At 62.8% G+C, this 115,343-nt stretch carries 93 protein-coding genes, 1 tRNA gene and 2 pseudogenes (1 of these 96 cut by a window edge); 48 read left to right on the plus strand and 48 right to left on the minus strand.

Annotation, left to right across the window (positions count from 1 at the left end; translation table 11 throughout):
• Nucleotides 1-50: 50 nt before the first annotated feature.
• The 5 genes from ABD059_RS07930 to ABD059_RS07950 form a co-directional block, all read right to left on the minus strand.
• Nucleotides 51-875 (minus strand): glycosyl hydrolase, encoded by an 825-nt coding sequence (locus ABD059_RS07930; protein ID WP_343878863.1) that lies wholly within the window; start codon nt 873-875, stop codon nt 51-53.
• 181 nt (nt 876-1,056) lie between these two features.
• Nucleotides 1,057-1,797, minus strand: a complete 741-nt coding sequence (locus tag ABD059_RS07935; RefSeq protein WP_343878864.1) for an ABC transporter ATP-binding protein — start codon at nt 1,795-1,797, stop codon at nt 1,057-1,059.
• Nucleotides 1,794-2,822, minus strand: coding sequence for an ABC transporter ATP-binding protein (locus ABD059_RS07940; RefSeq protein ID WP_343879186.1), 1,029 nt, complete (start codon nt 2,820-2,822; stop codon nt 1,794-1,796). The genes ABD059_RS07935 and ABD059_RS07940 overlap by 4 nt, the downstream gene beginning before the upstream one ends.
• 113 nt (nt 2,823-2,935) lie before the next feature.
• The gene (locus ABD059_RS07945; protein ID WP_343878865.1) at nt 2,936-3,916 is read right to left on the minus strand and encodes a branched-chain amino acid ABC transporter permease; all 981 of its coding nucleotides are present in this window, start codon (nt 3,914-3,916) and stop codon (nt 2,936-2,938) included.
• A gap of 11 nt (nt 3,917-3,927) precedes the next feature.
• Entirely contained in the window at nt 3,928-5,208 is a 1,281-nt protein-coding gene (locus ABD059_RS07950) for a branched-chain amino acid ABC transporter permease (protein WP_343879188.1), read from the minus strand.
• Nucleotides 5,209-5,559: 351 nt separating this feature from the next.
• Here ABD059_RS07950 and ABD059_RS07955 point away from each other — a divergent pair, with 351 nt between their 5' ends.
• From ABD059_RS07955 to ABD059_RS07970, 4 genes are all read left to right on the plus strand, one after another.
• Nucleotides 5,560-6,414 carry a Bax inhibitor-1/YccA family protein gene (locus ABD059_RS07955; protein WP_343878866.1) on the plus strand — a complete coding sequence of 285 codons (855 nt, stop codon included), beginning with the start codon at nt 5,560-5,562 and terminating at the stop codon, nt 6,412-6,414.
• A 185-nt stretch (nt 6,415-6,599) separates the two neighbouring features.
• The gene (locus ABD059_RS07960; protein WP_343878867.1) at nt 6,600-7,856 is read left to right on the plus strand and encodes an AI-2E family transporter; all 1,257 of its coding nucleotides are present in this window, start codon (nt 6,600-6,602) and stop codon (nt 7,854-7,856) included.
• Nucleotides 7,853-9,106: a threonine ammonia-lyase gene (gene ilvA / locus ABD059_RS07965; protein ID WP_343878868.1), complete on the plus strand. Its 1,254-nt coding sequence runs from the start codon at nt 7,853-7,855 to the stop codon at nt 9,104-9,106. The genes ABD059_RS07960 and ilvA overlap by 4 nt, the downstream gene beginning before the upstream one ends.
• A gap of 2 nt (nt 9,107-9,108) precedes the next feature.
• Nucleotides 9,109-9,705, plus strand: a complete 597-nt coding sequence (locus ABD059_RS07970) for a rhomboid family intramembrane serine protease (protein ID WP_343878869.1) — start codon at nt 9,109-9,111, stop codon at nt 9,703-9,705.
• Between the two features lie 16 nt (nt 9,706-9,721).
• On the opposite strand, the gene greA is transcribed toward ABD059_RS07970, so the two are convergent.
• Nucleotides 9,722-10,213, minus strand: a complete 492-nt coding sequence (greA, locus tag ABD059_RS07975; RefSeq protein WP_343878870.1) for a transcription elongation factor GreA — start codon at nt 10,211-10,213, stop codon at nt 9,722-9,724.
• A gap of 260 nt (nt 10,214-10,473) precedes the next feature.
• Nucleotides 10,474-10,920, minus strand: a complete 447-nt coding sequence (locus ABD059_RS07980; protein ID WP_343878871.1) for a DUF4307 domain-containing protein — start codon at nt 10,918-10,920, stop codon at nt 10,474-10,476.
• Between the two features lie 67 nt (nt 10,921-10,987).
• Here ABD059_RS07980 and mca point away from each other — a divergent pair, with 67 nt between their 5' ends.
• Together mca and ABD059_RS07990 are read left to right on the plus strand one after the other, a co-directional pair.
• The gene (mca, locus tag ABD059_RS07985) at nt 10,988-11,917 is read left to right on the plus strand and encodes a mycothiol conjugate amidase Mca (RefSeq protein WP_343878872.1); all 930 of its coding nucleotides are present in this window, start codon (nt 10,988-10,990) and stop codon (nt 11,915-11,917) included.
• 47 nt (nt 11,918-11,964) lie between these two features.
• A complete protein-coding gene (locus ABD059_RS07990) occupies nt 11,965-12,282 on the plus strand; it encodes a hypothetical protein (protein WP_343878873.1) in 318 nt (105 codons plus the stop codon).
• On the opposite strand, the pseudogene ABD059_RS07995 reads toward ABD059_RS07990, so the two are convergent.
• The 3 genes and pseudogenes from ABD059_RS07995 to trhA form a co-directional block, all read right to left on the minus strand.
• Nucleotides 12,279-12,596, minus strand: a pseudogene (locus tag ABD059_RS07995) (SRPBCC domain-containing protein); the annotation flags it as partial. The gene ABD059_RS07990 and the pseudogene ABD059_RS07995 overlap by 4 nt on opposite strands.
• Nucleotides 12,529-12,904: pseudogene (locus ABD059_RS08000) on the minus strand (ArsR/SmtB family transcription factor). The pseudogenes ABD059_RS08000 and ABD059_RS07995, both read right to left, overlap by 68 nt.
• 44 nt (nt 12,905-12,948) lie before the next feature.
• Nucleotides 12,949-13,611 (minus strand): PAQR family membrane homeostasis protein TrhA, encoded by a 663-nt coding sequence (gene trhA / locus ABD059_RS08005; protein WP_343878874.1) that lies wholly within the window; start codon nt 13,609-13,611, stop codon nt 12,949-12,951.
• Nucleotides 13,612-13,785: 174 nt separating this feature from the next.
• Between trhA and ABD059_RS08010 the strand changes: the two genes are divergently transcribed.
• Together ABD059_RS08010 and phoH2 are read left to right on the plus strand one after the other, a co-directional pair.
• Nucleotides 13,786-14,547, plus strand: coding sequence for an isoprenyl transferase (locus ABD059_RS08010; RefSeq protein ID WP_343879190.1), 762 nt, complete (start codon nt 13,786-13,788; stop codon nt 14,545-14,547).
• A 347-nt stretch (nt 14,548-14,894) separates the two neighbouring features.
• On the plus strand, nt 14,895-16,226 hold the full coding sequence (gene phoH2 / locus ABD059_RS08015; RefSeq protein ID WP_343879192.1) for an RNA 5'-3' helicase PhoH2: 1,332 nt from the start codon (nt 14,895-14,897) through the stop codon (nt 16,224-16,226).
• A gap of 38 nt (nt 16,227-16,264) precedes the next feature.
• Here the strand turns inward: phoH2 and ABD059_RS08020 are convergent, their stop codons facing one another.
• Nucleotides 16,265-17,008 (minus strand): hypothetical protein, encoded by a 744-nt coding sequence (locus ABD059_RS08020; RefSeq protein ID WP_343878876.1) that lies wholly within the window; start codon nt 17,006-17,008, stop codon nt 16,265-16,267.
• 58 nt (nt 17,009-17,066) lie between these two features.
• Here ABD059_RS08020 and ABD059_RS08025 point away from each other — a divergent pair, with 58 nt between their 5' ends.
• Both ABD059_RS08025 and ABD059_RS08030 read left to right on the plus strand, forming a co-directional pair.
• Nucleotides 17,067-17,579, plus strand: a complete 513-nt coding sequence (locus ABD059_RS08025; protein ID WP_343878877.1) for a prepilin peptidase — start codon at nt 17,067-17,069, stop codon at nt 17,577-17,579.
• Nucleotides 17,580-17,583: 4 nt separating this feature from the next.
• A complete protein-coding gene (locus ABD059_RS08030) occupies nt 17,584-18,054 on the plus strand; it encodes an NUDIX hydrolase (RefSeq protein WP_343878879.1) in 471 nt (156 codons plus the stop codon).
• Nucleotides 18,055-18,086: 32 nt separating this feature from the next.
• Here ABD059_RS08030 and ABD059_RS08035 read toward each other — a convergent pair whose 3' ends face one another.
• The 5 genes from ABD059_RS08035 to ABD059_RS08055 all read right to left on the minus strand — a co-directional run bounded on the left by ABD059_RS08035 (nt 18,087) and on the right by ABD059_RS08055 (nt 23,310).
• Nucleotides 18,087-19,724 (minus strand): MDR family MFS transporter, encoded by a 1,638-nt coding sequence (locus ABD059_RS08035; RefSeq protein ID WP_343878880.1) that lies wholly within the window; start codon nt 19,722-19,724, stop codon nt 18,087-18,089.
• Entirely contained in the window at nt 19,721-20,365 is a 645-nt protein-coding gene (locus ABD059_RS08040) for a TetR/AcrR family transcriptional regulator (RefSeq protein WP_343878881.1), read from the minus strand. Before ABD059_RS08040 ends, ABD059_RS08035 begins: the two co-directional genes overlap by 4 nt.
• Before the next feature lie 196 nt (nt 20,366-20,561).
• Nucleotides 20,562-21,989: a class II fumarate hydratase gene (locus tag ABD059_RS08045; RefSeq protein WP_343878882.1), complete on the minus strand. Its 1,428-nt coding sequence runs from the start codon at nt 21,987-21,989 to the stop codon at nt 20,562-20,564.
• A 39-nt stretch (nt 21,990-22,028) separates the two neighbouring features.
• Nucleotides 22,029-22,643: a carbonic anhydrase gene (locus ABD059_RS08050; protein ID WP_343878884.1), complete on the minus strand. Its 615-nt coding sequence runs from the start codon at nt 22,641-22,643 to the stop codon at nt 22,029-22,031.
• Between the two features lie 37 nt (nt 22,644-22,680).
• The gene (locus ABD059_RS08055; RefSeq protein WP_343878886.1) at nt 22,681-23,310 is read right to left on the minus strand and encodes a DUF4245 domain-containing protein; all 630 of its coding nucleotides are present in this window, start codon (nt 23,308-23,310) and stop codon (nt 22,681-22,683) included.
• A gap of 168 nt (nt 23,311-23,478) precedes the next feature.
• Between ABD059_RS08055 and glpX the strand changes: the two genes are divergently transcribed.
• Nucleotides 23,479-24,516, plus strand: a complete 1,038-nt coding sequence (gene glpX / locus ABD059_RS08060) for a class II fructose-bisphosphatase (RefSeq protein WP_024476365.1) — start codon at nt 23,479-23,481, stop codon at nt 24,514-24,516.
• A 40-nt stretch (nt 24,517-24,556) separates the two neighbouring features.
• The gene (locus ABD059_RS08065; RefSeq protein ID WP_343878888.1) at nt 24,557-25,588 is read left to right on the plus strand and encodes a lipid II:glycine glycyltransferase FemX; all 1,032 of its coding nucleotides are present in this window, start codon (nt 24,557-24,559) and stop codon (nt 25,586-25,588) included.
• 1 nt (nt 25,589) lies between these two features.
• Here ABD059_RS08065 and ABD059_RS08070 read toward each other — a convergent pair whose 3' ends face one another.
• The 5 genes from ABD059_RS08070 to ABD059_RS08090 all read right to left on the minus strand — a co-directional run bounded on the left by ABD059_RS08070 (nt 25,590) and on the right by ABD059_RS08090 (nt 32,032).
• The gene (locus tag ABD059_RS08070; RefSeq protein ID WP_343878889.1) at nt 25,590-27,227 is read right to left on the minus strand and encodes an ABC-F family ATP-binding cassette domain-containing protein; all 1,638 of its coding nucleotides are present in this window, start codon (nt 27,225-27,227) and stop codon (nt 25,590-25,592) included.
• 226 nt (nt 27,228-27,453) lie between these two features.
• Nucleotides 27,454-28,719: a mannose-6-phosphate isomerase, class I gene (gene manA / locus ABD059_RS08075; RefSeq protein WP_343878890.1), complete on the minus strand. Its 1,266-nt coding sequence runs from the start codon at nt 28,717-28,719 to the stop codon at nt 27,454-27,456.
• Between the two features lie 15 nt (nt 28,720-28,734).
• On the minus strand, nt 28,735-30,327 hold the full coding sequence (locus tag ABD059_RS08080) for an LCP family protein (protein WP_343878891.1): 1,593 nt from the start codon (nt 30,325-30,327) through the stop codon (nt 28,735-28,737).
• Nucleotides 30,324-30,827, minus strand: coding sequence for a 5-(carboxyamino)imidazole ribonucleotide mutase (purE, locus tag ABD059_RS08085; protein WP_343879194.1), 504 nt, complete (start codon nt 30,825-30,827; stop codon nt 30,324-30,326). Before purE ends, ABD059_RS08080 begins: the two co-directional genes overlap by 4 nt.
• Before the next feature lie 23 nt (nt 30,828-30,850).
• On the minus strand, nt 30,851-32,032 hold the full coding sequence (locus tag ABD059_RS08090; protein ID WP_343878892.1) for a 5-(carboxyamino)imidazole ribonucleotide synthase: 1,182 nt from the start codon (nt 32,030-32,032) through the stop codon (nt 30,851-30,853).
• A 193-nt stretch (nt 32,033-32,225) separates the two neighbouring features.
• On the opposite strand from ABD059_RS08090, the gene ABD059_RS08095 reads away from it, so the two are divergent.
• On the plus strand, nt 32,226-32,861 hold the full coding sequence (locus ABD059_RS08095; protein ID WP_343878893.1) for a GtrA family protein: 636 nt from the start codon (nt 32,226-32,228) through the stop codon (nt 32,859-32,861).
• On the opposite strand, the gene ABD059_RS08100 is transcribed toward ABD059_RS08095, so the two are convergent.
• A complete protein-coding gene (locus ABD059_RS08100) occupies nt 32,839-33,567 on the minus strand; it encodes a TIGR03089 family protein (RefSeq protein WP_343878894.1) in 729 nt (242 codons plus the stop codon). The genes ABD059_RS08095 and ABD059_RS08100 overlap by 23 nt on opposite strands.
• Nucleotides 33,568-33,897: 330 nt before the next feature.
• Between ABD059_RS08100 and ABD059_RS08105 the strand changes: the two genes are divergently transcribed.
• From ABD059_RS08105 to ABD059_RS08115, 3 genes are read left to right on the plus strand one after another with little or no spacing between them, the layout of a single operon-like run.
• A complete protein-coding gene (locus ABD059_RS08105; protein ID WP_343878895.1) occupies nt 33,898-34,485 on the plus strand; it encodes a WhiB family transcriptional regulator in 588 nt (195 codons plus the stop codon).
• A 2-nt stretch (nt 34,486-34,487) separates the two neighbouring features.
• A complete protein-coding gene (locus tag ABD059_RS08110; RefSeq protein ID WP_343879196.1) occupies nt 34,488-38,111 on the plus strand; it encodes a glycosyltransferase in 3,624 nt (1,207 codons plus the stop codon).
• Nucleotides 38,108-39,763 (plus strand): DUF5719 family protein, encoded by a 1,656-nt coding sequence (locus tag ABD059_RS08115; protein ID WP_343878896.1) that lies wholly within the window; start codon nt 38,108-38,110, stop codon nt 39,761-39,763. Before ABD059_RS08110 ends, ABD059_RS08115 begins: the two co-directional genes overlap by 4 nt.
• A gap of 33 nt (nt 39,764-39,796) precedes the next feature.
• On the opposite strand, the gene ABD059_RS08120 is transcribed toward ABD059_RS08115, so the two are convergent.
• Nucleotides 39,797-40,297 (minus strand): metallopeptidase family protein, encoded by a 501-nt coding sequence (locus ABD059_RS08120; protein ID WP_343878898.1) that lies wholly within the window; start codon nt 40,295-40,297, stop codon nt 39,797-39,799.
• Between the two features lie 184 nt (nt 40,298-40,481).
• Between ABD059_RS08120 and ABD059_RS08125 the strand changes: the two genes are divergently transcribed.
• From ABD059_RS08125 to ABD059_RS08140, 4 genes are all read left to right on the plus strand, one after another.
• Nucleotides 40,482-40,871 (plus strand): DUF3499 domain-containing protein, encoded by a 390-nt coding sequence (locus tag ABD059_RS08125; protein WP_343878900.1) that lies wholly within the window; start codon nt 40,482-40,484, stop codon nt 40,869-40,871.
• A gap of 86 nt (nt 40,872-40,957) precedes the next feature.
• Entirely contained in the window at nt 40,958-41,182 is a 225-nt protein-coding gene (locus tag ABD059_RS08130) for a hypothetical protein (protein WP_343878901.1), read from the plus strand.
• A gap of 38 nt (nt 41,183-41,220) precedes the next feature.
• Nucleotides 41,221-42,711 carry an adenosylhomocysteinase gene (gene ahcY, locus ABD059_RS08135; RefSeq protein ID WP_343878902.1) on the plus strand — a complete coding sequence of 497 codons (1,491 nt, stop codon included), beginning with the start codon at nt 41,221-41,223 and terminating at the stop codon, nt 42,709-42,711.
• A gap of 132 nt (nt 42,712-42,843) precedes the next feature.
• Nucleotides 42,844-44,085: a L,D-transpeptidase gene (locus ABD059_RS08140; RefSeq protein WP_343878903.1), complete on the plus strand. Its 1,242-nt coding sequence runs from the start codon at nt 42,844-42,846 to the stop codon at nt 44,083-44,085.
• 25 nt (nt 44,086-44,110) lie between these two features.
• On the opposite strand, the gene ABD059_RS08145 is transcribed toward ABD059_RS08140, so the two are convergent.
• Nucleotides 44,111-44,914 (minus strand): RDD family protein, encoded by an 804-nt coding sequence (locus ABD059_RS08145; protein WP_343878904.1) that lies wholly within the window; start codon nt 44,912-44,914, stop codon nt 44,111-44,113.
• An 80-nt stretch (nt 44,915-44,994) separates the two neighbouring features.
• Here ABD059_RS08145 and ABD059_RS08150 point away from each other — a divergent pair, with 80 nt between their 5' ends.
• Nucleotides 44,995-45,987, plus strand: coding sequence for a stage II sporulation protein M (locus ABD059_RS08150; RefSeq protein WP_343878905.1), 993 nt, complete (start codon nt 44,995-44,997; stop codon nt 45,985-45,987).
• A gap of 126 nt (nt 45,988-46,113) precedes the next feature.
• Nucleotides 46,114-47,283: a TIGR01906 family membrane protein gene (locus ABD059_RS08155; RefSeq protein WP_343878906.1), complete on the plus strand. Its 1,170-nt coding sequence runs from the start codon at nt 46,114-46,116 to the stop codon at nt 47,281-47,283.
• A 153-nt stretch (nt 47,284-47,436) separates the two neighbouring features.
• On the opposite strand, the gene ABD059_RS08160 is transcribed toward ABD059_RS08155, so the two are convergent.
• Nucleotides 47,437-48,957: a dolichyl-phosphate-mannose--protein mannosyltransferase gene (locus ABD059_RS08160; protein WP_343879198.1), complete on the minus strand. Its 1,521-nt coding sequence runs from the start codon at nt 48,955-48,957 to the stop codon at nt 47,437-47,439.
• A 290-nt stretch (nt 48,958-49,247) separates the two neighbouring features.
• On the opposite strand from ABD059_RS08160, the gene rsmI reads away from it, so the two are divergent.
• Together rsmI and ABD059_RS08170 are read left to right on the plus strand one after the other, a co-directional pair.
• Complete coding sequence (gene rsmI / locus ABD059_RS08165) at nt 49,248-50,111, plus strand: 16S rRNA (cytidine(1402)-2'-O)-methyltransferase (protein ID WP_343879200.1); 864 nt, start codon at nt 49,248-49,250, stop codon at nt 50,109-50,111.
• Nucleotides 50,112-50,280: 169 nt separating this feature from the next.
• A complete protein-coding gene (locus ABD059_RS08170) occupies nt 50,281-51,762 on the plus strand; it encodes an NAD-dependent succinate-semialdehyde dehydrogenase (RefSeq protein ID WP_343878907.1) in 1,482 nt (493 codons plus the stop codon).
• Between the two features lie 35 nt (nt 51,763-51,797).
• Here ABD059_RS08170 and ABD059_RS08175 read toward each other — a convergent pair whose 3' ends face one another.
• The 3 genes from ABD059_RS08175 to ABD059_RS08185 are packed head-to-tail and all read right to left on the minus strand — an operon-like array spanning nt 51,798 to nt 56,703.
• Nucleotides 51,798-54,134, minus strand: coding sequence for a transglutaminase TgpA family protein (locus ABD059_RS08175; protein WP_343878908.1), 2,337 nt, complete (start codon nt 54,132-54,134; stop codon nt 51,798-51,800).
• Nucleotides 54,131-55,645, minus strand: a complete 1,515-nt coding sequence (locus ABD059_RS08180; protein WP_343878909.1) for a DUF58 domain-containing protein — start codon at nt 55,643-55,645, stop codon at nt 54,131-54,133. The genes ABD059_RS08175 and ABD059_RS08180 overlap by 4 nt, the downstream gene beginning before the upstream one ends.
• A gap of 8 nt (nt 55,646-55,653) precedes the next feature.
• Complete coding sequence (locus ABD059_RS08185; RefSeq protein WP_343878910.1) at nt 55,654-56,703, minus strand: AAA family ATPase; 1,050 nt, start codon at nt 56,701-56,703, stop codon at nt 55,654-55,656.
• Between the two features lie 181 nt (nt 56,704-56,884).
• Here ABD059_RS08185 and ABD059_RS08190 point away from each other — a divergent pair, with 181 nt between their 5' ends.
• The 3 genes from ABD059_RS08190 (at nt 56,885) to rsmA (ending at nt 60,244) form a co-directional block, all read left to right on the plus strand.
• Nucleotides 56,885-57,814, plus strand: coding sequence for a TatD family hydrolase (locus ABD059_RS08190; RefSeq protein WP_343878911.1), 930 nt, complete (start codon nt 56,885-56,887; stop codon nt 57,812-57,814).
• A 252-nt stretch (nt 57,815-58,066) separates the two neighbouring features.
• Entirely contained in the window at nt 58,067-59,263 is a 1,197-nt protein-coding gene (locus ABD059_RS08195; protein ID WP_343878912.1) for a resuscitation-promoting factor, read from the plus strand.
• 96 nt (nt 59,264-59,359) lie between these two features.
• Complete coding sequence (rsmA, locus tag ABD059_RS08200; protein ID WP_343878913.1) at nt 59,360-60,244, plus strand: 16S rRNA (adenine(1518)-N(6)/adenine(1519)-N(6))-dimethyltransferase RsmA; 885 nt, start codon at nt 59,360-59,362, stop codon at nt 60,242-60,244.
• 146 nt (nt 60,245-60,390) lie between these two features.
• Here rsmA and ABD059_RS08205 read toward each other — a convergent pair whose 3' ends face one another.
• The 3 genes from ABD059_RS08205 to ABD059_RS08215 are packed head-to-tail and all read right to left on the minus strand — an operon-like array spanning nt 60,391 to nt 62,254.
• Complete coding sequence (locus tag ABD059_RS08205) at nt 60,391-60,978, minus strand: DUF3618 domain-containing protein (protein ID WP_343878914.1); 588 nt, start codon at nt 60,976-60,978, stop codon at nt 60,391-60,393.
• Complete coding sequence (locus tag ABD059_RS08210) at nt 60,975-61,424, minus strand: phage holin family protein (RefSeq protein WP_343878915.1); 450 nt, start codon at nt 61,422-61,424, stop codon at nt 60,975-60,977. Before ABD059_RS08210 ends, ABD059_RS08205 begins: the two co-directional genes overlap by 4 nt.
• On the minus strand, nt 61,424-62,254 hold the full coding sequence (locus ABD059_RS08215; RefSeq protein WP_343878916.1) for a hypothetical protein: 831 nt from the start codon (nt 62,252-62,254) through the stop codon (nt 61,424-61,426). Before ABD059_RS08215 ends, ABD059_RS08210 begins: the two co-directional genes overlap by 1 nt.
• A 147-nt stretch (nt 62,255-62,401) precedes the next feature.
• Here ABD059_RS08215 and ABD059_RS08220 point away from each other — a divergent pair, with 147 nt between their 5' ends.
• The 14 genes from ABD059_RS08220 to sufU all read left to right on the plus strand — a co-directional run bounded on the left by ABD059_RS08220 (nt 62,402) and on the right by sufU (nt 85,191).
• Entirely contained in the window at nt 62,402-63,376 is a 975-nt protein-coding gene (locus ABD059_RS08220) for a 4-(cytidine 5'-diphospho)-2-C-methyl-D-erythritol kinase (RefSeq protein ID WP_343878917.1), read from the plus strand.
• A 65-nt stretch (nt 63,377-63,441) separates the two neighbouring features.
• Nucleotides 63,442-65,250 carry an ATP-binding cassette domain-containing protein gene (locus tag ABD059_RS08225; RefSeq protein WP_343878918.1) on the plus strand — a complete coding sequence of 603 codons (1,809 nt, stop codon included), beginning with the start codon at nt 63,442-63,444 and terminating at the stop codon, nt 65,248-65,250.
• 791 nt (nt 65,251-66,041) lie between these two features.
• A tRNA-Gln gene (locus ABD059_RS08230) sits at nt 66,042-66,113 on the plus strand.
• 195 nt (nt 66,114-66,308) lie between these two features.
• Nucleotides 66,309-67,754 carry a bifunctional UDP-N-acetylglucosamine diphosphorylase/glucosamine-1-phosphate N-acetyltransferase GlmU gene (glmU, locus tag ABD059_RS08235; RefSeq protein ID WP_377959643.1) on the plus strand — a complete coding sequence of 482 codons (1,446 nt, stop codon included), beginning with the start codon at nt 66,309-66,311 and terminating at the stop codon, nt 67,752-67,754.
• The gene (locus ABD059_RS08240) at nt 67,751-68,731 is read left to right on the plus strand and encodes a ribose-phosphate diphosphokinase (RefSeq protein ID WP_343878920.1); all 981 of its coding nucleotides are present in this window, start codon (nt 67,751-67,753) and stop codon (nt 68,729-68,731) included. The genes glmU and ABD059_RS08240 overlap by 4 nt, the downstream gene beginning before the upstream one ends.
• Nucleotides 68,732-69,003: 272 nt before the next feature.
• Nucleotides 69,004-69,627, plus strand: a complete 624-nt coding sequence (locus ABD059_RS08245) for a 50S ribosomal protein L25/general stress protein Ctc (RefSeq protein WP_343878921.1) — start codon at nt 69,004-69,006, stop codon at nt 69,625-69,627.
• Nucleotides 69,628-69,646: 19 nt separating this feature from the next.
• Nucleotides 69,647-70,234: an aminoacyl-tRNA hydrolase gene (gene pth, locus ABD059_RS08250; RefSeq protein ID WP_343878922.1), complete on the plus strand. Its 588-nt coding sequence runs from the start codon at nt 69,647-69,649 to the stop codon at nt 70,232-70,234.
• Between the two features lie 400 nt (nt 70,235-70,634).
• Entirely contained in the window at nt 70,635-72,896 is a 2,262-nt protein-coding gene (locus tag ABD059_RS08255; RefSeq protein WP_343879202.1) for a helix-turn-helix transcriptional regulator, read from the plus strand.
• Nucleotides 72,893-75,577, plus strand: coding sequence for a helix-turn-helix transcriptional regulator (locus ABD059_RS08260; RefSeq protein ID WP_343878923.1), 2,685 nt, complete (start codon nt 72,893-72,895; stop codon nt 75,575-75,577). Before ABD059_RS08255 ends, ABD059_RS08260 begins: the two co-directional genes overlap by 4 nt.
• Before the next feature lie 466 nt (nt 75,578-76,043).
• Entirely contained in the window at nt 76,044-78,689 is a 2,646-nt protein-coding gene (locus tag ABD059_RS08265; RefSeq protein ID WP_343878924.1) for a helix-turn-helix transcriptional regulator, read from the plus strand.
• 43 nt (nt 78,690-78,732) lie between these two features.
• Nucleotides 78,733-81,369 (plus strand): LuxR C-terminal-related transcriptional regulator, encoded by a 2,637-nt coding sequence (locus ABD059_RS08270; RefSeq protein ID WP_343878925.1) that lies wholly within the window; start codon nt 78,733-78,735, stop codon nt 81,367-81,369.
• A gap of 606 nt (nt 81,370-81,975) precedes the next feature.
• Nucleotides 81,976-83,349, plus strand: coding sequence for a sugar transferase (locus ABD059_RS08275; RefSeq protein WP_343878926.1), 1,374 nt, complete (start codon nt 81,976-81,978; stop codon nt 83,347-83,349).
• A gap of 91 nt (nt 83,350-83,440) precedes the next feature.
• Nucleotides 83,441-84,739 (plus strand): SufS family cysteine desulfurase, encoded by a 1,299-nt coding sequence (locus ABD059_RS08280; protein ID WP_343878927.1) that lies wholly within the window; start codon nt 83,441-83,443, stop codon nt 84,737-84,739.
• Nucleotides 84,739-85,191, plus strand: coding sequence for a Fe-S cluster assembly sulfur transfer protein SufU (sufU, locus tag ABD059_RS08285; RefSeq protein WP_343878928.1), 453 nt, complete (start codon nt 84,739-84,741; stop codon nt 85,189-85,191). Before ABD059_RS08280 ends, sufU begins: the two co-directional genes overlap by 1 nt.
• A gap of 3 nt (nt 85,192-85,194) precedes the next feature.
• On the opposite strand, the gene nhaA is transcribed toward sufU, so the two are convergent.
• Genes nhaA through ABD059_RS08300 form a run of 3 tightly spaced genes read right to left on the minus strand, consistent with a single transcriptional unit; the run spans nt 85,195 to nt 87,309 of the window.
• The gene (gene nhaA, locus ABD059_RS08290; protein WP_343878929.1) at nt 85,195-86,550 is read right to left on the minus strand and encodes a Na+/H+ antiporter NhaA; all 1,356 of its coding nucleotides are present in this window, start codon (nt 86,548-86,550) and stop codon (nt 85,195-85,197) included.
• 20 nt (nt 86,551-86,570) lie between these two features.
• Nucleotides 86,571-86,792: an SCO4848 family membrane protein gene (locus tag ABD059_RS08295; protein WP_343878930.1), complete on the minus strand. Its 222-nt coding sequence runs from the start codon at nt 86,790-86,792 to the stop codon at nt 86,571-86,573.
• A gap of 19 nt (nt 86,793-86,811) precedes the next feature.
• The gene (locus ABD059_RS08300) at nt 86,812-87,309 is read right to left on the minus strand and encodes a DUF2505 domain-containing protein (protein WP_343878931.1); all 498 of its coding nucleotides are present in this window, start codon (nt 87,307-87,309) and stop codon (nt 86,812-86,814) included.
• Between the two features lie 272 nt (nt 87,310-87,581).
• Here ABD059_RS08300 and mfd point away from each other — a divergent pair, with 272 nt between their 5' ends.
• Nucleotides 87,582-91,145, plus strand: coding sequence for a transcription-repair coupling factor (gene mfd / locus ABD059_RS08305; protein ID WP_343879204.1), 3,564 nt, complete (start codon nt 87,582-87,584; stop codon nt 91,143-91,145).
• Nucleotides 91,146-91,182: 37 nt separating this feature from the next.
• Here the strand turns inward: mfd and ABD059_RS08310 are convergent, their stop codons facing one another.
• Nucleotides 91,183-91,755 carry a glycosyl transferase gene (locus ABD059_RS08310; protein ID WP_343878932.1) on the minus strand — a complete coding sequence of 191 codons (573 nt, stop codon included), beginning with the start codon at nt 91,753-91,755 and terminating at the stop codon, nt 91,183-91,185.
• Nucleotides 91,752-92,192, minus strand: coding sequence for a PssD/Cps14F family polysaccharide biosynthesis glycosyltransferase (pssD, locus tag ABD059_RS08315; RefSeq protein ID WP_343879206.1), 441 nt, complete (start codon nt 92,190-92,192; stop codon nt 91,752-91,754). The genes ABD059_RS08310 and pssD overlap by 4 nt, the downstream gene beginning before the upstream one ends.
• A 436-nt stretch (nt 92,193-92,628) precedes the next feature.
• On the opposite strand from pssD, the gene ABD059_RS08320 reads away from it, so the two are divergent.
• From ABD059_RS08320 to cysN, 4 genes are read left to right on the plus strand one after another with little or no spacing between them, the layout of a single operon-like run.
• A complete protein-coding gene (locus ABD059_RS08320; protein WP_343878933.1) occupies nt 92,629-92,832 on the plus strand; it encodes a hypothetical protein in 204 nt (67 codons plus the stop codon).
• Complete coding sequence (locus ABD059_RS08325) at nt 92,829-93,620, plus strand: 3'(2'),5'-bisphosphate nucleotidase CysQ (RefSeq protein WP_343878934.1); 792 nt, start codon at nt 92,829-92,831, stop codon at nt 93,618-93,620. Before ABD059_RS08320 ends, ABD059_RS08325 begins: the two co-directional genes overlap by 4 nt.
• A 29-nt stretch (nt 93,621-93,649) precedes the next feature.
• Nucleotides 93,650-94,570: a sulfate adenylyltransferase subunit CysD gene (gene cysD / locus ABD059_RS08330; RefSeq protein ID WP_343878935.1), complete on the plus strand. Its 921-nt coding sequence runs from the start codon at nt 93,650-93,652 to the stop codon at nt 94,568-94,570.
• Complete coding sequence (gene cysN, locus ABD059_RS08335) at nt 94,570-95,820, plus strand: sulfate adenylyltransferase subunit CysN (RefSeq protein WP_343878936.1); 1,251 nt, start codon at nt 94,570-94,572, stop codon at nt 95,818-95,820. Before cysD ends, cysN begins: the two co-directional genes overlap by 1 nt.
• A 105-nt stretch (nt 95,821-95,925) precedes the next feature.
• Here cysN and cysC read toward each other — a convergent pair whose 3' ends face one another.
• The 7 genes from cysC to ABD059_RS08370 form a co-directional block, all read right to left on the minus strand.
• Entirely contained in the window at nt 95,926-97,206 is a 1,281-nt protein-coding gene (cysC, locus tag ABD059_RS08340) for an adenylyl-sulfate kinase (protein WP_343878937.1), read from the minus strand.
• Entirely contained in the window at nt 97,203-98,210 is a 1,008-nt protein-coding gene (locus tag ABD059_RS08345; protein ID WP_343878938.1) for a sulfite exporter TauE/SafE family protein, read from the minus strand. The genes cysC and ABD059_RS08345 overlap by 4 nt, the downstream gene beginning before the upstream one ends.
• A 102-nt stretch (nt 98,211-98,312) precedes the next feature.
• Nucleotides 98,313-99,044: a hypothetical protein gene (locus ABD059_RS08350; protein WP_343878939.1), complete on the minus strand. Its 732-nt coding sequence runs from the start codon at nt 99,042-99,044 to the stop codon at nt 98,313-98,315.
• Between the two features lie 128 nt (nt 99,045-99,172).
• On the minus strand, nt 99,173-100,201 hold the full coding sequence (locus ABD059_RS08355; protein ID WP_343878940.1) for a glycoside hydrolase family 26 protein: 1,029 nt from the start codon (nt 100,199-100,201) through the stop codon (nt 99,173-99,175).
• 113 nt (nt 100,202-100,314) lie between these two features.
• The gene (locus ABD059_RS08360; protein ID WP_343878941.1) at nt 100,315-102,000 is read right to left on the minus strand and encodes a CBM96 family carbohydrate-binding protein; all 1,686 of its coding nucleotides are present in this window, start codon (nt 101,998-102,000) and stop codon (nt 100,315-100,317) included.
• Nucleotides 102,001-102,123: 123 nt separating this feature from the next.
• Nucleotides 102,124-103,692, minus strand: coding sequence for an oligosaccharide flippase family protein (locus ABD059_RS08365; protein ID WP_343878942.1), 1,569 nt, complete (start codon nt 103,690-103,692; stop codon nt 102,124-102,126).
• Between the two features lie 6 nt (nt 103,693-103,698).
• Nucleotides 103,699-105,291 (minus strand): hypothetical protein, encoded by a 1,593-nt coding sequence (locus tag ABD059_RS08370; protein WP_343878943.1) that lies wholly within the window; start codon nt 105,289-105,291, stop codon nt 103,699-103,701.
• A gap of 221 nt (nt 105,292-105,512) precedes the next feature.
• On the opposite strand from ABD059_RS08370, the gene ABD059_RS08375 reads away from it, so the two are divergent.
• Nucleotides 105,513-106,529 (plus strand): sulfotransferase, encoded by a 1,017-nt coding sequence (locus tag ABD059_RS08375; protein WP_343878944.1) that lies wholly within the window; start codon nt 105,513-105,515, stop codon nt 106,527-106,529.
• Here ABD059_RS08375 and ABD059_RS08380 read toward each other — a convergent pair.
• From ABD059_RS08380 to ABD059_RS08400, 5 genes are read right to left on the minus strand one after another with little or no spacing between them, the layout of a single operon-like run.
• The gene (locus tag ABD059_RS08380) at nt 106,526-107,461 is read right to left on the minus strand and encodes a glycosyltransferase family 2 protein (protein ID WP_343878946.1); all 936 of its coding nucleotides are present in this window, start codon (nt 107,459-107,461) and stop codon (nt 106,526-106,528) included. The genes ABD059_RS08375 and ABD059_RS08380 overlap by 4 nt on opposite strands.
• 6 nt (nt 107,462-107,467) lie before the next feature.
• On the minus strand, nt 107,468-108,304 hold the full coding sequence (locus tag ABD059_RS08385) for a GumC domain-containing protein (protein WP_343878948.1): 837 nt from the start codon (nt 108,302-108,304) through the stop codon (nt 107,468-107,470).
• Nucleotides 108,301-109,158, minus strand: a complete 858-nt coding sequence (locus ABD059_RS08390; RefSeq protein WP_343878950.1) for a sulfotransferase — start codon at nt 109,156-109,158, stop codon at nt 108,301-108,303. Before ABD059_RS08390 ends, ABD059_RS08385 begins: the two co-directional genes overlap by 4 nt.
• Nucleotides 109,155-110,417, minus strand: a complete 1,263-nt coding sequence (locus ABD059_RS08395) for a hypothetical protein (protein WP_343878952.1) — start codon at nt 110,415-110,417, stop codon at nt 109,155-109,157. Before ABD059_RS08395 ends, ABD059_RS08390 begins: the two co-directional genes overlap by 4 nt.
• Entirely contained in the window at nt 110,414-111,817 is a 1,404-nt protein-coding gene (locus ABD059_RS08400; RefSeq protein WP_343878954.1) for a hypothetical protein, read from the minus strand. The genes ABD059_RS08395 and ABD059_RS08400 overlap by 4 nt, the downstream gene beginning before the upstream one ends.
• Before the next feature lie 326 nt (nt 111,818-112,143).
• Here ABD059_RS08400 and ABD059_RS08405 point away from each other — a divergent pair, with 326 nt between their 5' ends.
• A protein-coding gene (locus ABD059_RS08405; protein WP_343878956.1) for a PKD domain-containing protein crosses the window boundary here: on the plus strand, nt 112,144-115,343 show its 5' portion. Its footprint extends 439 nt past the window's final position; only the first 3,200 of its 3,639 coding nucleotides appear in the window; it begins with the start codon at nt 112,144-112,146; the stop codon falls past the right edge of the window.

The following is a 115,343-nucleotide window of genomic DNA, read 5'->3' on the forward strand; positions in this document are numbered from 1 at the left end:
AGGTTGCTCACCGGACCGTCTGCAGCCTGCAGCGAGAGGCCGCCAGTGCCCTACAGGGAGGCGTAGAGCTTGCCGGTTGAGGTACGCCAGCCCCGACCGTCAAAGAGGGCCGAGTTGCCCATCTTCGGGTCAGTGATATCCCGGGTCTTCCAGGCAAATCGCTCCACATAGGGCATCGCCCGCATACCGGCGACGGTGCCACGCATAAAATCTTCAGTCTGCGCACGGCTATACCGGCTCCGCTTGGTGGCGGTGGCTTCCCAGTCCGCGACGGCGTATTCGGTGACCCAGATTGGCTTGCCATACAACTCGTGCAGCGTCCTCACCTTGCCCAGAAAACTGTCCACGTTCGGCCAGGCGTAACAATGCATGGTCATGAAATCCACCCGGAGCCCCTTGGCCTTGGCTTTGGCCATGAACTCCTTCAGCCAGGGGCTGGTGACATTGACCGTGGCTGGCGCTCCCAACCGGAGCCCGGTCGCCTGTAGCTGAGGCCACAGCTTGATGGCCTGGTCTACGGTCATGTTCGCCTGCTGGACGTGGTCGGGCTCGTTGAAGCCGAGCAGGTTCTTGGCCCGGGTCTGCGGAAGCTGGGCCGTCATCTTCCCGATTGCGTTGCTTTCCAGTAGTCGTGAGGGACTCTTAACCATCGGGGTGAAGGACGGAGTGGTGAGGCTGGTGGATGATTCCCAGTTGTAATGCCAGGCGACGCTCAAACTTGAAATCTGGCCTCGCGTGGTTGGAGTGCTGTTGGAGAATCCGATCCCCTTCAGAGCCCGGGTTGCAGCCTGGGACGGTGCGGCATTGAGGGCAAGCAGGCCACCCGATGCGGCGAGGCCCACCAACGGCAGAGCAAGAAAATTTCGACGGTCCATGAGCGGCCTTTCCAGAGGAGCGACCGGGATGTGCCGCGAGCAACAGCCTAGGTGCCAGAATGGATACTTTTCGCCCTGATTTGCACAGTTTTCACGCAGGTTAGAGGCAGGCTCAGACGCCCCCAACACAAAACGCCCGGCTGGATTCCCAGCCGGGCGTTTCAAGGTCTATAGGAGCCTGCTATGCCGTGTCGGCGAGAGTGCCCAGGTACAACTGGATCACCTTCGGATCCTTCATCAGCTCCCGGCCCGTACCCGTGTACGCGTCCTTCCCCTGATCGAGCACATACGCCCGGTCACAGATCTGGAGACACCGGCGGGCGTTCTGTTCGACCATGATCACCGAAACTCCCGCCCGGTTGATCTCATGCACCCGGAGGAAAGTCTCATCCTGCTTCACCGGTGAGAGACCGGCGGAGGGCTCATCGAGGAGGAGCACCGCCGGGTCCATCATGAGCGCCCGGCCCATCGCGACCATCTGGCGTTCGCCGCCCGACAGCGAGCCGGCTCGCTGTGCCCGACGCTTCCCCAGCTCGGGAAACAAGTCGGCGACGAAGTCGAACCGCTTCTTGAAGTCCTTCGGCCGCTGATACATACCCATTTCGAGGTTCTCCTCGATGGTCAGCGAAGCGAACACGTTGTTGTTCTGCGGGACAAACCCGACGCCCTGGCTGACCAGCTTGTTGGCCTTCAGCCCGGTGATGTCTTTGTCCCTGACCACCACCGTGCCGGAATGGACCTTCACCAGCCCAAACATGGCCTTGAGCAGCGTGGACTTGCCAGCACCGTTGGGGCCGATGATGCCGATCAGCTCACCCGACCGTGCCTCAATGCTGCAGCCGTTGAGGATGTTGACGCCCGGCAGGTAGCCAGCCACCAGGTCGGTGACCTTGACCACCGATGTGCTGTTGTCCTCGCTCATGGTCGGGTCTCCTTGCTGTCCGGGGCGGTATCCGCCGTGGTGGCGGGACCGGTCTGGCCCGTGCGACTGCTTTCGCCGTGCAGGCCGTCCGGTTGGCTGCCACCTGGGTGGGCCAGGATGCCGGCGTCGGGGGTGCCGACGACGGATTCCTCGTCCTGGGCGAGCTCAACTTCAAGCATCTCGACACCCTTTGAGTCGCCGAGGTCCACATCGTGGTGGGCACCCAGGTAAGCATCGATCACTGCCTTATCCTTCATCACTATTTCCGGTGGTCCTTCGGCGACGATTTTGCCCTCAGCCATCACCACCACCCAATCGGCGATGTGACGGACCATATGCATGTCGTGCTCGACGAACAGCACCGTCATCCCCTCGGCCTTGAGATTCTTGATGTGGTCCAGCAGGGACTGGGTAAGCGCCGGGTTCACTCCAGCCATCGGCTCGTCGAGCATCACGAGAACCGGCTTGACCATCAGGGCCCGCGCCATTTCGAGCAGTTTACGCTGGCCACCCGACAGCGACGCCGCGTAGTCGTCCTTCTTCGCATCCAGTTTGAACTTGGCGAGGAGCACGTCCGCCTGCTCGGTGATTTCCTTCTCCCGCTTGCCCCACAGTCCCTTGAACAAGGCGCGGGCGAGGCTCTCACCCGGTTGTGCGGTGGCGCCCAGACGCATGTTCTCCATGACGGTCAGCTTGCCCATCACCTTGGTGAGCTGGAAGGTGCGCACCATCCCCATCCGGGCCACCTTGTAGGACGGCACCCCGGCGATGTCACGGTCGTCGAAACGCCACTGCCCGCTGTTAGGCGTGTCGAAGCCGGTCAACAGGTTGAAGAGTGTGGTCTTGCCGGCACCGTTGGGCCCGATCAGCGCGGTGATCTTGTTGCGGGGGACCTCAAGATAGTCGACGTCGACGGCGTTCATCCCGCCAAACTGCCGGGTCACCTTCTCCGCGACCAGGATGGGGTCCCGTTTTTTGCAGCCTGGACCGGTCTGCCCGGTGGTGATGTCGCGGGAGTCGGTCATATAGTCCACGGGGGTTGAGCCAGCAGATGCTGACTCTCCGGATCCGGTCGCGGCGGCACTGTGGTTGGGCAGACGCCCGCCCCCGGTGGTCGGCTGCGTCTCTAGTGGTTCGGTCATGCGAACGCCAGCTCCTTCTTGTTACCCAGGACGCCCTGGGGTCTAAACACCATTAGCAGCATCAACGCGACGCCAACGAGGATGTAGCGCAGCTGACCTGCCTGCACGTTGGACAGGAAGGTGATGGCGCCGATTTCAATTGCACCGTAGAGCAGCCCCTGGGTCAGGGACAGCACCACCCAGAAGATCATGGCCCCGATCACCGGTCCCAGCACGGTGGCCATGCCACCGAGCAGGAGACAGGTGTACAGGAAGAACGTCAGCTCCGTTGCATAGTTGGCAGGCTGGACCGCACCACGGGGGAGGGTGAAGATCATGCCAGCCAGGGAGCCGAGGAGACCACCGATGACCAGTGCCTGCATCTTGTACGCGTACACGTTCTTGCCCAGGGCGCGAACAGCGTTCTCGTCCTCCCTGATGCCCTTGAGGACACGGCCCCAGGGGCTCCGCATGAGCAACCAGACGGTCAGGCAGGCAAGGGCCACAATGGTCCAGCCCACGATCCTGATCCACAGGTCACGCTCATTCATGGAGATGGGTCCGACGTTGTAGGACCCGGGGGCCAACGGGTTCAACGCGAAGAAGCCATTCTCGAAGTTCGCGAGACCGTTGGCTGACCCCGTCACATCGGTCAGCCCATTGGTGGTCACGATGTACCTGACGATTTCCGCCGCGGCGATAGTGACGATCGCGAGATAGTCGGCGCGTAGGCGCAGCGTGGGAATGCCCAGGATAAGAGCGAACAGCACTGAGGCCGTCAGTGCCACCAGGACGGCGACTGGCAGCGGAGCGTCGAAGGTCAGGGTCGAAATTGCGTAGCCGTAGGCACCCACGGCCATGAAACCGGCCTGGCCGAAGTTCAGCAGTCCTGAGTAGCCAAAGTGCACGGCAAGACCGAGTGCGGCCAGAGCGTAGGCGGCGGTGGTGGGGCTGATCATTTCGCCGAAGGCGAGTGCAAGAATATTTCCGAAATCCATGTTGTGAGCCCCTAACCGACGCGCTCTTTGCGGCCGAGGATACCCTGCGGCCGGAACAGAAGAACCAGAATCATGATCAGAAGCGCTCCCACATACTTCAGGTCGGCTTCCAGCCAGATGGTCGAGATTTCCACGAACAGTCCCACGATGATCGACCCGATGAGAGCACCGAACACGGTGCCGAGCCCGCCGAGGACGACGCCAGCAAAGATCAGCAACAGGATCTGCTGACCCATGTTGAAGGAGACGCCCGGACGGTAGTACGCCCAGAGGATGCCGCCGAGGGCTGCCAGCGCTCCGCCGACCATCCAGACAATCCTGATGACCCGGTCGACGTCGATCCCCGATGCGGCGGCGAGAGCCGGGTTATCAGAGACCGCACGGGTTGCTTTGCCAAGGCGGGTCCGCAGGAGGAGGAACCCCACCAACAGGATGATCGCCAATGAAATCAGCAGCGAGTTGAGGTTGTTCTGTGAGATGGAGACCGGCCCGAAGTCCAGTCGGGCGCTCTGGGCGCCCGGCAACTGCTGCGTCGCACCACCAAAGTTGAACTGAATGATGTACCGCAGCGCCAGGGCGAGCCCAATGCTGACGATCATCATGGGAACCAGCCCGGTTCCGCGACGCCGCAGGGGCTTCCACAGACCGGCATCCTGGACCCACCCGAGGAGCGCGCCAGCGACCACCGCCAACGGTATTGCCACGAAGATGGGCAACCCCAGTGCGGCGAATCCAAAGGCCACTACCGCGCCGAAGGTCACCATCTCGCCGTGTGCAAAGTTGGTGAGCCCGGTGGTGCCGAAGATCAATGACAACCCGACGGCGCTCAACGCGAGCAACAGGCCGAAGCTGAGACCGGCGAGGGAGCGCTCCGCGAGGGTGTCCCAGAAGCTGGTGGTATTGGTGACGATTCCCTCGCCGAACAGGAACAGTGTGGTGACGTTGGAGGTGCCAGCAAAGGTGACTGTGCGCGGATTGGCCTGGCCTTCAGCCAGGGTCGCGCCTTCGGGAAGGGTGTCAACGTCGAGGGTCACCTCGTAGGCGCCCTGCTCAGGGACCCCGACGGACCAGGACCCGTTGGCTGCAGAAGTAGTCTCACCATCGAACCCGTTGCCCGATACCGAGATGGTGACGTCCGCGAGCGGGCCGTCGGCGTTCCGGAGAACGCCACTGATCCGGTCAGTGAACTCCTGGCCAACAATCTGGCCGGGTAGCTGCGATGCGGCCACTGTGCTGGGAGCTGTCGCGGGAGCCCCTGGGTGGTAGCCCTGGGCTGCGGGGGCGCTGAGCATGAGGACGGCGATGAGGCCGGTCGCGAAAATCAGCACCCTCCTGATCCACGCAGGCGTCGGTCGGGTTATCAAGTTATGAACCTCACTATGGGGTGCCCCACCGGCGATCCGGTGGAGTAAGGACGGCTTGTGGCATACGGCTGGTGCCACATCTCTTGTGACACATGTCACCGAGTGTGTGTTCATGTTACCCGTGCCATGTTTCGACGGATACCTAAATGGCTACCGGCGGGTAGCGATTGGGTAACGACTGCTGGCGCCGCCAGCACTGCTGGGAACAAAATGTCCGGAAAAGCGTTGGTATTGATAAGCTTTAAATCACATTCATCCCCCATTGGAGGACAAGTTCACATGGCACTTGGCGGTAACCCGGTATTCAACGGAAAGAACTTCCGTACCGCTGCTCGCGGCGGCAATCCAGCGGGTCAGGGTGCAACGGCGCTCGCTGGACAGAGCGCAATGAGCACCACCCAGATGGAAGACCTGTACAACCAACCATCAGCGGGCCCCTCGCAGACCGGGCGGATGACCTTCGACGACGTCATCGTCAAGACGGTCCTGTCCATCGGCGTCGTGCTGGTTGGTGCTGCCGTGCCAGCCTTCCTGCTCCCAGGGCTCGTGATGCCGCTGATGATTGTCGGTATGGTCGGCGGGCTGGTGCTTGGACTGGTCAACGCCTTCAAGCGGGAACCCGTTCCGGGCCTGATCCTGGCCTACGCCTTCCTGCAGGGTCTGTTCGTCGGCGGTCTGACTATGGTGCTGGAGGCCCAGTTCCCCAACATCGCGCTGCAGGCCCTCGTCGGCACGCTCACCGTCTTCGCCATCACATTGGCCCTGTTCAAGAGCGGCAAGGTGCGTGCATCGCCTAAGGGGATGAAGATCTTCATGATCGCCATCCTCGGGTACGCAGCGTTCAGCCTGATCAACCTCGGCCTGATGCTCTTTGGTGTGAGCCAAGACCCGTGGGGTATGCGCGGCGCTTCCATCCCCGGCACGGACATCCCCTTCGGTTTGGTCATCGGAATCTTCGCGATCGGGCTGGCCGCCTTCTCGCTCGTGATCGACTTCACGTCGATCAGCGAGGGAGTGCGGAACGGTGCACCCCAGAAGTACTCGTGGACCGCGGCTTTCGGTCTGACTGTCACGCTGATCTGGCTTTACGTAGAGTTCATTCGCCTCATCGCGATTATGCGGGGCAGCGAGTAACTCGACGGAATTACGTAACCCTTCGACTTGTGCCCGCAGCAAACGTTGCGGGCACAAGTCTTTTAACAGGATCCTGACCAATTCACTCAGCGAGCCCCGATTGCCAGTGAGCTGACCTTTGGTCACACGGTCCGGCAGGTCGGACCCAGTGCTGAATGATCAGTGACGTGTGGAAAGATTGCACCATGATTCGCCCCCCTCAGCGGCAGACCCCGTCGGGTATCCAGGGTGCCCGTGAACAGGCCAAGGGGCGGGCGCTCGTCAGGGATGTTCCGTACGCGTTGAGCCTCTCGGCGGCGTGGGCCTGGCGGGTGGGCCTGATTATCGTCGTAGCCGGGATGCTGATCTGGCTCCTCGGGCATATCTCGCTGCTGATCATCCCGCTCCTGCTCGCAGGGTTGTTGGCCAGCCTCCTGTTACCCGTGATGGGGTTGCTGCGGCGCGCGCGGGTCCCGAACGGTCTTGCCGTCGCCCTGACCGTCGTGGGGTTCCTGACAGTGGTGGGCTCGATGGTGACGCTGGCGGGCCAGCAACTGGCCCTCGGATTCACCGATCTGTGGGACGAGGTGGTCGAGGGCATCCAGCAGGTCCAGACCTGGCTCCACGAAGGGCCCCTGGGGTTGACCGACTTCCAGATAGACCAGTTCATCAGCGAGGGTGCCAGCGCCGTCCAGAACAACAGCGGATCGATCGTGACCGGCGTGATCTCCGTGGGGAGTAGCGCTGGCAGCTTCGCGGCCGGTGCACTGCTGGCGCTCTTCGCCCTGATTTTCTTCCTGCTGGAAGGGGAGCGGATTTGGCGTTTCGTGGTTGGGCTGACGCCGCGTGCCGCCCGGAAGGCTGTCGACGGCGCCGGGCGCCGCGGCTGGTCCTCAATGGCCAACTATGTGCGGGTGCAGATGCTCGTAGCGTTCGTTGATGCGGTGGGCATCGGAGTGGGCGCCGCCCTGATCGGGGTGCCACTGGCCCTCCCGCTGAGCGTCCTGGTCTTCCTGGGGTCCTTCATCCCTATTGTGGGAGCACTGTTCACCGGCTTGGTGGCGGTCCTGCTCGCGCTGGTGGCCAACGGCTGGGTCAACGCCTTGATTATGCTCGCCATCGTCCTGGTGGTGCAGCAGCTGGAGGGCCACGTCCTGCAACCGCTGATCATGGGACCCGCAGTGTCCCTCCACCCCCTGGCGGTGGTTCTCGCCGTCGCCGGCGGAACGCTGATCGCAGGAATCCCCGGCGCGCTCTTTTCGGTGCCTCTCCTGGCGGTGGTGAACACGGTGGTGCGGTACATCGCCGCGCGTGCCTGGGAAACAGACCCGGCCGTCGGCGGGATACCACCACCACCCGACGGCCTCCCGGAGCCGCCGGAGGATCCTCCTCTCGGCGACGACGCCGCTGCTATTCATCAGACCCACACCACCCCAGACGAGACACGAAAGGCCAACCAGTGACTAATCTTGTGGATCTCGCAGTGACGCTGGACGACGTCCAAGCCGCGCAAAAACTTCTTGACGGCGTCATCGCCCGCACCCCGATCGAGGAGTCCAGGGCGCTGGGCCGGCTGATTGGCGCCAACGTCTCCCTGAAGTGTGAGAATCTGCAGCGGGCGGGATCCTTCAAGATCCGTGGCGCTTATGTGCGGATGGCACGGCTCTCCGAGGCCGAGAAGGCCAGGGGAGTGGTGGCCGCGTCGGCCGGTAATCACGCCCAGGGGGTGGCGGTAGCAGCCGCCCGGCTCGGCATCAAGGCGCGCATTTACATGCCGTTGGGGGTCGCGCTCCCCAAGCTCGCTGCCACCCGCGGCCACGGCGCCGAAGTGGTTCTTCACGGGCACAATGTCGACGAAGCGCTCGCGGAAGCCAAACGGTACGCCGAGGAAACGGACACCGTCTTCGTCCACCCCTTCGACAATGTCGATGTGGTCGCCGGACAGGGGACCATTGGACTGGAAATTCTCGAACAGGTGCCCGACGTCGACACCATCCTGATGGGGGTGGGCGGCGGTGGACTGCTGGCTGGGGTGGCCGTCGCTGTCAAGGCCCGGGCCCGGGAGCTGGGCCGGGAGATCCGGATCATCGGGGTGCAGGCCGAAAACGCTGCGGCCTACCCGCCGTCGTTGGCTGCTGATGCGCTGGTGCCGTTGACCAAGGTGTCGACCATCGCCGATGGCATCGCGGTGGGGCGCCCCGGTCAACTGCCTTTCTCGATCATCAAGGAACTGGTCGACGACGTCGTCACCGTCACGGAGGATTCCCTGGCGCGGGCGCTGATCTTCCTGCTTGAACGCTCAAAGATGGTGGTGGAACCCGCGGGCGCGGTCGGGGTGGCAGCCCTGCTGGACGGCAAGCTCACCGAGAACGGTGCTTCACCAGGAAATACCGCTGTCATCCTGTCGGGCGGGAACATCGACCCGATGCTGATGCTCAAGGTCATTCAGCGAGGACTCGCCGCCGCGGGCAGGTACCTGGTGGTGCGGATGCTCCTCGACGACCGCCCGGGCTCGCTGGCTACGATTTCCCGGATCATTGCCGAATCCGATGCCAACGTGACCGGCGTCGACCACACCAGGGTGGGAGGGTCCATCAGCATGGGAGATGTGGCGATCACCATCAATATGGAGACCAAGGGTGATGAACACTGCGATCTGATCCTCGGAAACCTGCGGGCCGAAGGATTCCAGCCCATGGTTATCGAAGGTTGACCATGCTTGCCGAACGCGCCCGCAAAGGACTACTCACCGTCGGTGTGTTCGCGGCGCTGCTCTGGGCCATCCACCTGGTGAATGTCCTCACGGGCGCCCGGCTGATCGGCTGGCTGGGGATTGACCCGCGGGAGGTGTCAGGGCTCGACGGCGTCCTGTTCGCGCCGCTGCTACATGCGGGAGTGGGACACCTCCTGAGCAACACGCTGCCGCTGCTGGTGCTCGGTTTCCTCACGTTCCTTGAAGGCACACGGCGGTTCGCCATTGCCGTGGCGGCTAGCTGGCTGGGATCCGGGATCGGGGTGTGGATTTTTGGGGGCGGCCTCACCATCGGCGCCTCCGGTGTGGTGTTTGGCCTGTTTGCCTACCTGATGGTCAGGGGCTTCTATAACCGCAGCCTGCGGCAGATCCTGCTCGCGCTCGTCGTGTTCCTGATGTACGGCTCGATCCTGTGGGGAATTCTGCCCAGTGCGGGCTCTAATGTCTCCTGGCAGGCTCACCTGTTTGGGGCGGTCGGCGGCGTGCTTGCTGCCCTGATACTGAAACAGCGGCCCGCCCCCGGGGGAACGGACCGCCGTCGGCAGTCAAAAGCCCGTTGAGGGCCTCAGGACGGTCCTATCCTACGTACGGCTTGGCCGACAGGACCTCAACCTCAATGTCCTTGCCATTCGGCGCGGTGTAGGTGACTTTGTCACCGGCCTTCTTGCCCTGGATGGCGGCTCCCAGCGGAGACTTCTCGCTGTAGACGTCAATGTCGGTGTCGCCGGCAACCTCGCGGCTGCCGAGCAGGAACGTGGCGTCATCGCCGGCGATCCTGGCGTGAACGAGCATGCCGGGTTCAACAATTCCGTTGTCCTCAGGGGCCTCGCCAACGTGGGCGTTCTCCAGCAGCGCGGTGAGCTGACGGATCCGGGCCTCTGACTTGCCCTGTTCTTCCTTGGCAGCGTGGTAGCCGCCGTTCTCCTTGAGGTCGCCCTCGGACCGTGCCTGTTCGATCCGGGCAACAACCTCGGTCCGGCCGGGGCCGGACAAATGCTCCAGCTCGGCCTTGAGTCGGTCATAGGACTCCTGGGTAAGCCATGCGACAGGTGCACTGTTGGTGGACACGGGCATCTCCTTAGCTATGTCCGAAACCCGTAGATTGAGCGGTTCCGGCATGGTGACAGCCTGCACAACGAGATGTAAGCAGGCTTAGCAACAAATAAAGGCTCCACCCTTGGTGACCACATACACAGTTGATCACCGGTTGGGGAGAGCCGAACGTATTGTCACCAGTGTAGACGCCCTGACTCGGTAATCCCAAGGTAGGACAGGGGGGTGAAGGCCGAAATGTAGCGAAATCGAGACGTTCTGAAACTCGGGCGGACCTAAGCGGATCCGTTTTCCTCGATGACCCAGCACGCGTTGACCCCGCCTGAGACTCCTGCGGATTCGGTGCGGATCTGGGCACGATGCGCTGTGGTGCGCCCGCCGTCGGTCCCCTCATCGGTGCTGTTTGGGCCAATCTCCACGATTTCCCAGCCCACCACGGCATAGGTTTCACTCAATACCTGCACGGCGCACTGCACCGTTGCGTCGGGGGCTTTGGTGACATCGAAGTCAACGTTGGCGTTCCCCGGATCCTGAATGTTGAACCCGACATCCTTGCTGCTCACGTCGGGGATGGAGGTCTGCACCGTGAACACGGCAGTGGTGACCACCGCCACGGCGAGGGTGCCCCAGATGATCTGCTTCTTCGTCCGCCCTGGTAATCCCGGCTTGGGGGTGCCGTAGCGATTGGCTACTCTTGATACTGGCGGTTGGTTGGTGTTCATCGGAAACCATTTTATCCCCGCCGGAATCTATTGCCTAAAGCGATAGCCGAACCCACAGGAGCAGTAGTTGCCCAGCCCGGAAACCCGTCCATCATTCAGCGCGTCTGCTCCCGGTGAGGGATTCCGGCTACTGGCAGTCCATGCCCATCCGGACGATGAGTCAAGCAAAGGCGCCGCCACCATGGCTCGCTACGCCGCCGCCGGCGTCGACGTGCTGGTTGCCACCTGCACCGGAGGGGAACGGGGGGACATCCTCAACGAGAAAGTCGCGGGCGAGCCCCACGCGCTGCGGGATTTGGCCGGCCTGCGCCGGGTGGAGATGGCCAACGCGGCGGGAGCGCTGGGAATCCGCCAGCGCTGGCTGGGATTCACGGATTCCGGTCTGCCCGAGGGCGACCCCCTACCCCCGTTGCCGTTCGGGTGCTTCGCGGTGCAGCCGCTGGAGCGTGCGGCGGCACCACTGGTCAAATTGATCCGTGATTTCCGCCCCCACGTCGTCCTGAGCTACGACGAAAACGGTGGGTACCCCCACCCGGACCACATCATGGCCCACAAGGTGGCCGTCGAGGCCTATCATGCAGCCGCCGACGCCGATAGGTATCCCGGCACCGGGGCTGCCTGGGCGCCGTCGAAACTGTATTACGACCGCGCCTTCAATCCCGAACGGTTCCATGCACTGCACAACGCCCTCGAGGCAGCGGGCCTGCAGTCGCCCTATGCAGCCCGCATCGCAGCGTGGCTCGAAACCGATTCAGAAGGCCATCAGGCCCCGGCGCCCACGCACAAAACCACGACCCAGATCGAGTGTGGAGACTTTTTTGAGCACCGGGATCGGGCGTTGCTCTCGCACCGCACGCAGGTTGATCCGGAGGGGTTTTTCTTTGCCGTGTCGGCAGACCTGCAGCGTGAAGTCTGGCCGTGGGAAGACTACTCTTTGATCCACTCCCGGGTGGAAACCACAGTGCCTGAAGCTGACTTCTTCGCTGGCGTAGAATAAGGGGGTGGGCCCTCGCGGCCCACCGTTCCTTTCGAAAGTGGTGCATAGTGATTTACCTGCTCAACCTGGTGTCGACCGTGAGCCCTGTCCCCGATCAGGAGGATGGGCTGAGGCCGGGGCTGGATCCCAGCCAGGTGACGCCCGGTCTGCTGGGCTTTGTTTTTACCCTGGTAATGGTGATAGTCGTCATTTTCCTTATCCGGGACATGTCCAAACGGATCCGGAGGGTGCGATACCAGGGGATGATGGACGAAGCTGCTGGTTCCGAAAATCTTGAGGCCGCTCACGACAACGACCGCACTTCCGGGGAGCACCGTGCCAACGACTCCGACTCGCAACCCGAGACGACGCCGGGAAACCGCTAGACCCTGCTGGCGGAGAGTACCTCCTCCAGCCGCTCGTAGGCTTCACGCATCCCCTCTTCCATCCCCGACGCCGCGATCCCATCACGGGCCTCCTGGGTGGGGTAAACCGAGTGGGCGATGAGCTTGCACCGCCCGCCGCCGAGGTCCTTGAAGGTGAGGAACTCGATGTTGACCACATCGGGATACCCGCCAAATTCGAAGGTCTGGATGGCGAAATCGTTCTCCCGCACAGTGTGGAAGACCCCGCTAAAGGTGTAGACGCCGCCGTCCGGTCCGGTGTGCCGGTACAGGTAACTGCCACCGGACCGGAAATCCCTGAATGCCGCCCGCGGCGGCAGTGGAGTGCAGCAGCGCGTCGAGGTTACGGAACTGACTCTCGCGAACCAACCGGTACTGGTCGATCCATGAGGTCAAAGCCTCAAGCCGCGCAGGATTCAGGTGGACGGGTCGGCGCTGGGCATCACGGGTGCGGGTGACGAGCTGTGCGTGTTCGAGGACCTGGATGTGCTTCGAGACCGCTTGCTTACTGATCGCGAAGGGTTCAGCCAATTCGTTGACCGTTGCGGGTCCGCGGCTGAGTCGGGCGATGATCTGGCGGGCGGGCGGGATCGGCGAGGGCCAGGAAGGCCTGGTCGAGTAGGAATCTGCTCCTGCCGGATTAGCCGGTCAAGACCCCTGGAGTGGATTCAGCACGGCGATGACGATCGCGATGAAATGAACGGTGAAGGCGGCGATGGTGAAGGCATGAAACAGTTCATGAAAACCAAACCATCTGACACTGAAATTGGGGCGCTTGAGCGCGTAAAAGACTGCGCCGGCAATATATAAAGCGCCGCCAATGATGATCAGGACTGTCGCAGGAACGCTCGCGGCCAGGAAGTCCGGTAGGTAGAAGAGGGCGCCCAGTCCCAGCGCCACGTAGACGGGCACATAGAGCCAGCGTGGTGCGTTTACCCAGAGCACCCGAAAGAGGACACCGGCAATGGCTCCGGACCAGATCACCCAGAGTAGGACAGCTGCCTTGTCGGGCTCCAGCAGGGCCCAGGCCAGCGGGGTGTAACTGCCGGCAATCACCAGCATGATATTCGTGTGGTCGAGCCGCTTCAGGACCACCCTGGTGCGGTCGGCCCAGGTTCCGGTGTGATAGACGGCGCTAACGCCGAAGAGCAACACTCCGGTCAGAGCATAGATGGCCGAGGTGATCTTGCCGCCCGCCGTCGGGGCGATGGCAACGAGCACGATGCCAGCGGCGAGCGCCAGGGGTGTTGCCCCCGCATGCAGCCAGCCACGCAGCTTCGGTTTGAGGGTGCCGGGGAAGCTCAAGGTCATTGCGCAATTCTAGCGGTCGACTCGATATGCTACTCAACGGTAACCGGGCTGTGACGAGGGATCTCATAAACCACCCTGAGGCTGTCATCGGTGGAGGTGGTCCAGGGCGGTACCTTAGGAGTAGAGCTATCAGTGTGGCGACCAACGGAAGAAGGATAGGTGAACCACCAGCCAGTGAAATTTCCAGGATTCGCCTACAACTTTTACGAACGTAAGCTACAGCGGTCGCTTGATCCCGAAAGGATTCCGCATCACATCGGAGTCATGGTGGACGGCAACCGCCGGTGGGCCAAGTTGGCGGGTGCTCCGACCCGGGACGGACATCAGGCCGGTGCGGACAAGATCCACGAGTTTCTCGGCTGGTGTGAGGAGCTCGGTGTCGAGGTAGTGACGCTGTACATGCTGTCCACCGACAACATGAGCCGTTCCCCCGAGGAAATCGAGCAGCTCCTGGACATCATCGCCAATACCCTCGATCGGCTGGGGGAGGGCAACCGGGTGCGGGTGCAACCCGTCGGTGCGCTTGAACTGCTGCCCGACAACCTGTCGGACAAGCTGTGCTCGCTGGCCACCCAGACCAAGGAGATTGACGGTCTGCACGTGAACGTCGCGGTGGGGTACGGGGGGCGCCGGGAAATTGTCGACGCCGTGAAAGAACTGCTGCTCGCCTCGGCAGCGGAGGGGCAGTCGGTGGAGGACGTGGCCACAGGTCTCACCGACCAGCAAATTTCATCTTTCCTGTACACCCGTGGACAACCTGACCCCGACCTGGTGATTCGGACCTCGGGAGAGCAGCGGTTGTCAGGGTTCCTGATGTGGCAGAGCGCCTACAGCGAGTTCTACTTCTGCGAAGCACTCTGGCCAGACTTCCGCAGGGTGGATTTCCTGCGTGCGCTCCGGGATTATGGGCGGCGCCAGCGGCGATTCGGCGGCTAGCGATTCGAGGGGAAGTTCACCTCGAATTATTCTTCGACACGCCGCGCCAAACCGTCGGGGATCCGATGCCGGGCGTATTCTCGACACCATCAGGAGGCACCAGAACCTCCTGATCGGGAGGCTACCGATGCAGCGAACAGTGCTCACCAGCACAGCGCGACGTCAGGGGAGGCCGTGCCAGGCCTCGCGGCCTCACTGTCCTACCCGCCCCATAACAAATCGGGGATTGCACGCCCCGGAGTGGAGTCCACGTGGCCATATCTGACCCAACACAGAGCTCATACGATTCAGGCCAGACCCTCCCCCCAGCACACAACACCAAGGCTCGCAGTAGCACGGATGAAGAACTGATCCTTGCTGAGGCGGGCCTTTCGTCTGTCGAAAGCCTCGGTAGCCGAAGCTACGTGGTAGACACCTCTGTACTGCTCTCGGACCCGCGGGCCATCCTGAGATTCGCCGAGCACGAGGTGATCTTGCCGATCGTGGTAATCAGCGAGCTGGAAGCCAAACGCAATGACCCCGAGCTGGGCTACTTTGCGCGCAAAGCACTGCGGCTGCTCGATGATTTGCGGGTGCAGCACCACGGGCTCAACCAGGCGATCCCTCTCGGGGAAGAGGGCGGAACGCTACGGGTCGAGCTGAACCATATCTCCACCGCGGTGCTGCCGGCCGGCTTCAGAAGTTCAGACAACGATTCACGGATCCTTGCCGTAGCCAAGAACCTCTCGGACGAGGGCAGGAACGTTACGGTCGTGTCGAAGGACTTGCCGATGCGTGTGAAGGCTTCGGCGATGGGCCTGAAGGCCGACGAGTACCGCAGCGAGCTGGTCACCGATTCCGGGTGGACCGGGGTTGCCGAACTGGATGTTGCCGAGGCCGATGTCAACACCCTCTACGAGCACCAGCCGGTGTTCCTTCCGGAGGCAGCCGAGATGCCCGCGAACACCGGGCTGGTGATTCACTCGCCGCGGGGGTCAGCGCTCGGCAGGGTGGGGGCGGACAAGCAGGTGCGACTGGTGCGTGGCGACCGTGATGTCTTTGGCCTTCATGGCCGGTCAGCCGAACAACGGCTGGCCATTGACCTGCTGATGGATCCGGAGGTGGGGATCGTCTCGATGGGCGGGCGCGCCGGCACCGGAAAGTCGGCGTTGGCCCTCTGCGCCGGTCTGGAGGCAGTGTTGGAACGCCGCGAACACCGGAAGGTGGTGGTCTTCAGGCCGCTGTACGCCGTCGGTGGGCAGGAACTCGGCTATCTGCCCGGCAGCGAGAGCGAGAAGATGAATCCGTGGGCGCAGGCGGTCTTCGATACGCTGGGTGCGCTCGTGTCGCAGGAGGTGGTGGAGGAGGTAATGGATCGCGGAATGCTTGAGGTGCTGCCGTTGACCCATATTCGTGGACGAAGTCTTCACGATTCATTCGTTATCGTCGACGAAGCCCAATCGCTGGAAAAGAACGTGCTGCTGACGGTGATGAGCAGAATCGGTCAGAACTCGCGGATTGTCCTCACTCACGACGTTGCACAGCGCGACAATCTGCGGGTGGGCCGCCATGACGGGATCGCGGCGGTGGTGGAAACCCTCAAAGGCCACCCGCTGTTCGGCCACATCACCCTGACCAGGTCCGAGCGCTCACCGATCGCGGCTCTGGTCACCGAGATGCTTGAGGGGGCCGAAATCTAGTCGGGTCCCGCTGGGGGCAGGCGTGAGGCTTCAGCTGGTCAGGAGACGTTCCAGGGGATGTGTGCGCTGACATCGGTGAGTTGGCTTTCGGAGTCAACGAAGAGGTCATCAACCATGTACTCGTCCACCCCGAGGATCCGCAGCCAGTGCCCACCCCCAGCGAACGCCCCGTCCAGGGCGAGTGTCGACACACAAATTCCTGTTCCGAGGTCGATTTTCACCTCGGTGCGACCACGACCGATCAGCGGGTAGCCAGCAGTGTGGGGTTTGTAGGTGAGGTTGGGAGTGGCAATGGCGCTGAGCACCGGCCGGTCCTCAAACTCTTCTTCGACAATGTTCTCCAGCTCCACCCGGTTGGCGAAGGGCGATTCGAAGGCCACCGGCGCGTCCCCAGCGAATTCGACCGGGTCCAGCATCGCGGCCCACCGCGGGTCGCCGAAGGCGGGTTCACCGTAGGCGGCGTCCGGACGGCGCAGCACGAAGCCTGCATCGTTGTAGACGGGGGTAATCAGCCGGGGGGCAAGGAGCCAGGATTTCCTGGTGGCGCTGACATACAGTGCATCCCGTGAGCCGGCAGTGCCGGTGGTGCTGTGCAGCAGGACGCCGTCGTCGTCCTCCACCCGGAGCGCCGCCGGACGACGCAACCAGGCCTTGAGCGGTCGGGTGTCCCCCTCGGGTAGCCGCCATGCCACAGCGAAGCGCAGGGTCTCCCACTTCCAGGGGGACGACCTGCAGAGCGACCGGAAGGTGGCTGCTGGTGTTTCGCTGTGAGTTGCTGACATATCCACAGTCTAACCGCCGCCATTGGCGGGTTCGCAGGGGTCCAGTAGCTTGGATCCCATGACCGACATCCTTGCCGGGTACTTCCAGCACACACCCGTTGCCGGGATCCTCCTTGGACTGGCGCTGGTCGTTTTTGGTGTGGTCGGAGTCCGGCTCAGTGTTGTCGATTTCCGCAGCCATCTGCTGCCAAACCGGATCGTTCTTCCGGCCTACCCTCTCGCCGGTGTGTTGCTCGGGTCCGCTGCCCTGTGGGCCAGCGACGCAGGGAGGGCGCTCACGATGGTGGGAGGGGCCGCCGTGCTCTGGCTGGCGTACTTCCTGCTGCGTGTGGTGTACCCGGCGGGGATGGGGTTCGGGGACGTGAAGCTCGCCGGATGGCTGGGGCTTTACCTGGGTTTCGTGGGCTGGGGCCAACTGCTCTGGGCCACCTTCGCCGCGTTTGGGCTCGGAGCGCTCTGGGGGCTGGTCCTGATCCTCAGCCGACGGGGCACCCTCAAGTCGGCAATCCCCTTCGGGCCGTTCATGATCGCCGGAGCTGCGTTGGTCCTGGCCGTCCCCTCGGTAGGCTGATCCCATGCCTACCCCTGACTATGTCCTGTCCCTCCGCGAGAAGGTCGGGCATGAGCCCCTCTGGCTGCCCGGCGTCGGCGGCGTAGTGTTCGACGACGACGGGCGGGTGCTGCTCGGGAAGCGTTCCGACAACGGACAATGGACGGTCATCACCGGGATGCTCGAGCCAGGTGAGGAACCGGCGGCCGGTATTGTCCGGGAGATTTTCGAAGAGACCGGTGTGCGAGCCCGGGTGGAGCACCTGATCCGGGTGGAGGTGGTGGGGCCCGTGACCTTCCCCAACGGGGACATCTGCACCTTTCTGACCACCGACTTCAGCTGCCGGTACGTCTCGGGAGAGGCCCTGGTGAACGACGACGAATCCACCGACGTCGGCTGGTTCCCTCTCGATCAGCTCCCGGAACTAAACGAACGCCACCGGCAGCTCGTCGAGGCGGCGCTGACCGCCGACGGAGTACCCCACTTCGTTCGCTAGGGCAGCCACCCCGGGCCCCGCTCACCCCGTCGCTACCGGCGGTCGGGTTCCTGACCGACGTCGTGAGTCTGGCCCGCCCGTTCCCGCTGGAGACGCTCAGCATCCTCGCCGCCAATAGCCTCGCCCCGGGCGACCATGCCTGACGTTTCCGAGAGCGGGATGTGCTTGAGGGTGATGGCCAGGATCAAGGCGATCACCAGGAACGGCACGAGGTACCAAAAGACCGGGGCCAGGGAGTTCGCGTAGTCGGCGACGATTGCGTCCCTGAGTGGCTCGGGCAGCTGTGCCAGGGTCTGCGGATCGATGGTGGCCGACGCTTCACCGGCCTGCGCTGGTGTGGATCCGAATCCGGTGAAGGTCTCATTGAGGGATTCCGTGAGGCGGCTGGTGAAGATGGCGCCGAAGACCGCAACGCCCAGCGAGGCGCCGACTTCCCTGAAGTAGTTGTTAGTGCTGGTCGCGGTGCCGATCATGTCGGCGGACACGGCGTTCTGCACCACCAGGACGATGACCTGCATGATCAGCCCCAGTCCGGCGCCAAAGAGGAACAGCTGGACACAGATGACCCAGATCGGGGTTTCGGCGGTCAGGGTGGTCATCCACAGCAGGGCGGCGATGGTGAAGATGGTTCCGACGATTGGGTAGGGCTTGTATTTGCCGGTGCGGGAGATGGCAATGCCAGAGTAGATGGACATGCCCATCAGGCCGACCATCATGGGGAGCATGAGCAGGCCGGACACGGCCGCCGAGGTGCCTGAGGACATCTGCAGGAAGGTTGGCACGAACGCCAGTGCAGCGAACATGCCCAGACCGAGGGTGAAGCCGATGGCCGTGGCGTTGATGAAGATCTTGTTGCGGAAGAGGCTGAGCGGAATGATGGGGTCTTCGGCGCGACGCTCGGCCATGATGAATGCGGTCACGGCGAGCACCAGCCCGACGCCGAATGCCCAGGTGAGGGGTGATGCCCACCCTTCAGCGGGGTCAGCGCCGAAGTCGGTGAAGAAGATGAGGCAGGTGGTCGCAATCGATAGGAGGCCGATGCCGAAGTAGTCAATTCGCTTGGTTGCCTTCTTGGAGGGCAGGGTCAGGGTGAACCAGGCGACAGCGAATGCGGCGATGCCGATCGGGATGTTGATGTAGAACGCCCAGTTCCAGGTCAGGTTGTCGACAAAGAAGCCGCCGAGGAGGGGGCCGGCAACCGCTGACAGGCCGAAGATGCCGCCCAGGGGGCCCATGTACTTGCCGCGCTCGCTGGCGGGGACAATGTCGGCGATGATGGCCTGCGAGAGGATCATCAGTCCGCCGCCGCCGAGGCCCTGGATAGCGCGGAAGATCACAAACGCCCAGAAATCGGTGGCGAAAGCGCAGCCGATGGAGGCGATGGTGAACAGCGCGATCGCGAAGAGGAAGAGGTTACGCCGGCCGAAGACGTCGCCGAGCTTGCCGTAGATCGGCATCACGATCGTCGTCGCCAGCAGATAGGCGGTGGTAATCCAGGTCTGGTGCTCGACGCCGCCGAGCTGACCCACGATGGTGGGCATCGCCGTCGAGACGATGGTCTGATCGAGGCTAGCGAGCAGCATACCCGCGATCAGGGCGGAAAAGATGATCCAGATGCGCTTCTGGGTCAGCAGCAGCGGGCCCGTTTCCTGCTGGGAGGTCGAACTCATGGTGTTCCTTCGGGGCTGGGGCGTGGGGCGCCTGAGGTAAAGAGATACTGTGCGGCGTCGACGTGGGATTCAAGAAGGTGGCGGAAGGTGGGGCCGTCTTCGCCAAGGAAAAAGGCGTGGGTGGACTGCCAGGCAAGATGACCGATGAGTTGGGCAGCCATGATGGCTCGGGGGTCGTCCGCTGCGAGGTTCTCGCGGCGGGCGATCAGTGCGGCGAATTCCTTCTGTTTGACGGCAGAATCGCCAAACAGTTTCACGAGCAATTGGGGCTCCCGTTGAATCACGGCGTGGAGCTGGGCGAATTCTTCACGGGTGATCGCGAGCCTCCCACCGGCGGCCGCTGCGAATTCCACCAGCGCCTCCAGGAGCGGGAGGGTGCCGGCGCTGGCAAGAAAGTCTTCGATCAGGTCGTCCGGCCGATGATCGTCGCTCTGACCGAGCACTGCGTCTTCCTTGGAGGGGAAGTAGTTGAAGAACGTCCGGCGGGAGACACCCACCTGCTCGCAGAGTTCCTCAACGGTGAAGCCGCTGAGGCCCTTATCGGTGGTCAGCTGCCGGGCCGTAGTACAGATTGCGGCACGAGTGAGGAGCCGCTTGCGTTCACGCAGGCCGCCGTCCTCGGTTATTGCACTATTTATCACGGAGTAAATAATTGCACGCCGGGCCACTTAGTGCAAAAAGGGGAGGTGGCCGGGAGTTTGGCGGCCCTGTCCAGTGCCGCAACCCCGTGTCTCGGGCCCCGCCACGCCAAAAAGCTGCCCCAAGAGCCAGAAACGCCTATTGCACTCGGCGGATCTGACTCCCAGGGCAGTTTCTGGGGTGTGCGGTGGTGCCGGGCTACTGCGGCGGGCGGGTCATGGAGAGCACGTCGAGGGAATCGTCGAGCTGCTGCTCGGTGAGCTCCCCGCGTTCCACAAACCCGAGGGCGACGACGGCCTCCCGGACCGTGAGCCCCTCGGCGACAGCCTTCTTGGCGATCTTGGCTGCATTCTCGTAGCCGATGTACTTGTTCAGCGGGGTGACGATCGACGGCGATGCCTCGGCCAGGAATCGGGCCCGCTCCTCGTTGGCGGTGATGCCGTCAATCATCTTGTCCGCCATTACGCGGGTGGAGGTGCTCAGGAGCCGCACCGATTCCAGCACATTGCGGGCGATGACCGGGATGCCGACGTTGAGCTCGAACGCGCCGTTGGTGCCCGAGATGGCCACCGTCGCGTCATTGCCCATCACCTGGGCGCACACCATGATGACGGCCTCACAGATCACCGGGTTCACCTTGCCGGGCATGATCGACGAGCCCGGCTGCAGGTCCGGCAGTGCGATTTCGCCGAGCCCGGTGTTGGGCCCCGACCCCAGCCAGCGCAGGTCGTTATTGATTTTGGTCAGTGACACGGCGATGGTCCGCAGCATCCCCGAGACCTCAACGAGGCCGTCTCGGTTGGCCTGTGCCTCGAAGTGGTCGCGCGCCTCGGTGAGGGGAAGTCCGGTGTCACTGGCCAGAAGTTCGATGACCCGTGCAGGGAATCCGGCCGGGGTGTTGATGCCGGTACCGACGGCGGTGCCGCCCAGCGGTACCTCGGCCACCCGGGGGAGGGAGGCCTGGATGCGCTCGACGCCGTACCGCACCTGGGCGGCGTAGCCGCCAAACTCCTGCCCCAGGGTCACCGGCGTCGCATCCATTAGATGGGTGCGGCCGGACTTGACCACGGTCTTGAACTCTTCGGCTTTGCGTTCCAGCGAGGCGGCCAGGTATTCCAGTGCCGGGACCAGATCCTTGGTCAGTGCCGACGCTGCAGCCACATGGACAGAGGTGGGGAACACATCGTTGGAGGACTGTGAGGCGTTGACGTGGTCGTTGGGGTGCACCGAGGTTTCGCTGCCTGCGGCGGCGAGGGCCCGGCTCGCCAGGGTGGCGATGACCTCGTTGATGTTCATGTTCGACGAGGTGCCGGAACCCGTCTGGTAGATGTCGACGGGGAAGTCGCCGTCGTACAGTCCCTGTGCCACCTCTTCGGCCGCCGCCTCGATGGCGCGGGCGCGCTCGTCGTCGAGCACTCCCAGCTCGGCGTTCGCGGTGGCCGCGGCTTTTTTGATGCGGGCCAGCGCCTCGATGTGGGCACGCTCCAGGCGGGTGCCGGAGATGGGGAAGTTCTCCACCGCGCGTTGGGTCTGTGCACGGTACAGGGCGTTGACCGGAACCCGGACCTCGCCCATCGTGTCGTGTTCAATACGGAATTCGGCGTCGGATCCAGGCGATTGAGTCATGCGCCAATTCTCGCCGGTGGGGCTACAAGGCACCAAATCCTACAAGGCGCCAAACCCGGAGACGATCTCAGCCTTGCCGTCCTTGAGCCGGTAGGTCACACCCATCACGGCCGTGGTGCCGTTCTCGACGGCGTCGGCGATCACCCGCGAGGAATCGACCATGCGTTTGGAGGTCTGCTTGATGTGCTCAACGACCGTCGCGTTGAGGTCGGTGACCCCATTGCGTCGGGATGTAAGGACGGAGGGGGTGATCCGTTCCACCAGTTCCCGCAGGAAGCCGGCGGGCATGTCCCCGGAGTCGATCGCGTCGATGGTCGCCGAGACAGCTCCGCAGCGGTCATGCCCCAGGACCACGATCAGCGGAACATTCAACACGCTCACGCTGAATTCCAGGGATCCCAGCACCGCGTCGTCGATGACCTGCCCTGCGGTGCGCACCACAAAGATGTCCCCCAGGCCGAGGTCGAAAATGATCTCGGCGGCCAGCCGGGAATCCGAACAGCCGAAGATGACAGCGAAGGGGTGCTGGGTATCCACCAAAGAGGCACGATGCCGTGCATCCTGATTTGGGTGCGAGGAGCTTCCCGAAACAAAACGCAGATTTCCGTCACGAAGGCGGGTCCAGGCATCGGCGGGTGTCAGTTGGTTATCCACGGCCTAACCTTACGCCGTTCCAGCCCGGGATTGGACTCTAAGACGAAGATAGTTCGTCGAGGATGGCGGCGCCGAGCACATCGAATTCAGCGAGGTCGGCGGTCCCGTTCAGAATCAGGGTGAACTCCCCGGTCTCGGCGGTGAGGAAGGTGTCACCCGACGAACTGTCCAACAGTTCCCAATCGAGGGTGTCGATGGTGCGTTGGCCCGATACCTGGGCGCCGTCGAGCAGCTGCGCCGTCCAGGTGGGGTTCGCGTTGTCAGTCTGGGTGAGCTGGATGAACTGCCGCTCGGGGGTGAGGTAGCCCACCTCCCAGAAAGGGACGCCGTCGCTGCCACCGGTGTTCCAGCGGGCGAAGTTCGAGGTCCACCCCTCCGGAAGGTCAGGTGCCAAGGGGACATAGCCCGCGATATCTGCTGCCTCGGACGACACGTTCGGTACATCGATGTCCCGGGCATAGGTCTCGGCAGTATGGGTCGGATTGAGGAGCAACACCGGCAGGACCAGGCCGAAGGTCGCCGCAATGGCAATCAGCATGCCGACGACTGTCGAGTTGGCGCGCTTCGCCTGCTTGGGCGTCAACACCGGTGTGACCGGCGGTTCAGTGTCGGGACGCGCGTCGCCGTCGGTGGGGTGCTCTGTCGATCCGGGCTGGGGGGTGCTCACACATCCATTTTCCACCACTTGCGGGTGCGCACCTATTCGGGCCCGCCAGCCCTGATGGTTGTCACGCATAGTGCGGTCGGACCAGCGGCCACTATGATTGCGGCAGGGGATTAGTCCCGCAGCTTTCGCCAGCAATGGCACAGCACCGCTTCGACGATGAGGATTGACGTGTCCAACAACGCCAAATCAGCCCAGTATTCAACGCTCTCCCGCTCGCTGGCGGTCGGCGACGACGAACCGGACCGCAACCTCGCCCTGGAACTGGTCCGTGTGACCGAAGCTGCAGCCATTGCCGGTGGCCACTGGGTGGGTTACGGCGACAAGCTCAAAGCCGATGGTGCAGCAGTCGACGCCATGCGTTCGCTCCTGTCGACAGTCCACTTCAACGGCGTCGTGGTCATCGGCGAGGGGGAGAAGGACGAAGCCCCCATGCTGTTCAACGGCGAGCGGGTCGGCGACGGTAGCGGCCCCGAGTGCGACGTCGCGGTCGACCCGATCGATGGCACCCGTCTCACCGCGCTTGGCATCAACAACGCGATCGCGGTGCTCGCGGTCGCCGAGCGCGGCACCATGTTTGACCCTTCCGCCGTGTTTTACATGGAGAAGCTGGTGACGGGCCCCGAGGCCGCTGACATGGTGGATCTGCGCCTCCCCGTCAAGCAAAACCTGCACCTGATCGCCAAAGCCAAGGGCAAGTCGGTCAACCAGGTGACAGTGATGATTCTGGACCGCGACCGCCACCGCCCCCTGGTCGACGAAATCCGGGCCGCCGGTGCGCGCACCAAGTTCATCATGGACGGCGACGTGGCCGGCGCCATTGCGGCAGCCCGTGAAGGAACCGACGTTGATGCCCTGATGGGGATCGGCGGCACCCCCGAAGGTATCGTCGCCGCCTGCGCCATCAAGTCGCTGGGCGGAGTGATCCAGGGCCGGTTGTGGCCCACCAGCGATGAGGAGAAGCAGAAGGCCATCGACGCCGGTCATGACCTGGATCGGGTGATGTCCACCTCGGACCTGGTCACCAGCGACAACTGCTACTTCGCCGCCACCGGCATCACCGACGGCGACCTGGTGCGCGGTGTCCGGTACAACAAGGGCAAAGTCCTGACCCAGTCCATCGTGATGCGGTCCAAGTCCGGAACCATCCGCGTGGTCGACGGTGAGCACCAGGCCCACAAGTGGGAAAGCTACGCTCGTCTGAAGTAGGACGCCGGGCGGGTCCTGGATCAAGGCTAGGGTTGAGGGCATGACCCTTACTGTTGTGCAATGCGTCGACGAGTCCCGGTGGGACTCCGCTGTGAATGAGCTGCTGGGGCACCCCCAGCAGCTCTGGGGCTGGGGCAAGACCAAGGCCGCCCACGGGTGGACCGTTGACCGGGTGCTGATGCAGGATGACGGAGTGCTGGTGGGCTGCGCACAGGTGCTGCTCCGTAGGCTTCCCCTGCCGTTCAGGTCCCTGGCCTACTGCCCACGTGGGCCGCAGACAGCGCCGGGGCGCGAAGCCGACGTGCTGGGCGCGCTTGAAGTCTATGTCCGCCAGGCCCACCGGTCAGTGGCGTTGAGCATTGAACCCGACTGGGACGCCGAGGCGGCTCCGTCCACGGCACTGCCGGCAGCCGGGTGGCGCAGTACCGCGAACACCATCCTGATTGGCCGCACCCTCATCCTCGACCTCACCCTCAGCGAGGACGAGCTCCTCGCGGGAATGAGTAAGAAACATCGGCAATACATTCGGAAGTCCGGCCGGGAGGACCTTGAGTACAGGCAGGTGACCCGAGCGGAGTTGCCCCAGTGCCTGGCGGTCTATCGTCAGACTGCCGAGCGGGCGGGGTTCGGTATCCACGAGGATCCCTACTACCTGGACATCTATGACAACCTTGGCAGCGCGTCGCCGGTGCTCGCCGCTTTCCAGGGCGACGACGTCGTAGCGTTCCTCTGGCTGTCCGCCAGCGATCACACGGTCTTCGAACTCTATGGTGGGATGACACCCGAGGGTGAGCAGCTGCGCGCCAACTATGCCCTGAAGTGGTTGGCAATCCAGTCCATGAAGGAGCGGGGCGCGGTGCGGTATGACTTCAACGGGCTGCTCAACGACGGAGTCTCCAAGTTCAAGATGGGCTGGGCCAAGCACGAAGACCAGCTGGCGGGCACCTGGGACAAGCCGCTTTCACCCCTCTACCCCCTGTATTCCCGGGCGATGCCGCTGGCCCGGGACGGGGTGCGCCTCGCGCAGGTCACTGCAGGGAAGCTGAAGGCGAAGCTGCCCGGACGCCACTAGGTCAGCTAGCGGTGACCTGACCGTCGGCAACGGTCCAGCGGGAGTCCAGCCTGACATTCTCGAGTAGCCGCCGGTCATGCGAGACCAGGAGGAGCGCCCCGTCATAGTTCTCGAGTGCCTCCTCCAGCTGTTCAATGGCCGGCAGGTCGAGATGGTTGGTGGGCTCGTCAAGCACCAAAAGGTTCACTCCGCGGGACTGCAGGAGGGCCAGCGCAGCGCGGGTGCGCTCCCCGGGGGAGAGGCTCCCCACGGTACCGCTGACCTGATCGGCTTTGAGCCCGAACTTGGCCAGCAAAGTGCGCACCTCAGCCCGATTGAGGCTCGGAACTAGCGCTTCAAACGCATCACCCAACGGCTCGGATTCCGCAAACACGCCGCGGGCTTGATCAATCTCTCCCACGGCAACACTGGCGCCCAGCCCGGCGCCGCCGTCGTCGGGCACCAACTGGCCCAGCAACAGGGCCAGCAGGGTGGATTTCCCCGCACCGTTCGGCCCGGTTATCCCAATCCGGTCCCCGGCATTGACCTGCAGCGTGACCGGCCCGAGAGTGAATCCTCCGCGCCTGACCACCGCAGAATTGAGGGTTGCCACCACCGAGCTGGAGCGCGGGGCGGAGCCGATGGTGAACTGCAACTGCCATTCCTTGCGCGGTTCTGCCACCTCATCGAGGCGGGAAATCCGCGATTCCATCTGCCGGACCTTTTGCGCCTGCTTCTCCGAGGATTCCATGCTCGCGCGCCGGCGGATCTTGTCATTGTCCGGGCTCTTCTTCATCGCGTTGCGGACGCCCTGGGAACTCCACTCCCGCTGGGTGCGGGCGCGGGAAACAAGGTCGGACTTCTTGTCGGCGAACTCCTCGTAGGCTTCCCGTGCATGACGTTTCGCGACGGCGCGTTCCTCAAGATACGCGTCGTATCCGCCGTCGTAGACGGCAACACTGCTCTGGGCAAGGTCAAGTTCCACCACTGTGGTGATGCAGCGGGCCAGGAACTCGCGGTCGTGCGAGACCAGTACGACGCCGCCGCGCAGGCCGCGCACAAATTCCTCCAAGCGGGCAAGGCCAGCCAGGTCAAGGTCATTGGTGGGCTCGTCGAGGAGCACGATGTCGAACCGGCTGAGCAGCAGGGCGGCCAGCGCCACCCGGGCGGCCTGCCCTCCCGAAAGCCCAGTCATCGGTGTGTCGGGTCCAAGGGTCAGGCCAAGCTCAGCCAGTACCTGGGGGATACGGTCGGCGAGATCGGCGGCCCCACACGCCATCCAGTGGTCGAGGGCGGCCCCATACGTGTCGTTGGCGGCCTGGGTTCCGGAAGCCAGTTCATCGGCGGCGGCTTCCATCGCCGCGGTGGCCGCCGTCGTTCCCGTCCGCCGACCGAGGTAGCCCTCAATGGTCTCGCCCGGTAGTCGCTCCTGCTCCTGCGGTAACCAGCCGACAAACGCATCAGCGGGCGCGGTGGTCACGCTGCCGCCAAGCGGGTCGTCGACGCCAGCGAGGAGCCGGAGCAGCGTCGATTTGCCTGCACCGTTGGCGCCGACGACGCCGACGACGTCGCCCGCCGCCACCGTCAGATTCAGACCGGAGAAGAGGGTGCGGTGGGCATGGCCTCCGGAGAGGTCTTTCGCCACGAGGGAAGCAGTCACCCATCTATCTTAGGGACTCGGTCCGCAGCGGGCTGCGCTGTACCCCGGCCGGTGCCCCTGACGCCCCCTGGGGTGTGCAGGAAAGTGGCGGGGCTGCAGATAAGTGGTGGGCCAACCACTCAGCTGCGGGGCGGCCACTACTCTGGTGCCGCGGTGCCCGCCGGTGCCGCCGTGCCGCTGGTGCCGCTGTTGTCCGCGGTGCCCGGCCGGTGCCAGGCGGTGGGGCTCAGCCGGCGAGAGTTACCGCGAAGGCGAGGGCGCCGTCGTCGTCCTGGTCGGTGTCGGGCCCGGTGCCGACGGCGAGCTTCACCATGACGGGAGCCTCGTTGGCCGGGACGAAGGCGCTGGAACCGCGAGGCACGATCAGGTCGCCGCGAGGGGAATCAAGAACGATGCTGCCCGAGACGGCCAGGACCAACACCGGACCGTTCTGGGCCAGAGGCACATCGGCGGAGGCCATTGAATCCGACCCCATACGGAGCTCAAGGCGCTGCAGGGCGAATTCCTCGAAGGGCGGGCAATACAGTTCCTGGCCCAGGCCCGTGTGGCGTACCTCGACGGCCGGCACGCTGACCGGCTCGAAAACCACAGTCCGCAGCAACTCGGGAACGTCGATGTGCTTGGGTGTCAGGCCGCCGCGCAGCACGTTGTCCGACGCCGCCATCACCTCGATCCCCAGGCCGCTCAGGTAGGCGTGGACGTTCCCGGCGGGCAGATAGATGGCTTGCCCGGGACTGAGCGATACGCGGTTCAAAAGCAGTGCCACCAGCACGCCGGGATCCGCTGGGTAGTGGGCGGAGAGCTCACGGACTGTGGCCGCTTCCCTGCCCGGTGCGGAGGCCACAGCCGCGGCGACAGCTTCTGATGCCTGCGCCGCAGCTTCGCCGCCGGTCAGGAGGCGGGTGAAGGCGCTTCGCAGGGCGTCCTGCGGGCTAGATCCGGTGAGGTCGCTGACGACGTCGGTCAGAAGCTGGGGTGCAGGAGCGCCGGATTCCGTGACGGCCGAGATCAGGCGTTCGAAGACCCCCGCAGCCTCTGCCACCGGCCGGAACCCGCACAGAGCCTCAAACGGGGTAAGAGCGAGGATCATCTCGGGTTTGTGGAACCCATCCCGGTAATTGCGGTGCGGAGCATCGGCGGGCACGCCGGCAACGTTCTCGGCCGCAAACCCGGCCGCAGCCTGGGCGCTGCTGGGGTGGACCTGTAGCGACAACGGGGCGGCGGCGGCGAGCACCTTCAATAGGAATGGCAGCCGGTCACCGAAACTCTGCACGACCTCGGGGCCAAGAGCCCGCTCCGGACCGGAAGCGATCAACTGGTCCAGGTTCTGGCGGGTGCCGTCCTCCAGCACCGCCTGGGAGGGCGAGTCTGGGTGGGCTCCCACCCACAGTTCAGCTTCGGGGCCTCCCGAGGGGACCCGGCCGAGCAGCTCAGCGATCGCCGTCTCGGAGCCCCAGGCGTAGGGCCGCAGCGTGTTCTCCAGCAGGTACATGGCTGACTCGTTTCCTTAGGCGGGACTGCATTCCCCGTTGTTGTCCAACAGGGTGCTGAGGGTTGCACTGTCCCCGATGGTGGCCAGCTGCTGCAGGTACTCTTCAGTGATTTCCGGCGCGGTCACCTGCGCGGGCACGATGGCTGGTTGCACAGGTTGGAATACCGACACCGCTGTGGTTGACGCCAGTTCAGCTGGAACGGGTGCGTCTGCGGCGGGATCCGCTCCAGTGGTTTCCGCCAGGGTCTGCTGCACCCGCTGATGGATCTCCTCGAACACCGGGTAGGTAACGAAGTTGTCCGCGGCCGTGCCGAAGTCGGGTGGCCCGATGGTCAGGCGACGGGTTTCGTGGTTCTTTGCTTTCAGGGCAAGGTCGACGAAGCTCCCCAGCTGGTCCAGGGAGATGTCGGTTTCGACGATGTCCGCGCCGGCACTGGCCAGGTCCTCGAACCGGGTGAGAACGGTCGCCGGATCCAGTTGGGCAATCATGGCCTGCTGGACGCACTGCTGTCGGGCGATGCGGTGATAGTCGGTGACAAACTCCCGGGATCGCGCGTACCAGAGCGCGTGGTACCCATCGAGGGTCTGCACTCCGGGGGCGATCCATCCGGACGGCGGATAATGCTGGATCGGGTTGGTGCCGGGGATTTCCGCAGCAGTGATCGGAACCCACCCGCCAGCGTCGATCGTGATCCCACCCATGGCGTCGATGACCTGGGAGAAACCTTCCATGTCGACCAGGATGTAGGCCTGTACCTCGATCCCCAGGATGCCGCCGGCGGCATCCATCATGGCTTCCGCTCCTGGATCGTCGGACTCCGGGTAAAGGTCGGCGTGGTCCTGGGCGATTGTCGGGTAGAGGCTGTTGATGATGCACTCGTCGCCGCAGTTGTACCCATCAGGGTAGATCTCCCACAGGGGGGAATCCTCGGTGAACGGGGCATTCTGGAAGTTCCGGGGGATGCTGAAGGTCACGGTGGCCCCCGAGGAGGCATCGACGCTGATCACCGAAATGCTGTCAGGCCGGCGTCCGGTCCGGTCCTCGCCAGCGTCGCCGCCCATCAGCAGGAAGTTGTACCGGCCATCTACAGGATCGAAGGCGGGGCCGGCCTGAAAGATGGAGCCGAAGGTGCCACGACTTACGTTGAGCAGATAGGCGCCGTAGGCGAGGGATCCGCTGGTGACCACCATCAGTGCCACCAGGGATCCGGCGACAACTGGACGCATGGATCGCTCCAGGAGAGGGGGCCTGATGATCCGCAGGGTGTTCAGGAAGAGAACCGCCCAGGACACGGCAAGGACCAGTAAGACGATGATCAGGAAGAGTGACCACCATTGGTGGGTCACTGCGCTCACCAGTGCTGTCCGGTTGGTGACCGCGATGACAATGGTGGCCAGCACCGACAGCCAGACGGCGAAGGTCACCAGAAGCGCCCTCCGGCCCAACCGCCGATTACCGGCAACAATCTGCGCCGAGCCGGGCAGAACCAGGGTCAGCAACAGGAGGACGAAGGCGCGCTTGGTGCGAACCCTGGGTGTCGCTGCCTGCGGGTAGCGAACCGGATCGGTGAGCAGCCACTGCCCCTCCGGGTCGGAAGCCTGGCTCATACGCCGCTCTTCTCGGGTGGAGTCGCTCGGGATCGAAGGGCAGCACCCTTTTGAACGGCGGTCTCCCGCAGGCCGGCCGCAAAGTCGACGAGCTCAGCTCTGAGGCGTTGCGCCAGGGCGTCCTCACCGGCTGCGAGCATCCGCACGGCGAGCAGCCCGGCGTTGCGGGCACCACCGATGGAGACGGCGGCAACCGGCACTCCGGCGGGCATCTGGACGATCGACAGGAGGGAATCCATTCCGTCAAGGTATTTAAGCGGCACCGGCACTCCAATCACTGGCAGCACGGTGACCGAGGCGAGCATCCCGGGCAGGTGAGCGGCTCCGCCGGCGCCGGCGATAATGACGCGAAGGCCCCGTTCTTGTGCCTGCTGCCCGTACGCGATCATTTCGGTGGGCATCCGGTGGGCTGAAACGACGTCGGCTTCGAAGGGTACCCCGAATTCGGTCAGGGCCTGTGCTGCCGCCTCCATGACCGGCCAGTCCGAGTCCGACCCCATGACAAGCCCTACCAGCGGATCATTCACGCGTTTTCCTTCCGGATCTTTGAACTGTCGGGCCCATTCCGGAGAATAGCCGCAGCTCGTTCCGCCCGGTTCCGGACGGTTTCGAGGTTTTCGCCTGCCAGAGCCACCGCATTGACGTGGCCGATCTTGCGGCCGGGACGCACACCCTTGCCGTAGGAATGGATCTTCGCGGCTGGCTCAGCCGCCAGCGCTGCCGGGTAGGCGCTAAACAGGTCAACGTTGTCGCCACCAAGATAGTTCTTCATCACTGTCACGGTACCCAGGGTCCCAGTGTCGCCCAGGGGCAGGTCCAGGACCGCGCGAAGATGCTGCTCGAATTGTCCGGTGACTGAGCCGTCCATGGTCCAGTGGCCGGAGTTGTGGGGGCGCATGGCCAGCTCATTCACCATAAAGCCGGCATCGGTGCCCGGGGTTTGGAAGAGTTCGACAGCCATGACCCCGGTCACCCCTAGATCATCGGCAATTCTGAGCGCTGCCTCACCGATCGACGCTGCGAGTTCTGCGGAGAGGTTGGCAGCTGGTGCGATAACTTCATCGCAGACCCCATCCACCTGGATCGAGTGAACGACAGGCCACGCCCGGGAGGACCCGGACGGGGTGCGGGCCACGAGGGCTGACAGTTCACGGCTGAACTCGACCTTGGCTTCGGCGAGCAGCGGGCTGCCCTGGAACCAGGCGGCGGCGCGGCCGGCATCGCCAGGAGTGTTGACCACCATGACCCCCTTGCCGTCGTACCCACCGCGGGGGGTCTTCAGGACCACAGGCCAGCCAATCCGGTCCCCAAAAGCGCACAGTTCCTCGACCGAAGAAACCTCAGCCCACTCAGGATTGGGGAGACCCATCCGGTCGATGGCGCGGCGCATCACAATTTTGTCCTGTGCGTGGGCGAGGGCCTCTGGCTGCGGTTGCACGTTGACGCCGTCCGACTGCAGCGCCCTGAGCAGGTCGCCGGGGACGTGCTCGTGGTCGAAGGTCAGCACATCGACGCCGTTGGCAAAGTCCCGGAGATCGTCGAGACTGCGGTAGTCGCCAATCGTCGAGGAGGCGACAGCGGCTACCGCCGAGACATCGGGGCCTTCGGCAAGGACACGGAGGGTGAAGCCGAGCTGGATGGCGGCGGGGGCCATCATTCGGGCTAGCTGGCCGCCGCCAACGACGCCTATTACGGGGAAAGTCACGTATTCAGGGTACCCACTGCTCGGCTCTGCGCTGGCATGCGAAGCCTGCGACGGGAGGGTTTATAGGAAACTCCCATGCTTGGCGGCTAAAATGACTCACTGGCCGTTGTGCATGGAGCATGGTGGTACTTCATTCACGATTGCACGTCCGCGATCAAGGTGAACCAGACATGCAACCGGACCGCGGAGGGTCATGTTTTCCAGAGTGGCAGAGCGCATCAGGGGCCTAGCCTCCCTGTTCTGGCGAGAGGTCGCCAAGTTCGGTGCTGTTGGCGGTGTGGCGTTTGTCATCGACAACGGGCTGTTCTGGTATCTGATCCATGGCCCCATGGCAGACAGCGAGGTCAAGGCGCGTTTCGTCTCCGCGTCTGTCGCTACCGTCTTTTCCTGGATCGCCAACCGTTACTGGACCTTCAGGCGCCGCCGGCAGGCAAACCCGATGCGCGAACTGACCATGTTCGTGTTCATCAACGTGATCGGAATGGGGATCGCGGCGGGCTGCGTCTGGATCGCCAAGTATCCGCTCGACATCACTGACCGACCCACCCTGTTCTTTGCCGGGGTGGTCGGGACGGTGCTCGCCACAATCCTGCGCTTCGTCGCCTATCGCTTCTGGGTGTTCAACGTCGAACTCGACGAGGACCCCGCCTTCAGCCACGACCGTGAACTCTTCGGCCACCCAGATGAGAGTCACCCAGATGAGAGCCACCCCGATGAGAGAGGCGCTGACGGGCAGGTGAGCGAGACAAGCGGCGCTCCGGCGGGACCCCGGATGGTCGATTCGCTGGACAGTCCGTCGCCGGACCCTACTCTCCCACGCGATCAGTAACGCGCTCGCTCGCCAGCAGTTTCTCGGCCAGTTCGACACCGGGGTCGACGACGATCAAGGTGCCCCCCGTGGTCCAGCAGTGCACTGCTGCGGCCAGCACCGTCTCCAGTGGCAGGTCTGCCTGCACTAATAAAACGCCGGCGGGCGTCCAGTCGCAGGCGGCGGCGCGATCGAAGAGGACCTGCATGCCGAGCGTCGTGCCGTCCTGCTCCACGGCGATCTGGTCTGCGTCAGCCGGTGGAAGATCGAAAAACTCATCCCCATAGCTGCGGACCTCGGCGGCATAGTCGACGGCTCCGGCCGGAAGCTGCCCTGACCACTTCAGGTCGAGCGCGCCGAGAGCTACCAGCACCAGAAGCTGGGTGGGTCCGGCCACCGTCACGGCGTCGGAGGAACTTACTACGAGGTCCACCGGCTGGTCCGATCCGTCAGAGCCATCGACTGGAATAGCCCCTACCTGCCAGCAGGCCAGGGCCCAGACGAGGGTCTTCCAATGGCCCGGCAGTTGCAGCGCCACCCGGGTGCCGGGGGTGGCATCCAGTTCTTCGACCAGAAGGTTGGAGGTTTTGGCCACCCAGTTGTCGAGGACCCGGCCGGAGAGCTCGATCCGCTCACTGTCCGGCCCGTACCAGATCAGGCGCGGAGCAGACGGGTTCACCGTACGGAGTTGATTCATGAGCTGGGGGACTGGTGTGGCTGAATCCATGACCGGTTGATGCCTTCCTGGCGACGTCTATTTTCCTGCGTTTCGTGGCTGTTTCTCCCGGCTGGGACGAATCGCCAGTGTCCCGGGGGACACGCCGCCGGTATCGTGACAAACTCTCAGCGTGGCGTGAACGGGTTCCCGGGAAATAACTCTATAAGATTCCTCCCGGCGCTTGACTGAACACGTATTACACGCGTGTAATTAGGTATCGGAAAGTTCCAGCACATCGGACACTTGGGCCGCATGCCTCTCGCAAACATTTTTTTGCTCAGCAGTCGTGCCTGAATCCACCACAGTAGCTGCTGGAGCGGCAACACCGGGAGGGCTGACATGGGACAGGCAGAGAAGGTCGACGATCGTTCGACCATCCAGGCACAGGCATCGGCTCGTTACGGATCACGTGGGGTGCCGAGCGACTGGTTTGTCGACCCGGCGGACCCGGATGCGGCAGAACGTTATCGGCGTAGCACCGAGAGTTCGCTGGAGGATCAGGCCACTGCCTTCCTGACCGCACACGAGGCACTGGCTGACGACCCCAGTGAAGTCGAACTGCCCGATGCGCCAGCTGATTCGAGGCCCTCCGATCTGTTGGCTGCCCCCGAACGCATCTCGTCGCCGTCGAGGCAGGCACCGGCGCGCAGCGACCAGGCGGTGTGGATTGGTCTTCCGGGGATTGGCCAGGATTTCGACGACGAGGGCGAGCTCGGCTGGCAGGCCGACTCCCTCTGCGCACAGACAGACCCCGAAGCGTTCTTCCCTGAAAAGGGTGGTTCCACCCGCGACGCCAAGAAGGTGTGCGGTGCCTGCAACGTGCGGTCGCAGTGCCTTGAGTACGCACTGGCCAACGACGAGCGTTTCGGCATCTGGGGTGGGCTGTCCGAGCGTGAACGGCGCCGGCTACGAAAGCGAGCGGTCTAATTCTGCAGCACCCGCGCGTCACAGCCGTTGTGGTCACCCACAACGGCTCAGCTTTTCTTCCAGCCACTCTCGCGGCACTCCGAGCACAGCGGCACCAGCCGAACTTTGTTGTCGGTGTCGACGCCGGGTCCACCGACGATTCGGCGTCGATCCTGCAGCTGGAGCTTCCAATCGGCAGCCCAGTGGTCGGCTCGGCGGCGAGAGCCGGTTTCGGTGCTGCAATCCGGGTCGGTCTCTCCGAGGTTCCGGCGCGCTCCACCGCCGACGACACCCATGAGTGGATCTGGCTGCTCCATGACGACTCGGCGCCCGAGCCGAACGCTCTTGATGAACTCCTGCTCGCCGTCGAGCGCGCTCCATCAGTCACTGTTGCAGGGTCGAAACAGGTCGAATGGGACAACCGCCGAAAGATCATCGACGTCGGTCTGTCCATCAGCCGATGGGCCGAACGCCTGACCTTGATTGACGTCGATGAGCTCGATCAGGGCCAATACGATTCGCGGAGCGACGTTTTTGCCGTCAACTCAGCGGGCGTGCTGGTCCGCCGTGATGTGTGGGAGGAGCTCGGAGGTTTCGACCCGGCGCTCCCCGGTACCGGCGACGACGTCGACTTCTGCTGGCGGAACCGGCTGGCCGGGCACCGCGTGGTGGTTGTTCCCACCGCGGTCATGCGGCACGCCGACCCCCGGCAGCATCCCACCGCCGCCCAGCGTGCCGCCCGCAAGGCTGAGGTCTATCTGCGGTTAAAGCACGCGACGCTGTGGAAGATCCCGTTTCTCGCGGTTGGCGCGGTCATTGGCGGGTTTGGCCGGCTCCTCATGGGCCTGTTGGCCAAGGACCCGGGGTATGGGTTCAGCCAGTTGTTCGCGAGCATCGCCGCAGTGCTCCGCCCGGTGGACCTCTTCAGGTCCCGGCGCCGCGCAGCCCTCACGAAGAAGCGCCCCCGCAGTGTGGTGCGGGCGCTGCGCACCAGCCGCCGTGAAGTCTGGTCCCACCGCCGCTCGGTGATCGAGGCCTTCTCCGCTGAGGGTCATCTCAGCGAGCAGGCCATTGCCGACGAGCAAAGCACCTACATCCCCTCAGGCGACGCCGCCGAAGATTTCAGCTCACTGGTCGCGCCCTCCCGCACCTGGGTGGGTGTCGGAGCGGTTGCCGCCTCAGTGGTCCTCACCGCTGTCTCAGTGGTCACGCTGTACCGCTTCATCGGTGCTCCCGCGTTGGCTGGGGGAGCACTCCTGCCAGTCTCCACCAGCATGGTCGACATCTGGCACAACGCCTCGACCTGGTGGATCACCCTGGGTTCGGGCATGTCGGGACACGGGGATCCCTTCGGGTATGTGCTGTGGTTGCTGGCCGCGCTCGGCCTGGGGAACGGTAACGCTGTGCTGGTCACCCTGATGCTGCTGGCCCTGCCCCTTGCCGGGCTGTCCGCATGGTTCGCCACCGGAGCGTTGACCTGGAGCAGGGGTCTGCGCTTTTGGGCAGCATTTTTCTGGGCGGCAGCGCCAACGCTTCAGGTGGCGCTGGGTAGCGGCCGGCTTGGGGCGCTGATCGCGCACGTGCTCCTGCCGCTAGCGGGGCTGGCCTTGCTCCGTGCAGTCGGGGCCGCACGGGCGCCGCGGCCGGGGGCCCACCCGCAGCCTGGCGACGCGACGCATGCCTCCGCTGTGCCAAGCCTTCCCGCTCACGACGACGACGCGTATGCCCGTCCTCGTTCCGTCGAGATGATGTTGAAGCCAGGGATCAACGGGGTACCTAGCTGGACCGCCGCAGCGGCAGCAGGGCTCCTGCTGGCGGTCATCACAGCTGGTGCGCCGTCATTACTCCCACTCCTGGTGGCAGGGGTCCTTGGCACCATGCTGTTGCTCCGTCGCCGGGCGAAGACTCTGTGGTGGTCCTTACTGCCACCCTTGGCTTTGTTCGTTCCGTTCATCGCCTCAACCACCAACCAACTGCGGGCCGTTCTGGGTGATCCGGGTGTGCCGGTTCCGTTTGTCGTCGCTGAGCTGTGGCAGCAACTGCTGGGCCACCCGGTTGCCTTTGAACCGCTGGCCCCGCTCGCCGCACTCCCCTTCCTCCCTGACGGTCCGTGGGCGCTGGTGGCAGCACTTCTCGTCGGCGGGCCGGCAATCCTGCTGGCCGTCGCGGCCCTGTTTCTCCCCGGCCGCGGGACCCCGATGGTTCTAGGACTCTGGCTCCTTGGCCTCGCAGCAATGTTGCTCACCACGGTCCTGTCCTTTGTCGCAGTGTCGGTGGGGTCCTCGGCGCTGGTCACGCCCTTCACCGGCCCTCTTGTCTCGGTGCTGCTGCTCGCCATCGCCGCCGCCGCGGTCATCGGGGCAGATAAGGCGATCTCCGCCCACCAGCTACGGACCGCTCGTCGCGCCCGGGCCGATTCCACTGCACCGCGACGACGGACCGGCCCCGCACTAGTGGCCGCCGCCGTCGTCTTCGCGCTCGGCCCAGCAGCGAGTCTGGCGCTCTGGTCGCTGCCTTCACCGGCTGACAGCGTTGCTGCCGCGACCACGGCTCCTGCCGCCGACGCAAGCGGGACCGAGTTGGCCGGTACCCGCTTCGGCGCCGACATACTGGTGGCACCCAGCACCGAGCGCACCCTGCCCGCGACCGCGGCCGACCGTGGGAACAGTGCAGAGCGCACCAAATCCCTGGTCCTGAACGTCGACGGCAGCAACAACGTCAGCGCCGCCCTGATGCGCAGCGGCGGCACCACCCTCGATCAGCTCTCGCAGATCTATTCGGCCCGCGGCCTGTACGGTCCACTGGGGTCCGCAAGTCTCCGCGAGGACGACGAGGCAACCGCCGCCATCAGAAGCACCGTTGCGGTCATCGTGGCTGGCTCCGGGTACGACCCCCGGGAGGAACTCAGCCAGCTGGGGGTGGGGTTCGTGGTGTTGCAGCAATCGGACTCGGCAGCGGAAGTACTTGCCGGTCAGATTGACTCAGTGCCTGGACTCGTCGCGGTAGGAAATACCACTTCCGGTTGGCTCTGGCGCGTGGTACCCCCCTCGGGTGAAGAGAACGCGGCAGTGCCCGAAACCAGCGCGGTTGAGGGCTCGACCACCGGAGCGCGCGCCCGCATCGTGGAGGCTGACGGAACCACCTCAGTAGTGGTCGATTCAGGGTCAGCGACTGTCACCTCGGTCATTCCGGCTGGCTCGGCGGACCGCACCCTGGTGCTGACCGAACGCGCCGACGCCGGCTGGCAGGCCACCCTCGATGGACAGCCTCTCGACACCGTTGAATCCGGCTGGTCCCAGGCATTCGCCGTGCCAGCAGACGGCGGCAGGCTTGAGGTCAGTTATGAGACACCCTGGGAGCCCTGGGCTGCCATCGGCTCAGCCCTCGTCATCGGACTGACCGTTCTGCTGGCGATCCCCATGCCATCGCGGCCACGCTTCGTGCGGGCCTACCCTGGGCGTCGTGGCCAGCCGGTCGCACTGGTTCAGTCGCCCGCCGATGGGTCCGATGCTGAAACAGCAGGTAGCGTGCCCCCGGTGGGCGGTGGATCACCTCACTACGGCGAGTCACCCAGTCTCGACGAAACACGCCAGCCTGGTGAAACACCCGACGAAGAATCGATACTCAGCGGAAGGGGACGGTCATGACCGAACCAGGAGCTGAGGTAGAACCGACAACGCGGCCGCGGACCAAGCGGCGGCAGTCCGGTGTGCTCCGGCGGGCTGCCGGAATAGGTGCGGGAGTTCTCCTGGTCGGCACCAGCGGCGCGCTGGTCGCCGGCGCCGTCGTCCTCGACCCTACGGGTGCTGCCACCCAATTTCCCATCCCGGTCGCTGAGGTGCCAGCTGGCGAATACACGGGCGTCTGCCCGGCGCCGCCGCGGCTGCTCGAAAGCGATGCGGCGCTCGCCGACCCGGAGTTCAGTCCTGAATCAGAAACAGCCTCCACTACGGTCAGCGGTATGGTGCTCAGCAGCCTCGGCGGGATACTGCCTGGCAGCACCCTGAGCCCGCTGGGCTCAGGTGAGGCCCTGGCCACCATCGCGACGGGTGGGCCAGACGACTCCGGGGCGGGTTCGGTCCCGGAGTCTGTGACCAACGAGGACGGGCTGACCAATCGGACGGCAGGGGTCCTGACCGACCAGGCAGCCGATGGGGTGAGCGTCTTTTCGGCGCAACCAGTGGGCAGCCAGCCTGCCACCGCCGGTGCGGTGATGAGCTACACCGCCACCGACGGCGATTTGGCTGGCCTGGCGATTGCCCACTGCAGTGCGCCGAGCAGCGACTTCTGGATTCTTGGCGCGTCCACCACGGTGGGTGCCACCGCAGTCCTGAACCTCTCAAACCCGTCGGGTACCCCTGCTACGGTCAACCTCGAGCTGTACGGGCCCGATGGGCCGATTGAAGCAGGGGGAACCCGCGGGCTCCTGATCGCCCCCGGTGACACCGAGTCGATCGTGCTCGCCGGTCTCGCCACCGATCAGGACCAGCTGGCGGTCCGTGTGCTGAGCGACGGCGGACGAGTAACCGGGAGCATCCAACAGAGCGTCCTGCGTGAACTCACCGCCGGCGGTGTTGAACTTCTCCAGCCGGCGGCTCCTGCAAGCAACACCCAGGTCATCCCGGGGGTGCGGGTCCAGGATGAGGACATTGCCGACGAGATCAGTGCCCAGGACGGCTATGAGACTGCCACTCCTGCAGCCCAAATCGTCGTTCCGGGCAGCACTGACGCGGTTCTGAATGTCAGGGTTTACGGTTCGGGAGGTGAGATTGAGCTTCCGGACGGGGGAGTGCTCACCGCGGCGGCCGGCGCCGTGACAGGCGTGTCGCTGGAAAGTCTTCCCGCCGGTGACTACACGGTCGAGGTCACCTCCGATGTGTTGATTTCCGCCTCAGCCCGAGTCAACCGGGGCGTGGAGGCCGGGGAACCCGTCGATTTCGGGTTCGCCCCGTCCGGAGCACGCCTGGGTAACACCCAGGTAGCGGTGTTGCCCAGCGGGTCGCGAGGCGCACTCGCGTTCGGCGCACCCTCCGGTCGGTCTGAGGTTCAGCTCACCCCCGTGAACACCGACGGGACTCTGCAGCCCGAGCAGACAGTGAGTGTGGCTGGCGGCACCACGGTGACCGTCGAAGCAGCGGATCTGGGGGATGACGTCGTGGCAGTTCTGATTGGAGCGTCGGGTGATCCGGTGTATGGCGCCCAGATGCATCAGCTGGATGGCGAGGCAGGGATCTCGGTGACACCGCTTCCTCCCGGGAGCGCCGGACAGCTCAGTGTGCCGGTCAACCTGGGGTACTGAGTTCTTCACCGGGCAGGATCCGGCAGCCCAAGATCAGGAGCGGGAGCGCCCGTAGGCTGGATCCACGGCTTCGGGCGCCATCCCCAGTAACTCGGCGGTTTGCTCTACTACGACGTCGTGGACCAGCTCGTTGGGTGCGATGAAACCCCCTGCGGCCAGCTCAACCGGGTGCCGGTAGATGATGATCGTCGGCGGCCGGTTTGGCGCGGCGGGTATGGCTGTGCCGAGCAGACCGCGCAGCGATTGTGCGGTCATGGTTTCGAGATTCGCCGGAATGTCCTGGACCACCATTTGCAGATCGAGAATGCGATCCCCCCAGAGGCGTTCCAACCGCTGGGCCGATTCCATCACCCACTCGTCGAACCGTTCAGAGCGGCTACGCGACCCGGGAAGGGGTGGTGGGATCATCGGCCCGCGAAGGCCCCGGCCGTGCCTGTTTCTCCGGCGGCGACTGAAACTCGGGCCGCGAAGGGTGGACCCGTCGGCGTCGTCCGGGTCGGTCAACTGCACAGAGAATGTTGAACTGTCCCGCATGTACTGACTGTAAACCCATTGGGCCTCAATGCAAGGTTTTGCAGGCCATTGGGCCAGCAAAAACGTGTGGTGACAAAATAAGACCGGAATGGGACACCGCGGGTCCGATGAGGCGAATCAACGCCGCGCTGACCTCCACCATGATCCCCGCCCTCGAGGGGCAGAGCGGGTAGGCTGACTTGTCGTGGGATCCCTTCGAACCTGTTCACGCTCCGCCTGCGAGCGCGCTGCCGTCGCGACGCTCACCTTCGTGTACTCCGATTCCACCGCGGTACTTGGTCCACTGGCCACCTACGCTGAACCCCATTGTTATGATCTATGCACCTCCCATGCCGAACGACTGACTGTTCCGCGTGGCTGGGAAGTAGTCAGACTTGCCCTGCCAACGACTCCGCAGGAACCACACCCGGACGATCTCGTGGCCCTCGTCAATGCCGTTCGTGAAGCTGCCACCGACCGTAACCAGGACACTGGCCCGGGGGTCCGGGGCAGCAAGGGAACCCTTGAACCACCCGCTGGTGCTGGCGCTGGCGGCGCGCGACGCGGGCACCTGCGCATCCTCCGCGAACAGTAGGATCCTCCGCCCAGAGTAGGCTGGCCGGTTACGTGCCGGGCGAATCACGGTTCTGCCGCCGCCCGCCCCCGCGATAAGCTTGGATCATGAGCCCCATATCGCCTGATCTGCTTGCTGTGGTCCGCTGCCCCGTCACAGGCTCCACGCTGGTCGACAAGGGGGATTTCCTGGTTTCCTCAGTGACCGACAGCACAGGAAATCCGGTGCACTACAGCATCGACGAAGGCATCCCTGTGCTCCTCCGTCCCGAACTACTAGTAGCAGCCACCGAGGCCGGCTCCGACCAGCACGATGGACCGGTCGCAAATTAGTCCCAGTGAAGCACCAACGAACAGGAATGCGCCACACCATGACCTTTGACTTCAAAGTTGCCGATCTCTCACTCGCCGAAGCGGGGCGACACCAGATCCGCCTCGCCGAGCACGAAATGCCGGGACTCATGGCCTTGCGTCGTGAATTCGGCGACAGCCAGCCCCTCAAAGGCGCACGCATCGCGGGCTCCCTGCACATGACGGTCCAGACCGCAGTGCTCATCGAAACCCTTACCGCGCTCGGCGCCGAGGTCCGGTGGGCCTCCTGCAACATTTTCTCCACCCAGGATGAAGCGGCTGCCGCGATAGTCGTTGGCTCGGGCACAGCAGACCAGCCCGCCGGTGTGCCGGTCTTCGCCTGGAAAAACGAGACCCTCGAGGAATACTGGTGGACCACCACCCAGATCCTGAGCTGGCCGGGCGAGCACGGCCCCAACATGATCCTCGACGACGGCGGCGACGCCACACTGCTGGTGCACAAGGGTGTTGAATTTGAGGCAGTTGGCGAGGTCCCCGCTGGACCGTCCGAGGATGACATTGACTACTCCCACGAATTCTCGGTCGTCCTGGACGTCCTCCGCGGCACCCTCGCCGAGGATCCGCAGAAGTGGACCCGGATCGCGGCAGACATCAAGGGCGTGACGGAAGAGACCACCACTGGCGTCATGCGGCTTTACCAGCTGGCACAGCAGGACAAGCTGCTGTTCCCTGCCATCAACGTCAACGACTCCGTCACGAAATCCAAGTTCGACAACAAGTACGGCATTCGGCATTCCCTGCCCGACGGTCTCAACCGTGCGACCGACGTCCTCATCGGAGGAAAAGTCGTGGTTGTGTGTGGGTACGGAGACGTTGGAAAGGGTGCCGCTGAGGCACTCCGTGGCCAGGGTGGACGAGTCATCGTTACCGAAATCGACCCGATCTGCGCGCTGCAGGCCGCGATGGACGGATACCAGGTGGCACGCCTTGAGACGGTGCTGGCGCAGGGTGACATCTTCATCACGACCACCGGCAACAAGGACGTCATCATGGCGCACCACATGGCAGGTATGAAGCATCAGGCCATCGTCGGGAACATTGGCCACTTCGACAACGAGATCGACATTGCCGGTCTGGCGAAAACCCCCGGCATCCGCAAGGTCGAAATCAAGCCCCAGGTGCACGAATGGGTGTTCCCCGCCGATGAGGCGAACGGCTTGGCCGAACACACCATCATCATGCTGTCCGAGGGCAGGCTGCTGAATCTGGGCAACGCCACCGGGCACCCATCCTTCGTGATGAGCAACTCGTTTGCCAACCAGACCATCGCCCAGATTGAGCTGTTCACCAAATGGAATCAAAACGACCTCGAGGGAAACCGCGAGTACGCCAACCAGGTGTACGTCCTGCCCAAGATTCTTGATGAGAAGGTGGCCCGGCTGCACCTCGACGCGATCGGCGTTGAGCTCACCGAGCTCACCAAAAGCCAGGCCGAATACCTGGATGTCGAGGCATCGGGTCCCTACAAGTCGGATCACTACCGTTACTAGCAGCAGGCCTGATGTGGCTGTGATCTAGGGCTTGGTCAAAAATGGCTGCCCCACACCGTAAAATCGGTAGTGGGGTGGCCATTTTTTCTCAGCAGAATTGTGGGTAGGACGATGACCGAAGGTCAGCAGGGTATGAGCAAGAGCCGAAAAGGGTGGGTCATCGGTGGGGTGGCGGTGACAGCTGTTCTGATCGCGGCCGGTGCCGCGGTAGCAGTTGCCCCCAACTGGGCGGGAACCGAGAACACGCCGGCGGCATCTTCATCGCCGGCCGCTACCGAGCCCGAAGCAACGCCGTCCCCAACGCCCACGGTGGCGACAGAATTTGAGTTCGGGGCGACTCCCGCCGATAACGCCGAACAGGTCAATCCGATTGCTGTGCCTGAAATCCGGGTCGAGGACGCGGTCATCGAAAGTGTGACGCTCCGCCCAGCTGACGGCGGCCAGCCCATTGAAGGCACCCTCAGCGCCGGTGATTCGCTGTGGACGGCCAGCGAGCGGCTCGAGTTCGCCACCACCTATGACTTCGACTTTGTGCTGGCCGACACCGCAGGCAATACCGCCACCGAATCGCAGAGCTTTACCACCGTGATGCCCGCCAACGAAGCCGATGCGGGTATCTATCCGGTGGACGGCACCACTGTGGGAACGGGCCAGCCAATCGAGATCAACTTCAGCGAGCCGGTCATCAACCGTGACGACGTGGAGTCAGCGATTACCATCACGAGCTCCAGCGGCCAGGCCGGTGCCTTCCATTGGCTCAGCGACACCACAGTGCGATACCGGGCCGAAGAGTTCTGGGCACCCAACAGCACCATCACCGTTGACATGAACCTGTTCGGGGTGGACTACGGCAACGGCATGATCGGTAACTTTGATCGCCAGATGACCATCAATACCCACAACACCAAGCTGGCGGTGGTCGACAATGAGACCAAGACGATGGACGTCTATATTGATGGGGCCCTGACCCGAAGCTTTCCCATCACTCTCGGAACCGAGGACTGGCCGTCGACGATCGGTTACCACGTGGTGATGGAGCAGTATGAATCCACCAAGTTCACCGCTGAGTCAATTGGGCTGGAGCCCGGGGACGAGGCCTACTATGAGCCCACTGTGGTGAACCACGCAAGCCGGATTTCCAACGGCGGCGCTTTCGTGCACGAAGCGTTGCCCGCCGCCCAGGTCGCGTTGGGCAACATCAATGTCTCCCACGGGTGCATCGGAATGTCGCCTGAAGGGGCCAAATACTTTTACGACACCTTCGGACCTGGCGACGTCGTTCAGGTCAAGAACACCGGCTACGGTCCCATGTTTATCTGGGACGGCTTCGGGGACTGGAACACGCCCTGGAGTGAATACAGCAGCCAGCCGTAACCGTCGGCGTCCCGTCCACGGCGGATTACTGGTTGAACGGCAGCCGGTGTAGCCGCTCGGCAGCCTTGGCGGTCCGTGCACGCTGACGGCTCAGCCTTCCGAAGTCCCGCTCCCGCCGTTCGGCGAGGACCGCGTTGAGGAAGTCTTCCGGGTGGGTGCCTGCGGGGGGCAGCGGAGCGACGTACACGGACACCTCAGTTGCCAGCTCAGTTGCCAGCGACTGACGGGCCATCAGGGTTAGACGGGGCGCCTGGCCGATGAACGCCGCTACCCGCCGCGCCAGGGGATCCGGAAGCTGCAGAAGATCCGCGGTGGCAAGCCAACCAGTGAGGTGCGGGGGAGTCACAGCCCTGGTACGGGGTTTCTCCACCACCCGCTCATGCATGGAGTAGGTGCCCGCCAGCAGGTCACCCAGCCGCTTCGATCGCTCATTGAACACCGCTACCAGGAAGGCCAGGGAACCCACCAGCAGGTAGATTTCGAGGACAGCGAGCATTCCGCGAATGAAGGCGTGCCGGAATCGGATGGCACCGCCGTCGTCACGCACGATTCTCAACCCCATGACCAGCCGGCCCAACGATTTGCCTCTGGTCAGGGTCTCGATGGTCACCGGGACCACGAGCACCACGAAGACGACCAGGACCAGGACCAGCGCCTGGCTCAACGCCGGGTCCAGCGAACCCCCCAAGGTACCGCTGACCCCCAGAATGATCGCCAGGGCCAGAAGGGCCTGGGCGACGATGTCAATGAGCAGGCTGATGCTGCGTGCGCCGAAGGACGCGGGCCGCAGCTCCAGGACTACTGCCTCACCTGTCACAACCGAGCTCATTGCACATCCCTCTGATCGACCGGCCCCGGTGGGACCTTCATCCTGAAGCTTATCGGCCGCGACCCGGCTAAGCTGAAAGGGTGGACGTTGATGCTTTCGTTGAGGTGAACCGCCCGGACTGGGAGCGGCTTGATGAGCTGGTCCGTCGGCGGAAGTTATCGGGGGCCGAGGCCGACGAACTGTTGGTGCTCTACCAACGCACCTCGACCCACCTGTCGATGATCAGGTCAATTGCTCCCGAGAGTGCCCTGTCGGGTGCCCTGTCCATGCGGCTATCCCGCGCACGGACCCGATTCACCGGCGCCCGCTCCAACTTCATGGAGGACGTAGCAGGGTTCTTCGTCGTGTCCCTGCCCGCGGCCTTCTACCGTGTGCGATGGCTGACCGTGGTCGTCGGCGTGCTCTTCATCGGGGTGGCCTGGCTCTACGGTGCCTGGGTAGCCAACACCCCGGGGGTCATTGCAGCGATGGGCGGCGACGAATTCGCTGAGCAGTACGTCCAGGAAGATTTCGTCAACTACTACTTCGAGAACCCCGCGGCATCCTTCGCGGGCCTCGTGTGGACCAACAACGCCTGGATTGCGTTGCAGGCGGTGGCCTTCGGGGTGACTGGCATCTGGGCGCCGTGGATCCTGTATCAGAACGCCCAGGGCATCGGCATGGCTGGTGGCACCATGGCTGCCTACGGTGAATTGGACACGTTTTTCATCTACATCCTGCCCCACGGCTTCATGGAACTGACAGCAATTTTCATCGCAGCCGCGGCGGGGCTGCGCATCTTCTGGGCCTGGGTGTCGCCGGGGTCCAGGACCAGGGCCAACGCGCTCGCCGAGGAAGGCCGATCGCTCATCACCGTCGCACTTGGCCTGGTGCTCGTTCTTTTCATCTCCGGGCTGGTGGAAGGGTTCGTTACGCCCAGCCCGCTCCCCGCCTGGTTGAGGATCAGCATTGGGTTCCTGGTGTTCGCCAGCTATTGGGCCTATACGCTGCTGCTGGGCCGCCGTGCGGTAAACGCCGGGCACACCGGGGATCTTTCGAGTCTGGACCGGGGCGAAACTGCTCGCACTGCCTGATGTGATGTTGTTTGTGGGTCCCAGGCGAGGTCAGCTGCCCGACGTCGGACCGGCCTCCACCGGATCCGGCAGGGGCGGCGGTACGCTCGTTCGTAAGTACTTGCGCAATTCCTAGGAGAAAACCCAGTGGCTGAAAACGACGAAACCAAGCAGCAAACTGGAGCTGATGTGCAAGCCGGGGAATCCGGCGCGGCAACGACAGCCATCCCGGTCGAACCGGCTGGTGAATCGACCATCGCGCAACGGAGTTCGCTACCGATGCGCAGGGCGAGCACGATGCCGGATCTCAGCCGCTTCGACGACTCGCAGCAGGACTCGGAGGCAGGCGGGACAGCCCCTTCGGCGGCAGCAACTGCCGAACAGGCCGACCCGGAGCCTGCCGGTGATTCTGCCGGTGCCAGGGCCGAGCCCAGTAGCCCCGCCGCTGACGGCCCCGCCACTGATCCGGCGCCGACCGATCCTGCCAAGGATCCTGCCAACGATCCTGCCCCTGACACTGCGGCCCTGTCGGCTCGTCCGGCTGAGGAAGAAGTGAAACGGCGGGCCGCCGAACGGGATGAAGCGTTCACCGGAAAGCCCGTCATGGCGCGGGTCTTCCAAGTCATGATCGCCGTGTTCTTCCCGATTATGCTCCTCGCTGCGGCGATCCGGGCGGTCACCTCGCCCCTCTTCCTCTGGGTGGAGTACCACCGGCCGGGCTTCCCGGCCGACAGCTTCGGCTTCAGCACCGACGACCGAATGACCTATGGCTCGTACACCGTCGACTACATCCTCAACTGGGCATCGCCGCGCTACCTCGGAGAGCTCGTCAACTCCGACGGCGACCAGCTTTTCCTGGACAGCGAGGTGGGGCACATGCTCGACGTCAAGGTGGTCCTGGTGATCAGCTTCGCCGTCGCGCTCGCCATGCTCGTCTTCACCATCGCCGCCTGCTGGTACCTGGCACGCACGTATCCCGGCGGTGTCCGCAGGGGCCTGTTCTCCGGAGCCCTCGCAACACTGATCCTGATGATCGCACTGACCGTGACCGCCGTCCTCGGCTGGCAGACCTTCTTCACCCAGGTCCACGCCCTGTTCTTCGCCGACGGTACCTGGACCTTCAGGGCGGATGACACCCTGATCCGGCTCTTCCCGGCACAGTTCTGGATGGACGCAGCAATCACTGTTGCGGCGCTCGTCCTCATCGTCACGGTGGTCACCCTCGTGCTCACCTGGCCCACTAAGGGCCGGCGCGACAGGTCGCGGCTCGCAGGTGAAGCCGCCCAGCAGCGTCGCCTGGATTCGTTGGCGCTCTAGCGAGCCAGCCACCGCTGAGGAGCGAGCTGTGGTGGGCTGGTGATCCGCCAGGTCGCCAGAGCTAACCCTTCAGCGGATGTGGTGGAGGGGGTCCGGTTCGCTGCCGGAACGGCGCGGGACGAACACCACCTGCCATCAGCCCCTTGGGGAGGTTCAGATCCAGCTGGGCATCCACATGCGAAGCCGCCACTGGTCGTAGGGGATGACCTCGGCCGTCCAGATCGGCAGGAAGAAAGCGGAGAGCAGCACGGCCGCCACCACGAACCCACCGACCAGCATCAGGCCCGTCCGGCGTCGCGCGGGAGGGGCCCAGGATCGGCCGAGGATCAGACCCAGGCAGTAGACCAGCGCCAGGATGAGGAAGGGCTGAAAGGCGATGGCGTAGAAGAAGAAGGTGGTCCGTTCCGGGTAGAGGAACCACGGCAGATACCCTGCCGCGACACCGGCGAGGATAGCGCCGGCGCGCCAGTCCCGCCGTCCCACCCAGAAGAAGATCATCACGATGAGGGCGATTGCCGCGGACCACCAGATCAGCGGGTTGCCCACTGACGTGATCGCACGGGAGCAGGCTTCGACTGCGCACCCCTGGTCAGCGCCCAAATCACCCTTGTAGTAGAAGGACACCGGTCGGCCCATCACCAACCAGGACCAGGGAGTCGACTCGTACGGGTGCTCGGAGCCGAGACCTTCATGGAAGGTATACGCGGCCCGGTGGTAGTCGGCGAGCGACCGGATCGACGCCGGGAGCCACTCCCACGCTGGGGCTGGATGGTCTGCTGCCCACTGGCGGTTGTACGCGTCGGAGGACAGGAACCACCCGGTCCACGTGGCCAGGTAGGTCAAGCCAGCGAGCGGGACGAGTGAGGCGAAGGCCTGAAGCCCGTCCCGGAGGACAGCACCGGTGATCCACCGCTGCACCCCGACCACCCTGCGGGCGTTCATGTCCCAGAGTACGGTCATCAGCCCGAACACCGCGATATACGGAAGTGCCGACCACTTGGTGCCCAGGGCCAGGCCAAGGCTGAGGCCCGCCACGATCCGCCAGGGCCGCAACCCGAGCCACGGACCGTACAGCAAATCGGCGGCCGTCGGTCGGGCACCTCCCGGGGCCGCGGCCGCCAGCATCGACAGCTTCGCCGCTAGTTTTCGGCGTGAGTGGTCCCGATCCAGCAGCAGCGCGCCAAATGCGACCACCAGCCAGAACATCAGGAACACATCCAGCAGTGAGGTGCGGGAATGCACCAGGTGGTGTCCGTCGACAGCGGTGAGCAGCCCGGCAACTGCACCGAGGATCGGGGAACCGAAAAGCCGCTGAGCGATGAGAGCGATGAAAAGTATTGACAGCGTGCCCACCACGGCCGCGGAGAAACGCCACCCGAACGGGTTATCACTACCGAAGATGAGCATCCCCATGGCGATCATCCACTTGCCCACCGGTGGATGCACCACATAGTCGGGGGTACCCAGAATGATCCCGGTGTTGCCGCTATTGAAGTCGGCGTCGGGGTCTTCGGGCCATTCCCGCTCGTACCCGGACAACAGATAGGAGTAGGCGTCCTTGACGTAGTACGTTTCGTCGAAGACCAGGGTCTCAGGTTCGCCCAGTCTGACGAACCGCAGCAACCCACCGATCACCATGACGATCAGCGGCAGGAGCCAACCAAGGATTCCCATCGGGAGGCGCTCGCCGAGCAGCCGGCGCCGCAGCACCACCGCGTCATAGGCGGTGCGTGGGGAGTGAACCCAGCCGTGAGCCGGCGGACCCCCGGCAGCAGGCGGCGGGGAAACGGCGGTATGGCTCACCCTGCTTATGCTACCGCCAGGGTGGTCCAGCGGCTGTGGCGCTGCGGGTCTACGCTGGAACGGTGAATACGACTGGCAATACCCACGACGATAGCGATGCTTCGCCCCTGGAGCCCGACGTGGTCTCCACTGACGAGGACGCAGCCGAAGATTTCGAGACAGTGGCAGACTTCGCCGCTCAAGCCGCCCCCGACGGCGGCCGGATTGTCCTTGCTGCAACCCCGATCGGGAACGCGAATGACGCGTCAGCACGCCTGGTCTCACTGCTGCAAACTGCTGATATTGTCGCCGCCGAGGACACCAGACGGCTGCAACGGCTTCTGAGGGCACTTGAGATCAGGGTGCACGGGAGGATCGTTAGCTATCACGAGCACAACGAGGTGACCCGGACGGCCGAACTGTTGGAACAGGTGGCGGGCGGAAAGACCCTGCTCATGGTCACCGACGCCGGGATGCCGTCAGTTTCCGATCCCGGGTACCGGCTGGTGGAAGCGGCGATTGCCGACGGCGTCGAGGTCACCATGGCGCCGGGCCCGTCAGCAGTGCTGACCGCGTTGGCCCTGTCAGGTCTCCCCACGGACCGCTTCTGCTTCGAGGGATTCCTGCCGCGCAAGACAGGGGAACGGAACTCGCGCCTGGCTGAGCTTGCTGACGAACGGCGGACCATGGTGTTTTTCGAGGCACCCCACCGCCTTGAGGTGATGTTGAGGTCGCTGCACCAGGTCCTGGGAGCCGACCGCCCGGCGGCGGTGGCACGGGAGCTCACCAAACGCTACGAGCAGGTGCTCAGGGGCCCACTTGCTGAGCTGCTGGACTGGGCGGAAACCACCGAGGTGCGGGGGGAGATCGCCGTCGTCGTTGGTGGCGCGCCGCCGGCCGCACCCGCCAACCCGGCCGACCGGGTGGCCGCAGTGGCCGCTCTGGTGGATGAGGGGATCCGGTTGAAGGATGCCGTGGCCGCGGTCGCCGAGGAATCGCGGATCAGTAAGCGGGAGCTTTACGCGGCAGTGATCGCGGCCCGCTGATCGCCGCACGTACCCGGATATCGTTGTGCATCTGGACAGCGCAGGCCTGAGGTCACCGTGCAGGCTGGCATGGACAGGCCTCCAATTCCGGGTCTAGCGTGGTGCTGGACGGCCAACGTGCCGATCTCTCGCGATTCCCACCCCGCAGACCCTCTTGGAGGCACCGACTATGGCAGTTACCACCCAGCGTGAGCAGGAACTTTTGGCCCAGGTTCCCACCGGCCTGCTGATTGACGGTAGCTGGCGGGACGCCTCGACCGGGAAAACCTTCGACATCGAGGATCCCGCCACCGGGAAGATCCTCAAAACCATCGCCGACGCCAGCCCCGCCGATGGCATGGCGGCCTTGGACGCCGCCGCCGCCGCGCAGGAGAGCTGGGCTCGTACCGCTCCCCGTGAACGGGGTGAAATTCTTCGACGTGCCTTTGACCTGGTGACCGCCCGAGCGGAGGACTTCGCACTCCTGATGACCATGGAAATGGGGAAGCCTCTCGCGGAGGCGCGCGGCGAAGTGACCTACGGCGCAGAGTTCCTGCGCTGGTTCTCTGAGGAAGCGGTGCGCGCCACGGGCCGTTACTCCACCTCACCCGACGGTAAGACCCGGATCCTGGTCAATAAGAAGCCTGTCGGTCCGTGCCTCCTGATTACGCCGTGGAACTTTCCGCTGGCGATGGCTACCCGCAAAATCGCGCCAGCCATCGCGGCCGGGTGCACGATGGTACTCAAGCCCGCCAACCTGACGCCGCTGACGTCGTCGTTGTTTGCAGCCGTCCTCGAAGAGGCCGGCCTGCCCAAGGGCGTGCTCAACGTTGTCCACACCTCCGACGCCAAGGGCGTCACCGGGCCACTGATCGACGACAGCCGCCTGCGCAAGCTCTCCTTCACCGGGTCGACGCCGGTGGGCCGCAACCTGCTGGCCGCTGCGGCCAAGAACGTGCTGCGCACGTCGATGGAGCTCGGGGGCAACGCCCCCTTCGTGGTCTTCGAGGACGCCGACGTCGACGCCGCAGTGTCGGGTGCGATGCTCGCGAAGCTTCGCAACATGGGGGAAGCCTGCACTGCAGCCAACCGGTTTATCGTCCACGAATCTGTGGCAGCTGAGTTCGCCGAGAAGTTCGCGGCGAAGATGAAGACGCTCGAAACGATTCGCGGCACCGAGGAAACCTCGACACTCGGCCCCCTCATCGATGAGAAGAGCCGCTCCAAGGTGCACGAGCTGGTCACTTCAGCGCTAAACGACGGAGCCACCTGCCTCGTCGGTGGTGCGCCGGTGGAGGGCCCGGGGTACTTCTACCAGGCGACCGTCCTGACCGATGTGGCTCCGGGATCGCGGATCCTGCAGGAAGAGATCTTTGGTCCCGTCGCGCCCGTCATCACCTTTGCCTCGGAAGATGAGGCAGTCCGGCTAGCCAACGACACCGAGTACGGATTGGTCGCCTATGTGTTCACCCGCGACCTGAACCGTGGCCTGCGCATTGGTGAACGGCTCGACGTCGGGATGCTTGGCCTGAACGCTGGTGTGGTGTCCAACGCTGCGGCGCCATTCGGGGGCGTGAAGCAGTCCGGGCTGGGCCGTGAGGGTGGTTCCGAGGGAATCGAAGAATACCTCTACACCCAATACGTCGGCATCGCTGACCCCAGCGCGTCCTGACCCCAGCGCGTCCTGACAACTCGCTGAGGCGATGGTCAGGACGCGCGGGAGAGGGACCTGGGCAGCCACCGGGCCCTGAACCTCACGGCCCGGCTACTGCCTTCCCGGAGGGATCGGTCGAAGGACTCGAGGTCCTCCCACCCGGCATGAACGAGGAGCTCCGGGTGGGCGTACTCCTCAGCCTCGTAGGCGCGGCTGAGCCGAGCCAGTGCGGCCGCCGCAGCATCATCAATCCTGGTACTGGCCGCCAGCCGGGCAGTGAAGGTTCGAGGGGTGTCGGTGGGCAGCGACGGAAGGCCGTAGTCCGCCGCAAGGTCGGTGGCTTCGGCCCAGGCCAGGGTTGCTGCACCTCGGGATCCACTGGCCGCGGTGAACCTGCGACGTCGGTTCCGGCTGCGCAGGGTGCGCAACAGGAACGGAACGATGGTCAGGAGAACAGCGACGACCAGCGCCCCCGTGATCAGAGCCGAAGTCTGCCTTGCCCGGTCAGGAACAGCTTCTCCCGCCGACTGATCGTCTGCGTCCACCGTGGGATCTGCTGGCGTTCCCGGTTCGAGCGGCGGATTGCCGCCGGGGGTCAGATCATCGGTGTTCGGCACCGGCGAACCGGGGGCGAAGGCCGTCTGTGCATAGTCGGGCACCACGCCGCGGGACGGGGTGGGCTCGAATTTTACCCAACCGATGCCGTCGAAGTAGAGTTCCGGCCAGGCATGGGCATCCAGGGAGGTCACAGTGAATTCGGTCAACTCAAGCCCGTCAGGGCCCTGCACCGATTGTCCGGTGGCGTCGCCGGGCGCATACCCGACGGCCACTCTGCTGGGAATACCTGCCAGCCGGGCCATCACCGCCATAGAGCCCGCGTAATGGACGCAGTATCCTGACCGGGATTCGAGGAAGCGGGCGACGACGTCGAGGCTGTTCCCGTCATACCCGCCCTCGACAGGTGCATCGACGGAATAGGTGAACTCCGGCCCCCGCAGGTAGTTCTGGATAGCCAGAGCCTGCTGATAGGGGTTGGCGATGTCTTCGGTCAGCTCAGCGGCAGTCGCCCTGATGATCCCGGGCGTGGTGTCCGGCAGGGCCAGGAACTGGGAGTCGACGGCTCCCTCGGGGACCGGGCTAATATCTTCGAGCACCTCGCGGGAAAGTACCGGCTCAGCGCTGCGGACGTCGTACCGTTGTTGGGCGGTGGACCCGTTGTCGGTGGCAATCACGCTGAGGTTTTGCGGGTCCCAGGACCACCGGCCCGAAAGATTGGAAACCCCCACCGGAGCATAGGGTGCGAGGAGCCAGGGACTGGTGAACGAATCCGTGGTGATCCGGGTGGTGCTGACTACTCCGGTGTCGATGGCGGCTCTCACCTCGTCAGTTCCCATGTCCTCTACCCCGGGCTCCCTGAGGCTGTACCGCTGGTCTGGTTCCCACCGCTGTCCGTCGAAGTCCTCAAGGGTGACGGCACGGAGGTAAAGCGGGTCCGGCGAGTCGGTGGCATAGGTAATTCGGCCGTACCCGGTGGGATTCCGAAGGTCATTTCCCAGGGTCACGACCGGATTCAGGCCGGTGGCGGTGCCCCACAGGTTGACTTTGGCGCCCTGGGGGAACGCCCCCACATTGAATCCCGGGATCGCCAAGGGGACCAGCACCGTGACGGCCAGCGCCGCGGCCCCGATCGACAACCCGCGGACCAGCCGGCCGCCCGAGGCATCATGGGACGGACCTTTCGCCTGCTGGCTGTCCCGCCATTGGACGCAGCCAAGGATCAAAAGGAAACCCACCACCGCTGCCACGAACCCGGGGACACCGACACTCTGTTGCCGCACGGCGGCGGGGATCACCAGAACGGCGAGCAAGGCCAGACCGCTGATGGCGGGCATTCTGAGGGTGGTGGCCAGTGTATCGGTGAGAATGGCGATCAAACCCAAGCCCGCGCAGATGACCATGAAGATGCCGGTTCCGGGCAGTACCGGCGCCACCTGTGACACCACCGTGTTTTCGGCATGGCTCAACAGCACCGCCAATCGGCCGGCCGCCCCTTCGCCGGGGAAGATCCCGAAGACGTTGTTGGTGGGGAAGAACTGCCAGACGAGGGATCCTACGAGGGCCAGGATTCCGGCCACCGGAACCAACGCACCCGGTAGACGGACGCTCCTGGCAACACTCATGACCAGCAGCACACCCCCGACGGTGAATGCGACCGGGTTCAGCCAGGTCCATCCCAGGACCACTGAATTCAGGTTCAGGGAGGTCAACATGACGGCGACAAATACTGCTGCCGATGAGACCCAATGCCTCTGGTCGGTCCGAAACCGTCGCCCGGTGTGTGGCGCCGACCCCTGCGGCGCGGGTGCGGTGCGGGGCAAGGTGGAGGTCATGGTTGGCCTCCAGACGACGCGGTAGTGGAGCGGACCGCGCCCCTCACAGTGTCAGCTCCAACAGAGTCAGCTCCAACAGTGGTAGCCCCAACAGTGGTTTTTGCTGTTGATGCGCTGGCACCGACCGGAGAGTCAAAGTAGGTCCAGGCTGCTGCCAGATCGGCGGAGGGAGAAACGGCCACTGCGTGCCAGCCTGCAGCACGGAGGATCTCCATTACCGGATGCAGGTCCTGGGGCCGGTCAGCGACCAGAATTGCAAAAGAGGTGGACCCGTACTCGGCGGCAGCGGCCAGGTCCCGGGCCTCGGCTGCTGTGATGGCGCCGAGGATAGCGATCAGGGGTCCGCGGTTCTTGTAGGAGGCGAGCTTGTCCATCATCGGGTCGCCAAACGGCTGATGTCGTGCAGCTGGTGCTGCGTCTGTTTTTGCGGACGCCGGGATGCGCTGCGACTGCCGCCGGCCAGTGGTCCGTTTCGACAGATCAGGAGAGAGCTCCAGAGCGGCCAGCCCCTCCGCCACGTCATGGATGCCCGTCTGTCCCGCGTGTTCCTCGTCCTCCGGCCATGGAGCGGATACCGACGATCGCAGGGCCGGTGCGCCGGTCTCATCCACAAACCGCAGGGCATAGTTGCGTTCGAGCAGGTGCGCGGTGATGGACATCGCAGCAACGACCGCCCATTCGAAGCCCGGAGCAGATCGCAGCGCCGTGCCGTTCTCCTCCCGGTCAACGCCGAATGCGCCGGTCACCCCTGAGCTGTATCTGAGCTGGCGTTGTTCAAGGATGAGGGTTGCCTCGGGTGTAGTGACCGATTCTTCCTGGCGCACCATCAACTCATTGTGTCGTGCGGTCGCTGCCCAGTGGACCCGGCGCATCGGATCGCCGGGCCGATACTCGCGGGTCATGATGTCGTCGTCGCTGGGATTGGCGTTGCGTCGGGTGGCCGCGAACCCTTCGGCGCCCCGGGCTCCGGTCAACGGTGAATGGGGCAGATCCACCGGGGCCGGGGTGATCACCAACCGGTCGGTGCCACCCAGGGTGTGGAGCGAGGTGCCGAGCCCGAAGGGATCGGTGAAGGCGGCGGTGACCGGTCCGACGTCGAACACGCCCCGGCCGGAGGAGCGCAGGCGATACTCGTACATGCTGGCACCCCGGGTTGGATGACGGGATGGATAGTGAAACTCGGGGGACTCACCGAACCGGGCGGGCAGCATTTCCTGCATCACCATGCTCCCGCTGACCGGACGGCTGGCTGCGACCGACAGAGTGACGGTCGAGGTGAATCCCGTCTCCATGGTCTGCGGGGTGAGGTTCCGTTCGACAGTGAACCGCGGTTTGATCAGGCGCAGCATCACGGCCGACAGCAGCGGGAGGCAGATCAGCAGCACCCCAAGGTAGAGCAGGTCCCGGCGGCCGAGGAACTGTGCGAACAAAAGCGCCGTGACACCGGCGATCACCAGCCCCCAACCACGCGGCGTAAGGACCCGGGACGGCAGCTTGGCGAGCAGTTGCATCCCGCCGCCTACGCGCGGAGGTAGGAGTTCGCCGTCGCGCGGTCCACTGGCACCCTTGACAGGATGCCCGCCACCACGCTCTGGGGGGTTTCTCCAGCACTCAGTGCCTTGCGGTCCAGGATCAACCGGTGGGACAACACCGGTTCAGCGACGGCTGCGATGTCATCGGGCAACACAAAATCCCTGCTCTCCAGTGCTGCGCCAGCCTTGGCGGCACGGAGCAACTGCAGGAGTGCGCGCGGGCTGGCGCCGAGCCGCAGCAGAGGATGGTCCCGGGTCGCCTGGCCGATCGCCACCGTGTAATCGCGTACCGCCGGGGAGACATAGACGCGGCGCACCTGTTCCATCATCGCGGCTACGTCCGCCACATTCGCCACGGGTCGGACTGCTTCCAGTGGAGAGGCGGACTGGTGGTTCTGAAGCATCTGCAGTTCGGCGCTGCGGTCCGGGTAGCCCATCGAGATACGGGCCATGAACCGGTCCCGTTGCGCCTCAGGCAACGGGTAAGTCCCCTCCATCTCGATGGGATTCTGGGTCGCCACCACCATAAAGGGTTCACCCAGCCGGTAAGTGCCACCATCAACAGTGACCTGGTGCTCTTCCATACATTCCAGGAGGGCCGACTGTGTCTTCGCCGAGGCGCGATTGATTTCGTCACCGATCACGATGTTGGCGAAAACGGGGCCGCGCCGGAATTCGAACCGGTGGGTGTCCTGGTTATAGATCGACACTCCAGAGACATCGGACGGCAGCAGGTCCGGCGTGAACTGGATGCGGTTCACTGAACAATCGATGGTTCGAGCCAGTGTTTTCGCGAGCATGGTCTTGCCCACCCCCGGCACGTCCTCCAGTAAGAGATGCCCCTGTGCCAGTAACACGGTGAGCGCGAGCCGCGCCGCGGCGGGCTTGCCGTCAATAACCGTGTTGATCGATTTCAGGATGTGGCCAGCAGTTTCGTCGAAACGCTGCGCGGTCATCACTGGGGCATCGCCCGGGGTGGGGGAGTCTTCCAGCCCGGTCCTGTTAGAGGGTGAGACGTACTGGTTGTGGGCGTCCATGCGAACCTTCCGCGAACACTGCACGCCGATGTGCAGTTGAGTCGGCCAGCCCTGGTCGGTCACCCCGGCGGTTGTTCGGTCCGTGGAGTACGCAGCAACTGCTTTGTTACAGATTACTAGGACAACTTGGTGTCGTGGAGATAAGTTCCGGAGCCACCGTGCTGGTGGCTAGGGTTGGACTATGCCTTCTACCGCAATTCCGCCGGCCTACCGCCCCGTCTCACCCAGTCCAACCGCCGACGGCGACCCTGCGGCTGCTGCCGGTCGCGAGGACAAGCGGAGCTACCCGCCAGCGCCCGAACCGCTGCCGGTGCCGGTGATGGACAATCACACCCACCTGGACTTCCGCAGCGGTCTTCCGTTGGTCAGCGTCGCAGCAGCTCTTGATGCTGCTGCGGCTGTGGGCGTGTGCGGCGCAGTGCAGGTGGGGTGCGATCTCGAGTCATCACGATTCACCGTGCAGGCCATCGATCAGGAACCCCGCCTGCTCGGGGCGGTAGCGATTCACCCCAACGATGCTCCGCTGCTCGCAGAGCGTGGAGGCCTCGAGGCAGCGCTCGCGGAGATCGAGGAACTGGCCGCTCATCCCCGGGTGCGGGCCATTGGCGAGACCGGCCTGGATTACTACCGGACCCCCGCGGCGGGGATCGACAGCCAGCACTACTCTTTCCGACGGCATCTCGATATTGCCAAACGGCTGGATCTCACGCTCCAGATCCATGACCGGGACGCCCACGACGACGTCGTCACCACCCTCCGCAGCGAGGGTGCGCCGGACCGTGTGGTCTTCCATTGCTTCTCCGGTGGTGCCGATCTGGCCAGAATCTGCAACGACGCCGGGTGGTACATGTCCTTCGCCGGGACGGTGACTTTCAAAAATGCAGACAACCTCAGGGAAGCGTTGCGGATTGCCGATCCGGCGCTGGTGTTGACCGAAACTGACGCTCCGTTCCTGACGCCGCATCCGTTCCGGGGCCGGCCGAACGCGCCCTATCTGGTGCCCTACACGGTCAGAGGGATGGCGGATGTGTTGGACACGGACCTGGCGACACTGTGCCAGTCGATCGCCGATAACACCCGGAGAGTGTACGGAGAGTGGGACCTCGGCTAACCAGTGTGGGCCTGCCCCGACTTGCCGGCTTATCTCATTTCGGTTACGGTGAGCATTTATTAGCCGGGGTCGGGGAAGGCTTTCCGTCTAATACAGTTCTTCTGCGGGATTGGTTGGTCGCTGCCGTTCGGGCGACCAAAGCACCCGCTACTAGCTCATGCCTTCACGGCAGTAACGTACCCGGGCCACCGGTGTGCCAGTTTACCGCCGTGATTCCCCCGTGCCCGGATGAAGTCGACCGTGAGGGACTTTGTGGCGAGCAGAAATCGTTGGATCAAGACGGCCGGCCAGGGGATAGTCATGATGTGCCTGGTGCTGGGACTTGTCGCCTTTGTGGGCAACAACAAGTCGATAGTCCTCACCATTGACGGCCAGGCAAGCATCGTCCAGACCTTTGGCGGAACCGTCGGCGACGTGCTAGCCAACTCCAACGTCGTCGTCACCGAAAACGACCAGGTCACCCCTTCACTGACGGCAACTGTCGAGGATGGTTCGGCCATCCAGATCACCAAGGCGACGGCGATCGACGTCGTACTCAACGGCGCGGACACAGTAGTTCACACCACCGGCTCGACGGTAGGGGACGTCGTCAACGAGCTGGGGGTGGCCGATTCCTCAGCTATCTCAGCTGACCTCGAAACCCGCCTGACTACGCTCAGCTCCGAACTGGAGATCTCGACCCCCAAAAACGTGACCCTGACCGTCGATGGCTCGACGGCAACCCACACGTCCACCGAAAAATCGGTTCAGGATCTGTTCGACGAAGCGGACATTGTCCTCGGCGAGGAGGATCGGGTCAGCGTCCCGGTCACCTCGTCTCTGGTGGAAGGTCTCGGGTTGAAAATCACCCGCGTCGACAGCGACCACCGCGAGACCGTCACCGAGAGCATTACCTTCACCACCGACAAGGTCGACGACGACACGCTCGACCTTGGCGAGCAGCGCATTACCAGGGCCGGGGTCGACGGCGAGCGGACCAAAATTTACACTGCCATGCTGATCGACGGTCGCGAACAGGACCGCGAACTCCTCAGCGACAAAGTCACCCTCGAACCCGTGACTGAACTTATTGCCATCGGTACGCGGGAGCCCGAGCCGGAGCCGGAGCCGGAGCCGGAGCCGGAGTCCGAATCGGAGCGCGATGCGGCGCCGGCGCCCGCGAGTGAACCCGAGCCCGCCGGATCAAGCGGCCCCGCGCCAGCAGGCGGAGCCTGGCAGGCACTGGCCCAGTGCGAGTCCGGGGGTAACTGGTCCATCAACACTGGAAACGGCTACTACGGTGGACTGCAGTTCAGCGCCCCAAGCTGGTTGGGCGCGGGTGGCGGCAAGTATGCTCCCCTGCCGCACCTGGCGTCGCCAGCGGACCAGATCGCCACGGCCGAAGTGCTCAAGCAAAACGGTGGTTGGGGTCATTGGCCTTCGTGTTCGGCGAAACTCGGGCTTGGATAGCAGCCTCGGTACTAGACCGACCAGCGACCAAACACCAAAAGCGGGTTCCCCAAGTGGGGGCCCGCTTTTGTGTGGTGCCCGACTACCATGGCTTAGGTGACTCAGCCCCCTAACCCCCAGCCGGTCCAGCCCCTACTCGGTGCCGGCGATGTCCGCCGGTTGGCCGCCGACCTGGATTTGCGGCCCACCAAGACGCTTGGCCAAAATTTCGTCATCGACGGCAACACTATTCGGCGGATCGTTGCGGCAGCCCATCTCGACCCGTCAGAAACCGTGCTCGAAGTGGGGCCGGGCCTCGGTTCCTTGACGCTGGGCCTCCTCGACGCCGCGGCCCGAGTGGTTGCGGTGGAGATCGACCCGATACTGGCCGGGCGTCTCCCGGAAACGGTTGCCAAGTGGCGGCCAAAGACGGCAGCCAACCTGGACGTGGTCCTCGCTGACGCGATGCGGGTGACCGAGCTGCCACACCCGCCCACCGCTCTGGTAGCGAATCTGCCGTACAACGTCGCAGTCCCGGTGGTTCTGAACCTTTTGGAGAACTTCCCGTCGCTGCGCCACGGATTGGTCATGGTGCAGGACGAGGTGGCCGACCGGATGGCGGCAGGCCCGGGTTCCAAAACCTATGGGGTGCCCTCGGTCAAGGCCGCCTGGTACGCAACCATGCGCAAATCGGGCGTGATTGGAATGAACGTGTTCTGGCCGGCGCCGAAGATCGCCTCGGGGCTCGTGGGGTTTGTCAGACACGAGCCGCCCGCGACGTCTGCCAGCCGACGTGAGGTTTTCGCCGTCATCGACGCGGCGTTCGCGCAGCGGCGCAAAACGTTGCGCGCCGCCCTCGCCGGCTGGGCGGGCAGCCCCGCCCTCGCCGGCGAGGCCCTTGCCGCTGCCGGCGTAGACCCAAGTCTTCGGGGCGAAATGCTCGACATCGCCGCGTTTGCCCGGATCGCCGAAGCGAAACCCGCGCAGTCGACCACTCCGTAACCGAGTGCATCCGGATATCTGCCTCCGGGATTGGGCCCATAAATAGCGCTCCTCGGGATCGAGTCAACAGGTATGACCGGTTTCGTGACGGATTTCGGTTATTTGTGTTGACTCGATCCCGGGTTTTTTAGGACGGCTAGCGCCTGCTAGGAGCGGCTTGCATCGTCCTGGACCGTATCCTTGGCATCCTGTGCCCGGCCCTTGACGTCGGCGGCTGCCGATGTGCTTTCATCCTTGACAGTGTTCATTGAACTGGCGGCCGTCTCCTTGACCGAATCCATCGCCTGCTGCGCTGGCTCCTTCAGATCCTCGACCACTGTCTTCGCTGCGTCGGTGACGCTGCTGGTGAGGGGCTCGGCCTTCTCCTTCAGTGCTGTCGCGGCTTCCTTCTCCTTGTCACTCGCTGGGATCAGCGAGGAAATGAGCATTCCTGCACCGAACGCGATCAAGCCGGCAGCCAAGGGGTTGCCCCGGGTTTTATTACCTAGCTGATGTGGCGCATCCTGGACGGCGTCGCTGGCGTTGTGGACTGCCGACTTCGTTCCGCTGGAGGCCTGGTCGGCCGAACCCATGACAGAGGTCCTGATTCCTCCAACAGCACTCCGCACTTTGTCGCCCTGGCGTTGGGCGATGCTGGACGGGCTTACTTTGTCGGCGACGGCGTCGACGCCGGTGCCAAGGTCGCGACGGGTGCGCTCAATATCTGCACGAATTTGTTCGGGTGTCTGGCTCATGGGGTAGGTTCACCTGGTTTCAGAGTGGGGGGAATGTCTTTGACGGTTTCAGCTGTCGCGGGCATGCCGCGGACGCTTTTCAGTTCTTTCTTGCCTGTCAGCGCAAGCACGGCAGCGATGATGCCCCAGATGACTGCGACGATTACTGCAGACCAGCCAAGGCCGACGAGGCCGTCCAGCGCCCACATCAGTGCAAGCGACAGAAACAGCAAGACGAAGTGTCCGGCGATGGCTGCGCCGCCGAACATCCCGGCACCTTTACCGGCCTTGGTCCCGCTTTCACGGAGTTCGGCTTTGGCCAACTCGAGTTCCTGGCGCATCAGTGTGGAGAGGTCGCGGCTGACATCGCCTAGGAGGGATCCCAGGGATTCGTTGGCGGCCCGGTCCTCGGCCTCGGTGCGCGGCGATTCGTACGACGGGGGCCCTCCGGTGTGTGTGCCACTCATCAGCGCAGGTCCCTGTCCGGTGACCCGTCCTGGGTGCGCCGACCGGGCTCAATAACTGGTTCTGCGGCCAAGGGGTCGCCCAGGGGGTTACTGAGTTCGTGTCCCGAAGCGCCAGTTCCACTTGCCGCTGCTCCCGTGGCGCCAGTTACCGGGGTGGCGGCGGTGGGCGAGCTGAAATTATTGGAGGGTTCAGGCTGCGTTGGCACCGTTGGTGGGTACTCGGGTGCCGGGTTGGCTGGCGTGGCGTTCTGTTCGTCGGATCCGGCCCCGGCCAGGCCTCGGGTGAGGCGTCCTGCGAGCAGACCTGCACCGGCGGCCATCATCAGGAACGTTCCTGGACGACGGCTGGCGAATCCTTTCACTTCCTCCAGGAGGGACCCTGGGTCGCGGCCTTCCAGCCAGCCTGCGACGTCGCCCGAGCGCTGGGCAGCCTGGCGAACAAGGCTGTTCGCGGGTCCACTCTGGTCGCCGTTATCCGCCATCGAACCAAGTTCATCACTGATGGAGCGCAAGCCCATGGCGGCCTTCTGCTGGCTGGCGCCGGCCTGTTCCTTGAGGTCAGACCCAAGCTCGCCGAGCAGGTTCTTCGCCTGTGTGCTGGCTTCGTCCGCAACATTCCTCGCTTCGGTGCCCGCGGTCTGAGCGACACTCTGTGCTGCGTCCAAACCTTCGCGACCCACCTCTTTTGCCTGTCCTGTCGCCTGGTCCTTCACCCCGGTGGGGCCGGTGCGTTCTTCGGTAGTGACGGATGAGGACGTCGAGGCGGTCTGAACACGCTCTCCTGACGGCGTTGCCGTCAACGGGTCCTCTGACCAATTCTGGGTAGTCATAGCATTTCCTTCCGATAGTAACCCTGCTTATCTTCGTAATGTAAGCACGCTTAGTAGTTTTTCGCAATGCATTAATTCGAGAGATTTTTGGGCTCTCGACGGCCTCAGGTTTCCCGGTTCAGCGACCGGTAGCCTAGGTTGGAGACTATGGAGGCAGGCAAAACGACAGGACTATTTGGTGGCGCACCGGCCAGCGTCAGGGTCCGCGCGCCCGGGAAAATCAACGTCTCGTTTCGGGTTGGCCCGCTCCGGGAAGATGGCTACCACAGTGTCGCCAGCGTCTATCTAGCCGTTTCCCTCTACGAAGAGGTGACCGCAACCGTCAGTGACGAACCGGGCACCATTGTGACAGTCAACGGGCAAGGGTCGCTCAACCTACCGGTTGAGAGCATTCCGCTGGATGCCACCAACCTGGCCGCCCGCGCGGCCGCACTGCTCGCCGATCTCAGCGAGAACTCAACCGGGCTATTGTTGGACATCACCAAGCGTGTACCTGTGGCAGGTGGGATGGGCGGTGGATCTGCCGATGCAGCCGCCACGCTGGTGGCATGCGACGCACTGTGGAACAGTGGTTTCTCCCGGGACGAGCTGGCCAAGATGGCGGCGGAGCTCGGCGCCGATGTTCCATTCGCACTGGTCGGGGGCACAGCGGTCGGCGTCGGGGTGGGGGAGCAACTAACCCCGGCAATTTCCAAGACCCCTCTTCACTGGGTTCTCGTGACATCGGGTTATGGGCTATCTACGCCAGAGGTTTACCGGACTCTTGATGAGATTCGTCTACGCGAAGGCACCGAACCGGCGGCGCCGCCGGAAATTGACCCACAAATTCTGGGGGCAATGCGGTCCGGTGATGCCCGGGCCCTGGCGGATCTCCTGCACAACGACCTGCAGCTCGCCGCACTTGAGCTTGCTCCGGGGCTGGCCGATATTCTGAAGACGGGCAAGGACGCTGGAGCCCTCGCAGGTCTGGTCTCTGGCTCAGGACCTACCGTCGCTTTCCTTGCGGAAAGCGAAGAGCATGCGGAGGTATTGGCCGGACAACTGACGGATAGCGGCCTGAACGCCACCGCCGTGCATGGACCGGTGTACGGTGCCAGAATTGTTACCGACCACATCGCCTGACCTGCCATTGACGCTGGGCCAGTTCACATAATCTTTTCACTCCACGATTAGGAAGCAGTACTTACTTGGCACATCTTCTGGGCGCCGAAAGCGTCAGCGTCACGTTTGCCACCCGCACCGTCCTTGACGGCGTTTCCCTCGGCATCGAGGACGGCGACCGGATCGGGATGGTCGGCCGCAACGGCGACGGCAAATCTACCCTCATGCGCCTCCTGGCGCAGCGCGCCACCCCCGATGAGGGACGGGTCACCCGGCGACGCGACGTGCACGTCGGATACCTGGACCAGACGGATGTCCTGGACGGTGACCTCAGTGTTGGTGAGGCAATCGTGGGCGACCAGGCGGACCATGAATGGGCGTCCAACCCTAAAATCCGCGACGTGATGGGCGGTCTCGTGGCCGAAGTGGACTGGCACGCCAAGGTCTCCTCGCTCTCCGGCGGGCAGAAGCGTCGGGTTGCGTTGGCCAAGCTCCTGATCGGCGACGACGACGTCATCATGCTCGACGAGCCCACCAACCACCTCGATGTGGAGGGTGTGGCGTGGCTTGCGCGCCACCTTGCGGAGCGCTGGCGTCCGACCGACGGCGGCCTGCTGGTAGTGACCCACGATCGGTGGTTCCTCGACGAAATCTGTACCCGCACCTGGGAGGTCCACGACGGCGTCGTCGACGGGTTCGACGGCGGCTACGCCGCGTACGTGCTCGCCCGCGCCGAGCGTGACCGGATGGACTCGGTGGTCGAAGGCAAGCGGCAGCAACTGGTCAAGAAGGAACTGGCCTGGCTGCGCCGCGGCGCCCCCGCGCGGACCGCCAAACCGAAGTTCCGGATCGAGGCAGCGAACGCGCTGATCGCCGACGTGCCCGAGCCGCGTGACTCCCTCGCTCTGAGCAAGATGGCAATGGCCCGGCAGGGCAAGGACGTCCTGGACCTTGAGGATGTCTCGTTGGCGCTCGGGGAGAAGACCCTTTTTGACGGCATCACCCTGCGCCTCGCCCCCGGCCAGCGGCTGGGACTGGTCGGTGTGAACGGGTCAGGCAAGACCACCCTGCTGCGGATGCTGAACGGCGAGGTGACCCCCGACGCCGGGAAGGTGAAGAAGGGCAAGACGGTCCAGACGGCTGTGCTCTCCCAGGAAGTCAAGGAGCTCAACGAGCTGGAGCACCTGCGCGTCACCGAGGTTATCGAGCAGGAGAAGCGCGTCTTCAGCGTAGGCGGACGTGAAGTGTCAGCGACCCAGTTGGTGGAGCAGCTTGGTTTCACCAACGCCAAGCAGTGGACCAAGGTGAAGGATCTCTCCGGTGGCGAGCGCCGCCGGCTGCAACTGCTTCGCCTCCTGGTCGGCGAGCCCAATGTGCTGATGCTCGATGAACCCACCAATGACCTGGATACCGACACCCTGGCTGCGATCGAGGATGTCCTGGACGGCTGGCCCGGAACCTTGGTGGTCGTCTCCCACGACCGCTACCTGCTGGAACGAGTCACTGACTCCCAAATGGCGCTGCTGGGTGATGGAAAGCTCCGCGATCTGCCCCGCGGCGTCGACCAATATCTGGAACTGCGACGCGCAGCTGAAGCCGGATCGGGCGCATCTCCCCTGAACGCCGGTGAAGGACAGAACAGTGCGGAGTCCGCTCCCCGGTATAGCTCCGAGGAGACCAGGCAGGCGAAGAAAGACCTGACCCGCATCGAACGCCAGCTCAGCAAGGCGGCAGCGCAGGTCGAGAAAATTCAGCATCAAATGAATGATGGAGCGTCAGGGGACGTCGACTTCGACAAGATGGCAGCCCTCAATAAGAAGCTCCAGGTAGTCCAGGCCGAACAGCAGGACCTTGAACTGCAGTGGCTCGCAGCTGCTGAGGTTCTCGGTAAGTAGGAATCCAAGTGTGAGTGGGCTCCCTTTCAGGTACCACCTGCACAAAGTGAAGTAGGAAGCAGTATTCCCGGCGCACCAGGCGGCGCCTACCGTGGATGTATGACAGATGTAGCTGGATTACCTCGAGGTAGGCGTCGCGATAAGTACCGGATGCGTCACTCTGACAAGCTGGCGTTGGTAGGGGCTCTTGTCCTTTCAGCGGTAGCGGCAGCTGTGTTCTTTATCGCGATTCTGTAGAGATCGGCCAGGCACAAGGTGGGCGATAGCTCTACCTGCCACCGTGCCGGTGATCAAATATCTTCCATCTGACCGAGGAACTGGTCCGCCGGTCCGCCGTCTCCGGGGTGCGCGCGGGAGCGTCCGGAGAGGTCCTCTGGTCCGGGAGCAGAAGCGTCACTGCTTTTCATACCTTCCTTCCATCATCGACCACCGACAAAATAGGGGCCGATTCAAGGTCACCCGAAAATCTCTTTCAACTATCTTTCAGAACCAGAGAACCAACACCGGACCGCCTCCGGGACACCCGCTGCACCGAGAAATGCAGCGCGTCAAAAGCCACCCCGCCCGCTACAGTCCACCTCCCGGCGGGAGGGACAATGCGGTCTTAGGGCCCAGTGCAGGTTCGACGCTGGAACGGATGGGCCGCAGCCGGGGAAAGCCAGCGAGGTGACACTGCCTACTTCGCCCCGGACTGACCGCATGGGCGCTACCAAGTCGCAGGATGCCCCCGACTCATGGCAAACTGGATAACCGCGCTTCGGGACGGAAATTAGTCAGTTCTTTCAGCGCAGTCCGCCCTGGTGTAATGGCAGCACCCCAGCCTTTGGAGCTGTGGAGTATAGGTTCGAATCCTATGGGCGGAACGGTCGGGCGGTAAGGCCGCGGGTAGTATTGACGGTGTGAGCCTGTACTTTCCGGTTGACAGAGAAACTACAGGCAGGAGTGTCTCCTCAATGGGTCCGCAGACCTCGAATACGCATCACCAGGCATCAGACTCGGAGGCAGGAGTCCTTCGTCCAGCCGCGGTCATCGTGCTCGCCGCAGGAGCGGGCACTCGGATGAAGTCCCGCACACCGAAAATCCTTCATACCCTGGGCGGGCGATCGATGGTGGGGCATGCCATGGCCGCTGCCAGAGGAGTGGTCCCCAACGCAATGGCAGTAGTGGTCCGGCATGAACGGGATCTCGTTGCCAGTCATATCGCCGGCCTTGACCAGGAAGCGGTTATCGTCGACCAGGACGACGTGCCAGGGACCGGACGGGCAGTCCAGGTAGCTCTTGACGCGCTGGACCGCGCCGCTGGCGCACCCCTCGAGGGAACCATCGTGGTCACCTACGGAGACGTGCCGTTGCTGACAGCGGACACGCTCGCTCAGTTGGTTGAATCCCATTCGACCCAGAACAACGCAGTGACCGTGCTGACCGCCGTTCTTGAGGACGCTACCGGGTATGGGCGGATTCTGCGGGCCGCCGACGGCACCGTCACCGGCATCGTCGAACACAAGGATGCCACCGACGCCCAGCGGTCCATCAACGAAATCAACTCGGGTATCTACGCGTTTGACGCTTCGACACTGCGCAGCGCCCTCACCTCAGTCACCGCAGGGAATTCCCAGGGCGAAATGTATCTGACCGACGTCCTCGGCATCGCTTCAGACGGCGGTGGCCGCGTGGCCGCCGTCGTCTCCGACGACCCCTGGCAGGTAGAGGGAGCCAACGAGCGGGTGCAGCTTGCAGCCCTCGGCGCCGAGCTCAACCGGCGCACCCTGACCCGCTGGATGCGCTCTGGCGTGTCAATTGTCGATCCCGCCACCACCTGGATCGATACCTCGGTGCAGCTGGCGGAGGACGTCACAATCTTGCCCGGCACCCAACTTCACGGCGCCTGCGAGATAGCGCGCGACGCCGTCGTCGGCCCAGATACCACCCTCACCGATGTGGTGGTGGGGGAGGGGGCGACGGTGCTTCGGACCCATGGGTCTGGCGCCAGCATCAGTGCCCGCGCCACCGTTGGCCCGTTCACCTACCTGCGACCCGGAACCGTCCTCGGGGAGGACGGCAAGATCGGGGCCTTCTACGAGACGAAGAACGTTGTCATCGGTCGTGGATCGAAGCTGTCACACCTCGGGTATGCGGGGGACACCGTGATTGGTGAGGACACCAACATCGGCTGCGGCAACATCACCGCCAACTATGACGGCGTCAACAAGCACCGCACCACTATCGGCAGCAACGTCCGCACCGGATCGAATACCGTTTTCGTGGCGCCGGTGACAATCGGCGACGGCGCCTACACAGGCGCCGGCGCTATTGTGCGCAACGAGGTGCCGCCAGGCGCACTTGCTGTCAACGTCGCGCCGCAGCGCACCGTCGAGGGCTGGGTGCAGGCCAAACGCCCCGGCAGCTCAGCAGCAAACGCGGCCCGGGCCGCGACTCCCGAAAAGCGTGCCACCGGTGAATCCACCAGCAGCATCACCAGTACTGACGAAAGCGACCGTTCATGAGTGAGATCACCGCACGCGGCGAAAAGAAACTGGTCCTGGCCTCGGGTCGGGCCCACCCGGAACTGGCGGAGGAGATTGCGGCAGCGCTCGGGACCGAGCTACTGCCCATCTCCGCCTATGATTTCGCGAACGGCGAGATCTACGTCCGGTCCGGGGAGAGCGTGCGCGGCACCGACGTGTTCGTGATCCAGGCGCATCCCGCGCCGCTGAATAACTGGCTGATGGAACAGCTCATCATGATCGACTCACTGAAGCGGGCCTCCGCCAAGCGCATCACCGTTGTCTCCCCGTTCTACCCCTACGCCCGGCAGGACAAGAAGGGTCGCGGCCGCGAACCGATCTCCGCCCGGCTCGTCGCCGATCTGTACAAGACGGCGGGCGCCAACCGGCTCATGTCAGTTGACCTGCATACCTCGCAGATCCAGGGCTTTTTCGACGGTCCCGTCGACCACTTGATGGCCATTCCGTTGCTCGCTGACTACATCCGCACCCGGGTCGACGCCGACAACGTCACCGTGGTGTCCCCCGACACCGGCCGGGTCAGGGTGGCCGAGCAGTGGGCCGAGCGGTTGGGCGGGTCACCACTGGCTTTCGTGCACAAGAGCCGCGACCTCACGGTTCCCAACCAGGCCGTCTCCAAGCAGGTAGTGGGTCAGGTCGAGGGACGGACCTGTGTGCTGATCGACGACATGATCGACACTGGCGGGACCATCTCCGGGGCGGTCCAGGTTCTGAAGAACGCGGGTGCCAAGGACGTCATTATCGCCGCGACCCACGCCGTGTTCTCAGACCCAGCGGCCCGCCGTCTTGCCGAGTCCGGTGCCCGCGAGGTGGTGGTGACCAACACCCTGCCCATTCCGTCCGAGAAGCGGTTCCCGCAGCTCACCGTGCTCTCGATTGCGCCGCTCATCGCGCGGGCAATCCGTGAAGTGTTTGACGACGGATCGGTCACCAGTCTCTTCGACGGCAACGCCTAGAGTCGACTGAATGGGGCATCGGAACGGCTGTTGCGGCCGCCCGATGCCCTGGTAGTTCCACCCGGCGGTCGGCGGTGTCCCTCCAGACGTTCAAGGTGCTGTAGGATTGAACGCGATGCCTAGGCGAGGGAGCATCCCGGAACTTCCGGGAGTGTTCCGTGATCGACGGTGGCTAGTGACGAGAGTCCAACACCAAGCGTGTTGACTGTTTCTAGACAGATGCCGATCGTTTGCCCAGCAACGATCCACTACTCGTCAACACAGGAGACTCAATGTCTGACCTCACACTTCCCGCAGAAGTACGCACCGAATTTGGCAAGGGTGCGGCCCGCCGTGCGCGCCGCGAAGACAAGATCCCCGCGGTCATCTACGGCCACGGTGCGGATCCCATCCACGTACTGCTGCCTTCCAAGGCCACCACGCTGGCCCTGCGGACCTCCAACGCGCTGCTCACCCTCGACGTCGAAGGGGAAAAGCACCTCGCCCTCGCCAAATACGTGGTCCGCAACCCGTTGAAGCGCATCGTCGAGCACCTTGACCTCCTGACCGTCCGTAGCGGCGAGAAGGTCACTGTTGACGTCTACATCCACGTTGAAGGCGAACTGGCGCCAGGCGCTGTGATGAACCTTGAGCACAACTCGGTTGAGGTTGAAGCAGAAGCAACTCACCTGCCGGATTCGCTGACCGTCAATGTTGAGGGACGCACCGTCGGCGAGCACATCCACGCTTCAGACATCGTGCTGCCCAAGGGCGTCACCCTGCTGATCGAAGCGGACACGCTGATCGTCAACATCAGCGAGCCAACGGTCCAGGACCTCGGCGAAGATGACGGAGAGACCGTCGCAGAAGGCGACGTTGTCGCCGCCTCAGGCGAGAAGTCAGAAGAGGGCGAGTAGCCACTTCTCCGGCGCATTCATGGCGACTGACTCCTGGCTTGTAGTCGGGCTCGGCAACCCCGGGCCCGACTACAGCCATAACCGGCACAATGTGGGACAGATGGTGCTCGATGTCCTTGGTGCGCGGCTGGGCGGAAAGTTCAAAAGCCACAAGGCTCACGCCGCCGTGCTCGAGGGCAGGCTAGGGCTGGGTGGGCCGCGGTTGGTGCTCGCCAAGCCGCTGACCTTTATGAACCTGACAGGTGGCCCGGTGAACGCACTCTGCCGGTTCTACGACATTCCCGCCGAACGCGTTATCGCTGTGCATGACGAGATTGACATCGACTTCAACACGGTCAGGCTGAAGACTGGTGGCGGTGAAGGTGGACACAACGGGCTTCGCGACATTTCCAAGGCACTCGGAACCAAGGACTACCTTCGGGTCAGGGTCGGTGTGGGCCGCCCGCCGGGCCGGCAGGACGCCGCCGACCACGTGCTCAGGGACTTCAGCTCGGTCGAAAAAAAAGAACTAGCGTTCCTTCTGGAGGATGCAGCCGACGCGGTGGAATCTCTCATCGTCGAGGGTCTTGTCAGCGCTCAGCAGAAGTTCCACTCCACTGGAAAATAGCGTATAAAATAGAGTGACGACCACCGGTGAGGGACAATGTGATCCCACACCGCGTCAGGCCTAGATGGCCCCACATACGGGGGCCGACGTTGGGCGGCCTCTGAGACTGGGCCACCCCCATCCCAACGTCGGTCCCTTTTTGTTGCCCTCGAACTCCTCATGCCAGGTCTCTGAAGCTGAGGCGCCGACCCACGGGTAACCGGGTCGGAGCATCCGAGTAGTAGTTGCGTGACGTCGTTCGGAAAATCGAGTAGTCGCTACTCATGCGCGCGATCAACACGAGTCCTATCGTATGCAGTACTTCTCCACGCTGGGAACGCGAAGGGCTGGTCTCTCCATGAGTTTTGACCTTAATACGTATGTCTACGAACCTGCTCCATCCTCACCGGGTCGCCCCCCGATGAAGGCGGTTTCTGGTGCGGGCCAGGATCACCCGCCGACGTCGGGAGTTCGCCAACAAGTCGCGGATTCAGTATGCGACCGATTGGTTGACGAAACCGGCTCGCCTGGAGTGATTGTCGTGGGTGACACCGGAAGCGGCAAAACGGCAGTATTGCGGTCAGTGATAGACCGTCTGCGATCGAGCACGTGCATTATTCACTTACGTGGTTCGAACCTTGATACCCAGCTCCGCTACGGTGCCCTGCGCGTGCTAATTGCAGACCTGCCCGCCAACCACCTGGATCACCCAGTGCGGGTGATTACGGGATTGTCCCGGCTGCTCGAAGAGCGTGCGCTAGGTCTCCCCACAATTATTGTGGTCGACGACGCCGAGCTGCTGGATGAGGGTTCGGCAACTGTGCTGGGGCAATTGGCTCAAACGGGATCAATCCGGCTACTCGCTGCCTGTGTCAACCTCTCCAGAGCGCCAGTGTGCTTCCAGGACCTCTGCCAGAGTCAAACTCTTGCTCAAGTTCATCTGGCATCGTTGACTCAGCAAGAAGTGGCTGGCGATATGAAGTCCGCCCTAGGGGGAGCGGTGTGCCGGGCGGCCTCGCTCTTTCTTCATCGGCAGAGTGGAGGGAACCCTCGGCTTCTGAACGCACTCGTAGGCGATTACCTCGCTTCGGGTGCGCTGCGCTGTGTCGGTGGAGTGTGGGTGCTGACCTCTGCCGAGGTTGATCTGGGTCCGGCATCAGCCCGCATAGTGATGGACCATATTGCAGCTCTCGAACCAACGCAGCAGCAACTGCTCGAGAGCCTGGCGGCGGCCGGGACTACTCCACTGGCCGCAGTCGCCGCAGACCAATTAGGGGATCTGGATACACTTTACGTACTGAAGATGGTGTCCATCGAAAGGGATCATCGGGCTGTCGTCTCGGTCACAGGACCCCTGCTGAGGGATGCCATCCTCGGGAGAGCTAGCCGGGTAAATCTACGGTGGGCCGAACAGACGTCCTGTTGGGACCGATTTCCTACCCGGACGGAGAATGATCTTGCGTCCACAAAACACCTACGCCGCGCGCATCAAGCAGCTCACGATGGCGACTATCGTCGGACTATCGACGAGCTGACGTCACCGATGTTCGATCCTTTTGAAATCGATCGAGGCGAACGTTTTCAGGCAGCCATTCTGATGTGTGAGGCGTTGGCTTTCACCGGCCGAACGGATGAGGCTAGAGAGATTGCGAACACCTTTGCCCCTTCCCGCCGCTACGATGGCCGACCGGAGTTGGCGCGAATTGCTGTCACGTTGGCAACGGTAGAAGCACTGAGTGGAGACATGACGGCGATGCTCGAAGCATCGGGACGATACCTCGGCGGGGCGGGACGAAGCACGGGAACGTATGAAGAGATCGTCGAGGGACTGGTCAACGCTGTGGGTGGCCGTCCCGTTGAAGCTGAAGGCTTCTTGACTGCGGCTCTGTCCCAGCTTCAAGTATCCGATCCTGGCGGGCTAGCTCCGCTTGTCGCGGCAGCATTAGCCTGGATCACCTCGGAAGATTCCCCAGAGCGTGCAGAACGGTACCTACTGGCGGCGTCTGATCCGTCCAATGAGGTGCCGTGGATCGTGCGAAGGCTGACTAAACACTTTGCCGCATTGGCTTTGCAGGGCACTGTGTCCGCTGACAGAGCTGCACTTGCATTGAAGGCCCTCAGTGAAGAAGACGGAGAGCGGGGAAACTCTTCCTGGCAACTGCTGACGCTATGTCATGTTCTGAGACTTGGGGACCAGAGTGTGGCACGGTCGGTCATGGAACTGGGGGCAGCTTGCCAGGGACGCTACGCATCACTGTGCACGCTGTATGCCACAGGGGTGGAGATGGAAGACACCGATCTGGTGTTGCAGGCAATGGACATCGCCCGTGCAATTGGTGACCTGCCATTTGCCCGTGACGCCGCCGCATCAGCGACTCAGCTCGCGGATCAGTCGGAATGCGCCGGGCTCAGGGGACGTGTCGCAGACCGGGTGCGCGGGATTATCGGATCGACCAGTACAGCTCTGGGGGTACGCCGACAGCTAGCAGCCCTAACGACTCGCGAGATGGAAGTTGTGAAGGCAATGGTGGACGGCACTACCAACCGGGATTTTGCAAAGACTTTGGGGGTCAGCGTCCGCACCGTGGAGGGGCATTTGTACCGTGTCTACACAAAACTGCACGTCCGGACGAAGTCAGAGTTGCTGGCCAAAGTTGCACTCAGCGAGGCAGCCACACCATGAGCATCCAGGCCGAACATGGCGGGTTAATTGGCCGGGAACGAGAGGTCGAAGAGATTACGGCGGGCATCATGAACCCGGCCCTTGGAGGTGTTCTGGTCTGTGGACCCTCGGGTATCGGCAAAACAGCAGTGGTGGACCACGTACTGGATCGGCTGGGGTCGAGGACCCTGCCGATTACTGTTTACGCCGATTCGACGCTTAGGCGCGTTCCCTATGGTGCACTGTTTCCGGTGATCAAAGGTCAGTATCTGTCCGATGTAGACTCGCCCCTCTCAGTGCTCCGCCTCATCAAGTCGGGTCTTCGGACAACCGCGGCAACCGATCTTCGGCTGCCGGTGTTGGTGGTCGTGAGGAACGCCCACCACCTCGATGAGGATAGCGGTCACCTGCTAGGGCAGCTTGCGGTCGCCCGCGAAGTGCGGTTACTAGTAGTGTCCGATGAGCCAGGGGATAAACCCGGGGAACTCCATGAGCTCTGCCGGGACGGACTCATCAAGCGTGTTGACCTCGCGGGGCTGAGCCGTGATCAGATTGCTCGACTCTGTCAGCAGCAGCTTAGAGGTATTGTCAGTGCGGGCACTGTAGCTTTGATCTCAGACTGGTCCCAGGGGCGCCCCTACCTGGCCAAAGCGCTCGTCTCCCACTTCGTCAGCGCTGGAGCATTACGTGAGATCAACGGTGTCTGGTTAGTCACCTCTGTCCCAGAATCAGTAGGAGAGGTACTAATTGGTCGAGTGAAGAATTTCCTCGACGAATGTAACCCGGCCGAACGCCAGGTAGTGGAAGCGGTGGCATCGGTGGGATGTATGCCCATCGACTCTGCTGGGAAAATGTTGAACGCGACTGCCTTAGACGGAGCGTTGCAGCTCAACATTCTGGCCTACTCAAACCACCATGGTGGTGCCAAGAGTTGCATAACAGTCGCGCCGAAGCTGTATGGCCAAGTCATCAGACGCCTCATGCCACCGGGCAGACGTGTCCAGATCATTCGCTGGCTCCAAGAATCTCTGGTAGGTCAGAGCGAGCTGGAGTCCTTCTGTGCCAGTGCCCTTACTACGCTTAAGGTGGAACTTGGCTACCCCGCTAGCGACCACGAATTGCTTGAAGCGGCACGGCAAGCGAACAACGGTTATGACCCCGGCCTCGCTGAACGTCTTTCTGCGGCCGTGACCTCACGTCAGCTCGCCATTGCAGCTCGGGTAGAAAACGCGCGGAGCCTGGTGGGTCTTGCCGACATCGAAGCCGCAGCGACCGAGGTGTGTGGCTTGATCGAAAGCGCGACAGATGTGCAAACCCTCGGTGCGGCGGCGGTCACCGAGGCGCAGATTTGGTTGCGAGGTGGGGGAGGGCCAGATGGGCTCCTGACCATAGCGAGAAGGTGGGCTACAGCCGAATATCGTCTGTCTCCACAACAGTTCGATCACCTCGGGCGGGGCTCTGCGGTTCTGAAGAATTTCGCACTCAGCCTCTCGGGTGATTACAGCGCCGCTATCTCGGGTCTTCGGCAATTAGTGGAGGAAGACGCACCGGAGACTCTCGCTGGCGGGTTTGCCCGAATGCTACTCGGGGAATTGTTGGCGATCACAGGGCACCCATCCGAAGCTGGCGAACCGGTGTGGCGAGCAGTGTCGGAGACAGGGCCGGAAGGGTTGATGGCTGATCACTATCGGGCCATCACCACTCGACAGGGTGTTCTATCGGTGCAGATCAGGGACGACGCGGCGGTCGCACAATTACTCCAATGGCATGAACGGAACGCACCGACTCAGGTTCAGTACTTTGGCGGCGAAATGACTGCTATCGAAGGCATGATGGCAGTTCGACGCGGTCAAATCAGAGCTGGGTGTGAACTGCTGGCCGATGGAATCGAAGTGCTGCGACACTCCGATCCAGAATTGGTGCTGCCACTAGCGCTCGGTACTGCCGCTTTTGCTTGCGGACTTCTCGGCAGACTGGACAAGTCCACCTCCTATGCACACGACTTCGATGCGCTCGCCTATCACGGAGACCTGCCCCAGCAGCTGGTCTCCACTGCCTATGTGACAGCTGCACGGTCGTGGCCCGCCGTGAATTCGAGTGATTTGTCGATCGTGGTGGACCTAGCCGATCAAGCCCGGTCTCTCGGACTAGTTCACACGGAAGCCGAAATTCTCGAAATCCTCTTCTTGTTGCAGCATCCAGTGCCCCGCCAGAGATTCCGGGCTGTCTCCGATCGCATTGACGGAATCGGCGCCGAGGCGGCGCGCATCATGGCTGAGGTGACCGAATCGAGCGATCCAGCTCAATTCACGGCAGCCAGTGACCGGGCGCTGGAAAGTGGCCTGTTGCTGCTCGGTGCTGAGTGCCTTTCCAGGGCCGCCGTCTGCAATAGCCGTCTGGGCAGGTGGAGGGCGCAACACGCAGTGTTACAGCGATTGCGCGGGCTGGGTCCCACGCTCGGAGATGTCCGCACAGCCACAATTAGTGGCGACTCAATGGCACGTGTCGCACTAACCCGGCGCGAAAAGGAGATCGCCGCTCTCGCTGCACAAGGGGCTGCAACAACAGAGATAGCCCACAGCCTCACGGTATCTCCCCGGACAGTTGAGGGGCACCTTTACCGGGTCTATTTGAAGCTTGGTATCAGCGGTCGTGAAGAACTAATGCGGGGATCCATTACTGCAGGATTCGCGCCCGAATGAGGCGCGTAACGCCGTTCGGCCTTGAAGTAATAGCGGCCCATAATACGAGTACCTAATACCCGTGTGTGCTTGCCGGTGGAATAACTACGCTTCAAGAGTCTCCCAAAGCAGGGCGCGCTGGCGAAATACCGTTCGCCTGCGGTGGTGGACCCACGGTCGGGCCGGCGGCGGCCAGCCTCCTGAGACCGGGCTGACCCCAGTCCGTCGTCGGCCCCACCCTGGTAAGCACAGCATGCACCAGGTGCTGGGCATGCGATAGGAAACAGTTACGTCAGATCACTGAGAGATTTGTCATAGTTTTTAGTGCCTTATTCATCGATCCAGCGTATCGTTATGGTCTAATGCGGTCGGAGTAGGGGCTTTCCCTGCATCACCGTTAGACCTGGAGGCGGGAGACAGCCGCCTCCTCGGAACTGTCGGGCTGGGACGACTCGCCGTGCCGACCTGCACCATGTAGTGGGGCGCTATGTTTGGGGTGCAAGGAGACTGGCCGATTATTGGCCGGGAAGAAGAGTTGGACATACTGCGGGAAGCTGTGCGCAGACCAGATTCTCGCGGTGCGATCTTGACGGGACAGGGCGGAATTGGCAAGACGGTTCTGGCGCAGAAGGTAGCCCGCGAGGTTGAAGAGGACTACGAGCTCCGTTACATCAGGGGGAGCGCGCTCACCTCGGGCATGAGGTATGGGGCGCTCAATTTTGTTCTCACTGAGCTGGACGATGAGGCCGTCGACAACCCTCTGATTCTTCTGAAGAGTTTGCGGGATCTTTTCTCGAAACAGACTGCAGGCAAGCAGACCCTGATTCTCGTGGACAACGTAGAGGACCTGGACAGCGCATCGGCGATGGCGATCGCACACATCGTCCGGGCCGGAGCCGCCAAAGTACTCCTCGTTTGTCAACACCTCCAGGCCGCACCCGACGATTTCAGCGACCTCTGGAAAGACGAGCTTATTCACCGGGTGGATGTCAAACCGTTGTCACTTGCTGACTCCAATCGGCTGCTCACTGCGGGACTTCGTGGGCCGGCGTCCCGATCCGTCATCCTAGATATGTGGCATGCCAGTGGCGGCAATCCGCTATTCTTGCAGGCCATTGCTCGGGACCAAGTCGAATCTGGCTATATCACCACCCAGGACGGTATCTGGGTGTCAAGCTCCCGGAAAACGCCTGATCCCGGTCGTATTATCACCGAACGGATCTCCGCCAGCCTTGATAGGTTGACCCCGAATCAACGGAGAACAGCGGAGATCGTCTCAATCGTGGGTGTGATCCCGCTGGAACTTCTCGATGATTTCTCGGGAGAAGCCGAGTTGGATCCACTCATGGAGACTGGGATCTTCCACATCGATCACACGCAGCGGCCGATGGTTAGAATCGCTGTTGGCTTGATCGGCGACGTGATTCGACGGCAGGTCCCGCTCGGCCGGAGTCGAGACCTTCTCCACCAGCTCGCGGCCTCCTCACTCAGCCTGCCAATGCCGGCGTTAAGCCGGATGAATTACGCGGCGTGGTGCCTGGAATGCTCGATGGACATCGATCCTAGGCTAGCGATTGATGCCGCACGGTTGGCGAACCGCTACTACGACACGGAAAGCGCACTTCGATTCGTGAAGGCTGTTCCAGAAAAGCTGAGGGGCGCAGCGGAGGTCACAGAAGAAGCACGGGCATACGGGATACAGGGCGAGACCGATCGTGCTCTGGCCATTCTCGATAACTATGATCGGCATGCGCAGGACAGCTCGTTTCACGAGTGGGTCGGCATCCAGATGCTCAGGTGTCGACTCCTCACCAAGAATCCTGATCGTCACACGCAGGTGGATAGCATTCTCCACCTGGTTCGCGAGCGGGTGCAGAAGGAGCAGGCCGATCACGGGGGGGCGGAGGGACTGTTGGTAGAAATCGCGTTGCTCGATGCCGAGTTGAGGGCGTACAACGGCAGGTATACCTCGATGATTGAGCCTCTGGATGAGCTACTCAAGCAGGGCGAAGCGATGGATTCTGCTGTACGTCATCAGTACTGCGGCTGGCTGGCGGAGGCGCTGAGCATGACGGGTCGCCAGGAGGACGCTGTTCAACTCAGTCGTTTGGTGGTCTTGCGATTATCCGACACCGACCAAGACCCGCTACTCACCGAGTCCGCCTGGGTACGACTGTTTTCAGTCATGCTGATTTCCGGCGAATGGGAGCAGTGTCTATCAATGCTGAGTGACCATACGCAGGGGTCCCTGGCGGGGGTCTTCGATGGAACTTCACTCGAGTTAGCCGAAGGGTGCCTCTACGCCTACGCTGGGCGGGGAGATGACGCACTCGGTAAGCTCCTTCCGGCCGTCAGCCAGCTGAGGATTCGTGATCGCCAGGACTTCCTATCCCTTGCGGAGGCCGCGACAGCATACTCGTACTCGCTCACTGGGGATGTGAAATCGTCGATGTCCCACCTCAGAGAGGTGGACCTGGAAGCTCGTCGGTATGACTGGCACACGAGCCGGGCGACTCGCTACTTTGCCGTTCTAGCGTCAGCTGCAACCCGAGGTCCTCTCCAAGCGGCCCAAGACATGCTCAAGTTGGCTGACGAGGATAGGGCTGAAGGAAACGTGGGACACGAGCTATTTTTTCTCTGCCAGGCAGTTCAACTCGGAATGAATGATTTGGCTGAGCGGCTGGCCACGAGCGGAATGGATAGCCAAGGTGCCTACGCAGCGACCTGCGCACTGTATGGAAAGGGAATCGCATCAGGCGACGCTGACCAGATGCTCAGAGCAGCGAAAATGGCCGCCAAAATTGGTAACCTCCGATTGGCTGTCGATGCTGCTTCCCTGGTGCAGGCACTGACTGCAGGCAGCGCATCGGAAGGGGATAGGGCGGCCGCTGTTGCTGCGGACGATGTACTCCGGTCGGTCGGACGCGGAAGTGGGGAGTTACGTCAGCGGGCGCTCGAAAGCCTGACCGAGAGAGAGCGAGGCATTGCGCTCCTCGTCGCCGAGGGGTCAAGTAACCGGCAGATTGCTTCGATACTCACCTTGTCCATCCGAACGGTAGAAGGACACATTTATCAGGTATATGCCAAATTAGGTGTATCGAACCGTAGCCAGCTGAAGATGATCCTTGCGTAGGTCTGAGACAGCTGAGGATATTCGCTCTCCTCCAAGCCATTTGGTGGGAAGACAAGTCCTGGTCACTCAGATCCTTCAGCAGTTGTCCGAAGCGCACCGTTACGGTGCCTTGGTGGTGGGTGAGCCAGGACTTGGTAAAACTGCCCTGTCCAGAGCCATTGTCGATGCCCTGGCCGATGAGGTGACTGTTATTCACATTGGGGCTCAGCCATCCTTGAAAAAGGTCCCCTATGGTGCAATAGCTCCGTATTTGACGGACTTGTCGGTAGCGGACGCGGGGTCGCCTATCGCGATCTACCGTGCACTAACCAAGCATTTAGGTCAGCTCAAGCCTGGGACGCCGGCACCGCTGTTCGTCGTCGACGATGCACACGACCTCGATGATAGTACAAGCGTCTTACTCACCCAGCTTATCGCCACCCGAAAGGCTCGGGCCCTGGTACTAGCCCGCCCAACCCCAGGGCCACCATCCGAATTCCTCGCCCTCTGGCATGACCATATTCTGCATCGATATGATCTTGCTCCCTTGAATCTTGAGGAGATCCACGAGCTGTGCGTGCGGGAGCTAGGGGATCAGATTCTTTCGAGCGTAATCACTCTCCTCAGCAAGACATCAGAGGGCAATCCGATGTTTTTGCTGGCGCTGCTTCACTCGGATGCGCGGGAGAAGTTTCTGGTCGAGCGAAATGGAGTTTGGTGTCTGTCGGGCGAGCGCCCTGAGATTGACCTACGACTCACTGACCTCATTCGGGGGCAGTTGCGTGGGCGCACTCCGGCCGAGCTGGAGGTCCTCGAAACCGTTGCGCTGGCTGAACCCGTAGCGCTCAGCATTCTGCGGACGATTTGCGATCCTGAAGCCATTGATGACCTAGCCAGAGACCAGCTGGTGGGCTTTTCCGGAGGATTCGACAAGGGGGTCGCATTAACCCACCCCCTGTATGGGGAAGTAATTCGCGCCCATGTGCCGATCGGTCGAAGCATAGCCATTCGGAGACGACTCCTGACGCTTTCGGAGTATCAAACGGGCTCAATCGAAGGGTTTCTTCGCTGGGTTTCGTGGGGCCTTGACTGTGGCACCGTCATCGACGATGCCACCCTGCTGCGGGCCGCAATTGTTGCCAACCGGTTGTACGATCACGCTTTTGCACTTCGTGCAGCCCGAGAAGTCCAGGCTCCTGAACTTAGATCGCGCGCGCTTGTCGAAATTGCCCATGCGCGGATGACCAGGGGGGACTTCAGCTACGCACGCGAGCTGATCGACGAGACCCTGCAGAACTGCGTAAGCCTGAGGATCGCAAAAGAAGCGACATTGCTTTCCATAGACTTACGGATGCGGTCCAGAAGCAACTCTGCTGAGATCCAAGGTGATGCAGATCGATGGGCCGACACAATTGACCGAATCGAGCAGCAGGCCGGCGCTTCGGACCGATCCTTGCGAGTCTCCAGGCTCGGATGCCGCTTACTGACTTGTTTCGTGATGAATCTTGAGGGTCGGTACCAAGAGTCAGAGAAGCATCTTCTTGAGCTTCGAGATCATCCGGAGGGAACCGATGAGACTCGCATTGCCGCGCTCGCGCTCCTGGGCGAGGTATTGGGAGCGACCGGGCGGGCTCTAGCGGGGGCTGCTGCGACCGCTGACGCTCTGGCAATCATCGCGGGGCATGGTCACCGATTCTTGCGTCACCAAGAATTCGTGATCACCCGGCACGGAATGTCACTGGTCCGGGCTGGATCGTGGAAGGAAGTTGGGACCCTGCTAGCGGACTACCCGCAGTCCACCGATGGCGGGATGATGCACTTCGGGGGCATGCTCGAGTTTTTTGAGGGGGTCGTCGCCTTGCGCCAGGGCAAGATGCGGACAGCGCGCAAGCGGCTCATACTCGCCGTTGAGGGTTTCAGGGAGTCGGACATTGCGCAGCTTATGACTCTCTCGACCGGAATGGCGGCCTATGCTTGCGCGATGGCGGGCGATAGCGCAGGCGCGCAACAGTACGCCAGTGAGTTCGCCGCCCTGCCGGCCTATGGTCCCCTTCAGGCTCGATTACTAGGACAGATCCACGTGGCGGGCGCCGAGGCGAGGTTCAAGGGTGCGGCGGGAAGCATCGCCGAACTTCGCAGGATTGCTCATTATGCAAGTACCTCAGGCATGACAGCTCTAGCAGCCTCGGCATTGGAGCTTGCGGTGCGGCTCGGCGACACAGCATCCCTCGCCCCGCTGGGCGAGATTACCTCCGGTTTCGAAGGTGTAGACGGCGCAGTTGTGCACTCTATGGCCTTGGCGATGCGGGCAAAGGATGCTGCCGCGCTGGAGTCGGCGGCAATTCAAGCCAGAGACGCGGACTACCTGCTCATCGCCGCCGAATGTTTCGGAACGGCTGCGAACGTACTCGCTCATGAGGGACAGGGGCAACGGGCCCGGGCCCTGCAGTCCCCATTGAACGAGCTGATCGAAAAACTTGAAGGACTACAAAGGCCCCAATTCTCTGATTCTCAGTCAGCGACGAAGCTCACGGAACGCGAGCGCGACATCGTCACTCTAGCCGCTCGGGGATACTCTAACCGCGACATTGCTGAGCAACAGGGAGTGTCGGTGCGCACGGTTGAGGGGCACCTCTACCGGATCTTCGCCAAACTAGGCATCAGCCGACGCGAGGATCTTCGCGATGTGGACCCAACGTAGCTGTTGCTCAGTGCCCACCGTGGCCCGCTGCGTACGGCATCCGCGCGCGGCAGGTAACACCGCTTAGGAAGAGCCCCCTACGAGTAGTCTCCCTCGAGCGAACTCAGGTAGACGCCACTCGTGTCCGACTCATGGCCGATTCATAGGCTTGCTATCGAAAGCAAACCTCTGGCATTTACGAATCGGGTCTCACCATGCTTATAGCCTCAACCCGCGGTGTAGGCCGCAGGCCATGTCGAAGAGCAAACCTTTTCCTGTCTTCATTCAACGGAATCCAGGCCCCGGAGGGGCCGCTGGTTCCCCTCTGGATATGGGCACAAGATCGACGGATGCACGTTAGCTGTCATCTTGGTTCACGTCCCCTACAAGCGGAGCCGGCGGCGTCGGAGCCTTCTGAGACCAAGGCTCGTCCCCAGCCGTCGTCGGCTCCTTCTACCCATCGGGGATGGCGTGCCAGCCCTCGATACTCGACGGCGGCGTGAGATGTTCCAGGCTCAAGGGCAAACGCTAAGTTTTCCATTTCCCTCATCAACTCGGGGGCGCCGAGTTCGCCCGGCGGCGGTCTCTGGCGTGCCGTGGCGCCGGCGCTACCAACTATCTCTTCGAGTGACCGACACGGTCACCATCGTAGCCACGGTCCTCCTGAGTACCGACTGGATTCTGAAAGCCACATCCAGTGGTTCGGCCTATACGCAGACCATCACGTTTGCCATCGCTGTCAGCGTTGGATGGCTAGTCATGATGTCAATGTTCCGGACTCGGGATCCGCGGCTAATTGGTGTTGGAGCGGCCGAGTACAAGCGAGTTGTTCAGGCAAGCGCTGCCACCTTCAGCTGGATGGCTGTAGCAGTGGTCCTCTTAGGAGGTGACAATTTCCGTTACTACCTGCTGGTGACCTTTCCTGCCGGGTTGCTAGGACTCTTGGGGAGTCGTTGGATCTGGCGAAAATGGCTGACCCGCCAGCGTCAGTTTGGGATGTTTCTTTCCAAAGTGGTGGTGGTAGGGCGCAATGATGATGTCCAATACGTGGTCAAGCAGCTATCCAAGAAGACCGGGGCGGTCTACGAAGTGGTAGGGGCAGTCCTGGAAGGCAAAAGCCGTTCGCATACTATTTTGGCTGGTGATCGGTTTGTTCCGGTTGTCTACGGACTGAGCAACGTCGAACACTCAGTCGCTGAGACTGGGGCTGACGCAGTCATTGTTGCTGGGCATCTACACAAGGGAAGTAAATACATTCGTGAACTCGGCTGGAGGCTGGAACGCTCTGCTACAGAGCTGGTCCTCGCTTCAACCTTGACTAACGTGGCTGGTCCCCGGATTCAGATGAGGCCGGTGGAGGGATTGCCTCTCATGCATGTTGAGATGCCTCAGTTCACAGGTGGGCGTCACGTGGTCAAGCGCTTGATGGATGTGGTCCTCTCCGGACTCGCTCTCATCGTCCTGGCACCCGTTTTCGTCGTGGTTGCGCTGCTGATCCGTCACGATAGCCCAGGCCCGGTCTTCTTCAAGCAAGAACGAGTGGGGCGGGGATCAGGCCTGTTTCCCATGTACAAATTTCGTTCGATGGTAGTCACAGCTGAAGAGGATCTTGCCGCGCTACGGGATCGCAACGAAGGAAATGGAGTGCTCTTCAAGATGCGCCATGACCCGCGCGTGACCAAGGTTGGCGGGTGGCTTCGCAAGTACTCGATAGATGAGCTCCCACAGCTTTACAACGTCCTCAGAGGGGATATGGCCCTGGTTGGGCCCCGGCCCCCCTTGGCCAGCGAAGTGTCCGGTTACGATGGACACACACATCGGCGCCTCCTCATTAAACCGGGTCTGACAGGCCTGTGGCAGATCAGCGGACGGTCCGATCTCGACTGGGCCGAGAGCGTTCGTCTGGACCTTTACTACGTCGAGAACTGGTCGGTGACGGGGGACTTCATGATTATGTGGCGTACCTTCAAGGTCATGATTCGACCGGTCGGGGCATATTAGACTTCTTGCTGCAAGACGTTCAGAAGATCTTCGGTAGTGCGCGGTCGGGCGTAGAGTGGATGAGCCCAGCAACAACTGAGGAGGGCCCTTCTTGTCCATTCCGTCTGCTCCGCACCACCCGTTGACCGACACCGAGGTGAGGCGGATCCGCAACGATTTCCCCATTCTGGACACCCAGGTCAATTCGCGGCCACTGATCTACCTGGATACGGGTGCGACCTCGCAAAACCCGGTAACCGTCCTTGAGGCTGAGCAGGAATTCTACGAGCAGCGCAATGCGGCGGTGCACCGGGGTGCCCATTCCCTCGCGGTGGACGCGACCGACGCCTTCGAGGCTGCCCGTGACACCATCGCCGCTTTTGTTGGCGCGGCGGTGGACGAGATCGTCTGGACTTCCAACGCCACTGAGGCCATCAACCTGGTGGCCTACTCCTTCTCGAACGCTACGGCGGGCCGGGGCGGATCGGCGGCTGAGCGCTTCGCCATCGGTCCGGGCGACGAAATTGTTGTGACCGAGATGGAGCATCACGCCAACCTCATTCCGTGGCAGGAGTTGGCGGCGCGAACCGGCGCGACGCTCCGGTACATTCCGGTTGACGACGACGGCGCACTTCGCCTGGATGACGCGGCAACCATCATCAACCAGGCCACCGCAATCGTCGCCTTCACCCACGCCTCCAACGTGTTGGGCACCATCAACCCCGTTGCAGAGCTCGTGGGGCTGGCGCGCAAGCATGGGGCATTGACTGTCCTCGACGCGTGTCAGTCGGTGCCGCATCTGCCGGTCGACGTGCACGCGCTCGACATCGATTTCATGGCCTTCTCTGGGCACAAAATGCTCGGTCCGACCGGAATTGGTGTCCTCTACGGGCGAGCCGAACTGCTCAACGCGATGCCTCCCTTCCTGACCGGGGGATCCATGATCACCACGGTCACGATGGAACGGGCCGAATACCTACCCGCACCTGCCCGGTTTGAAGCCGGCACCCAGCGGATCTCCCAGGCCATCGCCCTGGCGGCGGCAGCGAACTACCTGACCGAAACTGGCATGCAGCGGATCCAACAGTGGGAAGAGACGCTCGGCCAGCAACTGGTCGACGGACTGACCCAGTTGCCCGGGATCAGGGTCCTCGGACCTGCCGCAGGGGTGCCGCGGATCGGGTTGGCGGCGTTCGACGTCGACGGCGTCCACGCCCACGACGTCGGCCAGTTCCTGGACCATCAGGGCATCGCCGTGCGGGTGGGGCACCACTGCGCCCAGCCGTTGCACCGCCGGCTCGGCCTGACCGCGACCACCCGCGCCAGCACCTACTTGTACAACACCAGCGACGAAGTCGATGCTTTTCTGACAGCCGTCGCCGGTGTGCGCCCGTTCTTTGGAGTCAAATAATGTCCGATGACCTGCAGCAGCTCTACCAACAGATCATTCTTGATCATGCCAAGCAGCGCCACGGTGCTGGATTATTGGAGCACGACGGCGTCGGGACCCTCGGCGAGTCCCACCAGCTGAACCCGGTATGCGGAGATGAAATCACCCTGCGCGCCATTCTCACTGACGGGGTGCTGACCAGCGTCAGTTGGGACGGTGCCGGCTGCGCCATCTCCATGTCCTCGGCCTCGGTCCTCACCGATCTGATGCAGGGTCTGGGTCGCGACGACGCGATGGATCTGGTGGACGAGTTCAGGTCAGTCATGCGCTCGCGCGGACGGGTCGCACCGAACGAGGAAGTGCTCGGGGACGCGGCAGCCCTCGCCGGAGTCTCCCGTTATCCGGCCCGCGTCAAGTGCGCGATGCTGGCCTGGGTGGCGCTCGAAGAGGCGCTGCTCGCCGCTAACCGGTAACAGCTACTGGCGGTTCCGGTCCTCGAACAGGTCAGGTACGCCGTCGTCGTTGGCGTCAATTTGCTCGGCTTCCACGACCCGGCGGTAGTGCTTGTTCCGGCTGCGGAGGATCACCGAGGCGGCCAGGGCAGCAAGCACCGAGGCGCCCAGGATAGCCACCTTCGCGTGGTCGTTGTGCTCTGATCCCTGCTCGAAGCTCAGGTCGTTGACCAGGAGCGACACCGTGAAGCCCACCCCGGCGAGCAACCCGACGCCAAGCAGGTCAATCCATCGCAGGTCGGGGTCAAGGTTCGCCCGGGTGGTTTTGGTCAGGGCGAACGTGGTCAACAGGATGCCGATCGGCTTACCCAGCACCAGCCCGGCAACGATCCCCAGCGTCACCGTGTCCCCGATCGCTGACATCAACCCTTCGGGCCCTCCGACGGCGACTCCGGCAGAGAAGAAAGCGAATACCGGCACCGCAAACCCGGTGGACAGCGGACGGAACCGGTGCTCAAAAATCTCCGCGAGCCCTGGTTTATTGGGGCGTGGCAGTTTAACGGTGCCGTCTTTGCTCTTGCGCAGCACTGGAACCAGGAAACCCAGCAGGACGCCGGCAACGGTCGCGTGGACCCCGGAGGCATGCATCAGGATCCAGGTCGCCACCCCGATCGGCAGGAGGATCAGCCAGGCGGCGGGGGTGTGCCGGCCGAAATACTTGGGGTTCTTCTGGGCCAGGAAGCCAAACAGGGCCAGCGGGACCAGCATGAACAGCAGGTAGGTGAACTCGACGTCGTCCGAGTAGAAGAACGCAATGATCCCGATCGCTATCAGGTCATCGACCACGGCGAGGGTCAGCAAAAAGACCCGCAACGCGCTCGGAAGGTGGGAACTGATGACCGCCAGCACCGCCAGGGCGAACGCAATATCGGTGGCCGTGGGGATAGCCCACCCTCTGAGCGACTCGGGGGAGGACAGGTTGATGGCCACGTAGAAAAGGGCCGGTACTAGGACGCCGCCAGCTGCGGCGGTCACCGGAACCACGGCCCGGCTGAACTTCCTGAGGTCTCCTGCGACGAACTCGCGTTTGAGCTCAAGACCCACCAGAAAAAAGAAGATCGCGAGCAGACCGTCTGCGGCCCAGGCACCAACGCTCAGCCGAAGGTGCCACGGCTCATAGCCGAACTCGAAGTCCCGGATCGCGAAGTAGCTGGCTGATGCTGGGGAGTTGGCCCAGACCAGTGCTGCGACTGCTGCAATGAGCAGCAGGATGCCGCCCACGGTTTCCTTGCGGAGAATCTCACTGATGCGCTGGTACTCGGGATAGCTCGACCGCCCGAGGACCTGTTTCGGGAGCTGAGGTTCTTGCTTATTGCTCACTGTTCGACCTATCCAACTGCTTAGCTCACCAGGGTGCGGATTCCGATCACCAGGGTGGCAAGGCCCAGGATCATTGAAGTGCTGATCAACATGAAATGGACCTTGAGGAAACGGGTCGGGGCTCCCTGCTCGTCTTTCGAACGGGGGTCCTTGAAGATTCTGCGGAGGAAGGGCGGCCAGACGATCAGGGTCCAGACGCCGCTCAGAATGAGAATCAGGGCCAGGGGGGTGGGGAGTGACACGGGTTCTTTCCTTCTCTGCCTAGCGGCGTTCGAGCCATTTGCTGGCTTCGGAGGCCTGAAGGTTAAGGGCTTTACCGATCATCGGTTCGGCCGCCGAGGCGATCTTCGATCCCATGAAGGGAATCGAGGAGCTCACCGTGCCGTTCAGCTCCACGCGGGTGACTGCGTCGGCGGCGACGAGGCGCTGCTCCGCGTCGACGGTGAGCGGAACGCCGGCGACGGTCATGGTGATCTTGGCGACACGTGAACCGTCGGGCAGGGGTGCGGCCCACTGTTCGGTCTGCGTGACGGTGAGGCTCTCACCAACAAACTTGCGCGCCATCTCCGGGAGCCGCTTGGTGGGGAGGGTGCGCACGGCGGTCAGGGTGAAGGCAGCCGCCGTGTCACCGTCGACCGTCACTGATTTCAGGGTGCCGCCGACGTGCTCGCTGACATGTTTCAGGAAGGCCTCGTCGGTGAAGACTCCGGTCACTGTGGCAGCGTCATAGGGCAGGGTGGTTGAGGCGTTCAGTGCCAAGGGTCCTCCGAGGTTGAAAGGCGTTTTGCGTCCCACCCATCCTAAGGCCTGATCGAGCCCCGCGGTCGGCCCGCAGGGTAGGCTTGGGGTATCCCCGGGATTCGACAGAATTTCGGGCTTTTGTGCTGGGTGGGACCGCGCTGGGGGTCCCCGGCGCCGGAATAAGTTTGCCCGAATATTTGCTGGAACTGACGGATCCTGTAGGAGAACCTGTGAGCCTGAACGGACTGCGCGCCGCACTGATCGAGGACACGTCCTTCGCCCGGGTGCGGATGAACGCATCACACGGCATCAGTGAGCGAAACACCGACTTGCAGATCGGTGCGCCCGCCGGACTGCGGGCCGCGCTCCTCGCCGAGATGGTGGACGGACTGGACGGGCCAGCTACCGCCACGCCAGCCGGCGACGATGCCCGGCCACCAGTGGTCCTGGCAGTGACAGCTACCGGCCGGGAAGCGGAGGATCTCGCCGCAGCGCTCAGAAGTTACCTGCCGGCGTCGGACATTGAAGAGTTCCCCAGCTGGGAAACCCTGCCGCACGAACGGCTGTCACCCCGCTCCGACACCGTTGGTCGTCGACTCTCGGTGCTCCGCCGGCTCGCCCATCCCGAGGGTCAGCCCGTACGGATCATCGTCGCTCCCATCCGGGCTGTGGTGCAGCCCCTCGTCGCTGGCCTTGGGGAACTGTTACCCGTCACCCTGACCGTGGGACAGGACGCGGCGTTCACCGACGTGGTCAGGGCGCTTTCCGACGCTGCCTACGCCCGGGTGGACATGGTCACCCACCGCGGCGAGTTCGCCGTCCGCGGTGGCATCATCGACGTGTTCCCGCCCACCGAAGATCACCCCATCCGGGTCGAGTTCTTCGGCGACGAGGTGGAGGCGATGCGTTGGTTCGCCGTCGCCGACCAGCGGTCACTGGCGCGCGACGACGACGGCAGCCCGGCCGCGTTGTTTGCGCCGCCCTGCCGTGAAATCCTCATCACCCCCTCGGTGATGTCCCGGGCTGCCCTCCTGAAGCCCGATCTACCCGCGGCGGCAGCCATGCTGGAAAAGATTGCCGGCGGGATTGCCGTCGAAGGAATGGAATCCCTGGCCCCGGTCCTGGTGGACTCAATGGTGCCGCTGGTGGGTGAACTCCCGGCCGGGTCGATCGCCGTCGTCATCGAACCGGAAAAGGTGCGCACCCGCGCCCACGACTTGGCCGCCACCAACGAGGAATTCCTTGAGGCGGCCTGGGCAACAGCGTCCGACGGCGGCGCTGCTCCGCTGGACCTGGGCGGCACCCTGGGAGCCGATCTTCAGACCGCGAGTTTCCGGTCGCTGACCGACACCCGGTCGGCGGCCCTGGCCAACGCCGTCGCCTGGTGGTCCATCACATCCTTCGGATCCGACGATTCACTGCAGGATCTGTTGCCCGAAATCGACACGTTCACCGTGCATGCCCGCGAGCCACGGGGTTATCAGGGCGATGTGGCGGAAATGATGGAGTTCCTCGGCACCCGGGTCAGGGACCAGTGGCGGGTAGTGGTCGCCACCGAGGGGCCAGGCCCCGCCGCGCGGCTGGCCGAACTGTTCCATGATCATGACATCCCGGCAGCACGGGTGGACTCGCTTGAGTCGCCGCCGCAGCCGGGCATCATCGAGATCACCACTGCCTCCGCCGGTCGCGGTTTCGTGCTGGACTCGCTCAAGCTCGGTTTGCTGACCGAGGCTGACCTGCTGGGCAGGACCACAGCCTCTGGCACTCGCGACATGCGCAAGATGCCGTCGAAACGCCGCAACGCCGTCGACCCCCTGCAGCTCCGCGAGGGCGACTACGTGGTGCATGAACAGCACGGCGTCGCCCGATTCGTTGAACTCCTGCAGCGCGCCAGCGGCGCTGGACCCACGAAGACCATCCGCGAGTACCTGCTGCTCGAGTACGCGCCGTCCAAACGGGGCGCCCCCGGGGACCGGCTGTTTGTCCCCACCGACCAGCTAGACCAGGTGACCCGATACGTGGGCGGCGACGCCCCGGCGCTGAGCAAGATGGGCGGCTCCGACTGGGCCAGCACCAAGTCGAAGGCCCGAAAGGCGGTCAAGGAGATCGCCGGGGAGCTGATCCGGCTGTACTCGGCCCGGATGGCATCGCGCGGTTTCGCTTTTTCCACCGACACGCCGTGGCAGCGGGAGCTGGAAGAAGCGTTCCCGTACATCGAAACCCCCGACCAGCTGACCACCATCAACGAGGTCAAAGCCGACATGGAACGCGAAGTTCCGATGGACCGGCTGGTCTCCGGCGACGTCGGCTACGGGAAAACCGAGATCGCCGTGCGGGCTGCGTTCAAAGCCGTCCAGGACGGCAAACAGGTGGCAGTCCTGGTGCCGACCACGCTGCTGGTGCAACAGCACAACGAAACCTTCTCCGAACGGTTCTCAGGCTTCCCGGTGCGGGTCAAACCCCTGTCCCGGTTTCAGAGCACCAAGGAATCCCGGGAAACGGTCGAGGGGATCGGCACGGGCACAGTCGACGTCGTCATCGGCACCCACCGGCTGCTCTCGGACCAGGTGCGGTTCAAGGACCTGGGCCTGGTGATCGTCGACGAGGAGCAGCGTTTCGGCGTGGAGCATAAGGAAGCGCTGAAAAAGATGCGCACCAACGTGGACGTCCTCGCCATGAGTGCGACGCCGATCCCCAGGACGCTCGAAATGTCGCTGACCGGCATCCGCGAAACGTCAACCCTCGCCACCCCGCCGGAGGAACGCCACCCGGTGCTGACCTATGTAGGTCCCTACACCGACAAGCAGACGTCGGCGGCGGTGCGCCGTGAGCTAATGCGGGAAGGCCAGGTGTTCTTCGTCCACAACCGGGTGTCCTCGATCGACCGGACCGCAGCGCACCTGAAAGAGCTGGTGCCGGAGGCCCGCGTCGCCGTCGCGCACGGTCAGATGAGCGAATCCCGTCTGGAACAGATCATTGTCGACTTCTGGGAGAAACGCTTCGACGTTCTCGTGTGCACCACCATCATCGAGACCGGCCTGGATATCTCGAACGCGAACACCCTGATCGTCGACCGGGCCGACAACTACGGCCTGTCCCAGTTGCACCAGCTGCGCGGCAGGGTAGGGCGCGGCCGGGAGCGGGCCTACGCCTACTTCCTGTACCCGTCGGAGAAGCCGCTGGGCGAGGTGGCACTGGAGCGGTTGAAGGCCGTCGCGTCGCACAACGAACTCGGTGCCGGCATGCAGTTGGCGATGAAGGACCTCGAAATCCGTGGAGCAGGCAATATGCTCGGCGGGGAACAGTCCGGGCACATCCAGGGCGTCGGCTTCGACCTGTACATCAGGTTGGTTGGGGAGGCGGTTGCCGACTTCCGCGGTGAGGCCGAGGAAAAGACGGCCGAGATGAAGATCGAGCTGCCCGTCAACGCCCACCTGCCCCACGACTATGTACCGGGGGAGCGGCTGCGGCTGGAGGCCTACCGCAAGCTGGCGTCCGCGGTGACGAACGAAGCGATCGACGGAGTGGTCGAAGAACTGGGTGACCGGTATGGGGAACCGCCCGCGCCGGTGGTCAACCTGATCGCGGTGGCTCGGTTCAGGGTGGCGGCGCGTGCCGCGGGCCTGACCGATGTGGCGTTGCAGGGGAACTTCATCAAATTCGCCCCTGCCGTCCTGCCGGAATCGAAGGAGATGCGGCTCAAGCGCATGTATCCGGGGGCCTCCCTGAAGCCCGCGCTGAACGCTGCGCTGATTCCGAAACCCAAGTCCTCACCGGTCGGCGGGCGGGACCTCGCCGACGCAGACATTCTCACCTGGGCCCAGAATGTGGTGGATGCGATCTTCGCCGATTAGGCATGCCACCGACCAGGCCGGCGCATCACTCAACGGTTTAGCGATGGGTCATCAGCTGTCGGATCCGGCGCAATGCGATGGGTTTACGGTGGGACTGCTCTAGTTCCCGGATTGCCTGGTCCAGTTTCAGGGCGGCCGCATGTGCGCCAGAAATCCGGGGGTCCGTGCGGACCGACTCGGGGCGCTTCAAGGCGCCGTCCACCGCCCGCATCAACGCTTCGGGACTGCCCACAACGATGGCGTTTCCATACCGGGCCATGGTGTTCGAGAACGCTATCTGGTGGCCGTCGACGACCTCGTTGAGCTCCGGCCGGCGCGCAATCGCGATCGGGAGATGTCCTACTTCCCGTGCGTCCAGGATGGACCCCGGTCCGCCCTGAACCACAACCACTGTCGCGCTGCTGTACAGTCCCAAAAGCTCCTGGCGTGGCATTCGATCAATTCCCTGGGCATACCGGGGCGCACGGCTTGCACCATGCTGGACCAGGCAGGAGGGTGCAGACGGGGTGGCTGCAAGCCAATCGTCGATCCAGTCCACCAGCCGATCGAATTTGTGGTGATCCGTGCCCAACGACACCACCACCTGGGGTGAGGTGGTGAAGCTGGTCATAATACTGGTCCAATATTGACTGCATCCGGATAGTAGCGGAGCTGTTCTTCCCACTGCACACAGAAGATGTCCGAAAGTGGGTAGCAAATCCTGCCGCTGAGGGTCGGCATGGTGATCCGGTCAAAACACTCGATGTATACCGTCGGAATCCGGAGGAGCCGTGCAACCACGAAGAAGGGCACGCTCACTCCCGCGCCAACTGACACCACGACGTCGGGCCGGTCCCGGCGCAGTGTCGGCCAGGCGAGAAATAGGTTTCGGATGGCGTTGGGGATGTTGCGTGTTGTTGGGTAGTAGCACCAGGTGACAGCCTCACTGGCCAGCGCTGCCTCAACCTCCGGCCGACGGAACGTCACCCAGGACCGCGTATGAGTTCGCCACCAGTCCTCCAGCGGAAGCAGCTGGGCAAGGTGGCCCCCTGCGGACGTCACCATCATGATCTTCACCGACTCGTCCTCTCTGATAAAAGGCGCCCGGGGTCCGGCTCGTCACCTCGGTCATGCGGAGATCTTAGGGAGACGGGATCAGTAAGGCACGAGTACTTGCTACTTGGACTTCGAGCCTGCGCTACGTGCGTGCGGTGTAGCCGCTGCGACAAAATAAGTGTGAAGTGCCATGCATGAGGGACCGACCGTGGAGCTGTGTGTAAGGGTCCAGGAGAACCGCCGGTTCATCTGGCGGACAGGGTCGGAGGTAGTGGAGGTCTTACGTAGTTTGGCCAGTACTCGTCCAGAGCCGACGCTGGCTCTAGGTGGTTCCCCGCGACAAAGCAGGTATCCGTCATCCGACGTCGGGTAAGTATTACGCGTGTGCTGGCTGTGCGGGCTTCCTAGGATGTGGGGAGTGTTCGTCTCAACGCCATTAAGGGTCTCCATGTTGCGGTCTCTCACAAGCTTTTTCATCGGTTGCGGCCGGATCATCCTGCCGCGATTCCCCCTGCTGCTCATGGTGGCGAGTGGCCTCGTCCGGGAGGTCATCGCCGCGCCCCATGGTGCGGGCGGTCACCAGGTGATTGGTGTGCTGGACGACGATCAGCTGCTCAAATCTGACCTTGATGCTGGGAGGCAAAGCGCATGAGAAGCAATAAACCGGGAAACCCTGAAGACTCCGATCTGGTGCTGGCGACTGAGCTCGCCGCGCAGGCCGGAAGGATGCTGTTGGAGCGTCGAAACACGGCGCTGCACCGAGGGCTGACAGCACCCCAGCTCAAGGCCGAAGGCGATGCACAGTCCCAGATGTTGATTAGCGCCGGGTTGAAAAAGTATCGGCCCGCCGACGCCGTGCTGTCGGAAGAGGCCGCGGACAGCGGAGATCGTGCCGTCGCGGAGCGGGTCTGGATCATTGACCCGCTGGATGGAACCCGTGAGTACGCAGAAGGACGCGATGACTGGGCTGTGCATGTGGCGCTGTGGTGTGGCGGCGATCTCACCGCCGGGGCTGTTGCGCTGCCTGGCCGGGGTGTGATCCTGGACAGCGGCGTCGCAACGATGCCGGTTCCGAAGGCGAACCGTCAGATCAGGATTGCCGTGTCCCGGAGTAGGCCGCCAGCTCTGGTCGGTGAGCTCGCTGAAGCACTCGATGCCGAGCTTGTTCCGATGGGATCGGCAGGCTACAAGGTGTGTGCCGTGGTCCGGGGAGAAGTCGACGCGTATGTGCACGCCGGCGGACAGTATGAATGGGACTCAGCCGCCCCGGTGGCCGTGGCCCGCAGTAGGGGTCTGCATGCTAGCCGGCTTGACGGCTCAGGCCTGAAATACAACCGGCCGGATCCGTATTTGCCCGACCTGCTAATTTGTCGACCGGACCTTGCGGAAATGCTGGTAGGCAGGCTGCAGCAAATTAACCATGTGGAATCAGTACAGTAAATCGGTCTCAAGAAGATGGGATGTGCAATATGATCCAGAACAAAGAAGCTCCTCGGTATAATCTTACGCAATTAAAGGCATTGGAATCCGAGGCAATCTATATAATCCGGGAAGTGGCTGCGGAACTAGAAAAGCCCGCACTTCTTTTCTCTGGTGGAAAAGATTCGATTGTCATGTTGCATCTTGCGGTCAAGGCTTTTACTCCGGCCCCATTGCCGTTCCCGGTGGTTCATATCGATACCGGTCATAACTTTGATGAGGTGTTGCAGTTCCGGGACGAAATGGTTAATCGAATCGGTGTTCAATTAGTGGTGGGGTCGGTGCAGGAAGCGATTGATCGGGGTCTGGTACAGGAGGAACCGAACGGGTCGAGGAATCGGATCCAGACCCCGGTCTTGCTGGAAACGGCAGAGAAAAACGGCTTCAACGCTCTGATGGGTGGAGCCCGTCGGGATGAGGAGAAGGCCCGGGCAAAAGAGCGCGTCTTCTCCTTCCGCGACGAGTTTGGTCAGTGGGATCCGAAAAATCAGCGCCCGGAGCTGTGGAACCTGTACAACACCAAAGTGCACCTGGGCGAGAGCATCAGGGTGTTCCCCATTTCGAACTGGACTGAGCTCGATATCTGGAGCTACATCTGTCATGAGCGGATCAAGGTGCCGTCCATCTACTACGCCCATCCGCGTGAGGTTTTCGAGCGGAACGGGATGCTCTTCGGCGTGCATCGTTTCTGCCGGCCCCAGCCAAACGAGAAGGTCTTCACCGAGACCGTACGCTACCGGACAGTCGGCGATGCCAGCCTGACAGCGGCGGTCAGGTCAGAGGCAACAACAGTGGATCAGATCATCGCCGAGGTAGCGGCGACACGGATCACCGAACGCGGAGCAACGCGCGGTGACGACCAGGTAAGCGAAGCGGCTATGGAAGACCGCAAGAAGGAAGGGTATTTCTGATGGATCTCTTACGCTTTGCAACAGCCGGGTCGGTCGATGATGGCAAGAGCACCCTGATCGGCCGGTTGCTCTACGATTCAAAATCCATTTTCAACGACCAGTTGGAGTCCATTGAGCGGACCAGCCGGGATCGCGGAGATGAGTACACAGATCTCGCCTTGCTGACTGATGGGCTGCGAGCTGAACGGGAACAGGGCATTACCATTGACGTTGCCTACCGGTATTTTGCGACACCGAAGCGCAAATTTATCATCGCGGACACCCCTGGGCATCTTCAGTACACCCGCAACATGGTCACTGGCGCCTCGACCGCTGACGTGGCGGTGGTGCTGGTGGACGCGCGCAAGGGACTTGTTGAACAGAGCCGGCGGCATGCTTTTCTGGTCTCGCTCCTCAGGGTGCCGCACCTGGTGCTGGCGATCAACAAAATGGACTTGGTGGACTGGTCGGAGGACGTCTACGACGCAATCCATGCTGAGTTCGTTGAGTTCGCCGCGAAACTCGAAATTACCGACCTGGCCGTGATTCCTGTTTCCGCGCTCAAAGGTGACAACGTGGTGACTCGGTCGGAGAATATGCCGTGGTACGAGGGTCCGTCCCTGATGCATCACCTGGAGAACGTTCATATTGCCAGCGACCGTAATCTGGTGGATGTGCGCTTCCCCGTGCAATATGTCATTCGCCCCCACCAGAAGCGCCACCACGACTACCGGGGGTATGCAGGGCAGGTGGCTGGTGGTGTGATGCGGCCGGGAGACGACGTCGTGGTGTTACCCAGCGGGCTGCCGTCGCGCATAGCATCCATTGAGACTGCCGATGGGCCGCTCACGGAAGCCTATGCCCCCATGTCGGTGGTGATACGGCTGGAGGATGACATGGATATTTCCCGGGGGGACATGATCTGTCGGGCACACAATCAGCCGACCGTATCCCAGGATATTGATGCGATGGTCTGCTGGATGAGCGACAAACCACTGCAGGTGGGACAGAAGCTCGCGATCAAACACACCACCCGCAGTGCACGTGCTTTGGTGAAAGACCTGCAGTACGAGCTGAACATCAACACACTGCACCGCAACCCAGGGGTGAGTTCGTTGTCGCTGAATGAGATCGGCAGGGTACGCCTTCGCACCACTTCACCGCTGCTCGCCGACGAATACCGGCGCAACCGTCAGACGGGCGGATTTGTCCTCATTGACGAGTTCAGCAACCACACAGTGGGCGCCGGGATGATTGTGGGCGCCGACTAGTCCAGGAGACAGTCATCAGACGCCAGCACCGGGGAGAGTTCCAGAGAGGTCTCCCCGGGACTGGTGTTGCCGACTGGCTGTCAGCCAGATCGGCGCGATGACTCGCTACATTGAATCGTGTCCGCTGTGGCGCTGAATGGCAGCCAGCACCAGGTCGACGGCGTCGCTCACGCCGGTCACGGAGGTGTCCACCGCGCAGTCAGGTTCCTGAGGCACTTCGTACGGTGAATCGATTCCCGTGAACTCGGGGATGAGTCCCGCCCGAGCTTTGGCGTAGAGACCCTTGCGGTCCCGCTGTTCACAGATGTCCATCGGCGTGCTCACATGCACCAGGAGAAAGCCGCCGACGGCTTCGGCCAGCTGCCGGACCTCCTGGCGGGTTGAATCATAGGGGGCAATCGGGGCGCAGACAGCAATACCGCCTGCACCAGCGATCTGGGCGGCCACCCACCCGATGCGCCGCACGTTCAGCTCCCGGTCAACCCGGGAAAAACCCAGCCCAGAGGACAACATTCTGCGGACCGAGTCCCCATCCAGCAGGGTCACGGGACGATCGTCAGTGCTCCGGAGGCGTTCGACTAGTTCGCGTGCCACTGTCGACTTTCCGGACCCGGAAAAGCCGGTGAACAAGACGACCAGGCCGCGCTGCCGGAGGGCGCCGGAGTCCGTATGCTGGGTGGGCCCCGTGTCCCCTGCTGCGAAGTCAAGAACCAGGTCCGCATCGATCTGCTGCAGGACGTGATGACGAAGGTCCCGCTGCCCGGCTTCGTGGCTCGGAGGTGCACCCGGGAGTACCAGAAGGCGCACCGTAGCACCAGTCACATGGCCTGCGCAGCGGAGCAGCCCGGCGATCAGATCCTGGCCAGCTCGACTCCCGGTCTGACTGCTGTCGATGATCGCCAACAGCACTAGAAGAGCGTTAATATCGCGGGCGTTTGATACTGCACGTGCCATGTCTTCGGCGGACGGGTCGGTGGTGAATACTGCGGCCACAATCTGCTGCGGTCTACCACCGGCTGGCCGGGGGAGTGGTTCGGTGAGGCGAAGGTGCCGGGCTGGCGGATGCTCGGCGGGTTGCAGCCGGACGAGGTCGCCAGCAAGATGAACAATCCCCGGCTCTTCCCTGAAGGCTGTAATCATGAGCCGCACCAGGGGGGTGCCGTCCGGGTCAGTCAACAGCATCGCGTTGCGATGCAGTGCTTCCCGGGCCAGAGCGACTGGGACCCCCAGCGTGAATTCCGCAGGCCACCCAGGCGGTCGCTGCTCAGGGAGGCAATACCCGTTGGCCGGCGCATAGAGTCCTCCGAGGAGGAGCTCAAGCTCGTCAAGCTTCGCCCCTTCCAACGCCAGGGCAGGCTCGGTGAGGAGGGTATTCCTAACACTCATGGCGATTCCTGCCCTCCCTGTCCGGTATTGCTGCCGGTTGCGGTCTCAGCGAGTCTGCGGGACTCTGCGCGCTGCCGCTTCTCGGTCCAGGCCAACGCGGGGAAACCGTAACGCCGCCGCAGGAACATCCACAGCACGGGAGCAACAAGTAGTGCCACGAGGAGGATCGTGCCCGTGGTGAGATTATCCACCCCAAGCATCTTCAGCGCCGAGGCGAGCAGGACGAACGCTAACGCACGCCGCACAAGTCCTCCGCTGAGGCGGGAGGACATCTGGGCGCCGAGATACACGCCGGGGATGCTACCGACTATCAGAGGCAACGTGATCCCGAAGTCCAACGAGCCGAAGAGCATGTGTCCCAACGCTGCGGCGGCCACCATGGGAACAGCCTGTAAAAGGTCAGTTCCCACCAGTTGGCTGGCTTTCAACCCGGGGTAGATCATCATGAGTCCAATAATGACGATCGACCCGGAACCAACGGAGGTCATGCCCACAATGAGGCCCCCTCCCACCCCTAGCAGAAGTGTCTGAAGGACCTTCGGCACGACCTCAGGCCGACCCTGCGGCTGTAGCGGTCCCGAGCCACTGCGGGTCCGGGCCCGTTCCACCAATCGCATGTAAGCCCGGACCACGAGCAGCACCGCCGTGATCATTAGGGCGATTCCGAGCGCCAACTTGATGCCAGCCTGAACGCTTTGGTCGTCTCCAAGGGCCTTCAATATCAAGACCCCACAAAATGCAGACGGAATTGAGCCAATGGCTAACCATTTAACCAATTGATGGTTAACGGTGCCCCGACGTAGATGAACGGCTGATCCAACCGGTTTCATTACGGCACTTGCCACCAAATCGCTGGAAACAGCAGTGAGCGGCGGAACGTTGAAAAAAAGCACAAGAATTGGGGTCATGAGAGCGCCCCCACCCATGCCTGTCAATCCGACAACAATCCCCACGCCGAATGCGGCGGCAACCATGGTTAGGTCCATAATTGAAGATTGTGTCATAGATAACAATGGTGAGAATAGGGGTGCACCGCAGGTTTTTTAGGAAACGTCGCGAGAGGCCCTGGAATTCATAGGATTTCGCCAGTGACTAAATTCGTCGGGCTACCAGGACCATTCCCAGCCGTATGATCCTTCGAACCCTCCAATGACGAATCCCGCGGATCCGCTACCTGCTGGCACGTCAAGCACAATAAGACCCTCAGCGTCGGTTTCCGGTTCGATCGGACTGGGAAGGAGATCATCGGGAGCTACACAGCCGGCACTGTTGCCCACCGGATCATCGACCGGTTGCCCGTCCGCATCCCACGCCTTGAATTCACGCGCTGACATAGCAAAATACGGCCAGCCAGAATCCACCAACTCAGGGTGCGCGGCTACGGAAAAGTGGAGTGCCACGAACTGACCATTGATACTCTCCTGGGGCGAGTCACCAGTGCACTGGAAGTCGACCTGTATTTCCTCAGCCTTCATGTCAGCGAAGGTGGTCCCAGAACCGTCGTCGAAGACACTCGCTTCTCCAACCGTTCCTGGCAAGTTCCCGTGATCATTGAGGTCCCTTTCCGGTACCGTGCCGGGGTCGGAGGGCTCGGGCTGAGGTGTAGCGGAGCTATTATCCTCGGTGCCCACAACGCTATCGGTGCCCTCAACGCTATCGGTGGCCTCCGGCGCGGAGGTGCTTTCCTCGCTGGGGGACGCTGCGGGTGTGCCGGTGGCGGTCGGGATCGATGATCCGGTCTGGGTGGGCAGACTGTCGGGGTCCATGCTGGTGGCGCCCGTGCAGCCTGTCAGGGTTAGGGCGAGTGCGATGGTGAGGAGGTGAGCGGAACGGTTCATCGTATTCTCCCGGATGATCGGTCGATGAGAAGTACTCCAAGCAGGCAGATGCGCTGATCCTAGCCCAATTGCGCATTAAGAGACAGCATGATCTTTCGGGTGGCCGCTGCCACCCAGAATTCGCTGAGCTAGCGGGACAGAGAGGGGGTGAGCTGACAGTTTCGTTCCGAGGTCAGGGCGGGACTATTGACGAAATCGCGGAAAGCTGAGAGTGCCTCTGGGGATGATCGGATACCAGTGTTTCCCACGCCCAGTTCCACACCCTCCGCGGTGACCCCGGGGTGGTCCCAGTACACAAGTGCGCGTAGCTTGGGTAGCCGGGAAAGCTTCTCCTCAGCCGAGTTGAAGAAACTTGCCTTGGAGTGAGGCCCACGGGGCTTTTCATCTACTCCCCACTCTGCCAGCATCTGAGGCTTGTCGGGATAATGCGCGGCAGCCCACTGATAGAACCCTGGCCAGGATCCACCGCTGGTCTGGTTGGCGAGCTGGAAGAGGTCCGGCGTCGTAGCCAGATCGAAAGCATAGGGATCCTGGGCAATCCAGTCAACGACGTCGTCGCCCGGATAGAGCTCCTCAAACCAAGGCTTTTCTGCCCACTTTTGGGTCCCTGTGTAGTTCATTACCGTGACGATCGTGTCGGGGTTTGACCGCGAGAGAACCTCGACGGTGTGGCGAAAGAAGTCGCGAAAATCGGCGGCGGTCTGGCCCGACTCCTCGTTTTCATCGACTTCGTCTTCCATCTCCGCGTTGAGGGAAAGGAAAAAGGGTTGGCCCGCTTCGCGCCGCAGATGGTCGCCAAGTTCAGCAAGATAAGGGTCGGCCGCGCCGTCCGCCACTTCCCGCCAGGTAAGGGAATCGGGTTTCCAGTTGAAAAACAGTATCCGTTCGTTACCGGGCTCGTCCTGCCGGTTCAACTCGGACTCAGTCGGGAACAGCGCATCCTGACCACGCTTGTAGTAGTGAACGATGTCCACCGACCTGCCCACCCGCTGTTCAAAACTGGTCAAGGCGGTGTCCCAGTTCTCCCCTCCATGGGGATTGGGGGCTACCCCAAAAAATACATCGCACCCGGCTGACGGTTTGGGAGGCGCACTGCAGGAGGTGACCAGGACCGAGAGAATCAGACCAAGCATCACGAGCGGACCTGGATGCCTCATTTTCCCTCGCTCTCATGGCTGAGAGTTCGATCCTAACCAGCAACTCAGGTTAATGCAGCAGGGTGGCCACCGAAATATGTCCGGTGGCCACCTACGCGGGAGCGCTGGTCCTCCTAGTCGAGGTAGCTCTTCCGCGGCGCAGTGAGGAAGTCGCTGGCGACGAAGTTCCTGAACGAGTCAAGGCTGGCCGTGGCAGAGTCGACTCGCGTGTCGCCAACAATCAATGGATTCCCTGACGTGTCGATGCCCGTGGAGTCCCAGTACACGACGGCCTTGATCTTCGGGTGCTGCGCGAGTTGGTCAGCGGCGGTGTCGAAGAAGTCCCGTTTGTAATTCGGGTACGCAGGATCCTCGTCTACCCCCCACTCCGCGAGCATTTGTGGCTTGTCGGGGTAGTTCGTTGCGGCCCAGTTGTAGAATCCTGGCCAGCCACCGTCGGTGCGATTCACCATGCCTTCGAAGTCGGTCAACCAGACTGGGGGTTTCCCGAACGCATACGGGTCTTGGGCGATCCAGTCAACGACGTCGTTTCCGGGGTAAAGGTCCTCGAACCAGGGCATTTCCCCCCATTTCTCTATCCCGGTGTAGTTCATGACCGTGACCGCATTGTCCACCCCGTTGCCTCGCAGTTCCTGCACGACGTGGCGGAAGAAGTTGCGGAAATCGGCCGGTGTCTGACCGGATCCCGAGGCCAGGTCCACCTCGTCTTCCATCTCGGCGTTGAGCGACAGGTAGAAGGGCTTATCAGCGTTCTGCTTCATGTGGGCGGCGAGGTCACGCAGGTAGCCGTCCGCGGCTCCGTCAGCGACCTGCCGCCAGGTCAGATCGGTCGGCTTCCAGTTGTAGAACAGGATGCGATTCTTTCCAGCCTCGTCCTGACGGTTCAGTTCGACCTCGTTAGGGAAGAGGGCGCTTTGACCACGCTTATAGTAGTGGGCGATATCCATGGTGCGCCCAGCGGTCTTCTCGAAGTTGACGAGGGCGGTATCCCAGCTTTCTCCAGCCAGCGGGTTCGCGCTTGCCCCAAACCAGCTACCGCAGCTGGGAACCAGGATGGCGGACACGCTGCACTCCTCCGCCCCGGGGTTCGGGGCGGGCTCAGGGACTGGCGCCGGGACGGGGGTCGGAGAGGGCGCAGGGGATGGTGCAGGGGATGGTGCAGGGGTCGGCGCGGGGGACGGCGATCCGGCGTCGGGAGTGTGGACGACTTTCGGTGTCAGCTCGGCGTTGCTTTCCCTCGAAGCGATCCGGCTGATGCCGTCGCCGTCGCGGGTCAGCGCAAATGACACGGTACCGTCGCCGGCCGGTTGAACGCCGGTCAGGGGAATGCTGACGGTCTGGGCACCTCCCGCCACCTCAAGACTTCCGACGAGGGAACCCAGAGTCGGTTCGTTGGTGGCAGTGATGCTCTGTTCGGTCCAGTCAGATTCAACCTGATGAACACGTAGGTCCCCGGCATCCCCACCGGTGATGGAGAGTTCAAGGTGCAGACCTGTTTCGGAGGCGTCAGCTAGCTGGCTGAACCGGATGTAGCCTGTTTTTTGATCCTGCACGTCCACACCAACCGCAATTTTGGTCGAGTTACCGCGGTTTTCGTTTGGCATCGTGGACACGGTGTAGGCGTCGGCCGTACTGGTTGCCGAAGTGGCAGCCTGGGCACTTGTGCCCGTTGCGAGGAGGGTGGCCGCAAGGGCGACAACCCCACCCGAGGCAGTCCAAATCCTGAGATGGTGATGTGGTGCGGGATGAGTGGCGGCTATGCCATATTTTGGCCGCAGTGAATGACTAACTTTTGTCATGGGTTTACTCCATTTCGGCTGCTTACCTGTCCCCAGCTAGCAAGTCGAAGCACCATAAGATCGTAGGTGATGGTTACAAAACCGTAACAAAGTTTACCCACTGGCTGAAACTGGCAGCCGATGTTACGGCTGGTTGTGCTCTGGTCCGCTGGCGGTTCTTGGAGCTGGCCCCACCAAAATAACCCGTCTCCGAAGCCACAGGAAAATGATGTAGGCCGCTGCAGGGACGGCCAATACGGTGATTTCGACCGCTGGGGGCACCGACGCGAGATGGTGGACCAGCCCGGGTACGGCACCGAAAAACGCTACCAAGGTAACGGCCACCCAGAGCAGCTCCTGCGATGCCGGAACTATGCCTAGCGAGCGGCGGACCTGGACAAAGCACAGGACGTTTTTGGTGATGATTGCTGCGGCCCACGCAATCGCTGCCCCCGTGATACCCATCGTCGGGACCAGCAGGAGACATCCGGCAACGTCCACGGCGAGTGCAGTGGTCGTATTGATCAGGGAAAGGCTGCTGCGCCCCGCCATTAGCAACAGGACGTCTAGCGGTCCCATTGCCGTTGCGAACAGCATCGCCACTGCGAGGATCTGGAGGCTGAGGCTGCCCGCGCCGTAGGGAGGGCCGAAGAGGAGGCGCAAAAAGAACTCAGCGTAAACAGCGATGATCAGATAGAGGGGCCAGGTGAGCAGGACAGTCCAGAGGGTTAGCCGGCGAGCCACCTGTTTGACGCCGTCGACGTCCTTGACGGCCAGTAGGCGCGCCAACTGAGGTTCACTAACCTGCTGCAGAGCGCTGCCGGCAAGTTGCCCAAGGACGAGGAACCGCGTCACAGCCGTATACAGCGCACCAGCGGCCGGTCCGGCCAGCACCACTACGATGGCAATATCAGCGCGTTGCAGTCCCACCTGAGCCAGCCGGGCCACACCCCGTGGCACGGTAAAGGCCCAGAACTCCGAGATGTTTGCTTTACTGTGAACCGAGCTTCCGCGGTCCAGTAGTCCTGGGGTAGCACGCACAATGAACCTCAGACTGCCCACCGCACAGAGCAGGCCTACCCCATACGGGGCAACCCAGGCGAGTGCCAGGTAGCCAGCGTCGGCGTTCATCCAGCCGGCATAAGCCACTGCCGCCAGTTGCAGGAGCGGCCGTAAGATCCGTTCGATCAAAATCGTGGGCCGCATCCGAGCCAGCCCGCGAGTAATAGCCAATATCAGCTCATAAGCGGCCGCTACTGGCAGGGCGATGGCGAAGACCATGATCATTTGGTGGGTTGTTGTTGCCCCGCTTTCCCCTGCCAGAAGGCGGCTCAAGGCCTCTGCAAGGAACAACCCGGCAACCATGACAACGAAGCTCACCGCTAGTGCTACTTTCAGGCCTCGCGATACCAGCTGGCGGTTGCTTCCGCCCTCGCCCCGCGCGCTATTCCAGGCGATGAACCGGACCAGGCCCTGGTCAACTCCCAGCTGGGACAAGGCCAGGGCGATCAGGAAGATGGAGGTCACCGCGAATAAGGACCCGGCGATCTCCAGACTCCACATCCGGGAGACCAGCACCACCAGGGTGAAATTCGCTAGCGCGGACAGGCCAGCGCCCAGCAGGTTAGCGCTGCCCGACCGTGCGATGGTGGCGATGGCAGTCTGCCCGTTGGAGCGGGCGGCTGCGGCTGGGGAAAGCCTTCGGATCCTCATGGACCCTCAGGTGTGTGACGAGTGCTGGGCGGCAGCTTCGGTCTGTTCCGGGTGAGGTGGGGTGTCGGACTTGTGCCCCCAGAGGTTGAAGATGGACCCGTTGACTGAGGATCGGTGCTTCCCCCGTTCGCGGGTGAGGAGTACACCTCCGACAATCGTGGTGCGGTCCTGGTCGAGCGTTTCCCTCGCGACAAGCACCTCGGCCAGGGTAGATCTGTCTTCCTCCACCACCAGCAGGATTGCTGCGGACTCCCGGGCCAGGACCCCGCCGAGGGCAGTGTTCACCGACGGCCCAACGACGAGCACTAACCCGGTACTGCACAAATCTCTGAAGACTGTCTCCAGAGAAGGATCCCAGACCAGGGACTCTAGCCGTTCCACCTGAGTACCAGGACCCAGTATCGTGACATTCTCACTCACCCGGACTCCAATCCGGCGCGCCTCAGTGGGCTGGCAGCGCCCGGACAGCAGGTCGGTGAAGCCTGGCGCCGAGGAATCCAGGTCGTGAGGGGCTTCAGCTGTTGCCAGCACCAGCGTGACCGGAGCGCCCGCCTCGGCCAAGGTGTCGGCAATCCCGGCCGCCACTTCCCAAGCCGGGGTCATGCCGGAAACGCCTGCAACCATGAGAGCGCCGTCCGGCAGGGAAATGAACTGGTGCAGGCTGTTGGTGAGGCGATGGTAGTTTTCGCGTGCACTCTCATCAGCTGGACCGCTTCCCCGGCTGACAGCTCCCAGAAAGGGTGAAACGCCCGCGGCTGACAGGTCGTCGCGGTCGTGGATCCTCTTGTCGGTGCGTTCGCGAATGAGTGTGAGCGCGATGCCGAGGAGCACTGCCATAGCCAGGATGCCAGCACCAATCAGCAGGGGATGCACACCATCGCGAACCGGCGGAAGAGGCGCTGGGCTGATGATGTCTCCCGGTCTGATTGAGGTGGTGGCCGCATCCGTTTGATCCAGCCGCACCTGGGCAAGCTGGTTTGCGTACAAAATGACCTGCTGTTCCAAATCGAGTGCTTCAGCCTCGCCGGCGTTCCCCGCAGCTATGGCAGCATTGAGTGCTTCAGACGCCTGGTTAAGGAGCGCGGAAATCGATTCCAGCTGCTGATCGCTGAGCTCGGATTGCGCTTCGACCACGCGGGTCGCACGTTCCCTTCGATACTGCAGGTACGCCTCTGCTAAAGCCTGCGATCCAGCCTGAGCCAGCTCCGGGGAGTTTTCGGTATAGGTAATCTGAACCACCTGAGAATTTGACGGCACCTGAGTGACGACTTTGTCCCGAATTGTGCTTCCGAGGTCAAACCCGAGGGTCGTCCCGATGCCCGTCGCCAGATCCACAACAGCATCGGTGTAGACCAAGCCAGCTTCAGTGGTCAGCGCAGCCAATTGCTCGGGGCGAGACGATGGAGTTGCAGGGGAATACGGATTGCCTGCTAAAGGCTCAAGGAACACAGTGCTGGTGGATGAGTACTGCGCGGTGTTGATGCCCACATAGCTGGCGGCCGCCAGCAGGCCGATGACGATCACCGAGGCGAGCACGCGCCAGTGCCGCCTCATCGATCGGCTGAAGAAGGCAGGGCGAGCGGATGACTGATCCAACATAGTAATTCCCCACAAGTTCTCGTGCCGAAAGACCAGAGCGTGACTGTTGCACCAGTCTGACATAGGAATGCTGCAATTAGTCCGGAAGACGGGCAATAAAAAACGGGGCCATTCGACCCCCTTGACAATGGGCCGACGATTTCCTCTTGACAATGCCGAACATACTGAATAAACACGAAAGGTCGCGGCGTGCGCCGCGAGGATGGGGGTAGTGGCTCGTCATGATGAACAGGGAATGGATCCCGGAGGGGTCGCGTGGTAAGGACCTGGATGCCTCGGAGCAGCCACCGGCGGTGCTGATGCTGGGCGGTTTTGGTCGCAGCGGGTCCACCCTGCTGGAGCGCTGTCTGGCCGAATGCCCGGGAGTGGTTGGGCTGGGGGAGGTTCTGCACCTGTGGGAACGCGGGCTCCGCGACGATGAACTGTGTGGCTGCTCACTGCCATTCTCCGACTGTCCGTTCTGGACCGGGGTGGGCGAGTATGCCTATGGGGGATGGGAAAGCCTTGATTCTTCCCTTGCCGTGGAGGACCGGACCGCGGTGGTCCGAAACCGGTACCTTCCTGAATTGGTCACCGGCCTTACCTTTCCTACCCGAAGGAGGCAGCGGCAGAGACTACTCGACCGGCTCGACGCCTTGTATCGGGCGGCCCGGAAGGTTGGCGCCGCACAGCTCATCGTCGACTCCAGCAAACACCCGGCCTACGCCTACCTCCTGCGCCGGGCTTCCGTGCAGTTGAAGTGTGTGCTGGTGGTGAGGGACCCACGAGGGGTGGCCTATTCCTGGGCGAAGGTCGTCAAGCGCCCCGAAGCCGGTTCGTCGGACGCCTACATGCCACGGTATTCCACTGCTGCGGCCGTCGCCAACTGGGCAGCCTATGGATTGCTGTTCCATGCCCTGACGCTGTTGCGGGTACCCGTGAAGACAGTTCACTATGAAGACTTCATGGCTCATCCCCGCCGGGTCGTTGATGAGATCCTGTCCTTTGCCGGTGTTGATGCCACAGACACATCGCACATCCAAGACGACGCCGTCACCTTATCGAAGCATCACACAGTGGCCGGGAATCCCATGCGATTCCGGACCGGGCGACTGGAAATCCGCAAAGACTCGGTCTGGCAGGAGCAGATGCCGTTGCGTGACCGGCGTCTTGCAGGGCTGATCAGTCTGCCGCTACGGTTCGCCTACCGTCTGCAGCAGAGCCACCAGCGTCCCCAGGAGAAATCTAAGCGCATCTAGATGCCACGGCCACGGGCATTCAGGGTCCTCAGAATGGTCTCGGGTTTGACCAGGTTGAGGGTCATTGCGAGGGCCAAATAGGCTCGTGGCTCAAGTACGCTGTGGGACAGCGAGGTGGCGGCCATCCGGCGGGCAGCAGCACGCTGGTTGCCTAACGCGGCCAGTGCGAACGCCCGCTGACCCTCCATCCATGCCGCCCCGCGCCGATTCGCCCTGATCGACGGATGCTTGTTCATCAGGTAGCCGACTCCGTCCGACATGGCCTGCCACTGTTGGGAGAAATAGGAGCCCTTGGGGTGCCAGAGGACGTCCACCGTGACCTCTGGCAAAACCGCTATCCGGCCCTGCTGCGCTGCCCGGAGGAGGAGGTCATAGTCCTCGCCGTAGCCGTAGGGTAGCTCCTCATCGACAAGCCCGACGTTGGCCAGCAGATGCTCTCGCTGGAAGAGGAAGGTGGACGGATGAGCGCCCGTCAGACGACTGCCGGAAAGCCCGTCCTCGGTGACGCTTACGACCGCCGGGATGCGCGTACTGCACCTCTCGCCGTAATGGACGTCAATCCCGCTGACGCAGCCGGTGGCGTCCTGATCACGCAGGGCGCTGATCTGGCGTTGCAGCTTGTCACCACGCCACAGGTCGTCGTCGTCACAGAACGCAACGAGAGGCGCCGTCGCTGCCAACAGCCCGGTATTCCGGGATCCGGGTAGTCCGGGGGTACGCCTGTTGCTCATGACCCGGATTGGACGGGAGGTGGAGGTCCGTGCCAGGTCAGCACGTTCGGTGCTGCGGTCATACACCACCGTGATGCGCACCATACCCGGGTAGTCCTGTCCCAGGATGCTGTCAATGGTCTGCAGGAGCAGCTCGTGCCGATCTCGTGTGGCGATGATGACGTCTACCGCGCTGTTCGCGCTGCTGGCGATGCTATGCATAACAAACTAGCCGATCTGTCGGAGCGTTGGTGATCTTGGGGGGAGCGATTTGCGGAGTGGGTTCGATACCGAACGGTGGGCACGCCGACCAATCGGTAGCCAGCGATCGAGGGCCGCGTTGAGGAGGGCCGCGACGATTAGGCCGACGGCAACCGCGGATGCGGTGTGGACCGGCAATCCTGCGCGGCCGCTATCCGTGGGAATGGGATCGATATGGGAAATGTATCCGGGCTCCAATTCCTTAATCGAAAGAGCGGTGAGTTCTGTTTGAAGCGCCACCCGTTCGGCAGTCAGTGCTGCCGTTGATTCGGCGGCGTTGTCGTCGGTGAGCACCACACTGGTGCTGAGCTGATCGAGGCTGAGATCCACTGACTCGATCTGGGCCCGGATCGAGTCGGCCCGGGTATTGTCGGCGGCCAGTAGGGAGGAGCGCCGGGCCGCCAGGAATTGTTCAGCGAGCGCGTTGGCGGCCTGGTGGGCCTCATCGGGCTGTAATGACGAAACGTAGATCCGCAGGATGCGTGAGTTGATGAGTGGCGAAATCGTCATATCGTTCAGTAGTCCACTGGAGCGGCCGGGGTAGGACAGTGAGCGGGCCGTCTCTCCCAGCACCCGGTCGGAGAGGAGCACCTGGACTGCCGAGTCGATCGACACGTCTGCGGGTCGGGAAGCTTCGCCAGCGAGGTCGGACACCGCTAGGACCACCACGTCGGTGCGCGCGGTATAGCGCGGCTCGTTACCGAAAAATACCAGCAGCCCGATGATCAGCGATGTTGCCAGTACCGAGATGTACAGCACAATTTTGCGTCTGGAGGGGGGAGGCCAGCTCCGAAGAGGAGTCATTGTTGCCAGCTCGGAACGTATCCGAGCAACCGGACGAGCCGTTTATCCTCCTCGGCGAACTGCTCTGCCAGCCATCGCCGGGTCTGCTCCGGCATCGGGGTGCTCGGCCGTGAATTGGTATGGACCGGCATCTCGGGCCACCAGTCGCCAATGTTGAGATGCCGGAGGAGGAGGGGCCATTGCGATAGTCCCGCGGATAGGAAAGCATCAGCGTCCAGGACCAGCACCTGTTCCCGCCCGACGGCCGCGAACATCCGTTCCAGTTGCCCGGCGTAGCAGCCCCGCGCCACATAGGCGTGGTGCTGATGGGAAAACGACTGGTAGGTAGGGTCGGCAATGATGCGTTCTTCCTCACCTGCCAGTCGCTGCGGTTCCCGCTTCAGGGCCTCCTCGAAGCTCAGGTCCTCGAACCCGCGCCCCCGTTCTTGCTTATAGGCGGAGAAGGCGCGTTCCACCGGGTCCCGCAGGAGAATGATCACCTTCACCGGTCCCAGTTCGGCAGCTATGCGGGTTGCCGCCAGCGGATGGAACATGTAATACGGGCTCGCCTCACCGGTGATCAGGCGGTCGGCCATCCGCGGCCGTTTGAACGGAAAATGGGCGGCATAAAACTTGGTGCCCCGCTGAAACCTGTCGGCAGTGTCGAAGTAGTGAATACCCTTGTTGAGCAAGGGAGGCTGGACCTGTGGGTGCTCCGCCAGCATCCGGAACACGCTCGTGGTTGCGCACCGCTGGGCTCCTGCGATCAGGAATGAAGGGCGCATCCTGAAATCTGCGCCGAGCTGTCCAGCCGACGTGGCAGCGGACCGTGCGTAGTCACGGGCCGACTCCCGGAGGTAGTTTTTCAGCGTCATGATGGCTTCTTCCTTTCGGGGCTCCGGAGCAAGGCCGAGTATTCGCCGACTTGCAGCTGGTCCGCGAGCACCCTCTGGTGCCAACGTGCCAGGGATTGCACCGGCTGTCCCTGCTCGGTATGGCTGTCCGCGGTGAACCGCGCTGCAATGGTCAACAGATAACCCATAGTGATGGCCCTCAGGAGCAGGGGATCATCCGCGTAGCGGACCGTGGCTGGTTCACAGCGCAGCACGGCGCTGAGCGCCGGCCGGCTGAGGTCATCCAACGCTGCCCTGGCTGCAGCTGTGTCACCGCGGCGGCGCAATACCTGATGGGCTAAATAGTGCACGATGTCACAGCCAACGGGGATGTCGGCGCTGAATCGTTCCCAGTCCCAGATCATCGGCACAGTCGAGGTACGCGCGAGATTCCAGGCTCCGAAATCCCCGTGCCAGGCCCCAAAGGGGAGCTCGACATCGCCATACAAGTCGAGATAACGGTCAAGCATTTCCGTCAGCAGCCCATCATCAGTGTTCCTGAACGGCTCGATCACCGACGAGAGCCGGGCCACCCAGGGGCTGGACCCAATGGGGATGATCTGAACGCCGGACACGGCAGCGATCTGCGCCGCGGCCGCCAAGGGGGGCTGGGGCTTCCGCTGGGGCCTATCCGGTCGCAGCGAGGACATGATCAGCACCTCATGGTCCCGCCAGGCCCCATGGTGCAGCACCCTGGGCGCGCTGAACGCGGTGGGTCGCCCTGCCGCCAGGAACTTCAGGACCGTCCCTTCATGATGGACCAGCTGGTTGGTCAAGGCGCTCAAACCGACCTTCGCAAACCCAATCTCCGTTCCATCGGGTCGATGGATGTTAAGGATGGGCTTGCGGTTCGCGCGCGCTGAGCCGACCATCAGCGAGATCAGGACTGGTTCCCCGAGCACTTCCTGCAGATAGTCGCTGATGCTATCGGGTGCAGCGTGCACTGATACCCCGAACGGCATGGCCGCTGAGCCGAGCCTGGTGGACAACAGGCCCGATAGCATCCGGCGCGGCGCCGAGCGCCACACCGTGTCATTGGCGCTGGGCCGGTCCACTGCACTGGCAGCAGCGCGGGGCGAACCAGCCGGTACTAGCATGCGAGGGCGGCGTGCGTTTGGTACCAGCCGGAACTGGACGTCCCTGCCTGTCACCAGGCCTGTTTCGACCGAAGCCTCGGGATGCAGGATTTCAACGGTGGAGAGCAGGTCTGCCAACTGCTGGCTTCGGGTAGTAATTCTCATGCGATGGACTCCTTCGGCGGCGGGTGAGGACTACCTGCATCCTCCCGCTGTTGTTCAAAGCGCCACAGTAAACCGAGGCATATCATCAGCGTCATGAGTGGGGAAGCGATGGTGTCGTAGAAGGGCATGACACAGATGAAGAACAGCACAGGGTAGAACAGCACCGAGGCTGTCGGATCTGAACTGACGAGCGCGGGAAGCGAGCGCCGGACCACGAAGTACAGGAAGAGCACCAAGCCTAGGAATCCGGTAGCGAAAATCAGGTACCAGAGGGTCCCCTGAGTGCCCAGCTGCGGGGGCGCACACTGGTGGCATTCCGCGGTGGCGCCCCCGGCAACCGAGTAAAAATTACTCTGCCGGGAACGAGGCGCTCCGAACCCAATGATCGGCGAATAGGTGATCGCCACCTCCAGCACCGTGTCTGCCAGGTTGGACCGTCCCGCATCGCTGTGTGGATTATCCAGTCGCGCAAGGATGAGGTCCGCCAACGGGGTCAGAAGGAGCACCAGATACCCAACGGTTCCCGCGACACCGAAGCTGATCATGGCCAGCCATCTGCCCTTCACTGCGAGGTGAATACTTGCGAACCCCGCGGTGATCAGGAGGGCCAACCACAACCCTCGGTTCAACGTGAAGATTGCCGGCGGAATGGCCGCGACCAGAATGATCACAAAAAGAACCCGTTGGAAGGCGTTCTTTGTATAGCGGTACGACAGGAAAAAGAACGGGAGGAACATCCCGAAGTTGGCGCCCCAGGAGTTGGCGTATTCGAACGGAGCCTTCGGTCGCGGTGTCTCGTATCCCAAAATACTCTGGATCTGGGCCAGGCCAGGATGAATGAGGTTGTTGAGGAAGGTGTTGGATGCCAGAGATTCAGGAAGCGCTACCTCCAGCAGCGACGGAAAGTCGATCCGGGACAGGAACTGCCCGGCGTACCCGCCGACAACCGTGATCACGAACATCCACGCCATGAGGAGGATGACCCGCCTGGTCGGGAGTTCCTTCTCCGTGCTGTTGCCAATGAACAGCAAAACGATGGTGACGGCGATGAACCACGCGACGCGATAGGCCCAGGGCAGGATACGTCCGGGGCCGGATTCAGGGAGTAGGCCGGGGACAGGTTCCCACAGCACAAAAAAGCCGAGCACGACGACGGCAAGAAACAGGAGCCAGACGCCGAATCCCGGTGGAACGTCGAACGCCCGCCGGCGTAGCAGCTGGTAGCCGAGGGGAACCGCGAGGAGAAGGAACCCAAGGACGCCAAACCCGAGCAGCCACCAGAACGGGAAACCGGCCAGAAACACGACGAGTGGCCAGGATGATCCAAGCGAGGGGAACAGGTGGGATCCCGCCCGTGCGCCTAAACGCGCCGGACGCTGCTCTCTTGTCCCCAGATCCAAGATGTGCCTCTAGTTTTCAGTTGATCGACTCTCAGTGATCGAAATCATAGTGTGATCATCCGGATTTGGGGAGGGTCTGACGACTGCTGTTTAGTCCGTCAAACCGGACCATGGACCGTTCGCTGGGTCGCTGCGGGCAATGCTCCGCGAAAACTGAGTAACCGCGGCCGAAAGACCAGTAGCGGCAAGGCAATCCGAGTATTCCTTTCTATTAATCTTTGATCACATAATGATGCATCCGAGGCCTCGTCCGGTCTCAGGTTGCCGCACAGTGGGAGTACGGCAATTCCGCTCTGGCGCAAGCCAAAACTGGAAGAGGAATGTCAGTGCGAAGATTCATTTCGATCCTTCTCGGGCTGCTGATGGTTGCAAGCTTCGGTGTCGCGATTCCCGGGGCAGCAACCGCATCCGAACAGACCCTGTCATCGGTGGTCCGTTCAACCCCCGTCAACTACACCCCCCATGTGCTTGACGGGATTGTGTTCTCTATCGCCGAGGTCGGCGACACAATCGTTCTCGGGGGATCGTTCACCCAGGTCCAGGCCAGTGCCGGCGGACCAGTATTGACCCGCAACGGAGTGGTTGCGTTCAATAAGAACAACGGTCAGATCAGCACCGGCTTTGCGCCCCAGTTCAACAGCACTGTGCGAAGCGTGGTCGCCGCGGCGGATGGACAGTCCGTTTACATCGGTGGACAGTTTGGAACTCTCAACGGCGCCAGCACCCCGAAGGTGGTGCGACTCGCTCTCAGCAACGGTGCCAGAGTTACCGCGTTCAACGCGGGGAATATCAACGCAGTCGTCCACGACATGAAACTCTCCGGTAACCGACTCTTCATCGGCGGAGAATTTACCGCCGTCAGGGGACAGGCTCGGGCGGCGCTCGCCGAACTGGATCCTGTGTCGGGCGCGCTCCGCGCCAACACCAATATTGTCTTCGCGGGGACCCACCTTGGTGGGACCACCTTCGTGCACAAGTTCGATGTCACTCCGGATGGCCAAACCATGGTGGTCACCGGCAATTTCACGTCCATGGACGGGCTGGACCGCGTGCAGGTGGGAATGATCGATCTCTCCACGCCAACGGCCACGGTGGCAGATTGGCAAACCAACAGGTGGAAGCCCAACTGCTTCTCTGTCTTCGCCTACTACCTGAACGATCTGGATATCTCCCCCGACGGATCCTATTTCGTGCTCGGTTCCATGGGCGGCTACGGCAGCGGCCCTCCAACTCTGTGCGACACCGTGTCGAGGTGGGAAATAGCTGACCGGGGGGCAGCCGTCAACCCAATCTGGGTGGACTATTCCGGTGGAGATAGCGTGTACGCCCTGGAAGCCACCGGGGAGACTGTCTACTTCGGTGGACACCATCGGTGGATGAACAACCCGTTCCGCGGTGACGCTGCAGGGCAGGGCGCCGTCGAGCGGGAGGGCATTGGCGCGCTCAGTGCACTCAGTGGTCTTCCCATGCAATGGGACCCAGGGCGGGACCGCGGCCGTGGCGTCTTCGACCTGCTTGCAACGTCTCAAGGATTGTGGGTGGGCTCGGACACCGATCGCATTGCCCGCTTCCTATATCGAGCGAGAATCGCGTTGTTCCCGTTGGCCGGAGGAACCGCGATACCAGCGGCTTCGGCACCCGCGCTACCGGTCGATGTACTGCAAAGTGGGACACCCAGTAGCTCGGTGGATCCGCGGTATCTTTACCGGGTCAATGCAGGCGGCGATACGATCCCGTCCATTGACGCGGGGCCGGACTGGGTCGGTGATGCTGCCCCGCCGGGCAGCACGTATCGCAATACGGGCAACGCTGCGGCTTACCCCGCTGTGCCGCAGATTACTGGGGCCGTGCCTGCCAGTACTCCCTTGTCGGTGTTTTCAACCGAGCGCTGGGACCCAGCAAGCGCACCCGAGATGAAATGGTCGTTCCCCGTAACCGCCGGGAAGGACGTCCAGGTGAGAATCTACCTCGCGGACCGCTGCAGCTGCACTCAGGCCAGTGGCTCACGGGTGTTCTCGATGACGGTCGACGATCAGATGGCCTTCGAGAACTATGACATCAACGCCAGCGTGGGTCACGATACGGGAACCATGCTGACGCGGGATATCACCAGCGACGGCACGGTAGACATCGAATTCCTTCATGTTGTTGAAAATTCGTTGGTCAATGCAGTCGAGATTTTCGATCTTGATGCGCCTGCCCCGGATCCCGGCCAGACAGACCAGCTAAGCCAGGTGTATTTCACCGGTAGTGAGGGTGCGGAGGCCAGCCCGAATGTGACGGGTGCTGTTCCGTGGGACAGCGTGCGCGGCGGGTTCGTCGCAGCTGGATCCATGTATCTCGCAATGGCCAACGGGGAACTGCATCAACGATCCTTTAACGGATCACAGATTGGCGGACCCACAGTCATCAATCTGAACGGACTGGCGAACTTCGCGAGTGAGATGCAGTCGATGACAGGGCTGTTCTACTCCAATGGCCGCATCTATTTCACGTTGGCAGGCCAAACCAGTCTGTTTATGAGGCATTTTGAGCTTGACAGTGGGATTGTCGGTGCCCAGCGGTTCACTATCGCCGGCCCGACGGGCGGCGCGACCTGGAGCAATGTGCGGGGCATGTTCCTGGCCGACGACACGTTGTATTGGGCCTCCGCGGACGGCAATCTGAATGCTCTGGACTGGACGGAGTCGGTGGGTGACGGAACCGTTTCCGGAACGTCCACCGCCGTGAGCGGTCCAGCCCTCGATGGCGCCAACTGGACGGCGAAGTCTCTGATCGCCAAGCCAGGAACGGCTCCTCCGCCGGTCAACGAGCCGCCGTCGGCCAGCTTCACCCAGACATGTGACGGCCTTGAGTGCTCGTTCGATGGCGCGGGATCGACCGATTCCGACGGGACCATCGGCTCGTACGCCTGGACCAGCAGCGACGGTGGATCCGGGACGGCAGCAGTCTTCACCCGGGAGTTTGCATCGGCTGGAACCTATGAGGTGACCCTCACGGTCACTGACGATGACGGTGCCACATCCTCGACCACGCAGGAGGTGACTGTCACTGCCGCTCCACCGGTGAATGAGGAGCCGACGGCGACCTTCACTGACGATTGTGTGGAGTTGACGTGTACGTTCGACGGGTCCGATTCGTCGGACCCCGACGGCGAAGTCACTAGCCATGTGTGGGCTTTTGAGGGTGGGCCTGCGGCCGAGGGGGAAATTGTTACGCGTACTTTTCCTGAGGCGGGCAGTTATGACGTGACGTTGACCGTGACGGATAACGCAGGCGCTACGGGCACGGTTACACGCACCATTGATGTCAGTGGTGGGACGGATCCGACAACACCCGTCACGTTTGTGGCGTCGACTGCGAGCACGAATACCGGCTCGGTCCTGACCCATAGTGTGGTGTTGCCAGCGCAAGTGCAGGCCGGCGACGTGTTGGTGGCGATGTTCTCGACGAATTCCGGGACCGTGGGACTGACGCACCCCACGGGCTGGGACGTGTCGGCGGAGGGTGCCACCACCTCGATGCG

The sequence above is a fragment of the Arthrobacter flavus genome (genome assembly GCF_039526005.1).
GTDB lineage: Bacteria > Actinomycetota > Actinomycetes > Actinomycetales > Micrococcaceae > Arthrobacter_D > Arthrobacter_D flavus.

Bases quoted from the DNA above. Each gene is read 5' to 3' on its own strand.
- ABD059_RS08360 (WP_343878941.1), bottom strand. From the start codon at position 102,000: ATGACAAAAGTTAGTCATTCACTGCGGCCAAAATATGGCATAGCCGCC.
- ABD059_RS07935 (WP_343878864.1), bottom strand. From the start codon at position 1,797: ATGAGCGAGGACAACAGCACATCGGTGGTCAAGGTCACCGACCTGGTG.
- ABD059_RS08065 (WP_343878888.1), top strand. From the start codon at position 24,557: ATGACCCTTACTGTTGTGCAATGCGTCGACGAGTCCCGGTGGGACTCC.
- ABD059_RS08185 (WP_343878910.1), bottom strand. From the start codon at position 56,703: ATGGACGCCCACAACCAGTACGTCTCACCCTCTAACAGGACCGGGCTG.
- ABD059_RS07930 (WP_343878863.1), bottom strand. From the start codon at position 875: ATGGACCGTCGAAATTTTCTTGCTCTGCCGTTGGTGGGCCTCGCCGCA.
- ABD059_RS08035 (WP_343878880.1), bottom strand. From the start codon at position 19,724: ATGAGTTCGACCTCCCAGCAGGAAACGGGCCCGCTGCTGCTGACCCAG.
- cysD (WP_343878935.1), top strand. From the start codon at position 93,650: ATGATCCAGAACAAAGAAGCTCCTCGGTATAATCTTACGCAATTAAAG.
- ABD059_RS08130 (WP_343878901.1), top strand. From the start codon at position 40,958: ATGAGCCCCATATCGCCTGATCTGCTTGCTGTGGTCCGCTGCCCCGTC.
- ABD059_RS08020 (WP_343878876.1), bottom strand. From the start codon at position 17,008: ATGTCAGCAACTCACAGCGAAACACCAGCAGCCACCTTCCGGTCGCTC.
- ABD059_RS08310 (WP_343878932.1), bottom strand. From the start codon at position 91,755: ATGACCAGCTTCACCACCTCACCCCAGGTGGTGGTGTCGTTGGGCACG.
- ABD059_RS08325 (WP_343878934.1), top strand. From the start codon at position 92,829: ATGAGAAGCAATAAACCGGGAAACCCTGAAGACTCCGATCTGGTGCTG.
- ABD059_RS08345 (WP_343878938.1), bottom strand. From the start codon at position 98,210: ATGACACAATCTTCAATTATGGACCTAACCATGGTTGCCGCCGCATTC.
- ABD059_RS07960 (WP_343878867.1), top strand. From the start codon at position 6,600: ATGATTCGCCCCCCTCAGCGGCAGACCCCGTCGGGTATCCAGGGTGCC.
- ABD059_RS08025 (WP_343878877.1), top strand. From the start codon at position 17,067: ATGACCGACATCCTTGCCGGGTACTTCCAGCACACACCCGTTGCCGGG.
- ahcY (WP_343878902.1), top strand. From the start codon at position 41,221: ATGACCTTTGACTTCAAAGTTGCCGATCTCTCACTCGCCGAAGCGGGG.
- purE (WP_343879194.1), bottom strand. From the start codon at position 30,827: ATGGGGTCGGACTCGGACTGGCCGGTCATGGAGGCGGCAGCACAGGCC.
- ABD059_RS08095 (WP_343878893.1), top strand. From the start codon at position 32,226: ATGTTTTCCAGAGTGGCAGAGCGCATCAGGGGCCTAGCCTCCCTGTTC.
- ABD059_RS08120 (WP_343878898.1), bottom strand. From the start codon at position 40,297: ATGCGGGACAGTTCAACATTCTCTGTGCAGTTGACCGACCCGGACGAC.
- ABD059_RS08220 (WP_343878917.1), top strand. From the start codon at position 62,402: ATGGAGGCAGGCAAAACGACAGGACTATTTGGTGGCGCACCGGCCAGC.
- ABD059_RS08370 (WP_343878943.1), bottom strand. From the start codon at position 105,291: ATGTTGGATCAGTCATCCGCTCGCCCTGCCTTCTTCAGCCGATCGATG.
- ABD059_RS08030 (WP_343878879.1), top strand. From the start codon at position 17,584: ATGCCTACCCCTGACTATGTCCTGTCCCTCCGCGAGAAGGTCGGGCAT.
- ABD059_RS08215 (WP_343878916.1), bottom strand. From the start codon at position 62,254: ATGACTACCCAGAATTGGTCAGAGGACCCGTTGACGGCAACGCCGTCA.
- ABD059_RS08355 (WP_343878940.1), bottom strand. From the start codon at position 100,201: ATGAGGCATCCAGGTCCGCTCGTGATGCTTGGTCTGATTCTCTCGGTC.
- pssD (WP_343879206.1), bottom strand. From the start codon at position 92,192: ATGATGGTGACGTCCGCAGGGGGCCACCTTGCCCAGCTGCTTCCGCTG.
- ABD059_RS08105 (WP_343878895.1), top strand. From the start codon at position 33,898: ATGGGACAGGCAGAGAAGGTCGACGATCGTTCGACCATCCAGGCACAG.
- ABD059_RS08100 (WP_343878894.1), bottom strand. From the start codon at position 33,567: ATGGATTCAGCCACACCAGTCCCCCAGCTCATGAATCAACTCCGTACG.
- ABD059_RS07970 (WP_343878869.1), top strand. From the start codon at position 9,109: ATGCTTGCCGAACGCGCCCGCAAAGGACTACTCACCGTCGGTGTGTTC.
- ABD059_RS08205 (WP_343878914.1), bottom strand. From the start codon at position 60,978: ATGAGCCAGACACCCGAACAAATTCGTGCAGATATTGAGCGCACCCGT.
- ABD059_RS08385 (WP_343878948.1), bottom strand. From the start codon at position 108,304: ATGACTCCTCTTCGGAGCTGGCCTCCCCCCTCCAGACGCAAAATTGTG.
- cysC (WP_343878937.1), bottom strand. From the start codon at position 97,206: ATGAGTGTTAGGAATACCCTCCTCACCGAGCCTGCCCTGGCGTTGGAA.
- ABD059_RS08375 (WP_343878944.1), top strand. From the start codon at position 105,513: ATGATGAACAGGGAATGGATCCCGGAGGGGTCGCGTGGTAAGGACCTG.
- ABD059_RS08190 (WP_343878911.1), top strand. From the start codon at position 56,885: ATGCCTTCTACCGCAATTCCGCCGGCCTACCGCCCCGTCTCACCCAGT.
- ABD059_RS08395 (WP_343878952.1), bottom strand. From the start codon at position 110,417: ATGAGAATTACTACCCGAAGCCAGCAGTTGGCAGACCTGCTCTCCACC.
- ABD059_RS08240 (WP_343878920.1), top strand. From the start codon at position 67,751: ATGAGTGAGATCACCGCACGCGGCGAAAAGAAACTGGTCCTGGCCTCG.
- trhA (WP_343878874.1), bottom strand. From the start codon at position 13,611: ATGACCTTGAGCTTCCCCGGCACCCTCAAACCGAAGCTGCGTGGCTGG.
- ABD059_RS07980 (WP_343878871.1), bottom strand. From the start codon at position 10,920: ATGAACACCAACCAACCGCCAGTATCAAGAGTAGCCAATCGCTACGGC.
- ABD059_RS08245 (WP_343878921.1), top strand. From the start codon at position 69,004: ATGTCTGACCTCACACTTCCCGCAGAAGTACGCACCGAATTTGGCAAG.
- pth (WP_343878922.1), top strand. From the start codon at position 69,647: ATGGCGACTGACTCCTGGCTTGTAGTCGGGCTCGGCAACCCCGGGCCC.
- cysN (WP_343878936.1), top strand. From the start codon at position 94,570: ATGGATCTCTTACGCTTTGCAACAGCCGGGTCGGTCGATGATGGCAAG.
- ABD059_RS08320 (WP_343878933.1), top strand. From the start codon at position 92,629: ATGTTGCGGTCTCTCACAAGCTTTTTCATCGGTTGCGGCCGGATCATC.
- ABD059_RS08160 (WP_343879198.1), bottom strand. From the start codon at position 48,957: ATGGGAATCCTTGGTTGGCTCCTGCCGCTGATCGTCATGGTGATCGGT.
- ABD059_RS08350 (WP_343878939.1), bottom strand. From the start codon at position 99,044: ATGAACCGTTCCGCTCACCTCCTCACCATCGCACTCGCCCTAACCCTG.
- mfd (WP_343879204.1), top strand. From the start codon at position 87,582: ATGAACGCATCACACGGCATCAGTGAGCGAAACACCGACTTGCAGATC.
- ABD059_RS08260 (WP_343878923.1), top strand. From the start codon at position 72,893: ATGAGCATCCAGGCCGAACATGGCGGGTTAATTGGCCGGGAACGAGAG.
- ABD059_RS08045 (WP_343878882.1), bottom strand. From the start codon at position 21,989: ATGACTCAATCGCCTGGATCCGACGCCGAATTCCGTATTGAACACGAC.
- ABD059_RS07945 (WP_343878865.1), bottom strand. From the start codon at position 3,916: ATGGATTTCGGAAATATTCTTGCACTCGCCTTCGGCGAAATGATCAGC.
- ABD059_RS08255 (WP_343879202.1), top strand. From the start codon at position 70,635: ATGAAGGCGGTTTCTGGTGCGGGCCAGGATCACCCGCCGACGTCGGGA.
- ABD059_RS08115 (WP_343878896.1), top strand. From the start codon at position 38,108: ATGACCGAACCAGGAGCTGAGGTAGAACCGACAACGCGGCCGCGGACC.
- ABD059_RS08175 (WP_343878908.1), bottom strand. From the start codon at position 54,134: ATGACCTCCACCTTGCCCCGCACCGCACCCGCGCCGCAGGGGTCGGCG.
- ABD059_RS08080 (WP_343878891.1), bottom strand. From the start codon at position 30,327: ATGAGCCAGGCTTCCGACCCGGAGGGGCAGTGGCTGCTCACCGATCCG.
- ABD059_RS08210 (WP_343878915.1), bottom strand. From the start codon at position 61,424: ATGAGTGGCACACACACCGGAGGGCCCCCGTCGTACGAATCGCCGCGC.
- sufU (WP_343878928.1), top strand. From the start codon at position 84,739: ATGTCCGATGACCTGCAGCAGCTCTACCAACAGATCATTCTTGATCAT.
- ABD059_RS08390 (WP_343878950.1), bottom strand. From the start codon at position 109,158: ATGACGCTGAAAAACTACCTCCGGGAGTCGGCCCGTGACTACGCACGG.
- ABD059_RS08380 (WP_343878946.1), bottom strand. From the start codon at position 107,461: ATGCATAGCATCGCCAGCAGCGCGAACAGCGCGGTAGACGTCATCATC.
- ABD059_RS08170 (WP_343878907.1), top strand. From the start codon at position 50,281: ATGGCAGTTACCACCCAGCGTGAGCAGGAACTTTTGGCCCAGGTTCCC.
- ABD059_RS07940 (WP_343879186.1), bottom strand. From the start codon at position 2,822: ATGACCGACTCCCGCGACATCACCACCGGGCAGACCGGTCCAGGCTGC.
- ABD059_RS08365 (WP_343878942.1), bottom strand. From the start codon at position 103,692: ATGAGGATCCGAAGGCTTTCCCCAGCCGCAGCCGCCCGCTCCAACGGG.
- ABD059_RS08145 (WP_343878904.1), bottom strand. From the start codon at position 44,914: ATGAGCTCGGTTGTGACAGGTGAGGCAGTAGTCCTGGAGCTGCGGCCC.
- glmU (WP_377959643.1), top strand. From the start codon at position 66,309: ATGAAGTCCCGCACACCGAAAATCCTTCATACCCTGGGCGGGCGATCG.
- ABD059_RS08265 (WP_343878924.1), top strand. From the start codon at position 76,044: ATGTTTGGGGTGCAAGGAGACTGGCCGATTATTGGCCGGGAAGAAGAG.
- ABD059_RS07955 (WP_343878866.1), top strand. From the start codon at position 5,560: ATGGCACTTGGCGGTAACCCGGTATTCAACGGAAAGAACTTCCGTACC.
- ABD059_RS07950 (WP_343879188.1), bottom strand. From the start codon at position 5,208: ATGCTCAGCGCCCCCGCAGCCCAGGGCTACCACCCAGGGGCTCCCGCG.
- ABD059_RS08180 (WP_343878909.1), bottom strand. From the start codon at position 55,645: ATGCAACTGCTCGCCAAGCTGCCGTCCCGGGTCCTTACGCCGCGTGGT.
- manA (WP_343878890.1), bottom strand. From the start codon at position 28,719: ATGTACCTGCTGGAGAACACGCTGCGGCCCTACGCCTGGGGCTCCGAG.
- ABD059_RS08140 (WP_343878903.1), top strand. From the start codon at position 42,844: ATGAGCAAGAGCCGAAAAGGGTGGGTCATCGGTGGGGTGGCGGTGACA.